Source organism: Candidatus Enterococcus willemsii (assembly GCF_009933335.1).
Classification (GTDB): Bacteria; Bacillota; Bacilli; order Lactobacillales; family Enterococcaceae; genus Enterococcus_F; species Enterococcus_F willemsii.
On record NZ_MAEL01000031.1, the window covers coordinates 65,651 to 174,361 of the forward strand.

Below are 108,711 nucleotides of genomic sequence, written 5' to 3' on the forward strand. Positions count from 1 at the left end.
TGTTTATTTGTTGCTTTTTTACCTAGGTAAAAATTATTTTTTCCCCGGTTCAGAAGCGATAATTCGTACATCGCCTTGAACTTCCCATTTCTCAATTTGATTTGGTAGCAGGAAGCTTGTTCCTAGTTCTAATTCAAATGTCTCACCATCAACCACTAATTTTCCATACCCTTCAATTACTGTCGCTAATGTGTAAGGTGCTTGTTTTTTGAAAATCAAGCTTCCTTTTACTTGCCATTCGTATACATTGAAAAAGTCTGTCTTCAAATACGTAATAATTGAAGATTTACCATTTCTTGTTTCAGAAATACTGATGGTTGGTTTTAATGCCGGTACTGTTGTTACATCTACTGATTGTTGAACGTGTAACTCTCGTGTTTGCCCTTGGTCATCTTTACGGTCATAATCATACACACGATAAGTTGTATCGGAACTTTGCTGTGTTTCTAAAATTAAAATACCTTTTCCAATCGCATGAATCGTTCCACTTGGCACGTAGAAAAAATCGCCTTTTTTAACAGGAACATGGACAAATAACTCATCCCATTTTTTATCAGCGATCATTTGTGATAATTCTTCTTTGGTTTGGGCTGTGTGTCCATAGATAATTTCAGCTCCTGGAGCCGCATCAATTACATACCAACATTCTGTTTTTCCTAGTTCGCCTTCGTGTGCTAATCCGTAAGCATCATCTGGATGCACTTGTACGGATAAATCATCTTCTGCATCTAAAATTTTCACTAACAATGGGAAAACTTCTTCTGTCGGATGACCAAATAATTCTTTTTGTTCTGCCCATAACTTATCTAAAGATTGTCCTTTATAAGGACCATTTTGAACAATGCTGACACCATGTGGATGACCGCTAATGGCCCAATCTTCTCCGATTTTATCATTTGGAATATCTAAGCCAAAAACCGTTCTCAAACGATTTCCTCCCCAGATTTTTTCTTGAAATACAGGTTGCATAAACAATGGTTGCATAATTGTGCTCCTCTCATTTTTTGTAAACGCCTCATTTATTATACCACGTCTATTTACTCTTTTTCAGCGAAATAAGCAGCTAAAATCTCATCTCTATGTTGAATATACACCTCTCTGTTATCTGTTGGATGAACACGATTTGATAAAAAGATGAATGCATCTTGCTTTTTCGGGTCAATCAGCAAAAACGTACCCGTGTATCCTGTATGAAATAACATATGCTCACGTAAATCCCAACCGAGTGAACGATGTCCGTTCTTCAAAGGCGTTTGGTCTTGCAACAACATCTCGATTGTCGTTTTTTGTAAAATTTCTTCTTGAAAATACGCTCGTACAAATTTAGTTAAATCATCTATCGAAGTGAACAGTCCCGCATTTCCAGCATGTTCTCCTAAAGTTCGGGCTTTAGGATCATGTGTCTCTCCGCGAAGAACTGTCCCATCCGCCAATTGTTCTGTAGGAACGATTAATTGATTGGCTATCAGCGGAAAATAACTATTTGTCATCTGAAGTGGCTGCAAAACCGCTTCTCGAAAAATTGTTGTTAGCGACTTTTGAAAGATTTCTTCCAGCATAAAACCTAATAAAATTGTTCCTGCATCAGTATATTTCACTTTTTTACCTAGGTATTCCCCTGATTGTAACGTAAAATATGCTGCACGCAATTCTTGGGCATTTAATTGATCACGATTCGCAATCCACGTTTGAATATCCGAAGTGTGCGTCAATAAATGACGTAAGGTGATTTGGTTATTTTGAAAGGTTGGCAAATAGTTTTGTAATGGAGCATCTAGATTTAACTGGCCTTTCTCCCATAGCTGCAAAACTACACTTGTTGTACACACCACTTTAGTCAGCGAAGCCACATCAAACAAATGATTCACCGTCATCGGTTCCTTTTCTGGAACAATTGCGGCATTCCCTAAACAAATGGTGTCTTGTTGTTCTTTTTGGATAAAACGATAGACACACCCTGGAAAGATTGTAGGGATTTTCTTAGCAATAATTTCTTGTGTTTGAGGATACATCATAAACCTCCTTTTGGATATGAAAAATAACCGAGGAATTCCCTCGGTTATTTTCTTGTCAATTTATCGTCGAACAAACCACCATTCTACCCCGATTGCATCATAGATAGTTAAAATAGATTTCTTTTTATCAATAAAGAAGTCTTTTTTCTGTTCGTTCAACAGCTTTTCTAATTCTAGTAGTTTTTCCTCACTTACAAAAAACTTCAAAAATTCTAAACCGATTATTTTATGACTGTCAATAGCAATTGCTTCACTTGGGCTTTCATTTAACGATACATGGAATTGTTCATTAATTTGAGATTCATCTTGAGAAATAGCTACTATCCCTTCTAAAAAGGCTGCTTCGTCTGATAAGTCATTTACATTTAAATGAACATTTCGTACATGTACTTCGGGTGATAAATATCTGTTTTCATCATTGCCCATAGCTGCTAATTCTTCCATCGTTGTTACTTCATTTGCTTGTAAAGCAATAAACTTCACATGATTTTCTTCCGGATCAATTACATGAATAGTAATTGTTTCAGCAATGGCTTCATTTTCTATTGGATAATCTGCTACTTTAAAGCGATTATAAATTGCTGCCAACTCCGAAACAGTTGGAATGCTTAGTGTGAACGATTGCATTTTCTTCACTTGACCAAAGTGGTCATCTGCTCGAGGACTCTCCTCTAACCATAGTTGTTCATTCTTAGCTTTTGCTGTCCCCATAATTGCCAACGCATTCTCTTCGCCTTTCAACTCAAAACCAACTAAGTCACGGTAGAACGCAATCATTTTATCTCGATCTTTGACTCGAATTGCAACAGTTGCAAGTTCTGCTGCTTTTCCCAATTTAAAACCTGACATCTTTTTATTTCCTCCTTGTTTCCTAACAAATCCGAGTAAATCACTTTTAATGCTATTTTAACACATGTTTGTTAATTAACCTACCAGTATTTAGCTAACAGCTAAAAGGACCTTCACATCTATTTTTTTCTCCCACTCTTATAACTAGAAACAAAATATGGTAAAGTAAGAGTATGAGAATAGAGGAGGTTTATTTTATGGAAGATTGTATTTTTTGTAAGATTATTAATCAAGAAATTCCCAGCTATAAAGTATATGAGGACGAGAAAGTGTATGCTTTTCTAGACATTACTCAGGTTACAAAAGGGCACACTCTTGTTATTCCCAAAAAACATGTCTCTGACATTTTTGAGTACGATGAGCAACTAGCAACTGACTTGTTTACACGAATCCCCAAAATTGCACGAGCATTAGAAACAGCTTTTCCTGAAATGGAAGGATTAAATATAGTTAACAACAATAAAGAAGTTGCGTATCAAACTGTGTTCCATTCACACGTGCATTTGATTCCTCGTTACAGTAAAAAAGATGATTTCTCCCTACACTTTGGGAAACACATGGAAGACTATACACAAGAACAAATGCAAGCTATTGCTAATCAAATCCAAAAGCAGGTGAAATCAAATGAGTAATTTTATCAAAGGATTAGCTTTTGGAGCTGCTGTAGGTGGCGCCAGTGGTCTACTTTTTGCCCCTCGAAGTGGGAAGGAAACACAACAAATGGTCGAAACATATATTGACGATGTGACAGATGCGACGAAAGAATTTAATGAAAGTTTACAGAATTTCCAACAGGCTGTCCGAGAGACACAAAAAACAGTCCAAGCAACCGCTCCTATTGTATCGACTTCTATTAAAAAAAGTGTCGAAGCCTTTAAATTTCAAGCTGAACCACGTGTCGCACGTATTAATGAACAAGTCGAACAATTGCAAAACCACATTGCAACCTTACCTGTTCAATCTAATGAAAAAAACAAAAAATAAGTTAAAACTATGAATTTTATTTGAAAGATTGCTTTAGTTCTTCCAATTACAAAAAAGAATATGGTATAGTTAGAACTGTGAAAATTTTGAAAAATAGGAGTGCGTAACAATATGAAGAAAAAGATCCTTTTAGCAGTTCTAGGAGCAGTGAGCGTGGTCTCATTAGCTGCATGTTCTGGAAACTCAAATACAGAAATTGCTACAATGAAAGGTGGCAAAGTAACTGTTTCTGAATTCTATGACAAAGCAAAAACCGATCAAAACAGTCAACAAATGGTATTCAATATGATTTTATCAGAAGTATTTATGAATAAATACGGCGAAAAAGTCACAGATAAAATGGTCGATGAACAATTAAAAATCGCTTTTGGTGACAATGTTGATGAACAATTAAAAGCTGCCAACATGACACGTAAAGAAGTTGAACAAACCATCAAAGAAAACCTAGCACTACAAGAAGGCTTAAAAGCACATGTAAAATTAACAGATGAAGATTTAAAAACTGCTTGGGACTCTTTCCATCCAGAAGTAGAAACGCAAATGATTGCTGTTACGTCTGAAGATGATGCGAAAGCAATCCAGAAAGATGCTAGCAAAAAAGATGCAGACTTTGGAAAAATCGCTGCTGAAAAATCAATTTTACCTTCAAAAGAAGATAAAGGAAAAGTCAAATTTGATTCAACAACTGCGGCTACTGAAGTTCCAGAAGAAGTGAAACAAGCTGCTTGGGGTCTAAAAGATGGCGAAGTATCTGATGTGATTCCTGTGAATTCCGCTTACGGTTCAAGTTTCTATGTTGTAAAAATGGTGAAAACACAAGCCAAAGGTAACGATATGGATAAATACAAAGATAAAGTAAAAGAAATTGCAACAGATGCCAAATTAGCTGACCAAGCGTTTACACAAAAAGCCATTGGCGAAGAACTAATTGATGCTAACGTGAAAATTAAAGACGAGGCATTCTCTAACATCTTGTCATCATTCACGGATGCTGCTCAACCAGAGAAAAAATCAACAGATGATAAAAAAGATGATAAAAAAACAGAAGATACTAAATCTGAATCAACAGATGAAAGTAAATAAGTCTTAAAATAAAATATCCGAGCAATAGGTTTAGTCTATTGCTCGGGTATTTTTATTCAACTATTTTTGAGACATTATTAATATCGCATGCCTTAAATATATATACCGTTGATTTGTCTTTTTTCTCTAGAGAAAATTCAAGCCACTCCTCAGTTACTTGAAGAATGGTTGCTTCTATTTTACTAGATTTGGACAAAAGGTAGAATTGCTCACTCTCCAATAAACAAGTATTGCCAACCTCCTCTTTTAACTGTTGTAATACTTCTGCTTTTTCGCGTTTTTGTGCAACTAACTCTTGTTCCTTCTTCTTTTGATAATTAGGATCGTGACTTCTCAGCGCATCAATTCCTTCTTCAATAACTGGATAAAGTAAAACCATTCCCATAAAAATGATTGTCCACCACATGCTATCCCTCCTCCCGTTTAAACCCGACAATATCCTTTAAGTAAATTAATCGTTCAATTCTCTGTTTTCTCTCCGTTCGAACAATTCGAACACTGGTTGGGTTTACTTCAGTAATTTTACAGTTTTTTAACGTTGTTTTACTTACAGAAATCCAAGTTGTTGTTTCAGGATAAATGTAGATGGTCACCAAACAATCCAATAAAGACTGAATTAATTCATTCGTTTGTCGTGTAGATTTTTTTCTGCCTACAAGCTCATCCAAAGAAACGTTGAATAGCGTAGCAATTTCTACCGCTTTGTCTAGTGTCGGCTGCGCTAAATCATGCTCCCAGTTAGAAATTGTTTGACGAGTAACGCCTAAATGCATTGCCAATTCTTCTTGTGAGAATCCCATCTCTTTTCTTAATCGATACATTCGTTCACCAAAATGTTCCATACCATCACCTCTAAAAAAGCATACCTAAAACAATGAGAAAATACTATCAAATGTTGCAATCACTTGCGCAAATAAATCAAACATTTTGCTATTTCCTAAAAAATAGCGAGGAAATTACCTAGGTAATCTCCTCACTATTTTTAAACATCTTTTGGAATATAAAAACTTCGGTTATCCATACCAAAAATACGATCAGTATATGTTCCAGGTTCTTTTTGACGAATCGAGGTTAGTAGCATTTGCATGGAAGCGTCTAAATTATCAATTTGATGTAAAATTTCAGCCTCCATAATTCGTGGTCGAACAGGGGAACCATATTCCAATAAGCCATGATGTGCTAAAACCATATGCCGTAAAACAATAACGTCTTCTTGATTTTCATCGATTTTAAGTGCTAAACAAGCCTTTGTAATTTCTTCATCAATTAAGACCAAATGCCCCACTAGATTTCCAACCAAAGTATATTCCGTTGCTATTGCACCACTCAATTCAATGACTTTACCTAAATCATGTAAAATAATTCCTGCATAAAGCAGTGACGCATTGACTTCAGGGTATTCTTTCACAATTGCTTTTCCTAAATGCAACATAGTTGTTGTATGATAGGCTAATCCACCTGCATAAGCGTGATGATTACGTTTAGCCGCTGGAAATTCAAAAAATTCTTTTTTATATTTATTCATCAAAAAGCGAACAATGCGATTCCAATGCGGATTCAAAATTTCAAACAAGGTTTGACTAATTTCTTCTTCCATCTCTTCTTTACGAATGGGTGCACGCTCCATATACAGGCTCGCATCACCTGGTTCTTCTGGTCGAACATTACGCAACTGTAAAATTTTTACTTGGGGATTCCCTTGGTAAACTTCTCGCTTACCTGTTAAAAAAACGACTTTTCCGGCTTCAAAGCGTTGAATCTCATCTTCCGAAGCTCCCCAAAATTTGCCATCAATCGTACCAGTTGTATCTTGAAAGGTAAACGCAATAAATTTTTTGCCATTTTTTGCTACACGCACATCGGCATTTTTAATTAACACAAATGCTTGAAATTCTTCGTCTAATGTTAGTTCTCTGATTTTTTTCATTTAAATTGAACATTTTCTCATCAGAAAATATTCTCTCACATCCTTTGCTTGATTTCCTTAATAGGTTGATGCAGCCTTTGATAATAGCTTACCATTTCTTGGTCAGAAGACAAACAAATCACTTGTGTTTCTTTCCCAAATTCTGCAAATAATTTTGCTAGTTGTAACTTACGCTCACTATCGTAATGTAACCAGCCATCATCAATAATGACGGGACTTGTTTCTTTTTGCAGGGACAGATACGCAAAGCGGACAGCCATAATTAACTGATCCTTCGTTCCAGTGGATAGTGAATAAATATCGACTAATTGTTGGCTTGAACCAACATGTAACAAGCCATCTACTACTTGGACGTGATTGTATTTTCCATCTGTTAATAATCCAAAATAATAGGACGCTTGGTGCAACAATTGCGGCAATTGTTGCTCAGATAACTCGGTTGCTAAATCATTCAGTGCTGCAATCATCACTTGGTTCGTACTCCAAGATAAGGCTAGCGTGTGAATTTCAGACAATAATCGACTTTCTTCTTGATACAATTCATCAAGAATACCATCGACTTGTAACTGCTCAATTTGCAACTGAACGCGCTGTTTTTCTTCTAATAATTTCGTCAGTTGTTGTTGGAGACGCTCTTGCTCTACTTGCGCTTGTGCCAATTGTTGCGTTAATTCATTCCAACTAATCTCTTTTGGAAAGATTGGTTGTAATAAAGTTTCTAATTCTTTTTTACGAGCAATTTGTTTTTGGTGCTGTTCCCATTGTTTCATCCACAAAGGAATTTCTGTCGGATGTTCTAGACCAAATACTTGTAGCAGCTCTTGATAGGTCGTAAATAACGCCTGACGTTCTTCTTTGGCCTTCTTTAACTGTTGTGCCAATAACGTACTTGGTTGCTGTAAACGGGTCATTTTAATCGCTTGCATCTTAGTCGCAAATTCATTCAATAAATCAAATTTCACTTGAAGTTCTTTGTTTTCCAATGGTAACCAATCATTGAATACTTGAAATTCCTGATTCATTGTTTGGATGTCATTAGCTAAGGGGTTCAATTGATTTTTAATTGTCTGAAGTTGTGCTTGTTGTGCATGAAACTGTTGAATAGCCGCTTCATAGGTTTGTAGTGTCTGACGCCAAGTTAAGTAATTGTCGTTTGTACCAAAAGAAGGTTGTAGATATGCTGTCAATTGCTCAAGCTCACGTGTTAGTTGGACAAGTTGTTCTTCCTCCTGTGCAATTTCAGCTCCGTATGCATCTAATTGCAGGAGTTTTTCTTGCCATAAGGGTTTTACCTGGGCATCCCCTTGTTGACCCTTCAATACAAATCCTATTCCCACAACAACTAGAAGACTACCTAATACAAGCAAGAACAATTTCAAGGGATTTTCTAAAAAGAAGCTTAGAACCATGAAGAGTCCACCGCTAGCTAATAAAAGAAACCAATGTGTCATTGATTTGCTTTGTTTCAATAACTCAGGATGACGTTTTTCTAATTGATTGACTTCTTCTTCAACCGCTTGATTTTTTTCAGATAACCATTGGATGCGTAAGCTTTGTTGTTGACTTTGTTCATGCAATGCATCTAAACGATCCAATAGCTGTAAAATTTGTTCATCTAGTTCTGCTGGTGGCACTTCTTGCTGCCAACCCCACTTCTCTACCAAATGAAAAAGATCTTGTGAAAGCATCTCTTCTTGTTGTAGCAGCCGTTGGTGTTCATCTACTAAACGCATGACACGAGCTTCTTGCCGCAAGAGTTCTTGAATTTTGCCTTCTTGATCCAAAAAGAAAAAATAACGATCTGACTCTTGTCCTTGCTCAAGTCGAGCTAGTTCCTCTTCTTTTTTATGAATGGCATCTGTTAATTGTTGGTATTCTTGATAGAATACACGTAATTGCTGTTGTTGTTCCGTTGAGAACCGACTTTCCTTTAACTGACGTAACTCTGCCCATTCTTCATACAAGGACCAATTCATTTTTTGCTGGTTGAGGCGTTGTGTTTCATCTTGTACTCTTTGTAACTGTTTGTTTAAATTCTGTTGCTGTTGGGTGTAATCAGTCAATTGACGGTATGCTTGCTGGACATGCGTTTCTTGCAATTCTTTTTGTTGAATTGTCTCTTTCAATTGCTGCCATTCTTTTAAGCGTTGATTCAAAGTCAGACGTTGCCCTTGACGTTTATAGATTTTCTGATTGTCTTTTTTGTATTCTTGAATCTTTGCCATCCATTGCTGACTACCCGTAATCCCTAAAGAAATCAATGCATCATGCAATTCTTTTTCTTGTAGTCGATCAGTTTGCGAAAGTTGTTCTTGCTGAAAGGTGAAGACATCTTGAAATAGTTCTTGGGTTAACGGTGCTAACAGTTGGGTCAGCAATGCTTCATCACCTTCTGTTTCACCAACCACTACTTTCGCTTTTCCACGATTCACTTGACGATACCTTTCGATTTGGACTTCTCCATAAGGCTCAATCATTAACCAAAGTTTGCCACCATAGGCTGCGCCATCTTGCGGCGTATAATCACGCTTACGAGTACTTTTTTTAGGAAATCCAAAAAGCATCGCTTGGATAAATTGATATAACGTTGACTTACCGACCTCATTTTTCCCAAAAAAGAGTTGATTCGTTGGTAAAAAATCAAATGTCTGATGCCTATAATGACCAAAACCGGTAATTTCTGCTTTTAATAGTCTCATTTTTCTTCCTCACTCCAACGAAATTCATACGTAAAAATTTCTTTGACTTGTTCCAAGGTCTCTTGCTTCAACTCATCCAAAGACAAGGTGCGCTTAACCAATGGATGGGTAGCTAGCTCGTCCACAATCGATTGAAAAACAGCTTCTTCTTGATAACTTTCGAGTAATTGTTTGACAACTTCTTTGCCCGATAATAATAGCTTTGTCTCTTCTGATGTTGCTTGATCTGTTAATTGATAAATCATTTGCTCCCAGCCTTTACGAGCGAAGTTATCATTTAAATACGCAATAATTTCAGGTTTTTCTTTTTCATTCAACCATTGGGTAGGTAAACCTTCTGTATCCACTAATTTTAAGTGAATTAGCTTTTTTTCGGAAGCTAAAAATGTTTGCTGAATTTTTTCTAATGCTGTTCTTTGGTCCCGTATCGCTTTTAGAGAGACTGTTACCGTTTCCCAGGTAATTGCTGCGACACTTTTTGGTGTGATTTCGACTGTTTCACCTAATGACACTAGCAGAACACCTTGAATTTGTGTTTCTTTTTGCGTATGTCCTTGTGGTGCGCCGGCATAAATAATCGGTGGCTCAACTGCTAATTGAGTAGGTACATGAATATGCCCTAATGCCCAATAATCATACCCTTTTTGTTTCATTTCTTGCACACGGAAAGGAGCATAATTTCCTTGCATATCCCCGTGGTACATGCCAATGTGATACGTTGCTTGGCGATTAGGGTATTCATTTACTTTAGACGTTGTTATCCAAGGATGATGATAACTAAAGCCACTGATAGCATATGTCTCGCCGGTAGCTGTTTTTCCTTCAACGGTTGTTACAGCTTCCTCTTGAAATAAATAGATATTATCTGGAAAATCAAACCAATATCGTTCTTTTTCATAAAAGTCATGGTTACCAAAACTCATGTATACTGGAATATTCTTTTCTTTTAAACGATTCATTTGTTGAAAAAAGAGATGCTGTGTTTTTAAGCTTGGACGATTTTGATGAAAGGTATCCCCTGCTAATAAAAGAAAATCTACTTGCTCACTTAGCGCAAGACTAACGATATTTTCCAAGACTTGCTCATTTGCTAGGGCTAATTCTCTAACTCGATTGGCTACTAAATGAAGGCCTTCAAACGAGCGATCAAAATGTAAATCTGCACAATGAATAAATCGTAACATATTGATTTGCGCTCCTTATTTTTTCTTTCATTTTAGCATTTTTTTTATTCCCCGTCAGCAAAATACGAAAATTTGTTCGCATGAAAAAAAGCACCTTCTTTAAAAAAGCACCTAGGTAAAAACACTTATTTCATTAATTCATAAAATAAACACGAGCATTATCAATAAACTTATGTTACAATTTACCTCAGAAATACTTAGATAACACCCAAGTAATTACTTGGTAAAAGGAGCAGATATTCATGGCAGAAGAACAAGGAAAAACACTAACCCAATTAGCAAACGAATTAGGCGTTTCTAGGGATAAAGTCATCTATCGTTACAAAAAATTACCTCAAGACTATTACTATAAAGAAAACAACACGATTTACATCAAAGAAGTCGGCGTCCAACAAATCATCGAAGAATTAGGTGATGATATTGGTGAAGAAACATCTCAAGAAGAACTTTCTACCCAAACTATCCCTTCTATCAACGAATACTTAATGGAACAATTAGCCAAAAAAGATGAACAAATTGAGCAACTCCAAAAATTAATTGACCAACAACAACAGTTAAATGCCGAAGACAAAAAATTAATCAAAGAATTACATCAATACTTTGCGTTAGAAGCCCCTAAAGAAATGACCGAGACGCCAGAACCAGAAGAAACACTAGCAACTGATGAAGAGGCAGAGAAAAAAGCAGCCGAAGCCGCTGAACAATTAGCAAAACTTGAAGAACAATTGAAAAAAGCAGAAGAACTAAATAAAGAAAAAGAACGCTTAGAAAGTGAATTAGCTGCCTTGAAACAAAAGAAATGGTATCAATTCTGGAAATAATAAAAATAGAGCACCCAAGTGATATGGGTGCTCTATTTTTTACCTAGGTGAAAGATACTATAAGTGATGTTAACCAGCCAAATAAAATAGTTAGTAATGCTGAACCTACGCTAAACAGTAAAACAATCATTATCTTTTCCAATAAAGCTTTACGTTTGTTGCGCTTTTTACGCAATGACTCCACATCACGATTCTCCATATAAGCAGTAATTTCTGCAAATGTTTTTAGGTCTTCTTGCTTTTTAAACTTCTCTACTTTTACAGCAAAATACATACCCATCATCCAAAAAGTGAATGGGACAACCAACCATATCCATCCACCGTCCTGTATAGCCAATAATGGACCAGTCGTTAAAATCATCAGTAATAAAAAAATTACCATCCAAACAGTATCCTTATTTGACTTCATTTGCTTGAGTGTTTTTTTCATCTCATTGACATCTCCTTTGACTAATTCATCTAAAGAAATATCGAAAAGGACACTAAGCAACAACAAACTATGAATATCTGGATAACTACGTGCATTTTCCCAATTTGAAATAGTTTGTCGAGAAACAAAAATCTTCTCAGCTAATTCTTCTTGAGAAAATTCATACGCTTGTCGATAACTTCTGATTTGTTTGCCTACATTCATTTTCGATACCTCTTTCTAATCAAAGAATAGATTTTCTTATTCTCTTATTCTATCAAATATCTTTAGAATGTCTGTCTATTTCTTTGTCAAAAAGCTTTGTCATCAACAAATATACCTTTTACCTTGGTAAAAAAAACTCGATTACCGTAGACAGTAATCGTGCTTTTAATTAGTTTTCGTATAATTCTCTTAATGGTGTCATAATGATGCGGTTTAAGTCATTAATCACTAAACTGAAAGCTTGTTCTGTTTGCATTAAATCAGCAATCAAAGGTTCTTGTTGGATTTTTTCTGCTAAAGCTTGTGCTTGTTCAGCATCGGCGTCAGTCATTTCTTCACCGGCAGACATTTTTTGTTGCATACCCATTTGAAATTCTTGGAATTCTTTAAAAATAGCGTACGCTGATTCATCGGCTTTTAGATTAGCAAAAGAAGCGCTTAGAGCTTTAAAAGCATCCATTTCACGAATTTCACGGTCTAGTTGGTTCGCTGTATCATAAATATTAGACATATTAGTTCCTCACTTTTCTTTAAGATCTTCTTCATTGTAACATGTTCTATTTCCTGTGGCTAATGTTTATTGTAAACGGTCGCGGATACCACGTAATAGGTCTTTTGTTTTTTCTTTTACCTTATTGCCAAATTCTTGCAAACCGTTTTTGGCTTCCTCGGCAAATCTATCGACATCCTCTTTCCATGCATTATCTTGTGTATTCTCATTATTGGTTGGCACCTCATCAACTGCCATAACTTTCCCACCTGTTGCATAAGCATCCGCAACAGTGAATGAATTACCTTGTGAATAAGGCAAGATAGCTTCGGCTTGTGCACGGAAAATTGGGCCAACCGTTTCACTAGTTGTTCCACTTAGATAATGATTTTCACTCGTTTTTTCAAAACCTACCCAAGTTGAAATAACCACATCTGGTGTATAGCCGACAATCCATTGGTCATTGTTTTTAGAAGCATCAAAATTCGTTTCTGTTGTTCCTGTTTTTCCTGCCATCGTATATCCATACGGATTCGCATTGGCAGCTGTTCCATTTGAGAAAGTTCCTAACAACATGCTGGTCATTTCATTAGCTGTATCATCGGAAATCACATTTTTACCCTTTGGTTTAGTATTATCGACAATTACGGCTCCGGTCGAATCCACAATTTTCGTAATCAAATGTGGGGTATATAATGTACCTCCATTAGCGAATACGCCATATGCGCCTGCTAAGGTCATTGGTGATGTCCCATATTCTAAACCACCTAATGCCACGCCCCAATACTTGTCTGATTCCGTTAGCGGAATGCCAAATTCTTTAGCTTTGTTATATCCTTTATCTAGCCCAATTTCATGTAATAACCATACGGCAGGCAAATTCAAGCTTTGTGCAACAGCTTGATACATTGGAACTTCTCCTTGATAAGTGCCATCATAATTTTTCGCTTTATAATAACTTTGTGGTTCATCTTTTAACATACTATCAGGCATATACCCTGCTTCTAAAGCGGGCGCGTAAACACTTAATGGTTTAATCGTTGAACCTGGGGAACGTTTCATTTGAGTCGCAAAATTAAACCCTCGGAACGTGTAGTCCCCCCGACGACCAACTAACGCTTGAATGCCACCATTTTGTGGATTTAACGCAACTGAAGCAGATTGTACCATCGTACCATCTGACGCATTTTCAGGAAAATAGCCGTCAACAGCATAAGCTTCTTGCATGCGTAACTGATAGTTTTGATCCAAAGCGGTATAAACTTTATAGCCTCGGTTCATTACATCATCTGCAGTCAAGCCATATTCAGATTCCGCTTCATTTAATACCGCATCGAAATAGTATGGATACTGATAGCCGTCATCTGATGGCACATATGCATCATATAATAAATCCGTCATCGGTACTTGTTCTTCTTGATCGGCTGTCGCTTGATCGAGCTTGCCGTTATCTACCATAACACTCAAAACTGTTGCTCGTCTGTTTTGAGCATTTTCAGGCTCATCAATTGGATTATATATTGTTGGGCCTTTTAATAATCCAACTAATGTTGCCGCTTCGCCAATAGTTAAATCTGTTGCATCTACACCAAAATATTTTTTAGCTGCATCTTGAATCCCCCAAACACCATTCCCATAATAAGAGGTATTCAAGTACATGGTCAAAATTTCATCTTTGCTATATTTCTTTTCAATTTCAATGGCTAAAAATAATTCTTTAGCTTTTCGATTAATTGTTTGATCCAGTGTTAAATAAGCATTTTTAGCCAATTGTTGGGTAATGGTACTTCCTCCACCGCCCGATGTCCCTCGGTTAATAACTGCACGTACGGCGGCCCGTGCAATCCCTTTTAAATCAAATCCGTGATGATTGTAAAAGTTACGGTCTTCTGTTGAAATTAACGCATCTACTACATAAGGGGAGATATGATCTAAATCAACATAGGTTCCTTTCTGAGCTGATACTCGACCTGCTTCATCGCCATCTTTATCATAAAAAATGGTTGCTTCACGCAAACCAGATTCTAATTCACTAACCTTTGTTGATTTAGCCATATAAAACAAATAAATACTTGTGACCAAAACAACAACTAGTCCGAGCAACAAGATAACTTTATTTACATGATATTTCTTCCAAATTCGTTTCCGCCATTGATGAAACTGGATTAAATATGGTTTCACCCAATGCCAAAAAGTGATGATATATTCTTTTAATTTGCTAAAAAAGCGCTGAAAATCCATCGTTCGCCCTCCTCATTCAAAGTTTAGCATACTTTCTATTCATTAAAATACGACTCAAGATGTAATTTTATCTATTTTTTTCATAAAGATATTTAACCTTGCTTATTCTACCATTGAAATATCATGAAATGGTTGTTTTTTTCTTAAAAAAGCGTTAAAGATGGTATAATTCTAATGAAAGAGGTGCATTATGGAATACTCAATTATTTTACCTACTACACAACAAACAACAACTTTGCGTGATTTACTTGAAAATGAATGGCTTGTTCCACGAAAGGTTCGTCATTTTCTACGTGTTCGAAAATTCGTTTGGATTAATGGTACCTCGGCAATGTTTCATCAAGAAGTACATGCTGGGGATACGATTACGCTACGTTTAGAAGAAACTGACTACACTTACCAAGAAGTTTCCCTAGGGAATAAATCTCACGTTATACCTTTATATGAAGATGAACATCTAATAATTGTCAATAAACCTGCTGGGGTAAAAACCCATCCAAACCAACCTGATGAAACCGAAACACTCTTAAATGATGTAATTGCCTATTTAGAACCAAAAAATCAACGGGCATATATCGTGCATCGCTTAGATAAAGAAACGAGTGGGGCAATTTTATTTGCTAAAAATCCCTTAGTATTACCAATTTTAGGTCGATTATTAGAACAAAAAATTATCCGTCGGCGTTACCAAGCAATTGTTGCTGGTCGATTAACAAAAGACCAAATGATTCGCAAAAGTATTGGACGTGATCGTCATGATCGTCGAAAACGTGTGGTTGACGAACGCAAAGGCCAAACAGCGATTACTCACGTGACTGTTCATGAAACGAAACAAAAAACAACGGAAATTTTCTGTGATCTTGATACAGGAAGAACGCATCAAATCCGTGTGCATTTAACTAGTATTGGGCATCCTATCATCGGTGACCCGCTTTACCAAGCACCAAAAGCTCCTCGTTTGATGCTTCATGCTTATGAAATGGTTCTTCCACATCCCTTTACACAAGAAACCATTCAAGTCACTGCTGAACCGGGATTATGGTCGTAAAAAAAGTCAATCTGCTTAGCTAGATTGACTTTTTTTACATTTTTGACCTTATTGTTTGTCTCGCGTTTCTAATAATATCAGTTCTTCAGGAGTCAATGGACGAAATTCGCCAAATGTCAAAGACGCATCAAGCAATAATTGCCCCATTCGAATACGTTTTAAATAAGTGACTTCTTTCCCCACTGCTTGAACCATACGTTTCACTTGATGAAATTTCCCTTCATGCAAAACTAGACGAATGATCGTCGTTTCGGCTGCTTCATCTACCGCATCAATCATAAGTTTTGCTGGTAAACACGTTTCATTTCCATCAATCGTCATTCCGTTAGCAAAAACAGCCACGTCTTCTTCCGTCATAATACCTGCTACTTCTGCATAATATTCTTTTTCTACATGACGTTTTGGTGAAAGTAGACGATGTGCCAGCGCACCATCATTCGTAATAACTAATAATCCCTCTGTATCTTTGTCTAAGCGACCAACTGGAAATAAATCATCACGATATGTTTCATCATCAAATAAATCCATCACGGTCTCATCATAGTCATCAATTGTGGCTGAGATGACACCTGCTGGTTTATTAAGTAGGTAATAGAAGTCCTTTTGATATGCAATCACTTCACCATCAAAAGCAACGCTATCCGCCTTTTCATTGACTTGAAATTTATCTGACTTTACTACGGCATCATTAACTGTAACGAGCCCTTTTTTGATAAACTGCTTGACTTCTTTACGAGATCCCAAATTCATATCTGCTAAGTATTTATCTAAACGCATATCTTTCTCCTTTTAATAGAAAAGTTCGGAAGATATCTTCCGAACTTGAGCTATTTTATTCTAAGTTTCGCTCTAAAATGAGCCATTCTTGATCCGAGTAATTTATCTGCCAAACGGATTTTTAACGCCATATAAATATAGACGAAACCACCAACACCTGCAACAAGAATAATTAAAATGAACGCTTGTAGCTTACTATCTGAATTGAGCATCAAACCAAAAATTATCTTTGCAACACCAGCAAAAATCATCATGATAGCAGTCATTAACGCGATTAAAATTGTTCTTCTAGTAGTTAATTTACTATTAAAATGGGTTTTTTTGCGAATTTTACGCAGATTTAAGTAACATGTTACGCCAAGACCTAACGTCGTTGAAACAATCGGTCCATAAGATTCCAACAAATAAATCATTGGCGATTGCGTAACTATTTTTACAATAAGACCAATCGCAAAGAAAATAACTGCCGATGTATTCTCATAAATACCTTGCAGCATCGTAGACGTAACCATGAATAAACCTTGGATTAGCCCTGAAAGACAAACCATAATTAACAAGTTAGCGCCCAAACGATCAGGATCATAGAATAAGCTGTTGATTGGATATGCTAATAAAATCATCCCAAATGTTGCTGGTAACATGATAAAACCGTATAACTGTAAATTATTACTAACAAGTTTTGCCAAGCCCAATTTATCTTTTTTCGCAAACGATTCAGTAATTAATGGTAACCCGACAATTGCCACGGAAGTTGCCAAGCCAATAACAACCATCGATAACTTATCAGGATTCCCATTGAATAAAGCCATCAATCGTAACAACTGGTTATTTGAATATTCTGTGAAACTACTCATCACTCGCACAAACGTATACTGGTCAACTAATTTATAAATAGTAATTCCCGCACCTAAAATAATAAATGGAATTGCTTCTTTCACCGTAGAAATTAGCAATTGGATGGTGTCTACTTCAACTTTTTCTGTACTTGTTTCAGCTAAAATATCCATTTTTATTTTTTCTTTACGGAAATAATAAATTAATACAAGTAAACCAGCCAAGGCACCAATGAAAGCAGCAAATGTGGATTGTGTAACGGCTGCAACGTAATTGCCGCTGCCTAATTTCATAATAATAAAAGTAGCACCGAGAATATAAACAACGCGCACAATTTGCTCCACTAATTGAGAGATTGCATACGGTGCAACATTATTAATTCCTTGGAAATATCCTCTAATCACACTCATAACAGGGATAACTAATAATGCTACACTTAATGAGCGCATGGACGGAATGAGGTCTTCCCCACCACCAGCACCTTTTGCAAGCGCAGGTGCTAATATATACATGACTAAAGCACTAACAACACCAAGTCCAATCATAAATTGTACTGCTCTTAAAAACAGTCTCTGACTTGTACGATATTCTTTTCTAGAATTATGAAAAGCAATTTGTTTTGCAATGGCTGCTGGAATACCGGCTGTGGAAATCATAATAAACAGTGCATACACCGTATATCCCATATTGAATAAAGTATTTCCTACTGCTCGGTTTTCACCTAACCAATAGTACCAAGGCAAAATGTATACAACGCCTAAGAGACGAGAACCAATATTTCCTATCGTCATCCAGGCAGATCCGCGAGCCATTTTGTCTTCGTTACTCAATTCTGGTGAAGCTTGTTTCGTAGTATTTGTCATCGAATTCTTCTCCATCTTTTCTTTTATACATATCTTCTATTTTAATGCGAAAAGTCAAATGTCGCAATCTATTTTTCATTTCGTTACACTGATTTAATATAATGTAACCGTCAAAATGTCAGAATGGTGGAACTATGCTATAATTGGTTAGAACTTTTAGAACAAGGAGTAAATGAAGCTTATGTATACAATCACAACCAATGAACTTTACAACCTATTAATCGAACATGATTTACTAAAAGACACAGCCATTCCTAGTGTAAATAAAAACACAGTATTTCGCTATTTATCTTATGATTCAAGAGATATTCAAGAAAATACTTTGTTTTTTTGCAAAGGAATGAATTTCAAAGAAGCTTTATTAGCAGATGCTGTCGAAAAAGGTGTGACTCACTATGTATCCGAAGTCTCGTATAATGTAACAGCTGAAGCTATCCTTGTCAAAGATATTCGTGAAACCATGGCAATTGTTGCCCAAGCATTTTACCGACAACCGCAAAATAGCTTATATAAAATTGGTATTACTGGAACAAAAGGAAAAACAACGACTGCATATTTTATCAAAAAAATCTTTGATGATGCGTTTGACGCGAAAGTAGCTCTTTTTTCTTCGGAAGAAACCACTCTTGATGGTACAACGTTTACTGCGTCTAAGTTAACCACACCAGAAGCTCTAGACCTATACAAACAAATGGCAACAGCCGTGGAAGCTGGTGTGACTCATTTAGTAATGGAAGTCTCTTCTCAAGCATACAAAACGAAACGCGTCCATCATTTAACGTTCGAGACAGGTATATTCTTAAATATTAGCCCTGATCATATTAGCCCGATTGAACATGCGACATTTGAAGAATATTTTACTTGCAAACAACAGCTTCTATTAAATAGTAAGCAAATGATTATTAATCATGAAAGTGACCACTATGCAGAATTGCAAGAAATTTGTGAGACACACGCAATTCCTTATTATACATTTGGTAAAGCTGGTAGTGACTATTACATTGAAGAAATGGATAATCCACGACAGTTCCAATTGACTGGTCACCCAGATACACTGCATGTTGACGGAGAATATCAACTAGCTCAATTTGGTACATTTAATCACGACAATGCGGCGGCAGCCATCTTAACGGCAGGATTAGCCAAAATTTCAACAGCTAGTATTCAAAAAAGCCTCCCTACCAGTCACGTTCCTGGACGTATGAATCTACTAGAAAAAGCAAACGGTGCTTACTTCTTTGTTGATTACGCTCATAATTATCTTAGCATCAAAGCGATGGGTGATTTAGCTCGTGACTTACGTCCTAATGGGCGTGTCATTATCGTGACTGGTAGTGCAGGTGATAAAGCACAATCACGCCGACCTGATATCGGGCGCGCCCTTGCGGAATGTGCAGATGTCGCCATCATTACTAGTGATGATCCCGGTTTTGAAGAACCAGAAATGATTGCCAAAGAAATTTTAGCAACGCTGGATAATTCAGCAGTGGAGATTCATGTAGAATTAGATCGTAGCAAAGCTGTTACCCTGGCTTTTTCGATGGCACAATCAGAAGATACCGTTATTTTAGCCGGTAAAGGGACAGAACAAATGATGAAAGTGCATAGCAAAGAAATTTATTACGAAGGTGATTTTCATATTACACAACGATTAATTCAAGAAAATCTACTTTAATTATTTCAAATCGATGACAAAAATTACTTTATAAAAACAAGTATTTTCTTTCGTTTATTTTTTTGTATAATGATTACTGAATATATGGACTGAAGGGGATACGTTTCATGAATCGCACACAGAAAAAAATGATCGTTATTGTAGGATTGGCTATCCTAGCAATGATTGCTTTATTTCTAGGCTGGAAATTATTAATGGCGTTAGGTATGCTTGGTTTTCCGACAACTACTTATACCCGTACAGCAGCACCACACGGTATTATTTGGGTGTTATTAATCCCAATTATTGCCACAGCTACGCTATTTTTAGGCCTAACTCGCACTAAAAAGTAAGAAGAAAGTACTTCTTCTTACTTTTTTTGCGTCTTCGTTGTGATTCTAGCTATTTTGTACTATATTTAAAGTAGACCAAAACGAAAGGGTGTTAAGATATGAGTAAAAAAATGGGCGTTGCAACCGTTGTAAATGAAGGCGGACGTGAAGGTGTAAGTAAATCGCTAAGTGGTGATTTTGAAGTAAAAACAACTGGTGTCAAAAAAGAAGGTTATACAAACCCTGAAGAATTATTTGCAGCAGGATTTTCAGCTTGCTTTAACGGTGCATTAATTTTCCCACTAGAACGTGATGGACATGGTGACAAACCTCGTTCTGTTCGCGCAGAAGTGACATTACTAGGTGATTTACCTGATTTCAATACTTTACATTTAGCTGTACACTTAATCGGAAAAATCGAAGGTCTTTCTAAAGAAGAAACATTGAAGTATATGGAAGAAACAGACAATATTTGCCCGTACTCAAAAGCAATCAAAGGCAATGTTGAAGTGACTTTCGAAGCAGAAGAATATTAATCAGAAGCGACAACTTAAAATGTCCTCTGTTATCAGCCCAAACAATATCGTTTGGGCTTTTTATTTATCTTTTTCATATTGAAACACTTGTACGACCTCTTTCGCTAATGTCGCCAGATTCGACAATGTGCGTTGTTTTTCCATTGCTTTTTCTAAACTAATAGGTCCTTGTTGAATACTAAATGCACCTAGAACTAACTCTTCCATTTTACCTAGGTAATTTTCTCGACTACCACATACAGCAATCACTGGGACGTGGTACTTCTTCGCTAAATTTGCTACGCCAAAGGGTACTTTCCCTTGCGCTGTTTGAGCATCTAGTTTCCCTTCGCCTGTAAAAATTAAATCTGCATCTTGAATGATTGTTTCTAAACCGATTAATTGCTGAATGGTTGTAAAACCAGAAAGAATGTTACCACCTAGCCAAGTAAACGCCCCTCCTAATCCACCAGCTGCTCCAGTTCCGGAAAGATTACCTAGGTAACCTTGTTTTTCTACTAATTGTAAGACCTTGTTTGCTTGCTGTTCCATTTTCTTAATTGTTTGACTCGATGCTCCTTTTTGACGAGCAAAGACATTAGCAAAACTACGAGACCCACAATATTCATTCGTAACATCTGCCAATACGTGCAATGAGACATGTTTGAATTTTTCTCTTACTTCACGTAAATCGATATCTTCTACGGTTAAAAGTAAATTACCTGTCGTATTTGGGACAATCTTTCCACCGAGTGCTTGTAACATACCCAAACCACCATCGGACGTTGCACTGCCACCCAATGTAACATAAATTTGTTCAACCTTTTGCAGGGCATCGGCTACTGCTACACCTAAGCCATACGAAGTTGCCTGTCTCACTGTTTTATCCGAGACTTCTACTAAATCGATTCCAATAAATGTCGCTGATTCAATAATCGCAGTCTTCTTATTTTCAATGGTCGTTAATAAATAGCTTCCTTGAATTTTTCGCAATAAAGGATCCACACTTTCAACACGTACTTCTTCTCCACCTAAAGCAGCTTGAATAGCAGCTATCGTTCCCTCACCACCGTCTGCAATCGGTACATTTACCTTTTCTTGCCAAATCGCTGGATTTAATTTTGATAATACTGCTTGATTTATTTCCGCTGATGTTGCACATCCCTTAAACGAATCAATTGCGGCAACCACTTTCATCCTCGTTCACATCCTTTTCTTTGAGTATAACATGATTTAACTCCACCTTTAGTCCAATAGCGAATGAATTCTAATTACGGTACAATAATTATAGGAGTAAAAATAGGAGGAGTTATCATATGAAAAAATTAGGGTTTATTTTAACGTTGTTGGTCGCAATCATTACTTTCCAACCACAGGTAATCCACGCTGCCTCTTCTGTGCGTGATGATGCCAGTGTGTTATCAACAGAAACGATTCAACAGATCAATCAGCTACATAGCGAACAGTTCGGTTCTCTCTACGGAAAACCAGAGTACGCAGTCGTTATTCTTAATAGTTTAGAAGGAAAGTCGATTGAAAATGCCACACAAGAGTTATTTGACGAGTATGGATTTGGGAACCCAGAATACAATAATGGTTTAGTCTTTGTGTTTGCTTTAGAAGATCGCGAGTTTCGTCTGGGTTACGGAGACGGTTTCGCTCCTATTTTCTATCATCTAGCAGAAGAAGACATTGTTGATGAGAAAGCCAAATCGCTGTTACGCGCCACAAATTATGACGATGCTATCCTATATATATCTAACCACGTATATGAACTTGTCGTTCAAGCTGATCAAGATTCAGGATTAGCAACCATCTATGCAGAAGGACCATCTTATACGGAAAAAATCAAGGCACAGCAAGAAGCGGATAAACATTCTATCTTGCTTACCTTAGCTAGCATATTCGGTACAATTATTCTTGCTATCATCGGTTTTTTTGCAACAAGACGCTCGATGATTCGAAAACGACTGCTAAAATCAGACTTATTTCCAAGATGGATTACCGAAGATCCCGTATTCCAACCTCATGAGCTAGTTACTTGGGGTAGTAAAAATAAACATAGATTTCATGCCTTCAAAACACCCAAAGACCGTCTAGCTGGAAGTAAAGCCTATTTAGTTGAAATCTTTTTCCCCAAAAAATTAACTTCAGTTGTGCTTTCTGCCCATAACCGAGAAATTCTACAATTAGCGATGGAAAATGACGAGGTTCAATTATATTTTGCCGAACAGACATTAACCGATGCACAATTTACTTTAGACACCTTTGCTAAACAAATTCAAATGGCAATGAATGAGTTGATTGATTATACTAGCTATACAGCTACCCAAATTAGCTTACAAATTGAGAATTATGACCTAACCGATGATGTGTTGGAAGAAAACCAACTATATATTCCTGAATACAAAGAACAGTTGGCTAAAATTGTGACACAAGAAATTGATAACTTATATGGCAATTACTTGGCTCAAGTCATGCTGGAGACAAGAACTTGGCACGATATTGAAATACAAATCAATCGAACTATCGCTACTTCTATTCTTTACAACAAAGAAGAAGCTTTATTTACAATTGATTTAGAGAAACTTTATCAAAAACATCCTGAATTAAAACAACAGTTAACTGATTTTGAGGAAGAGGATCGTCAAACAATCTTTGACAATACACGTAAAGAATATTATCGTTCGAACACATACACAGATAGTTTAGTTCTTTTTAGTGTCTTAAACACTCATATGTCTCATCAGCAAGAAATCGTTGATAGTCGTAATCATTCGAGTTCTTCAAGTAGCTTTGGAGGATTTAGTGGCGGAAGTAGTAGCGGTGGCGGTATTTCGGGTGGTTGGTAATAAGAGAGAAGTAAGGAGTCGCTTTAATTGCGGCCTTTACTTCTTTTATCATTTTTTCAACGTTTTACTTTATTACCTAGGTAATACCCACAGTAATCATCACTTCGCTTAATAGCTTAATCTTGCGCTATTCTTGTCTTTCGATACATTCATTGTTACAATGTTCATGCTTTACAACAGAGAAGAAGGTGAAGAAATGATTAATAAAATGCAATTCGGCAATAAATATACTTGGATTAACTTAAACACGCAAAACCGAAATGAACTAAAAGAACTTTATACTAAACATGGCATCGATAGTGAAGTCGTTGAATATACGCTCGATAAAAATGAGCGGGCGCGTTTGGAGTACGATCAATTAAACAATACACTAATTGTCATTTTCAATGTTCCTAACAGTAAAAAAATCGATAATCATTACGAAACAATTCCCATGACTTTTATCGTGAAAAACGACCAACTCATTACCATCACAAACGAAAAAAATCATTATGTTTTCGAAAAGATGGAGCAATACTTAGAAAAATTTCCTGATATTACCTTATATAAATTTTTATTTAGTAGCTTATTTATGATTACTGATTTCTATTTCCCTTATATTGAACGAATGAATGAGGATCGTATTTCTGTTAGTCGCAAACTAAAAGACAAAACGAGTAAACAAAATTTGTTGTTGCTTTCTGATTTAGAAATCGGAATTGTCTACTTTGTTTCTGCTTCAAAACAAAACATGGTGGTGCTAGAACAAGTTCGTGCCCATGCGGTCTATAAGACATTGACTGAAGTAGAAAAAGAACAGCTTGAAGATGTGATGATTGAATCCAAACAATTGGTTGAAATGACACAGCTTTCGGCACAAATCTTGCAGCAATTGTCTGGCACGTATAATAATGTCTTGAACAATACTTTGAACGACACAATGCAAATCTTAACGGTTTTATCTGTCTTACTAACGATACCGACAATTATCACAGGATTTTTTGGAATGAACATGCCCTTACCTCTAGAAAATAATGCATCTGGATGGATTATCACGATTATTATGAGTGTCGTGCTATGGTTTGCTTTATCTGCTGTTCTAAAAAGATTTATGAAGTAAGGTATTACCTAGGTAATACCAAAAAAACCACCTTTTCACTTAGAAAAGGTGGTTTTTTTCTTAATTTGCAACAATATTAACGAGTTTCCCAGGAACAGCAATGACTTTACGAATTGTTTTTCCAGCAATATTTTCTTGAATCGTTGCATCGCTTTTCGCAATTTCTTCTAATTCTTCACGGCTTGCTTCTGCAGGTACATTGACTTTTGCACGAACTTTTCCGTTCACTTGCAATACGATTTCCACTACATCTTCTACTAACGCTGCTTCATCATATGTTGGCCATGCCACATATGAAATGCCATCCGTATTGCCTAGAATGGACCATAGTTCTTCACCGATATGAGGTGCAATTGGTGCTAACAATTGAACGAATCCTTCAATGTACTCATAAGGCAATGCATCAACTTTATACGCTTCATTTACAAAAACCATCATTTGTGAAATAGCGGTGTTAAAGTGTAGTTGTTCAAAGTCTTCCGTTACTTTTTTAACTGTTTGGTTGTACACTTTTGTTAGTTTGCCATTGTTAAATGTGGTAATACGGTCACGCATTTTACCGTTCTCATCAACGATTAAGCGCCATACACGGTCAAGGAATTTACGGCTACCTTCTAAACCATTTTCGCTCCAAGCAATCGAAGCATCCAATGGTCCCATAAACATTTCATACAGACGTAAGGTATCGGCACCAAATTTAGCAACCACATCGTCTGGATTCACAACGTTACCACGAGATTTAGACATTTTTTCATTGTTTGAGCCTAAAATCATTCCTTGGTTGTATAATTTTTGGAATGGTTCTTTCGTTGGCACAACACCAATGTCATACAAGAATTTGTGCCAGAAACGTGCATACAATAAATGTAATACTGCATGTTCTGCGCCACCAATATAGATATCTACTGGCAACCAGCGTTCTAATTTTTCATAGTCAGCTAATTGATTTTTGTTGTGTGGATCAATAAAGCGTAAGAAATACCATGAACTACCTGCCCATTGTGGCATGGTATTTGTTTCACGACGACCTTTTTTGCCTGTTTCAGGATCAACAACATTTACCCAATCGGTAATATTGGCTAATGGCGATTCACCTGTACCGCTTGGACGAATATCGTCGGTTTTTGGCAAACGCAATGGTAATTCAGATTCTGGAACGGTGGTTGTTGTGCCATCCTCCCAATGAATCACTGGAATTGGTTCACCCCAATAACGTTGACGAGAGAATAACCAGTCACGTAGACGGTAACTTACTTCTTGTTTGCCGACACCATTTTCTTCTAGCCAAGCATTCATTTTTTCGATGGCATCTTCTTTATTCAATCCATCCAAAAATTCAGAATTAATGTGTAAACCATCCTCGGTAAAGGCTGCTTCTTCCACATTACCGCCTTCTAAAACTGGAATAATTTCTAGATTAAATGTTTTGGCAAATTCATAGTCACGTTCATCATGTGCCGGAACGGCCATAATTGCTCCCGTACCGTAAGACGCTAGCACATAATCAGCAATCCAAATTGGAATTTGTTTACCGTTCACTGGATTAATAGCATACGCTCCAGTAAAGACACCCGTTTTTTCTTTCGCTAAATCAGTACGGTTTAAATCTGATTTTTTTGATGCTTCCTCAATATACGCATCAACTGCTGCTTTTTGCTCAGGTGTAGTAATCTCTTTGACTAAATCTAATTCAGGTGCCAAAACAGCGTATGTCGCACCGAATAGCGTATCAGGACGTGTTGTGAATACCGTAAAGTCTTTGTCTGTATCAGCGACTTTAAACGTCACATTTGCACCTACTGAACGGCCAATCCAATTACGTTGCATATCTTTGATACTTTCTGGCCAGTCTAATTCTTCTAAATCATCAATTAAACGATCTGCGTAAGCCGTAATTTTTAGCATCCATTGACGCATTGGTTTACGAATAACATCGTAACCTCCACGCTCACTCTTGCCATCAATAACTTCTTCATTCGCAATAACCGTACCTAATTCAGGTACCCAGTTAACCGCAACTTCAGCTTCATAAGCCAAGCCTTTTTCGTATAATTTTGTAAAAATCCATTGTGTCCATTTGTAATAATCTGGATCAGTTGTATTAATTTCACGATTCCAGTCATAACTGAAACCTAATGAGTTGATTTGACGACGAAATGTCTCAATATTTTTCTTTGTAAATTCAGCAGGGTCATTCCCTGTATCTAATGCATATTGTTCTGCAGGCAAACCAAACGCATCCCATCCCATTGGGTGCAATACGTTATAACCTTGGCTACGTTTAAAACGAGCTAAGATGTCTGTCGCTGTATAGCCTTCTGGATGCCCCACATGCAGCCCTTGCCCAGATGGATAAGGAAACATATCTAGTGCATAAAACTTTGGCTTACCTTCTTTATCAAGTGTATTGAAAGCATTTGTTTTGGCCCAATATTTTTGCCATTTTTTTTCAACTTCTTTGTGATTATAATTCACCACTGATTCCTCCTTAAATTTAAAAAAGTCCTATGAGAAGCACAAAAAAAGCCTCTCATAGGACGTAATTACGTGGTACCACCTATTTTCACTGGAAATTTCCAGCCTCAAACGTTGTAACGGTCGTCACCGTATTTCCCTACTTACTTTCAGGAAACCAATCACTTAAAGGCGAGTTCAATAGGACTTTTGTACATTCACACCAACCATGTACTCTCTAAAAAAAGACGGCTATTTACTACTCCTTTTCAAACGTGAATCTATTGAATATATACTATCAAAAAAGCGAAGTGAATTCAATTTATTTATGCGAATTTCCTTTGTTTTGTGCAAAGTCCGCAAAATATTGTTTCAATTTTGCTAAAAAAACTTCCCCGATTGGCGAGATTTGACGCGTTTTCTTTTTAATCATAACCATTTTATTCTTCGCAGAATCAGCCAACGGGATTAAAACAATTCCTTGACTTTTCGGGTCTTCGACTAACCCCGAACCGGAACCATACGCATCCGTCCGTTGTAAAATACCGGTCAAGGTTGCACGGTCACTCGTATGAATAACTTGTGAAATTCCCGGAAAATCAATCAAGTCTTCCGCAAAATATGTATAGTTATTCGTCTCTTGGGTAAAGCGAACTTGTGCATAATCATGTAAATCATCTAAATGAATGACTTTCTTATTTGCTAATGGATGACCAATCCGCATAAAAATATGCGTTGAAAATGTCGTTAATTCCTCGTATTCCAATTCACCATTCTCTAATAAGCGACTTAATCCTGCCTGGTTGGATTCATTGAATAACAAAATACCAAACTCGCTCCGATACTGTTCTACATCTTTAATGACATTTAATGTGGTACTTTCAAAAATTCGGAAATCATCATACTCTGGAAAATCATGAATTAATTGACTAATCACAATCGATAGAAAATCGTAATGTTGGCTAGAAATCGAGAAATGCTTCTCATCTTGATCGTTCGCTAGATAACGATTCTCTAGTAATTCGACTTGAGCTAAAATCGGTTGCGTATATTGAAAAAAATCCATTCCTTCCGATGTTAAAGAAGCCCCTTGCCTAGTCCGTTCAAATAATTGCACATCTAACTCTTTTTCTAACTCTTTAATGGCATGGGATAAACTAGGTTGTGATATATATAACTTTTTTGCTGCTTCTCGAAAGCTCCCATTGTTCGCTATCGCTGCCACATAACGCATTTGTTGAATATTCAATCGCTCACCCTCCTTTTTGTTTACCTTCTATACTACGGAGTCTTAGGTCTGTGGTCAATATTTTTTTATAAAAGAAAACTCACTACCACTTGCTTAAGTAATAGTGAGTTGATAGTTAGCCAACTTTCAATGTTTGGCCAACATAGATGATATCTGAGCTTAAACCATTAAGAGCCTTCAATTGATTAATTGAGGTACCGTAAGTTTGAGATAGTAACCATAAACTATCCCCGCTTTTTACAGCATGGGTCTTCGCATTAGTTTTCTTATTAGACGTCGGTCTTGACGTACTTGTTGATTGTGTTGAACTATTTTTATTCACCTTTAATGTTTGACCAACGAAAATTAAGTCACTTGATAAGTTGTTCCATGTTTTCAGTTGACTGACACTTACACCATATTGGCTCGCGATAACTGACAATGTATCACCCGATTTAATTGTATACGTGCTTGTTGATTTGTTTGGTGTTGGTTTGCTTTGATTATTGTTCGGCTTAGATGTTCCTGAACCATTTTGACTTACTTTTAGCGTTTGACCAACGAAAATCAAGTCGCTTGATAAATTGTTCCATGTTTTTAATTGACTAACACTCACACCATATTGGCTCGCAATAATTGACAATGTATCACCTGATTTGATTGTGTACGTGCTAGTTGTCGGCTTGTTTGGTGTTGGTTTGTTTTGATTATTATTTGGTTTAGATGTTCCTGAACCATTTTGATTTACTTTTAATGTTTGGCCAACGAAAATTAAATCGCTTGATAGATTATTCCATGTTTTTAGTTGGTTCACGCTCACACCATACTTGCTCGCAATAATTGACAACGTATCACCTGATTTGATTGTGTACGTGCTAGTTGTCGGCTTGTTTGGTGTTGGTTTGTTTTGATTATTATTCGGTGTACTTGGTTTGTTTGTCGAACCGCTTTGGCTTACTTTCAGCGTTTGTCCTACATAAATCATGTCACCTGATAAATTATTCCAACTACGTAATTGATCCATACTAATACCATGATTATTAGCAATCAACCAAATGGAATCACCAGATTTAACCGTGTAGCTACCTGAGCTTGTATTCGGTTTGTTCGGTGTTGTTGGTTTGTCTTGGTTATTATTTGGCGTATTTGGTTTTGGTTTAGACGTTCCTGAACCATTTTGACTTACTTTTAGCGTTTGACCGACATAAATTAAATCACTTGATAAATTATTCCATGTTTTTAATTGACTAACACTCACACCATATTGGCTGGCAATAATTGACAATGTGTCACCAGCTTTAATCGTATAAGTCCCTGAATTATTTGTTGGTGGTGTCGTATTATTTGAATTGTTTGAACCAGAATTTGAATTGCCTCCAGTTCCAGTATTGGTCATACCTCCTGAATTACCTGATGCTGGTGAATCGAAACGAGTTAAATTGTATGATTCAATTACACGATTTAACGTACTTGAGTAGTTAGGATCTGTAGCATAACGTCCTGTTAACCAAGCAGTTGCGTCACGATAAGAGCTAGTATTGCTTTTCCATGCGCCAGCATAGTAATAAACGCCAGGTTGTAAGGATACATTACGTAAAGTATTGGCATTATCTTGGAAAGACTCTTGGAAAGATGGATACTTTCTAAAAGGTTCTTTCATTGTTACGTATCTTCCATTGATAAATTCTTGTGTGTTCATGTATACGGTCTGACCATTATAGCTACCTTTAATCCCAAATAAGTTATGATATGGGGCTTGTGAAAGTAAGCTTTGACCCCAACCACTTTCAATAATAGCTTGCGCAATCATAACTGATGCATATAAATCATTGGCATCTGCCACTGGTTTGGCATAAGCACCCATTTGCTCAATAAAAGCCGACGTATTTGGTGCTGAATAAGCTGCTACTGCATATGGCGAAATCACTTCTTCTGTCGTATCCGTAACGTCTGTGTCATCTGTTGTTTCTGATGCTGGTACTGTTTCCTCAACATGTTCTTCAACTACAACTTCTTCTGTTGGCTGCTCAACAACTTCCTCTTGAACAGGTTGTTCAACTTCAGTTGTTGGTGTTTCAACTGGTGCAACAGGTTGTTCGACTGGTGTTTCTGCTTCGGGCTGCTCTTGAACAACCGTTGAGTCTACTGTTTCAGCAGTAGCTGGTGCAACAACTTCTGTTCCGACTTCATCTGCCTGAACTTGCATCAATGGCATCAACGGTGTAACAACCGAACATGCTGTGACAGTTGTACCAATAACCGTAGCACTTTTCTTCATGTGACGTTGGAAATTAGTCTGTTGAGCTAATTTTCTGCGTTCTTTTCTTGATAAAGACTTCCCCATTGTTAAACCTCCGATATTTATACACTTATAGTATGATTATACATGTATTTATTTTTTAAGAAAAGTTTAAACTAACTTTTTTGAAAAATGTAAAATCTTTGTAACATGTGCTCTTTTTTACATTTTTAAAAAGTCACTATTCATACATTTTCTCGTGATTTTCTTTTTTTATCACTTTCCTTTTATTGCAAAATGATGACAGATTTATTCTTTTCTACATGATATAATTATTTCATTCTACTACAACTATTAAGGAGACTTTATGAAAAACAAATTATATCTACAATTTTATGGGAGTTGTGCACTGGTTTTATTTGCTTCCCTAGGATACATCGTTAAATTTTACGCTTCTTGGATTGAACCTTTTGACACATTTATCACAAATGGTATTCGAAGCCTACAACCAACATGGACAACATTCTTTCTTTGGGTCACGAAATTTGGTAACCCATTGACTGTAATTATCATTTTTTTGGCTATCCTTTTTGTATTACTTTATGGTAAACGCTATGTTGAAGCAATTTGGTACAGTGCCGGGGTAATTGGGATTGCTGGTATCTTTAATCCCCTTATCAAATTACTCTTCATGCGTGAACGACCTACAATCGAGCATCTGGTCAGTGAACATAGCTACAGTTTTCCAAGTGGACATTCCACTGGCAGTATGGTTCTGTATGGAACCCTTATTTTCTTAGTACCTATCTTTATCCAAAATAAGACTTGCCAACGCATTATACAATTACTATTGAGTGTATTTATTCTTTCTATCGGTATTAGCCGCATTTACCTAGGTGTTCATTTCCCAAGTGATGTTATAGGTGGCTTCTCTGTCGGACTTGGTTGGCTACTGCTTACTTACCCAATTTATGAAGAAAAACGATTTATTTGGCGCTTTAAAAGTAAACAAAATTAATGAGAGGTAGGCAATGAAAAATGAACGTATTTCCTTATACCGATGATAGGAATAAACGATATCATTCATGGAATTATGCATTACGGCAAGAATTTGGGGATAAAATCTTCAAAGTCGTGATTGATGGTGGCTTTGATTGCCCGAATCGAGACGGTACAGTAGCACATGGTGGCTGTACCTTTTGTAGTGTGTCTGGTTCAGGTGATATGATTCTTGCACCCGAAGATCCGCTACCTGTACAATTTTACAAAGAAATTGATCGAATGCATCAAAAATGGCCGCATGTAAATCAGTATATTGTATACTTTCAAAACTTTACCAATACGCATGCACCACTTCACGAAATCAAAGAACGATTTGAACAAGTCATTAATTTGCCTGGTGTCGTAGGCTTATCAATCGGTACACGACCAGATTGTTTACCTGATGATGTCGTCGAGTATTTAGCTGAATTAAATCAGAGGCTCTATTTATGGGTCGAGTTAGGGTTACAGACAACCTTCGAATCTACAAGTAAAGTGATTAATCGAGCGCATGATTATCAGACATATGTCGAAGGTGTTGAAAAGTTACGAAAACACAATATTCAAGTGTGTACCCATCTCATCAATGGCTTACCCGGCGAAACTACGGAAATGATGCTAGAAAATGTCCGTCGAACGATTATCGATACAGATATTCAAGGAATCAAATTACATTTGCTGCACTTAATGCGTAATACTAGAATGATTCGTGATTATCATCAAGGAAAACTCCAGCTGCTGTCGCGTGAAACCTATGTAGATATTATTTGCCGACAATTGGAAATGATTCCTCAAGAAATTGTCATCCATCGTTTGACTGGAGATGCTCCTCGAGAAACCTTAATTGGTCCGATGTGGAGTTTAAAAAAATGGGAAACACTGAATGCAATTGATCAAAAGATGCAAAAACGCGATACATTCCAAGGGAAATATGATATTCGCCAAGGAGGTCATTATGCTTCAAACAGCCTTGCATTTTAGTCATACCTTATTAAAAGAAGTCGTTCAACCCGGTAATCATGTAGTAGATGCCACGATGGGAAATGGCAACGACACGCAATTATTAGCTGAGTTAGTTGGTAAAACAGGAAAAGTGTACGCCTTTGATATCCAAGAACAAGCCGTGCAAACAACCAAACAACGTTTAACGGAACAACAATTAGCTGAGCGTGTGCACTGCATTCACGATGGTCATCAACACCTGAGTAATTACCTAGGTAAAGACGAACCGATTCATGCAGCTATTTTTAATCTAGGCTACTTACCAAAAAGCGACAAACAGATTATTACCCTGCCTGAAACAACAAAGCAAGCCCTTCATACCTTACAAACCCATCTTGCACCTAGAGGAAGAATCATTATTGTAGCTTATTCTGGTCATGAAGGTGGCGTGGAGGAGTTGCAAGAAATTACGCAGTATTGCGAATCATTACCACAAGAAGCATTTAATGTTTTGAACTATCAATTTATTAATCAAAAAAATCAACCACCGATTTTATTTTGTATTGAGAAAAAACCAATGCGTCATGGCAATTAAGCTCATGATGCATTGGTTTTTACGAATCAAACTATTAAACAATTGATTTTCATTATCTAATTTTTCCCAATGGAATCTATTATATAACCAAAGATTCCACCTACAAAAAAACCAAAAATAATAATTGAAGCCCAATTATCAAACGAGTAATACCCTATAAAAGTCATAACTAAAATAGAGAATAAAATGGTTAAGATACTTTGATTATTGTATACTTTCTCTTTCTTCTTAATATCTTTCACAATATCAGATCCTTCCAGTAGTAGATTGTCTAATGAAAGATTGAATAAGTGTGCTAATCGAATTAAGCTATCAATATCAGGAGTTGTTTTTCCTGTTTCCCAATTAGAAATTGTTTTTTTAGAAACAAAAATCTTTTCAGATAGTTGTTCTTGCGTTAACTGACATTCTATTCTTTTTTCTTTTATCACTTCACCTATTCTCACTTATCTTCCACCTACACTTTACTGTTTAAGCTCCATTCTCTCAATCCAATATATTTCATGTTAATTAAAATGTCGAGGGAAAATAATTATCTTTCCCAGTCTAACAACATTTTGAAAGTGACACGGTATAAATTTCTAATAATTGGATAATCCTTACGCTTTTTGTAACTAATATTTATTAATCGCTATTTACGTATATTCTGCTTACAAAAACACCTAGGAAGTACCTCTGTACTACCTAGGTGTTGACCTCTTATTGTAATTTTTTACGTATATACCCTGTTACTGCGTCAATTACGAAAACAGTGATGATAATTCCTACTAAAATAATCCCTACTTTATCCCAAGCACGCGATTGAATCGCAAAAATCATAGGAGCACCAATTCCTCCTGCACCCACTAAACCTAGTGTTGCTGCGCTACGAACAGCAATTTCAAAATGATTTAACGCAAGTGAAATGTAGGTAGGCATAAGTTGTGGCAATCTAGTAAAGAACATTGTTTGCCAGAAATTAGCGCCGACAGCATCCATTGATTCTACTAGCTTCTCATCCATCCCTTCCATTTCTTCAGTATATAGTTTCCCAAGCATCCCAATTTGATGTGCACCAATGGCTAGTACCCCAGCAAACGCACCTGGACCTACCATTTTAACAAAAATAATCGCATAAACTAATTCAGGAAACGCGCGCAAGACATTTAAAATAAATTTCCCAATTTTCGCAACAATTCCTGTCGATTTCCATAGATTTTTTGCACTAAGCAACGTGAATGGAATCGCCAAAAAGGTCGCGATAAAGGTCCCTAAAAACGCAATCCCAATCGTTAACAATAACAAGCTAACTAAATCTTCACCACTGCCATCGTACACAAATGACCAATCAGGTTGAAATAGTCCTACAATCACAGATTGAATCATTGGAAATGAGATATTTTTTGCTTCTGAATAGTCCAAACCAACTGCCGAGTAAACGATAATTGCTAGAACAATCAAGGCTGGCAAATATTTCTTTATTTTTGTGTTCATTATGCTAACCTCTCTCTTATCTTTTCACTTACCCAGTCAATAACAATGACCACAACCAAGATGGACAAAATAATGATGGATACTCGGTCATAACGCATTAAACTCAACGAAGAATTCAGCATGACACCAATTCCTCCCGCACCAACATAGCCTAACACCGTTGATGCTCGAACGTTTACTTCAAAAGCATACAAGGAATAGCTTGCAATTTGGTGGGTAATTTGTGGCGCAATCGACCAGAAGGCGATTTGCGTTTTAGTACTCCCCACTGACTCAGCTGCTTCAATCGGTCCATGATCAATCGTTTCAATTGCTTCATAAATCAATTGTGAGACCATGCCGAATGTAAAGACTGCAATTGTTAAAACACCCGTAAATTCGCCAATCCCAAACATCGCAACAAATAAAGCTGCTAATAATAAGTTGGGAATTGTACGAATCACACTCATTAAAAAGCGAATAATCGTTGTGATGATGCCATTTCTAGTGACAACTGTAGTCGCTAAAAATGAAAAAGGCACCGCAAAAACAACGCCTAATGTCGTACCAACAACCGACATTTTAATCGTTTTAATCAGTGGTTCAATAATCGTTGGAATATATGACCAATCAGGATGTAAAAAACGTCCTAAAAATTCCTGCATTTGATCGAAATTGGTAAACACTTCAACAAAATTGGCATTCGTCAACTGCACACTCACACCAGCACAAATAAACACGAGAAAAAGCAGAAAAAGATGCTTGTATAAATGACGATGAATAGTATCTTTTAACTTCATTCGTTCTCACCTTGTTTGAAAATATCGGCGCCATAAATGCCCTTCAAAATATCATCTGTCGCTTCTTCAGGTGTGCCATCAAAGACAACTTCTCCAGCACGCAAACCAATAATACGCGTTGAAAATTGACGGGCAAGTTCGACTGAATGCAGGTTAATAATGACAGTACGATTCAATTCTTGATTGATGTTTTTCAAATCTTTCATGATTTTTTCTGTGGTGATAGGATCAAGTGATGCCACAGGTTCATCAGCTAAAATAATCTCGGCTTGTTGAACCAAAGTACGGGCAATAGAGACGCGTTGCTGTTGTCCACCACTTAATTCATCACTACGAGAATGCAGTTTGTCCTTCAAACCGACACGATCCAACGCATCTTCCACTAGTGAATAATCTTCTTTGCTGAATAATCCGAAAATACTTTTTACTGTTGAATAATAGCCTAACCGTCCAGAAATAACATTTTTTTGCACAGAACTTTTTTTCACTAGATTAAATTGTTGGAAAATCATTCCGATATTGCGGCGAATTTGGCGCAACTCCCTTTTTTTCGCTTTGGTGATAGACGCACCATTGATTTGAATATTGCCTTCTGTAATCTCATTTAAACGATTCACAGAGCGAAGAAAGGTACTTTTCCCAGCTCCACTTAAACCGATAATCGATACAAATTCACCATCTTCAATGGTTAAATTAATATTTTTTAGACCCACAACCCCATTTTTGTAGGTTTTTGTTACATTTTCAAACTGAATCATATCTTTTCCTCTTTCTATTCAAACAGACAAAAAAGGAAAAGACGTGTGCTTTTCCTTTTTTAATTGTTCTCTACTCAGCTGCTTTTTCGTTGTAGTCTTCGACTGTGTCATAATCCGCTTCGTTTGCTTCTCCATAGCCTAAATGACTCCACATGCTCATAGCTTCTTTTCCTGCTTCATCTTCAGGCATTGCTAAAAAGGCTTCTTTGATTTTTTCTTGTAACGCTTCGTCCATTGATGGTTGCACGGCAATTGCATCATTCGGGATATTTCCTTCTGTTAAATATAAAACACGTAAATCTTTGAATAAATCAGTGTCTGCAAATTTAGAAGCAAATACATTACGTGCGCCTTGGAAAACAAAGGCTGCGTCTTGTTGACCGTTTAACACAGCAGTGATTTCACTTGGTAGGTCATTTACGACCGTAAGCGTTACGTCTTTATTCGTATCAATCCCTGCTTCACGTAATTCAACGATTGGATAGATGTAACCACTCGCAGAATTTGGACTTAAAGTGGCAATTTTTTTACCTTTTAAATCAGCTAATTCTTTTATATCGCTATCGGCACGAACTAAAATTTCTCCTTTAAAGCTTGAAGATAATTCGCCTTCTTCTGGTAAACCTGTTTCCTCATTATATTTGACTAATTGTGAAGATAACAATGCTTTGGCTGCATCTTGTTTACGTGCTTGCACATAAGCAGATGGTGGCATAATTCCTAAATCTACTTTACCTGATGCCATTGCTTCAACAATTGTTGAATAATCTGTTGCTAAAGTCACATTGACTTCACGATCTAGTTTTTTCGATAAATATTCTGCAAACGGTTTGGTTTTGGCTTGCATTGATCCATCATTATTCGTTGGAACAAATTGAACTTCTAATGCTTTGTCTTCGGCTTTTCCATTGTCTTTATTGCCACAAGCGACCAATAAGCTAACACTTAATGTTAGTACAGCTGCCATCCAACCCATTTTGATTAATTTCTTCATTTTTTCCATCCTCTCGTTTATGCGCTGTTCCACGCAGAACAGTCAAATTGATTTTACAAGAAACGACTGCTCCTTTCAATAGTGTTGCTCTTTTCATTGCGATTTTCAGCAAAAAAAATAAAGATTGCTTGTCGTTTGTGCTTTTTGATAAACTATTACTGAAAGGAAGCGATTATCATGCCTATAGGCGTATTGATTAACACAAGTACAATTGCCATCGGAGGTATCCTTGGTGGTTTATTTGGAAAACATTTATCAGAAGACTTCAAACACCAATTAACGATGATTTTCGGGGTCTGTTCCATGGGAATGGGTATCTACGCCATTGCACCAATGAATTATATGCCCGCTGTTATCTTTGCTTTAGTGATTGGTACAGGCTTAGGACTAGCGATTCATCTGGGAGAAAAAATCAACCAAGGTGCTGCATGGATGCAACGCCCCATTGCCAAACTATTTCCTGAAGAACAATCTGATGTCAGTGAAGAAGAATTCTTACGCACGCTCGTAACGATTATCGTTTTATTTTGTGCAAGTGGCACTGGGATTTATGGCAGTTTAGATGCTGGCATGTCTGGCGATCATTCAATTTTAATTTCAAAATCTATTTTGGATTTTTTTACTGCTATTATTTTCGCCTGTAATCTTGGTTTCGTTGTGTCAGTGATTGCCATTCCACAATTTATTATTTTTTATGGGTTATTTTTAATGGCAAAATTTATCTTCCCGTTAACTACGCCTGAAATGATTCTTGATTTTAAAGCATGTGGTGGTTTTTTGATGTTGGCAACAGGATTTCGGATGATTCAAGTCAAGATGTTTCCAACTGCCGATATGATTCCTGCAATGATTTTGGTGATGCCATTTAGTTGGTTGTGGGCCAATTGGATTTTACCGTTGGTAGGGTAGTTTTTTAAGCATTTACAAAGTGCTATTTTCTATCAATTGATGCTTCTCTGGATAGTCACTGAATTCTTTTTTTCTTAAATTATGCTAAAATGATAGGTAACACGTTAAAACTAAAGGAGAACTATGTTGAAATCAAAATTATTCAAATTACTATTCGGTTTTCTCATTGTACTTGGTTTGGGTCATACGCCAGTGCTTGCAGACGATTTATTAGATAAAGCACAGCAAGCTGGTTATCAGTTAACAGAAACAGACCTACCAGAGACGGGCATTGTAATTGAAGCCACCAACGGACAAATTATTTGGGAAAAAAAAGCAGAACAAATGATTGACGCATCTGACTTGTCTAATTTAATGACAATTTATTTAACCCTAGAAGCAATTGAAGACGGCACATTAAAGATGGATACAAAAATTACTGCCACTGCTAATCATGAAGCGATTTCTGCTTTAGAGATGAAAAACACAGCCATTAGTTCTGGTGTAGAATATACGGTGAAAGAACTCCTTCAATTAGCTTTAGTCCCTTCATCAAATGTAGCAAGTGTAATGTTATCCAATTTGCAAGATGAACAAGATGCCACATTTGTCACTAAAATGAATGACAAAGCCAAAGAACTCGGTATGACGCAAACGACTTTCAACACAGCATCTGGCACACCAGCCATTCAATTTGAAGGTTATTATCAGCCTGATGGTTTTGATTTATATGCAGGCAATCAGACGACTGCTAAAGATTTAGCTACATTGGCGTATCACCTGCTACAAAAGTTTCCAGATATTCTAGATTTGGCAAAAGCTGAAACATTTACCATTTTGCCAAACTCATTGTATGAAGAAACCATTAAAAACGACAATGAATCACTACCGAAAGGAACCTACAGTTTAAAAGGTGTGGACGGTTTAAAAATTGGTACTAGCGAATCAGGTTATCAATCAATTGTTACTGCCCGACAAGATGGTTTACGAGTGATTACCGTCTTAACAGGTGTTGGAGATGCGTGGAATCCTGAAACTAAACCTGCGATCTTCCAACTAAGCAATACCTTAGTTCAAGATGTATTTAAACATTATGAATACACAGAAATTTTAGCTGCTGGTGAGCAGACTATCAATGATAAAACACTACAAGTCGAAAAGGATTTTTACGCAGTGACAAAAAAAGATACAGATGCTTCTTTTGTCGCAACGGACGGTACTATCGAATGGATGAATCACCTTCCGCTTGTCGCAGACACTGTTGCACCTGTGACGATGTCGTATAAACCATTAGAAGAAACTAGTTTAAATACGCATCCATTCTTAGTTTCCTTGATTAATGCAGTAGAAATTACTAAGTTAACGATTCTTTCAGTGGGACTTGTCTTCTTAGGAATCATTTTCATAGTAATGAGTCTTTTTATCCCACAGATAAGTAAAGAAGAAGCTAAAACGGAACAACCTACACGTCGTCGTGACCAAAGAGCTAAACGTGGATTTCCTTTTAAGCGAGTGATTCGTTGGTTAGGAATTCTCTCGTTAATAAGTGGTGTCGTAATTCTAATTATCCAATACCTTGTTTAAAAAAGAATGGCTGTCTTTCATTTGAAAGGCAGCCATTCTTTTTTAATTATCTAAGTCGATTTCAAAGCCATCAAAGACTTCTCCATCATAATATTTCAACAATTGATCCACGGAAAGTAAAGAAGAAGTCATTTCTTCGGTTGATTCCTCTGTTTCTTGACTTTCCACATATTCTTGATACTTCTCCATTAACGTACGATACATCGCTTTACGAGAATTTCCTTCACCTGTAATAAAAGGTAACTCTCTGAGAAAACCTGCGTATACAGGTTTATCTTCCACAAACTCTACAGGCAACTCCATTACTTGTAAATGCATTTCATTAAATTGTTCATACATCCTCAATCACTATCCTTCGATTTCAATGACACGTTCAACAAAATTTTCATAAAAGTCTTGTTCATGGGACACGACAATCACTGTCCCTTCATATTCTGCTAAGCTTTGTTGCAAGCTTTCTTTTGTCTCTTGGTCAATATGGTTTGTTGGTTCATCAAGAATTAGTAAATTCCCTTCAACCATAGTCATTTGTGCCAATTTGACTTTTGTTTGCTCCCCACCACTTAACATTTTTAACGGTTCTTGTGCTAATTGATTCACTAAGCCCGCACGTGATAATTGGCGACGCAAATCTTTGACCGAGGCATTTTCATAGATATTACCTAGGTATTGCAGCGGTGTTTCCAAAGGTGATTCCCAAACCAATTCTTGCGAGAAATAATTAATTTTCGTATTTGCTGGAAAATGAAACTCTCCAGAAATTGCTGGGATTTCACCAATTAATGTCTTTAATAACGTGGATTTACCGATTCCATTGAAGCCACGAATCGCAATTTTTTCGCCATAGCGAATCGTCAAATTAATAGGGTTCAACAACGGTTTGTCATAGCCAACAACTAGGTTATCCGTCGTTAATGCCAAGGTACTAACAATAGGTTTGTAGGGAAATTGAAAATTTGGTTTAGCTGTATCACTTGGTGGCGTCAAACGATCAATTTTATCTAATTGCTTTTCACGACTTTTTGCCATCGTTGAACGTGAACCTGCTTTATATTTGCGAATATAAGCTTCGGTTTTTTCGATATGGCGTTTTTGGGCTTCATATTGCCGTAAGTAAGTTTCCCGATTGGCTTCTTTTTGTTTCAACGCTTTGGTTAAATTTCCGGTATATTTCGTCAATTTGCCAAACTCAATGTCTGCGATATGAGTCGTAATGTCATTTAAAAATGCACGATCATGCGAGATAACTAGAAATGTGCCGGTAAAGTTTTTCAAAAAGTCCGTCAACCATTGGACATGGGTATCATCTAAATGGTTGGTCGGCTCATCAAGTACTAAGATTTCTGGTTTTTCTAATAGCAATTTTGCCAAAATAACTTTTGAACGTTGCCCACCACTTAAGTTTTTTAGCAATGAATCTAATCCCAGTACATCTATTCCCAAGCCTGATGCCATCTCTTGGATTAGTGTCCCCATTTGATAAAATTCGCCTTGGTCTAGTTGTGTTTGTAATCGACCTGCACGCTCCAATAATTTGTCTTCAAACGTCTCACTATAAGTGGTATAAATTTCGGTAATTTCCTTTTCAATATCCAATTCTTTTTGGAAGGCTGTTTTTAGAAATTCTTCAATCGTCAGTGTTTCATTCACTCGAACGTACTGATCTAAATAACCTAAATGGCAGTTCTTTGCAATTTCTACCCGACCTTCATCTGGTAATTGTTCGCCGGTAATAATTTTAATCAGTGTTGATTTTCCGGCACCATTTTGGCCGATTAATCCGACGTGTTCTCCTTTGTTGACTTGTAGATTCAAATCTTCATATAAGATTTTATCGCCAAACTGTTGCGTAATATTGTGTAAGCTTAACATCTTTCTTCTCCATTTCTCTTTACTTATTTACAGAAAAAAACTGCAGACACATTGTCTACAGCTTAACTATCTATCTTCCCATCAAAAAAGACACCTCAAATAAGCCTCGTCTTTTTTGATGAAGCTCATAGCTCGCCCTCAACAATGCTTCATCAATAGTTGTTAAGAGCAGCTTCTCTTACAAATTTCAAATAGGATTTAAAAAACATCGCACTCATCCTTTCCGACATTCGTAAGTCTAACATGTGCATCTCAAAAAGTCTACTTCTCGAAACTAGCAAAAAAACTTTTGTGGCAAGTGTTCCTTACCACAAAAGTTTTTATCTCAAATTTTCTAACAGAGCATTCACTGCTTGAAATGCTTGATTCGATGCGAAATCAACAGTCTCATCGAATGTATCAGGTGCGGAATCTCCGACATGATCAGAAATACCACGAACGTTGACGATCGGAATATCATAGAAGGAAGCCACTTGTGCTAAGGCACAGCTTTCCATATCGGAAGCAGTAATTGTTGGAATAGCCTTACGAATCGCTGCAATTGATTTCGTATCACTCATAAACGAATCTGAAGTAGCAATTGTTCCGTGATGGGCTGGAATACCAGCTTCTGCAAAAATTGTAGACAATTTCGCAATTAATTCAGGGGCCACTGGATAATCTGCTGGCATTTGCGGCACTTGACCAAAAGCATAATTAAAGCCTGTTGCATCAACGTCGCTATACACAAAACGATCGGTATACACGACATCTCCTAAAGCAAATTCAGATCGGAACGAACCAATCGTTCCTGTATTGATGATAAAATCCGGTTGCACTTGTTCACACAACCAAGTAGCTGTAGCAGCGGCGTTCACTTTGCCGATTCCTGATTCTACCAAATACAGTCGGTCATTCACTTTCTCGATGACGGTTTTCCCTTTTTGCCAGACGACAGTAGCAGCAAATTGTTGGCGAAATGGTGCCAACTCTTCTTTCATTGCGGCAATAATTGCGATTTTCACGTTATTCCCCCCATATTTCTTTAATCGGTGTTGTTACTTCTACTTTTGTTCCTTCAAATGTTTCTTCAATATACGCTTGGACTTCTGGATCGTGATAAAGCTCGCCAAGTTTCTTCAAGCTTTCTTCGTCTTTGCGATCTTCACGTACAGCTAGTACATTGATACTTGTACGTGCAGCAGTGTCGGCCTCTTCATGGAAGATTGAATCTTGCAACACATTCAGTCCACCTTCAAGAGCAATGGTGTTACTAATTAACACCACATCAACATCGGGTAAAATACGTGGTCCTGTTAAATCATCAATCAACGTAAATTTCAATTTTTTCGGATTTTCAACAATATCTTCCGGTGTACCGACACCATCATCAAAATCCTCTTTCAATTTAATTAAGCCTGCTGTTTCTAATAAACGTAACCCACGTGTGGTATTGGAAGGATTATCTGCTAAGGCGACTGTTGAACCTTCCGCAATCTCTTCTACGGATTTAAACTTTTCAGAATAAATGCCCATCGGTTCTACATAAGTTGCCGCAACAGGCACTAACTTATCAGGACTTTCTTCATTAAAACTTTCTAGATAACCAATCGATTGAAACGCATTCGCATCTACATCACCATCAACGGTCGCTTTATTGGTAACTGGACCACCGGTAATGTCTTTGACTTCAATCGTCAACCCAGCTTCTTTCGCTGCGTCAGATTTTGCAATAAAATTCCAAATTTCAGCATCGGAACCAACCGAGCCAACAACCAATGTTTCTGATTTCTCATTTCCTGAGCCACAAGCTCCTAGAATAAGGATACTTGATGCTAATAATAAACTCCCTAGAATTTTTTTCATAACCTTCTCCTTTTCTTAGTGCATCGTCATACCACCAGTTACGTTAATCGCTTGGCCTGTCATATAGCTAGCTAACGGGCTGGCTAAAAATAAGATAACATTTGCCACATCTTGTGGTGTACCTGTACGACCTAACGGAACTTGACTATTGTCTTCAGCCAAGACTTCTTCTGCCGTCATGCCACGAATCAAGCCGCCTTCAATGCGTTCACGATGTTTCATAGATGTTTCAATTATTCCCGGACACACAGCATTCACAAGGATTCCTTGTACAGCTACTTCAATCGCTAATGTTTTGGTTAAACCTAAGACTGCATGTTTGGAAGCTACATACGCTGACATACCACGGTAGCCGTTTTTTCCTGCCTGCGAGGCAATCAAAATAATACGACCTTTCTTTTGATGTGCTATCATTAATTTCGTGATGTGTTTACAGCTCAAGTACGCCCCTCGCGTATTGACTGCTTGCACTTTATCGAAATCCGATGTTTGGCTATCCACTAGAAAATCCATTGTCGAAATACCTGCAACATCTACAAAAACATCTGGAATCAGATGGTGCATCGTCAATTGCTCAACCAAAGCAACTAACTGTTCTTCTTGTGCAATATTGACTTGAATTTGGTAAAGTTGTTCAGAAACTTTTGTTAAAACTGTTTCTGAGTAGCCAATATCTGCGGCTACGACAGTTGCTCCTTCATTTAAGAAGGTTTGAACAACTGCCTCACCAATACCTTGTTTGCTACCGATAACAAGAACGACTTGCTGTTTTAACGCCGCAAAATACATCTTACTTCACAACGTGACGCTCAAAAGCATCATCACTAATCCCTGCATCCAAGACAATTTTTGCATATTCTTTGGCACCGAATAATGAATGGTCACGGTAATTGCCGCATTCTTTTTCTGACACACCTTGGATGTCTTCAAATTTTGTCTCATTCACAATAATTGTTAACACCTCTGTCAATGCTTTGGCTACTTCAGCTGCACTCGGTACTCCCCAAGTAATTAAATGGAAACCTGTACGGCAACCAAACGGTGAAATATCAATAATACCATCTAAGCGGTCACGTAATAAATCTGCAAGTAAATGTTCCAAAGTGTGAATAGTTCCTGTTGGCATTTCTTTTTCATTTGGTTGTAAGAAACGTAAATCATAGTTTGCAATAACGTCTCCTTTTGCACCATATTCCTCCGCAATTAAACGCACATATGGTGCTTTTACCTTTGTATGATCTAATGTAAAACTTTCTACTTCTGCCACGAGTTGTTTCTCTCCTTCTAATTATTTTTGATGGTTATCATAGTATCACTGAAACTTCTTTTTGTTTATAAAATAAATTTTACTAAATTAGTCTATTTAAACTGTATCACCCCAAACTTCTTTTGCCGTTTCAATAATTAATGCGAATTTCTTCCACTGATCTTCTTCACTGACTTTATTGCCTTCATGTGTAGAAGAAAACCCGCATTGTGGACTCAGACACAACTGATTTAGAGGAACATATTGCGCAGCTTCTTTGATACGTGCTTTTAGCACTTCTTTGTCCTCTAATTCTGGTGTCTTCGTTGTAACTAATCCTAACACAATTCGTTGATTCTGAATATGTTGCAAGGGTTCAAAACTACCTGAGCGTTCATCATCAAATTCTAAGAAGAAACCATCAAATTGTTTAATCGCTAATAAGCGTTCTGCAATTTTATCGTAAGAACCGTCGTATAACCATTTTGATTGGAAATTTCCTTTACAAAAATGGAAGGTCACCGCTAAATCTTCTGGTTTATCGGCTAAAACAGCTTCAGTAATTTCACCAAATTCTTGAATTAGTTCATCCGGATCATACCCATTGTCTGCAATTAAGCCGCGGAAACGATCATCAAACAAACCACCCCAACTCGTATCATCCAATTGTAAATAACGGCAACCAGCATCATAAAATCCTTGGATAGCCGCACGATATGTCGCAATCAAATCTTCGATAAAAGCAGCTTTGGTTTCGTAAACAGGGTTTTCATTGTACTGTTTGGATAAAATCAATGAATCAAGAAAAATCATATTCGGGCCAGGAATTGTTTGTTTTGCGACTGCATCTCCAGCATGAGCTTTCGTAAAACGAAAATGATCTAAAAATGGATGATTTTCGTTAAATGATAGTTTCCCACTGACGTAAGTTCCTTGTGCTTCGGTCGTAATCCCAAATGCAGTTGTTTCAAAATCATAAACAGTAATCCCATTCAAACCGGCAATAAAATCTAAATGCCACCAACGACGACGAAACTCGCCATCTGTTACGGCCTTCAAGCCAACTTCTTTTTGCTTTTCGATTAAAGCAATAATCGCCTTATCTTCAACTGCAGTGAGCGCTTCTTTAGTGATTTTTCCTTGTTTGTAAGCCTCTCTTGCTTCTTTCAATTCTTGCGGACGTAAAAAACTTCCGACTTGATCCCAACGAAATGGTATCGTCATAATATTTCTCTCCTTTATTTTTTGATACAAAAAAACCCTTAGACATCCAAAAAGACATCTAAGGGCATCAACCTGCGTTACCACCTTATGTTGTAGTATCTTCACAGACACTACCTCTATCAGTACCCGATTCTTTTCGGAGACTGTTGTTGCTTAACGGAACAATCCGTATCTTCTTAATTAGTCAGAAGATCCACTCAAAAGCCATTTTCAATTGATTGCTTTTTATCTCTTTTCAGCAAACCGAGACTCTCTAGGAAAAAACAAATCTATCTACTTTCTTTTTCACAGTGTTTAATTATGAAGTTGTAACGAATATATCAGATTATTCTCATAAAAGTCAATAGACATTGCATAATAATCTTTATTGTTCCCTTCGGTTTTATCAAGGTAACACCAAGGTAATCCTATTAGTTATCACTTAATCACCTTCCAAAAACCTTATTTATTAACATTTATATAAATACTATTACCTAGTAATTCCTTTTTAAATACTTGCCTAAATAATTGCCAAAGGTAAAGCGACTAATTCATTACTAAGAACAACAAAAGAACGATTGGAACATATAATTCATAAAAAATTATTTACATACTACTTGCAATTGAACTATTTTTTTCTACTCACTAAATAAACTTGTATCGCCGTCAAAAAAATCACAGGAAACAAGCCTTCCCAACGAACATCTTTATTGACAACATACTCCCCTAAAATACCAAACAAACTCCCTATAAAAACAGCAAGTAGGATGCTTTTTCTAGGAAATTGATGTGTATAAGCAAGCCATTTTTTATACAATAGATTCCCTCCAATTCGTCCGCTACATAGACTCTTGTAACTAGCCTATCGTGCCATTTTTGAAAAATCAAGCATACACCTCTTTTCTAATTTTTTGTTAAGGCTTGCAATTGAAAAATAGTATGCTATGATATTTTTGAATCGATTCAAAAAAATTAAACAAATGATGAAAGTAGGTTCTTTTATGTCTTTTTCCGACAAGATTGCTAATCTAATTATGCCTTTCGCTTCGAAAATGGCTAATCAGCGCCATCTCGTAGCTATTCGTGACAGCTTTATTGATATTATGCCAATTATTATGGCAAATTCATTGTTCATACTCTTAAATGCATTGATTTTTTCGAACCCGACCATACAACAATTTATTGATTTGTCTGCTCTATCAGAATTGGCTCTCATGGTGAATAATGGAACGATGGGCTTGATGACTGTTTTTGTAACATTTTTAATTGGTTATCGCCTTTCTAGCGCTTATATTGCAAACGGAACCATTGAACGAAAAAATTTAAGTGAGCTACACGTAGGAATTTTAAGCTTAGCATTAACGATGATTATGTTCCCTCTATTCAATGAAGTCACGCCAGTTGGTGCCACTGAATCGGTAGAAGTTGCTGGCGTGTATTTACAATCACTCACTTCTTCTGGAGGAATGTTTGTCGGGATTATCGCTGCGCTACTAGGCACGGAATTACTTGTACGGATTTCAAATAACGAAAAATTACGCATCAAAATGCCTGATGGCGTACCACCAGCTGTGGCGGGTTCTTTTAATTCATTAATTCCAGAATGTTTAGTCATTATTATTTTCGCAGGAGTGACCTTCGCGATTGTTAAACTTACAGGGCAAACAATTCCAGCAATTATCCAAACAATTATCTCAACCCCTTTACAATACGCTATGGAAAGTCCAATTGGATTATTTGTTGTTCAAATTTTTACCCAAGTGTTCTGGTTCTTTGGACTGCATGGGCAAAATATCGTCTCATCCGTTACCTCACCACCAATGCTCACTGCGATTCAGCAGAATATCGATGCATTTAATATGGGTGAAGCCATTCCTAATATTGTAACCAATCCTTGGATTGGCATGTACACCTTGTTTGGTGGTACTGGCGCTATTTTACCACTTCTCATTGCGATTTTTTTGGTATCTAAACGAAAAGATTACAAAGATATTGCTAAAATTAGTTTATTTCCGAGTGTATTTAATATCTCAGAACCTGTGATGTTTGGACTACCAGTGGTGATGAATCCATTTCTACTCATTCCATTTATCTGTGTCCCGTTGATTAACTTAGCCATCGCCTATCCCTTGACTGCTATAGGGTTAGTTGCCAAAAGTGTTGTCATTCCGCCATGGATTTTACCACCCGTTATTTCTGCTTGGGTGACAACTGCAGGCGATATTCCAGCTACACTGTTATCACTTGCTTTATTTGTTTTAGATATTTTTCTTTATATGCCTTTCGTACTTGCTAGTAACAAAGCATTGCGTAATAATGAAATGAACTAAAGAATAGAAAGAGGTTTGTTTTCATATGGCTACAATTCAAGAAGTTGCAAAACATGCAGGAGTTTCCGTTGGGAGTGTGTCACGTTATTTAAACGGACACAAATTAAAAGATGCCAATATGCAAAAAATCGAAGCTGCGATTGCTGAACTTAACTATACCGAGAATTATTTTGCAAAAGGACTAAAAATCAATCGCACACAATCAATTGGTCTGCTCATGAATAACTTACAAAGTCACTTCTCTTCTTCTCTTGTAGCCAATGTAGGCGATGAATTAGAAAAGCGAGGATACAGTATGTTACTGAGTGCTTTTCGCAATAATCATAGCCAAGTCAAAGAAAAATTAGATTTTTTACTTTCACGAAAAATCGATGGACTGATTATCTTTGAAGCTGAACAAGAATGGGAAGAAATTCAAGCATTAAGAACATTGGATTTACCTATCATTTCAATCAATACACCCATTGAATTTCCTAAGGTTGATTCGATTATGATGAATAATCGTGAAAGTACGTGTCAAATGATTCAAAAAATAATGGCTTACGGACATACGAATATTGGCATTATTGCCGCACAACAGACCGATTATATTGCCCAAGAACGACTGGCAGGCGTTTATGATGCCTTTTCTATGAACAATTGTCCGTTGAATCCTGCGCATATTTACTATGGGAACTATTCAAAAGATAGCGGCTATAAAGGAATGAAAAATTTATTGCAGAATAAAGAACTGACAGCTATTTTTGTTTGTAACTACAATATGTCATTGGGTGCCTTGCAATATATCTATGAACATGACTTACGGATTGGTGACGACCTTTCCTTTGCTAGCTTTGATTATTTTGATATGAGTGATATTTTCCAACCAAGATTGTCCGTCATTCATCAACCTGTTACAGAACTAGGCGAAGTCGTTGCATCACGTATTGTCGAAAAAATACAAAATAATAATCAATTAGCAGGCGAACGACTCCTGCTAAAAAATAAAATTCTTTGGCACGATTCAGTAAGGAGGCTGAAATAAACCTATGAAAAAAATTCGAAATGACATCGAAGAAAATCTCACCACACAACAAGAAGAATATCAACACTTACCACAAGTCATCCAAGAAAAACTTGAGTGGTTCCAAGACCAAAAAATCGGTATTATCTTCCATTGGGGACTATATGCCGAAGCTGGCATTGTAGAATCTTGGCAATTATCAGAAGAAGATGATTGGGCAAGAAAAAAAGGCGCATGGCGAGAAGACATTGATACCTTGCGTCATGACTATTGGGCGTTAAACAAGCAATTTAATCCAGTAAATTTTAACCCTACGATTTGGGCTGAAAAAGCCAAAGAAGCTGGCTTTAAGTATTCATTATTTACAACCAAACACCATGATGGCTTTAACATGTACGATACCAAATACAGTGAGTATAAAATTACGAGTCCCGAAACAAAATTCCATAATCATCCACATGCCGATGTCTTAAAATACATTAATCAAGCTTTTCAAGAAGTTGGCATCCATACTGGCTTATATTATTCAAAAGCCGATTGGTATGCAAAAGATTACTGGGTACCTGGACAACGACCACGGGGCAGATATGCCAGTTACGATCCAAGAGAACAACCTGAAACATGGAAAAGCTACAATCAATTTGTTGAAAACCAACTGGTTGAACTATGTGAAAATTATGGACCTGTTGATATTCTTTGGTTAGACGGTGGTTGGGTCAATTCTGCCAACAACGAATTCTTAGACATGGATACAATTGCAGAAAAATTACGTGCCATTCAGTCTGATTTATTAATCGTGGATCGGACCATTGGTGGTGACTATGAAAACTACGTCACACCTGAACGTAAAATCCCTGAAATTCCACCAAAAAAAGCCTGGGAAAGTAATATTCCATTAGCAAAAAATTGGGGCTACGTTCCTAATGACCAATACAAATCTTTCGATGAAATTATTCAAGCTTTAGTCCAAGTAGTTGCCTTAGGTGGAAATATTATTTTAGGGGTCGGACCCAAACCAGATGGTACGTTACCTGAAGAAGCCTTAGCCATCATGTCCCAGCTTGGCGATTGGTTAAAACGTTATGGCCAAGGTATTTATGAGACACGTCCGTATCCTCTATCACATGATAATTGGTTTTTCACGCAAACAACTGAAGCGATTTACGCCTTCCATAAAAATGGAACCGCTTTTGAATTAGATACAAGTATTTTTCCAGAAACTATTGCGACGATTACTAATTTAACAACAGATGAAGAACTCACTGGGTCTACCCTACACTTCAACGCACACAGTGAACCATTTACGGTCATCAAATTAACTAAAGGAGCATCATTATGAAAAAATTTCCAACAAATTTCTTATGGGGTGCCGCGATGTCTGCCCCACAAACCGAAGGACACAGCCTATTGAATGGCAAATCAGCTTCCACTTGGGATCATTGGTTTGAAACAAATCCTGAAAAATTTAATGCTAACCAAGGGCCAGCGGATACTTCTAATATTTATGAACTATATAAAGAAGATTGCCAACGGATGGAAGACATTGGCTTAAATTCGATTCGTACATCCATTGCATGGACACGACTATTACCTGATGGCAAAACCTTGAATCCTGAAGCAGTCGCTTTTTATCGCGATTACTTCCAAGAAATTCGCAATCATGGCGTCGAACCAATTATTAACTTGTTTCACTTTGATATGCCGATGTGGCTGATGGAAAAAGGTGGCTGGGAGACTCGTGAATCAGTCGATGCTTTTGCTTTCTATGCCAAAACGGCTTTTGAACAATTTGGTGATTTAGTCAGCAAATGGACAACTTTTAATGAGCCTCTAGTCCACGTAGAATGCGGCTATTTATTCGGTTACCATTATCCAGCAATCGTTGATTTCAAAAAAGCCGTGCAAGTCGGCTATCATACCTTAATGGCTCATACGTGTGCAGTGAAAGCTTTTCGAGAAGTCCTTCCTCAAGGCGAAATCGGCATTATTTTAAATATTTCTCCTGCTTATGCTCGTAGTGAATCGGATGCTGACCAACAAGCCAAATTAGCTTCTGATTTATTAAATACGCGTAGTTTCTTAGACCCTGCGGTACACGGACATTTGCCAGAAGAACTGATTGCTTTAATCAAAGAAAATGAACTAACACCTGAAACCCAAGCAGAAGATACGCAGTTAATGGCCGAAAATACCGTTGACTTTATCGGATTAAATTACTATCAACCACGACGGGTCCAAGCCCCAACGAATCCAGCAAAACCAGCTAAAATGCCAAGTGATTTATATGGTGCTTATGACTGGCCAGAAAAACGCATTAATCCTTATCGTGGCTGGGAAATTTATCCTGAAGCCATGTATGACGTTGCAATTATGATGAAAAACGACTACAAAAACATTCCTTGGTTTGTCAGTGAAAACGGTATGGGCGTGGCAGACGAAGAACGCTTCCTTGATGAGAACGGTATGATTCAAGATGATTACCGCATCGAATTTATGAAAGAACATTTAGATTACTTGCATCAAGGTATTCAAGAAGGCAGTAACTGTTTTGGTTATCAAACATGGACATTTGTTGATTGCTGGTCTTGGTTAAATGGCTACCGCAATCGCTATGGTTTTTACCGTGTTGATTTAGACAACCAGTTCCAACGTAGTGTGAAGAAAAGCGGCCTGTGGTTCAAACAAGTTGTACAAGACAATGGGTACACAAATTAAAGGAGGAACATTATGGCACTTGCAGTTTTTGATATTGGTGGTTCAGCTGTCAAACATGGGCTTTGGCACGAGCAAACATTAATGCAACTCAATCAATTCCCCACACCTGCTACATTTGAAGAATTACAAGTAGCAATGAAACAAGTAATCAACTCTTACCCTGAACCTATAAAAGGCGTCGCTATTAGTGCGCCAGGAGCTGTCAATGTGGCGCAACGTCGCATTGATGGCATCTCTGCTGTTCCTTATATTCATCATCGCCCCATTTATGATGATTTCGAAGTATTCTTTCAATTACCTGTGACTATCGAAAACGATGCGAACTGTGCTGGGATTTGCGAAATCGAAATTGGTGCGGGTAAACAGGCACAACAAGCTGTTTTTGTGGTCATTGGAACAGGTATCGGTGGCGCTATTTTTATCAATAGAAAAATTTATAAAGGTGCGCACTTATTCGGTGGCGAATTTGGTTTAATGCAAAATCGCAATGGCAAAAGCTTGAGCTACAATGGTACAGCTGTCAATACTGCTTCACGCTTGTCAGAAACTTTAGGAAAATCGCTTACCGGTAAAGATCTCTTCGACTTAAAAGAAGCTGGTGACCAACTTGCAACAGATGCATTAAATACTATGTATGACAATCTAGCTGAAGCACTATACAATATCCAAGTTTCAATTGATCCAGAAGTGATTATTTTAGGTGGCGGCATTTCTGCTCGTCCAGAATTATCGAATGAACTTCATCAGCGTCTACAAACGTTATTAGCTGATTTTGGCGTCCCTGAGATTATGCCTGAAATTCGTCCTTGTGAATTTCAAAATAACGCTAATTTAATTGGCGCTGCACTAAACTTTCAAAATATCGTCAACTAAAACTTCAAAAGTGACATTTTTTTCAAACTTTATGCTTAAGACGTTAACTTTTTCACATTCAAGCCGATAATTTACTCGAAAGTAAAATTTGAATGATGGAAAGGTTGACTATACATGAAATATAAGCAAAAAAGTATTGGAAGATATGTCGCTTTTATTTTGATTTTCACTGCACTAATTCCTGTCCTTGCCATGTTATTTAGTACCCTCCAAAGCACTCTCACTCTATTAGAAGAACGCAATACGGATGCCCAATATAGTGCTGCAAATACTATTATGGCAGTGAAAGATGACTTAATGGAGGCAACTGAATATCGAATTGAAACGCTTGAACAAGGACCGGAATTTCAAGAAGCATTTGATTTACCAGCAATAGCAAAATTACTACAAACTTCTAGTGCAGCAGATAATAACGTTAAATATGCTATTTTCGCAAAAGAAGATAATTCCTATGCAGAAAGCATTGATTTACCAGCTAACGCAAACTTTATTCCGACCGAGCGCCCTTGGTACCAAAATGCCGTAGCAAATCCTGGTAAAGTAGTCCGCACACAACCCTATCTCAACGATGGCACGGAAAATGAATACGTGGTGACCTTATCAAAACTAATTACCAATCAAGCAGGTGAAAAAGGTGTACTTGCAGTTGATGTATCGTATCACACCGTGGATGCGACGATCAAAAATCTCGCTGTTGGTCGTACTGGAGAGATTCTATTTGTCTCTTCTGAAGGAATTATTATGAATGCTGCTAACAAAAAAGAAATCAATAAAGATATGTCAAAAGATGCCAATTTTAAAGCCATTAAGCAATCTTCAAAAGACAAAGGATTTGTGAATGAGCAGAGTAAAAAATATTCCGAAGGCTTTTATTTTGATAAAGGTGGTAAAGGAAGCACCACTTGGGCTCTCGTTACTTGGCAAAGCAATGAATACCAAGACGAAATCCGTTCCCTTTTAATTACTTCTAGTATTGTTGCCCTCGTAATGATGGCAATTGTTGCCTTAGTTGTTATATTCACTACTTCTTTAGTAAGAGAAATCGTCACTTCTTTATCTAATCAATTTGAAAAAATCAGCCAAGGAAAATTACAGCTCATCCTACCATCTTCTAAAAAAGAAAGCGGGCGCGGTATTCGTGGTCTTGCCCATCGATTTATTCGACCAGATGAACAAGGTAACGAAATTCATCAACTTATCGCACGTTACAATCATATGATTCAATCTATTGGTAAGTTAATTCAACGTGTACAAGGGCAAAGTCAACATGTTGCTACCATGTCTGATTCTTTGCTAGAGTTGTCCAAACAGACAAGTACGGCAACGGAAGAAGTAACTGAGACCATCACAGGAATTGCTGAAGTGACTAGTAGCCAAGCAGGTGAAACTGAACAAAGCGTCACCCAAGTCCAACAGTTATCTGATGTTGTCCAAGAATTATTGACAAATGTTTCTGATATGAATACGCAATCGCAAACATCTGTTGATACCAATCGACAAAGTGTACAAATAATGGATCAAGTCAGCTCCAATTGGCAGACAGAACTTTCACAAATGAACGCCTTGATGCAACAAATGACTAGCATGAATACAAATATCCAAAATATTAACCAAATTATCAGTGTCATTAACGATATTTCTTACCAAACAAATTTACTTGCTTTAAATGCTTCAATTGAAGCTTCACGTGCTGGTGAATCAGGGAAAGGTTTCGCTGTTGTAGCGACTGAAATTCGAAAATTAGCCGAACAAAGTAAAGCCTCTACGCTTGAAATTGAACAAATTATTGCTCAAATTCAAGAACAATCCAAAGAAATGGTGAATCAAACATCTCGCTCATTGGATGGTGGTGAAAAACAATCACAATTAATTAATCAAGCTATCCATTCGTCAAATGAAGTATTTAATCAAAATAATCAATTGTTGGCGAACATTCAAACGATTCAGTCAGCTACTGATGACATTGTTGCTATTCAACAAGTAGTATTAGAAAACTTAGAGAATATCTCAGCCTCTACTGAAGAAAATGCTGCAGGTACCCAAGAAGTTTCTGCTAATGCGGAAGAAGTTCTTGCAACTATGGAAGAATTTATTGGGCATGTCGCAGAATTACAGACTATTTCAGATGATTTACAACAATTAACCCGACAATTTGATGTAGAAAAATAGTTAAAAACGGTGGCGCAGTGTTGCGTTACCGTTTTTTCAATCCATTGTTTACTTTTTGATTGCTTGCTAACAGCACAACCTATTACCAACAGACAAGCGGAGCGATTTTAAACTAATTTCTGCTTAAACAAAAAAATGACTAGCCGGATTACTCCCGCTAGTCATTTTTACCTATCTGCTTACGATTTTTTCTTGCGTCGTTTTGTAGCAATCACTGCAACACTTGCGATGATTCCTACACCGACTGCTGGTAGGATCCAAGACTGAACTTCCCCAGTTTTTGGAAGATCTTTTTTGTTCGTTGGTTTTTTCGGTGTTTCTGGTTTATTTGGTATTGTTGGTTTTGATGCTTTTGGTTTGTGTGTATTGGTAATAACAAAACCATTTTGCATAGTTCCCGTAATCGCCGCTTCATAACCTTTCACCGTATCTTCTTGGACTGTGTAGTCAATCTTACGACCAGCTTTGGTTTCAGGTAAGTTTGTGAAACTTCCTTGCCACTGATCTTTTACAGTGATTTGCAAGGTTTGGTTAGTTGCTTTTCCATCGGCAAATAATGTGACTGTAATTTCATCTGGACGAATACCGTCTTTATCGTTACCATCATTCCAAACTTTTTTCACATTGACATTCGTTCTACCTGGTGTGTAGCTGTTAGTAATATCGAATCCATCGTATGCAATAGAATAATCTACTACTTTTTCTTCTTGGATTGAGTATTGAATCTCTTCTCCATTAGCATATTTTTCAACATTGTTGAATTCATATTTCCAATCTGTTGCAGCTGTCACTTCTGTCGTTGCAACGACTTTATTTCCTGCAAGTAAATGCACTGTAATTTCCGTTGCTTGCTCAGTATTGTCCTCATGGACCCATGTTTTCTGACCACTGATATCTATACGTTCCGGCTTGCGTGTATTGGTAATATCATAGCCTTCTTCAGCATAGTTAGGCTCCTCATAACCTACCACACGATCTTCGACTACTTTGTACTCAATTATTTTACCATTTTTTGTCACTGGTAAATGCTCAAATACAAAGTGCCAATCAGTTTCTGCTGATACTGTTTGAGAAGTAATTACTTCCTCACCTGTCACATCTGAATACAAATGAACAGTGATTTCATCTGGGCGCTTGCCATCTTGGTTGTCATGGTCATCCCAATGTTTTGTACCTTCGATAGCTTTCGTCTCTAACGTATTTATAATCATGTCTTTGTCATAAACTGGTTCTTGATAATCTTCAACTTGTTGTTCTTGAACAACATAATGAATTTTTTGTCCATTTTCGTACTTCGGTAAGTTCTCAAATGTGTAGAACCATTTGTTGCCATCTTTAGTGACTGTCGCTTCTTTTTCAGTAATTGCAACTGCTTGACCATCGACTAATTTCTCAACTGGTACATGAGTATTTTTGCCATCCACTACTTTATTTTTCATTAACTGTAAGCTGATTGACTCTGGACGAGCATTGAAAACAAGGTTCTCATCGTTCCAAATTTTCGTCATGTTTACAGCCGTTGTCTCGGTTAAGTGGTTGGTGATAGCCATGTCGTATGGTGCATTTTGTTCCATTTCTCCTGGTTTGTACCCTTTCGTAGCAGTGTTTTCAACTTCTTTGATTTCATAAGTGAACGTCTGACCATCTTGATCAACTTTCGCTAAACCATCGATTGAAGTTTTCCAATCACTTGCCGCATTGACAGTTAACGTACGTGTAAATTCATTATCTGTACCTGCTTCTGTTTTACGAGTTAAGGTAAATGTAACATCTCCATTGTGTGCTAATACATAGTCTTGGTCATCCCATCGTTTTTCTACAGCAACACTTGTACTATCTAAGGTGTTCGTGATGACTTTTGTTTGCTTATCAGAATTGTCAATTGTTGACTCGTAACCGATCACTGCATGTTCTTTTACAGAATAGATATACGGTTCACCTGAACGATTCTTCTCAGCTAAGCCTTCAAATTTGTAGGACCAACGTTGATCAGAAACTTTTGTTGGCACTAATTTAACATTTTCTTTGAAGATGGTTGGTTTCGACCCTTTGACATTACGGTACAAGTCGAAAGTAATACTATCTGGTCGGGTACTCTTATCTTGGTTATCTTCCCAGATTTTTTCAACGAGAATATCACCTTTAGCTAGTAATGTATTCGTAATTGTACGGTTATCATTTGCTACTTGGCTTTCATACCCTTTTGGTACATCGACTTCTCGCACACCATACGTATATTCTTTGCCTTCATGGTTATGCGTTGGTAGACCAGTAATTTTCGCTGACCAAGTATCAGTATCCATTGTGCCTGTCACTTCTGCCTGTTTGCGATTCGTAAATGCCACATCTTCTTCACCATCAATATAAGGAACAACTTCAAAAATGACCTTATCTGGACGACTTGAACGGTCCGTTGCATCTTGCCATTGTTTTGTGACACTAATTTCTTTGGTTGTATTTAACGTATTGGTAATGACATATTGCTCGTCTTCCAAATCATACGTTGGTGTATAGCCTTGCAATTCATTCGAAGCAACTTCTCTTGCAACATACGTGAATGTTTGTTGCCCGTTTTGGTATTGTGGTAACCCAGTAAATTCAGCTGTCCACTCATTGGTTGCATTCAATGTTAATTCGTCTGCATTTAAGCTAGGAATCATGATTTTAGTTACTCGTTCAAGTGACTGATCCGCAAATTCACGGAATAGTTGAACTTTGATTTCGGACGGACGCGTTGTTTGATAGTAATCTGCATCGTCCCAATCTTTTCTTACAGAAAGGGATTGATCTGTGATTAATTGATTGTTGACTGTTACTCCTGTTCCATCATCCGTACGTTTATAACCCTTTATTGTTTGTTCAACAACCGTATAGATAAACGCATCCCCATTGCCATCGTATTTTGGTAAACCAGTAAAGACATGGGCCCAGTTTGGAGCCGTTACATCTCCTTTGATTTCAGCAATAATTGGTTCTCCTACTGCATCAAGTGCTGGTTGTCCATTTCGTTGTAGCGACAAGGTAATCGATTCTGGACGCGTACCCGCCGAATTGTTGTTATCTTCCCACGTTTTGGTTATATCAACAACATGTGTCAACTCAAGCGTATTAATAACCGTGCGTTGGTCTTCACTATAAGTTGTTGTGTAGCCTTTGATTGAATCTTTAGGCACTTCCTGAATCACATATTCCATCGCTTTTCCTTGATTATCTACTTTTGGTAAGTCTTCAAAAGTGACTTGCCATTTGTTGGCATCCTCTGAATCAGCATTCTTATTCGTTAAAGTCTTCGTAATAGGTTCTGAAACAATTTCTCCATCTTTTTCAGTCACTTTTTGAACAGCCACTAACCCTAAATCTGTTTTGTTCATCAATTGGAATACTATTTCGTTCGGACGGGTACCAAATGAATTATCGTTATCCTTCCAAACTTTAGTAGCTGAAATTGTTGTTGTTTCAAGTGTGTTCGTAACCTTACTTGTATCGATGACTGACGTCTGATAACCTGCAACCGGAACTTCTCTAATTTCATATTCATAGACATTATTATACGCATCTACTTTGGCTAATTTGCCAAAATTATAGGCCCAATTATCTTGCGCTGTAATGATTTGACGACGGAAGGCTTCTGCTGGGAAGGCTTCATCAGTAGCCAATTTACGATACAGTTCAATTGTGACCGCAGTTGGTCGTGCACTCATATTTTGTGCATCTTCCCAAACTTTGGTTCCCTTAATCTCTGTGCTGTCTAACGTATTCGTGATGGTTGTCATTTGTCCCGTTTTGTGAATATCGGTAACAACTGGTTTTTGATATCCGACTGCTTGGGCTTCTTCTGCTTTATAGAAATATTCGTTCCCATCTTTATCAACTTCTGGAAGATTCTCAAATGTGTACATCCAATTGGCTTGTGTTTTTTCTTTATCCATTTCAGCAGTCACAAATTGATGGGTTTTATATACATCTGGTTCATACTGGATAGCTCCATTTTCGTCTTTCACACCACGGTATAACTGAATCGTGATGGATTCTGGACGACTACTTGCATCATTCATATCATTCCAAAGTTTTTCAATTCCAAACTCATTTTCTTTCAATAACGTATTGGTCACTGTTACTTCGTTATCCTCTTGTGCAATATCTTTACTGTACCAAGCAGGTTTGTCCGTTTCATCGACTGTATAGCGATATTTTTGACCAAAGCGATTATGCGTTGGTAATTCAGTAAAGACAACTTGCCAATTATCGGCAGCAGTCACTTGTTTTGTTGTTACTGCTTCTGGCGCCCCCCCTTCAACAGAGCGAGAGAGGTTGAATGTGACGGCATCGGGACGACTATTTTCTTCACCTTTGTCTTGCCATTCTTTCATCGCTACCACTTGTGTCGTTTGTAAAGTATTGATAATGTGTTTTACTTCTTGATCTGCAGCAAATTCATAGCCGGTAAAATGATAGCCGTTCGGTACAATCTCTTTAACCGTATATAGATACTCTTCATTGGCTTCATTGTATTGAGGTTGGTTGGCAAATTTATAGTGCCATTCAGCGTCCTGATTTGGTTGAATGACTTGCGTAGCAATTTTCACTTCATCTTTTTGCCCTTTCACTTTACGATACAATTCAACTGTAATTTTTTCTGGTAAGAATGTCACATCTGTAATTGGTTGACGTTTTGCATTCCACCAAATTTTTTGTCCTTTGATTTCAATTGGTGTTTGTAGCGTATTCGTTAATTCACTACCACCCTCGTTACTGCTACTGTGGTAACCTTTTACCTTATCTTTTACGATATAAATCAGTTTATTGCCGTCTGCATCGACTTTTGGCAAATCCGTAAAACGATATTTCCCTTCTTTATCCAGATGTGTCGTAACAGGTTGACCATTTTTTAAGACTGGTTGATCTTCGGCTTCGGTTGCACCTTTGATGAACAATTCCACTTCAACTATTGTTTGGTCAACTGGTCGAGTTGCGTCTTTGTTATCTTCATCTAACCAGATCTTTTGTCCATCAATTGCTGTTACTTGTAGCGTATTAGTCAGCTCTGTGCCATTCGTATTCGTATAATTCTTCGGTACATTCGTCTCCTCAGCAATATACTGAATTTCTTGGCCGTTTTCGTACATCGGCAAATCAGTGAAGGTGTACGTCCACGTATTACCGTTTTGTACAACTGTTGCTTGCTCTTCTGTCAAATTAGTCACTTGCCCATCCACTTCTTGTTGGACAGGAACATTTGTACCATCAATGACTTTAAATAAATTAAATGTAATTTTTTCTGGACGAGTATTGAAGGCATTGTCAGAGTCAAGCCAAGTTTTGTTGATAGTGACATCTTTTAATTCTGTTAATTCATTTTCAATTGTTCCAGTCGTAATCTTGTCAGTTGTCATTTCTACAGAATTACTTGCTGTATACCCCTTCGGTACTTCTTCTGAAACAATATATTTGAATGGTTCACCATTTGCGTCGAATTTCGCTACTTTAGCGAATGTGCCTTGCCAGTTGTTACTAGCTTGAACATCCAAGATTTGTTTAAATGATTCATCCTCTTTATAGTTCGTACCATCTTTTACTTGACGTGTTAAGATAAACTGCACGCTAGCTGGATGTGTCATATTGTAACCTAAATCATTCCATTTTTTTTCAACAGGAATGTCGACTGAATCTAATGTGTTCGTAATATCAACCACGCGACTGTTATCTGTAATATCTACATCGATTGTCGGATTGGTTAGATATCCCTTCACACCTACTTCTTCAACATAATAATTATATTTTTCCTTGTTGTTATTAAATTCTGCTAAATCTTTGAAGACTGTTTGCCACTCATTTGTTGCAGATAATTCTCGATCTGCGCCAACTTGGGTAGCTTGATTTTTGTCTGTTGTATAACGATACAACTTCACAGTAATTTTTTCTGGTTGGATACTTGCATCATTGCCATTGTCCCATATTTTTTTCACAGAGATATTTCCTGATGGAACAAATGTATTCGTAATAATTGTTTGACCATTTTCAACTACCGGTTCACTCGCAGTATAACCAACTGGTGCATCTTCACGAACAACATATTTGTATGCTTTACCTGTTTTATCATGCGTTGGTAAGTCTCTAAATAGACCTTCCCATTTAGGCGTATCTGTATTGCTTAGTGTAATTGGAGGAACCACATCTTCTTGTTTCTCAGTTGCTGTTGTTCCCGTCATTGTATAACGGTCTAAATGGAACGTGATTGAATTTGGACGATTGTCCAATTCGTCTGTTTCATCGACTCCATTGGGTACTGTCCAGACTTTTTTCACAGGAATATCTATTGTGTTTAGTGTGTTGGTAATTTTCCCATCCACATATTCTGATGGCGTGTAACCTGTTAATTTATCTTCTTGCACTTCTTTGACTGTATATTCTAATTCAAGTAATTTGCCATCAACATTTCGATATTTTGGTAAACCTGTGAACGTGTGTTTCCAAGAAACAGCATCACTCACTGATTGAGGTTCTCCGAACTTCGCAAACGTTGTATCATTGCCCTTCACTCGATTATACAGTTGGAATTGTATATTTTCTGGACGTGTCAATGCTGCGCTTGAAGCATCTCCTTCCCAAATCTTTTCAACTGCAAATTGTGTTTGTTCCCAAGTATTGGTTACATTCATTGTAGTTGTATCATCACTTCGCTTATATCCGGATACAGATTCTTCTTCGACGGTATACGTAATTTTATTGCCCTCTTTATCAAATTCTGGCAACCCTGTAAATGTATACGACCAGTTGGCTTTTGCATCTACTGTTTGGACAATATCAGCTCCAGTAGCATCTTTTGCCTGCTGTCCATTACGTAATAGTTTCAGGGTAATGCTTGATGGGCGCGTATTGAATTCATTGTTGTCATCTACCCACGATTTTTGACCAGAGACATCGATTAACTGTAATTTATTATTTAGCTTTAATTGGTTTTCAGTTGTATAGTCTGTGGTTACCGTATAACCATTTACTGGTTTCGTTCCTGCTGAATCACGAGATTCTTTCACTGTAAAGGTATACGGATTTCCGTTTGCATCATATTTAACTAAACCATCAAAATTAAATGTCCAATTATTTGTCGTGCCAGTGACTTTCACCGGGTTGGTAATTCCGGGAACTTTTTCAAGTTTTCCATTTTCAACTTGACGATACAACGTTACATAAATTTCATCAGGACGAGTCGCTAAGTGGTTATCAAAATCATTCCAATTTTTCGTACCGTTGTAATCCACTGTCGTTAATTCATTTACTACTTCAATTCCATTTTGGCTTGATAATTCCTCACCGTTAGCATCTTTGTAGATGACTTGACCTGTTGCAGTAATTGTAACTTTTAATTTTTCTTTCGTATCAATCTCTTTATAACGGTCACGATTTGGAGCATCCACTTCAATAATGTCATAATCCCCTGGAATCAGACCTTCAATAGTGACCACTCCGTTAGTAGTTGAAATGAATCGTTTCGCTTCATCAATTGATGCTACTGTATTCCAAGCAATTCCCGCTTCACTACTTGTATTGTCCTTAATAAAATCATTATCGCTCTTCACAACAAATTCAGCGCCTGCTAGATTTCCACCGTGAAATCCTTGGTCAGAGATAGCTTGTTCCGTCTTAGTGAAACTTACTTTGGTTAATTCATTACTTAATGATTCTGAAACTTCTTTCACTTCATTCAGATAGCTTTCTGTAATCTTAATTTCGACTTTATTGGCGTTCAGTGCGTATCCCGGAACAGTTGCTTTTTCTCTAAAATAATATGTTCCTGGACCTAAGTCTGTTACCGTAGCTACACCTGAATCATTGGTCGTAACTTCCTTCAGAACAGTGTCTTTGTCATCTAAGAACTCAAATACGACGCCTTTTAGTAATTGCCCATTCAAACCTGTTTTCGTGATTTTAGCAGAACCTTTGTAGTTTTGTAAAACTAGTTCTTCACCTTGATTGGTTGTTTGAATAACATCGGCCTCTTCCTGATTTGTTACACCCGTAGCAATTGTAAATGGCACAGTGTGAGTATTCAACACATACCCTGACGGTGCAACAATCTCAACAAATTCATAATTACCTTCACCTAATAAAGGACTTAAAACATAGCCGTCTTGATCAGATATGAATTTCCCTTTATCTGTCAATTCTGTTGGTGCATCTTTCCAAATCACTTGACCTGTTTCATCTTGATCGTAATATTTGTCTGCTTTTTTAATGGCAAAGACTGCATCGGCTAAACCTTCTGTCCCATTTGTTTTTTGCATTTGTGCGCGACGTTGATAGTTCGCTAATGACGACTGAGTACCTGTAGTCAAATCAGCGGTAAATGTGCCTTCATTTGCGCTTGGTACTTCAAATGGTTCTGATAGTGTTGGGTTCACAATATGATTTGCTGGTGCTTTGATTTCTTTTAATTTGTATTTACCCGGCTGTAAACCTTTAATTGTGACTGTCCCATCTGTTGCGGAAATGCCTGTCTTAGGTGGTGTCAATGACATGCCTTGCTCAGTCACAACTTCAAATTCTGCCCCTGGTAATCCAGTTGTACCATCGGCAGCAACTTTTTTCCAAATGACATTCCCTTGGTAGTTCGTAAAGTTCTCGTTTACTTCAAAAGTACCATCTTGTGACTGACTAGCAATCGTTATCGGTAAAATAGTCGTATTTCGCATATACTGTCCATGTGATGATACTTCAACTAATTCATATTCACCAGATGGAATTTCAGCTACACTAAATGAATTTCCTGAAACTAGATTTATTTTAAACTTGTTAGCTAAATCCGTGAAATTAGTCGTATCGGTATGCGCAGATGTCTCAAATTTAGCTGCCCCGTTGGGTTCTATTTGGCCCGAAACATAATATTCGTTCGTGCCTTTTTTTCTTAACGCAAATTGTGGCATATTTCCCGATAAAACTGGACCATTCTCAAACTGTTTGGTTACAGTCAGTTTCCCACGTTGGTTAGTTGCTGTTACAGTACGATTAATTGCGGAGTTATTATTTGTTGCACTCCGATTAATAGTAATTGTTTCAGGCGCTTCTTTTAAAATATAGCCGTCTAATTGTTGAACTTCTTCAAAATCATACGTTCCTGGTGCTAAACCAGTGATTGAAATTTTCCCATCCGCATCCGTCGTCAATAACGTCGCATCGGCTTTATCTACCCATTCATCTGGGGTTCCCTTTTTGTAATATTTACCGTCCACCTGACGTTTAAAGTGATACGTTACACCTGCTAATGTAGTCCCTGCTGTGTTTTGTTTTGTTAATTCAACAGAACCTTTGTAGTTTGAGAATAATTTGGTCACTTCCACTATACTTGGCTTGGTTTGTGCTGAATTAGTAATCTCAAAAGATTCAGTATGTCGATTTCTAACGTAACCGTCTGGTGCTTTTGTTTCGACAAACTCATACTTTCCAGAACCTAAATCCGGTCCGGTTACCAGCCCGTTGGCATCTGAGGTAAATTTCTCTGCATTATTTTGATCATCAATCCAAGAAATTTTTTCAGTTGTAGGATCCATACCACCATAAAACTTCCCTGCAGCATTTCTAATCACAAATTCTGCATTTGCTAGTGGTGCTTGCGTCTGGGCATCCACTTTTTTCATCGAAGCATTGCCACGGAAATTTTGTAACGGTGTTCCAGATAAGTCAACAATAGTTGGTGCTGTATCGTTTGCGTTTTGATCAGTGATAGTAAATGTTACTTCTCGATCATTTAAAATATAATCAGCTGGTGCTTTTGTTTCTTTTATCGTGTAATCTCCAGGCGCTAAACCACTGATAGTAACTTCACCGTTAGCATTGGAAGTTCCTTTTTTCACTGCTTTACCGTTACTATCAAACACCGTAAACTCTGCTCCTGCTAACGCTACACCTGCTGCACTTTCTTTTTTCCACTTAACAGATCCTTGGAAGTTTCTAAAAGCAATTGTTTCAATTTTTTGGGTTCCATTTGTTTCATGTGTAACATTAAAAGCAATTTTTAAATCTTTGTTTAATAGGTAACCCTTCGCTGCTTTTTTCTCTACTAATTCATACTCGCCCTCATCAAGTTCAACCGTTACTTCACCATTCACAGCTTTGACATCATCTTGAACGATATCTGTTGTGCCTTTTTTATAAATGGTAAACACTGCTGCATCGACTTCTGAGCTATTAATTTTATTCCCTAATTCATCTACTTTTCTAATTGTGGCTTTATGCTTAGGGTTGATAACATCATATTGTAACGTTTTATCTGCTTCAATATCTAGTTTGACAGCTTTCCCTGCTCCCGCGTATTCGCTTTGCACGACGTAACCATTTGGTGGTGCTACTTCTACAATACGATACCAACCTGCTCGTAAGTTAGGGAAAATTAGTTCCCCATCTTCATTCAAGTTCCCTGTCCGTAAAAGATTGCCATTCATAGTACGAAGTTCAAATCTAGCTGCCGTTGCATCTGTACCTGTGATTGCTAACTGATTTTTATTTGCTGGTAATTGTTGATTGGTCGCTGCCGTTCCTTTAAAATCTTCTGCAAATTTTTTAATTTTCAGCGTGCCTCGAGTGCCATAACCACTTCCTTGTGATCCTGAAATTCTCACACTTTCTTCTACTTCTTGTTCTTTCTGAATAATTTGCTGATTATTTCCTTCAACACTAAACTTATTCACAATATTCATTGAACCTGTTGCATCAACTAATGTTGAATATGTTAAAATGTAAGGCTTATGAATTGTACCTGTAAATTCAAGCACAAAGTATTGTTGTCCATCTTCTTTTACTACTGTGGTAATCGTATATGGTGCTGCTCCATCTGGTTGCATTTCGGCACCTGCTTCAAAACCATCTGTTCCTACAAGATTTGCTTCAAAGATCCGGAAAGAGCCTTCGATTAACATACTATCTGTTCGGTTACTACCATTCACGTTATCGGGGTCTTGTTCTTTAGGATCTGCTATAATATCTGTCAGTTTGAATTGAGAAATAGTTGAACCATTAGGATTCATCACGATTTCCCAATTAATTTTGTTTCCTTCTGACGTACCCGATTTTTTAGCATATGCGTCCCCATTAGGAACAGCCTCTACGCTACCAGTCAAATCAAATTCTTTATCATTGACAGTTGTCTTTGCACTATTGTTAATTTTTGTTTTGTTTATAATGTCATTTTCAAACTTAGTATCGAATTGAATGCCCATCATTGGGTATTTGCTCTTTGCTGCTTCTGTAAATTCTACTGTAATTGTTTTTGAAGATTCATCATAACTAAATGTGTAATCAACATCTTTTACAAGAGGGGTACTTGTATCTCTGACAATCGTCCCATCCGCTTCAACTTTATAAGAATAAGCAATCAACGTATCGGTAACGTATTCTTGGTTATCTTGTAACGCATCCACAATTTTAAATTCTTTTGTTGGATCAATTTCCAAACGTGCATAATTAGCATCGACATTCCAAGTTGTGCGACCAGTTTCACGATTAAATGAGCCACTTTTAGCACCATTCGGTCCCATAAAATGTTTTTTCGGCTCGATATCAATATTTTTGGTTTCTGTGTGACGCTTTTCACTGCCTTCTTCCCAATCAATTGACGTATGGTTAGGATACGCATTTGTACCATCTGAATTGCGAATAAAGTCCGTCGTATAGTCTAATACGAACGTCTTATTGGTTTGCTTGTAATCACCTAGAAACTCAATTTCGAAACCACCAGGTGTACCCGGTACTGAATCCGTAACTGTTAATTTATAATCTTCGCCTAAGACCAATTTCTTACCAGTATCTTGTTCAGTTAATGTTAATTTATAATCGGTCTCTTTGTGTAGGGATAAACCATCTGCTTTAAAGGTATCTGTTAATTTTAAATTCGTCATATCATAATTATTACCGTTGATTACAATTTGCCAATCCATGGTTCTGTTGTCAAAATTAACATTTGTATTCCTTTTAACAACACCAAATTGTGAGAACGTTCCTTTACTACCACTCTTAGTCTCACCATCAATTGTCACTGTATTTTCCACAGCTTCATCTTGTGGGTTGGTAATTAACCCATTTAATTTCGTTTTGTATTTAATAATATACGCTTGTTTATCTACACCATTAGGGAAGTTTAGCGTAAATCCATTTTCGTCATCCGTCTTTTCATACTCTGTTGTCGGAATAGGCGTTGTTCCATCTTGAATCAATACGCCATTTGCATCTGGTGTCGCGGGATAAATGTCAAATGATTCTAAATTCATTGATTTATTCCATGTATCCGTAAAATGGGTACCCGGAGCTAGCTTTTTCTGACCAGAATTGTAATCAATTTGCCATTCAAAGGTTTGTTCTGCCGGATTATAAGTTGGGTTATCTTTCTTATCAATTTCTTTCCCATAATTTGACTGTGTTTTTGCAGAATCTGATTTAGTGTCACCATTATTAGTAAATGTTGCAGTATTTTCAAATGTTTGGTTATCTTCTAAATTTTCGGCATCGTTCACAGTTGTTTTATATTTTATACGATAAGCTTTAAACTGACCTTCTTCTGTTAAATCTTTTAGTTTTACTTGTAAATTACCATCGGAAGTATCAAGATCATAGTTACTCGGATCTAGTTTAGCACCTTCTTTAACGTTGCCATTAATATCGACATCCAAAACATAAACTTCAATGCTATCGGGATCTAATGTTAGCTTGTCTTGGATATCATCGGTAATAACAGGATTAACCAGTTGTTTTAAATCCGTGTTCACATCTACTTGCCATTGAATTTCACTTCCAGTAAAGGGGGCCATTTTCCCTGTTTTATTAATAGCACCACCACCTGATGGTTTTAAATATAAATTGAATTCTTTTTCACCGTCTACAAAAGGAACTTCAATTTTCTCAATTACTTCTCGCGTGATTGTTTTGGTGTCTATCCAGCTAAATAATTCAAAGTCGCCATGAACAGAATCTTCACCTACATTTTCGTTAAATGTAAATGTCACTCGACCTTCTGGGCTAACCTCATACGTACCAAAAGAAATCCCATTACTTCCTTTTAATTCACCTGTTAATGTATTTTCGATTATCAACAAATTTTTAGGCAAATCAAAGGTATAATAATCGCCCTTCTTCACATGATGTGTCCCATCTTCTGAAACTGGCAATTCCCAGTTCATTTGAATTTTTACTCCATCAGAGCTAAATGGATCAATTGGATTAGATGGAGTTGATTCATTGCCATTTCTGTCTGTCAATTTGAAATCTGTGATTTTAACTTCTGACGCATCTAATTCTCTACCTTCTGCTTGTACGCCAATTTTCGCGCTTTTTTTCGCTTTTGGTTTTTCTTCCCCAGAATCACTCGTTTCCTGTACTACCTCTTCACTAGAAACTTCGCTTGATTCTTCAGAAGATGATTCTGTCGAACTACTCGTTTCACTTGTACTAGACTCTATAGTTGCTGACTCTTCTGCTACAATAGTTGTTGTTTCTGTTGTGCTGGACTCAGGTTCAGGCTCGGGGTCTGCTTCACTGCTTGCTTCGGTTTCTTCTGTTGTCTCTGTCGCTGAAGATTGAATCACAAGCTGTGGTATCTCAACAGTCTTTTGTTGCGTACCTTTATCGGTAATGGTTAACTGTTGCTTCTCTGACGTCTTCGCAACGTTTAGCTTTAACGGCACCTGCGTTACGGTATTTGTCTGTGCTTTGATTTCGATTTTTTTGCCATCGACTTTGGCACTAACTCCTGCTGGTAAGGTGCTCGGCGTTAATTGTACAGCCAAACTGGAGGTAAGTTCCCATGTTTGCTCTGTCCCAGTGGTATTTTTCACCTCGGTATCAAGCACAATTGTAATCTGATCCTCCTCGTCCTTTTCTACTTTGAATTTCTTCAATAATACATCGTTCTGTACGGATTGTGTTTGAACCTCTGTATCAGCTATCGCTAAAATCGGGGTCATTACACTCTGAATGAACAAAATCATTAACATAAATATGGCTGACATTTTTTGTGTATTTTTCGAATTCATCGGTTAATTCACTCCTTTAATTTCTTTCATCTATCAAAAACAAACGGTCAAAAAATATTTTTTGAACATAACGTAACTTAAAATTTGATTTTCCCATTATATAAAAATTGAGTTACCAACACTATTTTTATGCTTCAATAATGATATTTTTCTCATAATTTAAATAACAAAAATAATAATGATAATCATGGTTTACATTAATAAAATAAGAGTTTTTTTAATTTTTAAACAATAAAAACTATAAATAAACGTTTTCATTCGTTTTTTTACCCTAATTAAAACTATTATCTTATACGACTCACTTATTAATTTATGGCAATAAAAAAAGAATAAAATCACTTTTTTTACATATATATAATATTTTTTGATAAAACCTACCATGTTAATCATAACGAATCCAACTAGACGGAGAAACGTCAATTTCAAACAAATAGTTTTGCTATTTATGAACTTACAAGTCCTCCATATACTATGTTAAAATAACGGGTATTTTATAGACTACTTTGTGAAATTTGTTAAGACGGGAGGTGCCTAAATCTATTTAGAATGCATACCATACTAAATAGATAACGTATATGGCTAGACTAAAATCGAAGCTGTTTTTAAAAATTGAAATTATCGAAGTTCTAAGTAATGAAACCGACTTCTTATCTGCACAACAAATAGCAAAACGCTTGGACCACATCACGCCAAGTAACGTTCGCTCAGCTTGTTTAGATTTACAGGCCGATTTTAAAAAATTGTATACAAAAGATGAAGTGATGCTGATGATTAATAAGCGACGAGGGGTTAAATTAATTCGAAACAATGTAAATATTCAACGACTTGTAGAAGATTTTTTCATGAATGATTTGAGTTATAATCTCTACAAAGCACTCTTTTTACAAAAAGATATCTCTACACTTGAATTTTGTGAACAAAACTATATTTCAAAATCGACACTTGCACGCTACTTAACACGTTTGAATCGAATTTTGGCTCACCATCAAATACATGTCACACTTTCTGATAAAATCACTATCACAGGACCAGTTAGCAAACTACTATCCAATTTCCAGTATTACTTTTTTATGGTACATCGTAGTTTAAACCGCCTCTCTTGGTTTCCTGATAAAGAAAAATATATACAACTAACCCAACAAATTCTCATTTATTTAGAAATAGATATAAACGAAAAAAAATTACAGTTTCTTAGTTTACTTGTCTTAATACTAGTACAAACAAATAAAATTCATGGCTCCGTGACATTGGATGAATCAGCTATGCAGTACCATTCTCTCTATCGATTTAAGTCAAAACCCGATTTTTTACCAGAGTTGTCAGAAAGAGATTGGCAATTCCTATTATTAAGTTTATATGCGCTAGATTTTATTCCATCCGGAAAAATAGTCGCGAAACGTTCATCACAATTATTTAAAGAAGAGATTCATATTTGGCTCAGCGCTTTTGAAACATATTTTCGACCGCTAAATTTAAAAGAAAAAGAATGTTTAGGGGCATCTCTTGACCGCCAAATACAGTTCCAATCGATGTTTTTAGTGAATAATTTCTTATTAAACATTTTAGGTTTAAGAAATTTTGACAGTTTTGACAAAGCATTCCCTGTTTATCATCAACAATTTGAATTGTTTTGGATAGACGTAACGCAAAAATCACCTCAATTTAAAGACTCGGATTATCATAAGTTCATCTCTTTTCTAGGCGTTACAGCAATTGTCAATCCTGTGCTATTTAATCCGAGAGTTAAAATCTTTGTTTATTCTGATTTTGTCTCACTACACAAAATATTTATTGAAAAGCGAATTAATTATTATTTAGCAAAATACAATATAATTTTTGTCGCTGATTGTCAGGAAGCCGACGTTATCGTTAGTACTACTGATTTATCAGAACTAGCACAACATGCACAACCCATTGTTTATATTTATGCTTCACTGACAAATATTGATTTGCAAAATATTGAAAAACAAGTTGACGCTTTGTTCTTACCGCAAACAAATAATCAACGTAAATCTGCTTTTGTTGATTATGTTGAATAAAAAAAAAATGAATCGTTTGCTCTTTACATCCAAGCAAATGATTCTTATTTTTTATAAACTCTTACCTAGGGTATTCCTTGGTAAGAACAGAGTAATACAGATCGAAAAAATCCTTTTAAATCAATTATTTGCATACTCATGTAGAGTTTTACTTATGTATAACCTTGGCATTCACGAGGGAATACCTCGTGAATGCCACTTGTTTTTCACTAACTATAAATCAAAAAAAGCTACTCACTTTAATGTGAGTAGCTTTTTTCATAAAAATTAATTCATTTCATTCATTTTATCTTCAGCAGCCATTTGTGCTTCAATGTCTGAAATGCTATAAACATTTTCGCTTGCAACTGTTACTTCTTTTGGCTCCATGTTACGGTAACGAGGCATACCAGTACCAGCTGGAATGATTTTACCAATAATAACATTTTCTTTCAAGCCTAGAAGTGGATCTTTCTTACCGCGAATTGCAGCATCTGTTAGGACACGAGTTGTTTCTTGGAATGATGCAGCAGATAAGAAGCTGTTTGTTTCCAATGATGCTTTCGTGATACCTAGTAAGACTGGACGTGATGTCGCAGGTACGCCACCAGAAACTAGCGTATTGTAGTTACGGTCTTTAAAGTCAGCAATATCCATTAATGTTCCTGGTAAAATATCTGTATCACCTGGATCCATTACGCGGACTTTGCGTAACATTTGACGAACCATTACTTCAATATGTTTATCGCCGATTTCTACCCCTTGCATACGGTATACGCGTTGTACTTCACGTAATAGATAATTTTCTACTGTCAATACATCACTGACTTGTAGCAAGTGTTTTGGCTCGATTGAACCTTCTGTCAATGCTTCCCCACGATTAATCATGTCGCCTTCAGCAACTTTCATACGTGCAGTGAATGGTACAACATAGGTACGTGTATCAGTTTCACCTTTAATCGTTACTTCTTTCGTACGTGTTGATGCATCTTCAGAGATGTCAATGACGTCACCAGTAACTTCAGTGATAACTGCTTGCCCTTTTGGATTACGTGCTTCAAAGATTTCTTGGATACGAGGAAGACCTTGAGTGATATCGTCTCCGGCAACCCCACCGGTATGGAAAGTACGCATTGTTAACTGTGTACCAGGCTCTCCGATTGATTGCGCAGCGATTGTACCAACTGCTTCTCCGACTTCAACTTCATTACCAGTTGCCAAGTTACGTCCATAACAGTGTTTACATACACCATGTTTAGTATTACATGTAAAGACAGAACGGATTGCTACTTCTTCGATACCAGATTCAACAATTTGTTTCGCAATATCTTCGGTAATTAATTGGTTAGCACCGATAATCACAGCACCTGTTTCTGGATGAAGAACAGATTTACGAGAGTAACGACCCAATAGACGTTCGTCTAATGCTTCGATAATTTCATTTCCTTCACGAATAGCTTGAATGACCAAGCCACGATCTGTTCCACAATCATCTTCACGAATGATAACATCTTGGGCTACATCTACTAGACGACGAGTCAAGTAACCTGAATCGGCTGTCTTCAAGGCTGTATCGGTCATTCCTTTACGAGCTCCATGCGTAGAGATAAACATTTCCAAGACGGTCAAACCTTCACGGAAGTTAGAGATGATTGGTAATTCCATGATTTTACCACTCGGAGCGGCCATCAATCCACGCATACCAGCAAGCTGTGTAAAGTTGGAGATGTTACCACGGGCTCCAGAATCTGACATCATGAAGATTGGGTTTTTCGCTTCTAAAGATTCCATCAGTTTTAACTGAATAGCATCTTTGGCAGCATTCCAAACACCAATTACACGTTCATAACGTTCATCATCAGTGATCAAACCACGACGGAATTGTTTAGTAATTGTTTCAACTTGTTTGTGGGCATTTTCAATAATATCGTGTTTTTCATGTAAGACCATGATATCAGCGATACCAACTGTAATACCAGCATGAGTTGAGTGTTTGTAACCTAAGTCTTTCATACGGTCCAACATGCGTGATGTTTCAGTCACACGGAAACGTTTGAAGACTTCAGCGATAATATTTCCTAAGTTTTTCTTCTTGAATGGACCAACTAATTCTTGTTCTTTAATGAACGTTGGAATATCTGTTCCAGCTTCAACAAAGTATTTATCCGGTGTTTGAACCGTTAAGTTAAAGTCAGTCGGTTCATTCAAGTAAGGGAATTCTGGTGGCATGATTGAGTTAAAGATAATCTTACCTACCGTTGTTACCATTAGACGAGATTTTTGTTCATCTGTGAATGGTTTTTCACCTAACATTTTTGGATTAACTGCAACACGTGAATGTAAATGCACGTAGCCATTACGCCATGCTGTTACTGCTTCATCCATGTCACGGAAAATCATGCCTTCGCCTTCACGTCCGTCTTCTTCCATTGTTAGGTAGTAGTTACCTAAGACCATATCTTGAGATGGTGTTACAACTGGTTTACCATCTTTAGGGTTCAAAATATTTTGAGCGGCAAGCATTAACATACGTGCTTCTGCTTGTGCTTCTTCATTTAATGGTACGTGAACCGCCATTTGGTCTCCATCGAAATCGGCATTGTAGGCTTCACACACAAGCGGATGCAAGCGAATTGCGCGACCTTCAACTAAGACTGGTTCAAAGGCTTGGATACCTAATCTATGCAAAGTAGGTGCCCGGTTCAATAGAACTGGGTGTTCTTTGATTACGTCTTCTAATACGTCCCAAACGTCATCTTCACCGCGTTCAATTTTACGTTTTGCATTTTTGATGTTTGAAGCTAGTTCACGTTTCACTAGTTCGTGCATCACAAATGGTTTGAATAATTCGATAGCCATTTCTTTCGGAAGTCCACATTGGTACATCTTCAAGAAAGGTCCTACAACGATAACCGAACGACCAGAATAGTCGACACGTTTACCTAGTAAGTTTTGACGGAAACGACCTTGTTTCCCTTTTAGCATATGAGACAGAGATTTTAATGGACGGTTACCAGGACCTGTAACAGGACGGCCACGACGACCATTATCAATCAATGCATCGACTGCTTCTTGCAACATACGTTTTTCATTTTGAACGATAATATTCGGTGCGTTTAAGTCTAACAAACGTTTCAAACGGTTGTTACGGTTAATCACACGACGGTACAAATCATTCAAATCAGAAGTCGCAAAACGACCACCTTCTAATTGAACCATTGGACGTAAATCAGGAGGAATGACTGGAACAACGTCCATAACCATCCAACTTGGTTTATTTCCTGAAGCACGGAAAGCTTCTAAAATATCTAAACGACGAATCGCACGTGTACGTTTTTGACCTGAAGCAGTTTTTAACTCTTCTTTCAATTCCGCAACTTCACCATCTAAGTCAACAGAATCTAGCAATTGTTTGATAGCTTCTGCACCCATAGCAGCGTTGAATTCTTGACCGTATTGATCACGTTTTTCGCGATATTCGCGTTCTGTTAATAATTGTTTCTTCTCTAAACTTGTATTTCCTGGTTCAATTACTACGTAAGATGCGAAGTAAATGATTTCTTCTAACGCACGAGGGCTCATGTCTAACACAAGACCCATGCGAGATGGGATACCTTTGAAATACCAGATATGAGAAACTGGAGCTGCTAATTCAATGTGACCCATACGTTCACGACGAACTTTTGAACGAGTTACTTCCACACCACAGCGATCACAAACGATTCCTTTATAACGGATACGTTTGTATTTACCACACGCACACTCCCAGTCTTTTGTAGGACCGAAAATACGCTCGTCAAATAACCCTTCACGTTCAGGTTTTAAAGTACGATAGTTAATAGTCTCAGGTTTTTTTACTTCACCATAAGACCAGCTTCTGATTTTTTCGGGAGAAGCCAAACCTATTTGCATACTTTCGAATTTATTTACATCGATCAAAAGGGGTTCCCTCCATTTCATTTCATGGCTAGCAGACAACAAGTTAATGATTAAACAGACCTCGTCTTAAACTATAAGACGAAGGCGTTTAATCGTTACATTTGAGGTCTAATCTAATGGAGCATCTACTGGTGAATTTTCTTCATCGGCAGGTTTTTTTTCCGCTCCGCTTTGTGCATTTTTTTCAGCTTCACGGGCATTTTGTTGTTCCGCGAATTTTGTCAGTGCATCTACTGTAATTAAATCATCATCGTCATCATCCATATCACGAAGTTCAATTTCTTGTTCTTCGATGTCTAAGACGCGCATATCCAATCCAAGTGATTGTAATTCTTTAACCAATACGCGGAATGATTCCGGTACGCCTGGTTTTGGAATTGGCTCACCTTTAACAATTGCTTCATAAGTTTTCACACGACCAACAACATCATCTGATTTGTATGTCAAGATTTCTTGTAAGGTATACGCTGCACCGTAAGCTTCCAGCGCCCAAACTTCCATCTCTCCAAAACGTTGTCCACCAAATTGTGCTTTACCACCAAGAGGTTGTTGTGTAACTAATGAGTAAGGTCCAATTGAACGAGCATGAAGTTTATCATCAACCATGTGGGCAAGTTTAATCATGTACATCACGCCGACAGAGATACGACCATCGAATGGTTCACCTGTACGTCCGTCATAAAGAACTGTTTTCGCATCACTTGCCATCCCAGCTTCACGGACTGTATCCCAAACATCATCATCTGAAGCACCATCAAAGACTGGTGTTGCTACATGGATACCTAACTGACGAGCAGCCATTCCCAAGTGTAATTCCAATACTTGTCCGATGTTCATACGAGATGGTACCCCTAATGGATTCAACATGATATCAACTGGTGTACCGTCTGGTAAGAATGGCATGTCTTCTTCTGGCATAATGCGAGAGACAACCCCTTTATTACCGTGACGTCCCGCCATTTTATCTCCTTCGTGAATTTTACGTTTTTGAACGATATATACACGAACAAGCATGTTGACGCCTGGTGATAATTCATCGCCAGCTTCACGAGTAAAGATTTTGACATCATGAACAATTCCGCCGCCGCCATGTGGCACGCGTAGAGATGTATCACGAACTTCACGAGCTTTTTCACCAAAGATTGCGTGTAATAGACGTTCTTCAGCAGAAAGTTCAGTTACCCCTTTAGGAGTGACTTTACCTACTAATAAATCGCCATCTTTTACTTCCGCACCGATGCGAATAATACCCATTTCATCTAAGTTTTTCAATGCGTCTTCCCCAACGTTAGGAATTTCGCGAGTGATTTCTTCAGGTCCTAATTTTGTATCACGGGCTTCTGATTCGTATTCTTCAATATGAACAGAAGTGTAGACATCATCTTTGACAAGACGACGGCTCATGATAACGGCATCCTCGTAGTTGTAACCTTCCCATGTCATGAAGGCAACTAAGACGTTTTGGCCTAATGCCATTTCGCCATTTTCCATTGATGGACCATCAGCTAAGATGTCACCTTTTTCTACTTTTTCACCTAATTCAACTAAAGGACGTTGGTTGTAACTTGTTCCTGAGTTTGAACGACGGAATTTTGTTACTGAGTAAACATCCAATGCACCATTGCTACGACGAACGCGTACTTCTGACGCATCTACGTATTCAACGACACCATCCTCTTTACATAGTAAAGCAGCACCTGAGTCATGCGCTGATTTATATTCCATACCAGTTCCTACCCAAGGAGCTTGTGGGTTAATCAATGGTACTGCTTGACGCTGCATGTTGGCACCCATCAAGGCACGGTTGGAGTCATCGTTTTCCAAGAAAGGAATACATGCTGTCGCGACTGCTACTACTTGCTTAGGAGATACGTCCATATAATCAATTTTATCAATTGTTACTTCTAAGTTTTCAGAAGTAGCACGTGCCATTACAAGTTCATTTTGGAAAGAACCGTCATCATTTAACGGGCTGTTTGCTTGGGCTACAACATAGTGATCCTCGATATCAGCTGTTAAATAATCAATTTTATCAGTTACTTTACCAGTTTCCCAATCGACACGACGATATGGTGTTTCAATAAAGCCATATTTATTTACTTTGGCATAAGAAGCCAAGCTGTTAATCAAACCAATGTTTGGTCCTTCAGGTGTTTCAATCGGACACATACGACCATAGTGAGAGTAATGAACATCTCGGACTTCATAGCCGGCACGGTCACGAGTCAAACCACCAGGTCCTAAGGCAGAAAGACGACGTTTGTGTGTCAACTCACCTAGAGGGTTGGTTTGGTCCATGAACTGTGATAACTGAGAAGAACCAAAGAATTCTTTGATGCTTGCTACAACTGGACGAATGTTAATTAATTGTTGTGGTGTGATTGTTTCTTGGTCTTGAATAGACATACGCTCACGTACCACACGTTCCATACGAGCTAAACCAATACGGAATTGGTTTTGTAATAGCTCACCGACTGAACGGATACGACGATTTCCTAAGTGGTCGATATCATCTACGTTTCCGATACCTTCCATTAAGTTTAAGAAATAGCTCATTGAAGCAATGATATCTGCAGGACGAACGGTACGTACTTCTGTCCCTGGATAAGCATTACCAATAACAGTTACTTCCTGTTCTGGGTCTTTTGGTGAAAAGACTTTAATCACTTGAACAGTCATTGGGTCTGTTACAACCGCATCTTCTGATGGGTAGTAAGTAACAGAGTTAATTCCGTTATCTAAATATGCACCTAACGTATCATCCATTACTTGATGAGTTAATACTGTACCTTTTTCAACAACGATTTCACCAGTTTCTGGGTCAACCAGTGTCTCAGCTAATGTTAAGTTCAATAGGCGTGTTTTTAAATCTAATTTTTTATTTACTTTGTAACGTCCAACTGCTGCTAAATCATAACGGCGTGGATCAAAGAAACGTGCATTCAGCAAATTACGAGAGCTGTCTGCTGTTTTTGGTTCACCCGGGCGAAGACGTTCATAAATGTCTTTCAACCCTTCTTCGGTACGAGAATCACTTGCATTTTTGTGCAAGTCTTTTTCAATTGTATTGCGTAGTGAGTCGCTGTCACCAAAAATTTCAAAAATTGTATCATCTGATCCGAAACCTAAAGCACGAACCAAAACAGTTAATGGAATTTTACGTGTGCGGTCAATACGTACATAAGAAATATCTTTCGCATCTGTTTCCATTTCTAACCATGCGCCACGGTTAGGAATGACTGTTGAACCAAAACCTTCTTTGCCGTTTTTGTCTACTTTGCCATGGAAATACACACCTGGTGAACGTACTAATTGAGAAACAATAACACGTTCTGCTCCATTAATAATGAATGTTCCTTGTTCTGTCATCAATGGGAAATCGCCAAAGAATACTTCTTGTGCTTTGATTTCTCCAGTTTCACGATTTGTTAAGCGTAACGTTACGTGTAATGGCGCCGAATAGTTCGCATCATGTGCACGAGCTTCTTCCACTGTATACTTCGGTGTCTTTAACTCATAATCTACAAATTCCAAGGACAAGTTTCCATTAAAGTCATCAATTGGCAAGATGTCTTCAAACATTTCTCTTAGTCCTTCATCTAAGAACCATTGGTAAGAATCTGTTTGAATTTCAATCAAATTCGGTAATTCCAACACTTCACTGATTCTTGCGAAACTTCTACGCTCGCGGTGTTTTCCGTATTTTACTACGTGTCCAGCCAAGCTCTTCACCCCTCTAAAAAGTCTTTCAAAATATCTATCCAAATATTACATTTCAGTTACAAATATTAAACATAAGTAACATCGAGCATTTTTTGCGGCATTAAGGCAAAAAAAAAGCCAAAAATAGAGGTGCTTCTTTTTGAAGTTCTACTTTTGTTTTTCCTTATTCTCAAGCCGAAACGGACAATATTTCGTTTCTGCTCACAGCTTTTCAGATAGTTTTTGCAACTATTTATTATACATAGTTTCCTATTGACTGTCAACAGTCATACATCATCTCTTCTATTCTTTTCAAATAGAGAGTTTTCAAAATTGACTTCTTTCAAAAAAACACTATATAGTTATCTTAAAGAACAATACAAATAAGGAAGTGACTCATGGACAAGGAAAAAAAATCAATTATTTTACAAACGGAAAATAAGAACCTTAATTTAAAAAAACAAGTTTCTCGCTATCATTTAATGATTTCTTACAGCCTATTACTCATCGCGATTGGCCTATTTAGTGAAACACCTGCTAATTTATGGGAGGGAACGCTACGTATTTTTACCTCTCCTAGCAATTTATTAACCGATTATTTTGCAGTCGGTAATTTCGGAAGTGCTTTTGTGAATAGTGGAATCTTAACACTCGTCAGCGTCTTAGTTGTACGTTCACATGGTGCAACGGTTAGCGGACCATTAATAGCCGCTTTTTTTACCGTGTCAGGATTTTCTTTTTTCGGTAAAAATCTCTACAACTCATTACCGATTATCATTGGTGTTTATTGCTATGCAAAATTAGTTCATAAGCCCTACTCACAATATTTGTTGGTTGCTTTGTTTGGTAGCTCTATCTCCCCTGTTATCAGCTATCTAACCTTTGGTACTAACTTACCACTATCAATTGGCATTCCATTGGGATATATCGTGGGAATTCTTGTCGGCATGGTCTTACCACCCCTTGCTTCACAGTTCTTACTGTTTCATCAAGGGTTTTCACTCTATAATGTTGGTTTTACAGCCGGAATCGTTGCAATGTTTGTCACAAGTATGTACCGCCTATTTGGTGGAGAAATCTCAACTATTTCCATTTTGTCCACGGACTACCATTCTATGATTGTGATTTTTTTATTGGTTCTATTTAGCTGCTTATTTATTATCGGCTTTTTCTTGAATCGCAAATCTTTCGAGGGATTGAAAGAAATTTTTGCTTCTTCTGGAACACTGGTTACTGATTTTGTTGCGATTGCAGAAATCGGAGCAACAATGATGAATATGTCAATTGTAGGGTTTATGTTATTTGGTTTTGTAAAATTAATGGGTGGTACCTTTTCTGGTCCTATTCTAGGTGGCGTATTAACGGTGGTTGGTTTTAGTGCATTTGGTAATCACTGGAAAAACAGCTTACCCATCTTAATTGGTGTAGTCCTCGCTTCAAAATTATCCCCTGATTTTTCGGGCGATACATTCACAGTTATTTTGTCCGCAATTTTCGGAACAAGTTTGGCGCCAATCAGTGGTTATTACGGCGCTTTTTATGGTATTTTAGCTGGTTTTATTCATTTAACACTTGTTTCAAACATCACTTATTTACACGGAGGATTAAATTTATATAACAATGGATTTTCTTGTGGTTTTGTGGCCGCTTTTATGGTACCGTTATTGGATACAATATCACAAGTAAAAAGGGGGAAAACACATGCTGGAAAAAGAAAAATCTAGACGAATTGTCGATGAATTATTGACTTATTTTTTTTCACATGACATTGAGCAAGTATCGATTGAGTTAGGCTTTTCTGAAGATGGATTTTTGGCGTCTATTGAAGGACATTGTGAAGAACTTCCAGATGATATTTACACATTTGTTGACCAATTAAATATTCCTAGAGATTTGAATTTAGAAAACTATTACGATGAATTACTCGGTGGGCACCAAAGCCTCCACGAAGACAAAGATTATCAACTACTGGGAATGATGATCGATAATGCAGATATTGTGTATAACGATGATACGCTCATGGTCGAAGTTTTCAGGAAACGATATTGACGAAAAAAAGGGCATAAAGGAGCAATATCATGAGTACAAAACAACAAGTGTTAACATTATTACGCCACAGCGGTGCTATTTTCTCTGGAGAAAAGCTGGCACAAGAAATCGGCGTCTCGCGGACAGCCATTTGGAAGGCAGTTCGTGAATTAGAAAAAATGGGGTACATCATTCAGCGCCATGCGAATGGCTACCAGTATCTTCCCTCTGATGTATTAGAAAACACGGCTATTGCACAAACTCATTTACCGAGCGAGCATATTTTCCTCATGGATGAAACTGAGTCAACTATGAAAGTTGCCAAATTGGCTGCTTTGAATCAACAAGAAGCGCCCGCATTGTATATCGCTGAAACACAAACAGGCGGACACGGACGATTTGGTCGGCCGTTTTTCAGCCCTAAAGGACAAATCTATATGTCTTTACTACTGAATCCAAATCAATCCTTCGAAGAATTGCCACAATATACTTTACTAGCGGCAGTTGCGGTTTCGTTAGCAATTGATGAAGTGACTGGTCGTAAGACGGATATTAAATGGGTCAATGATATCTATTTAGACGGCAAAAAAATTTGTGGCATTCTTTCTGAGGCTACTAGCGATTTTGAAGCAGGCAGAATCTCTCATGTTATTTTAGGTATGGGCATTAATTTTTCTATTCCCCCTGAAACGTTCCCTGATGGATTGGAGAAAAAAGCAAGTTCTCTATTCCCAGATGGCAAGCCAACAGTTTCACGTAACCAATTAATTCAGTTGATTTGGCAAAACTTTTTTGAATTATTGGATGGGTTACCTGACAACAGCTATTTAAAAGTATATCGTGAAAAATCATTTGTCCTAGGTAAAACCGTTAGTTTTGTCCAACAAGGGGTAACGTATTCTGGTATCGCCAAAGAAATTTCTGATACGGGTGAATTACTTGTCGAGACAAGCATCGGCCTGAAGAATCTTTCATCAGGTGAAATTAGTTTACAAACAATTGGCTAACAAAAAAGCAAGTTCTCTGTTCAAAAAAGAGAACTTGCTTTTTTTATAGAAATAAACTAATGAATAAACCTAGCGCATAGCTACTGTTGAAGAGAATCATGTTTTTAATAGCATAACCAAAACTTCGTGGATGCGGCAAACTAGCTTCGTGCTCTTGTAGATTGCGATGAATTTTAGGAAATGTTAAAAAACTAACTAAAATAGGCCAACGATAAAGACTCAGGAATAATCCTAACAAAAGAACTAAGTAGCAACTATACATTAGCCCTTTGAATAATAAAATCCCTTGTTTACGTCCAATATAATAAACCAATGTATAGCGGTGATTTTTAATATCTGTTTCCAAATCCCGCAAATTATTCGCCAACATAATGTTTGCAATGGTGAAAACTAGCGGCAATGAAGCAAGCAAAATCACCAAGACACTCCATAGTTGCCCCGTTAATCCAAAAGTTCCTGCTTGAAAATCAAGATCCAAATAAAAAATTTTTTGTTCTAAGGTATTCAAATAAATCGTCATCGCAAAAATACCTAACCCCATTGTCACGCCACTAAAAATTTCTCCTAATGGCATCCGAGAAAGAGGAATGGGACCAAATGTATAAAAAACACCAATGAAACACATCGCTCCACCCATAATCAGTACCAACCAACCCGTCTGCCACGCTAAGAATAGACCTAGCAGCATCGTAAATGCTAGCATCCCTAGAATCATTCGTTGGACTAATTTTGGTGAAAGTTGTTCTTTACCAATGACATTGTGTTCATATTTGTATTCTTCTGATTTGGCTTTCTTAAAATCCATGTAATTGTTAATGGCTGTGGTGGTCATATCAAAAATAAGCATGCCTAAGAAAAACAATGCCGTATATCCCCAATGTACTTCCTGAAAATAAGACATCGAAAAAAGGACACCCATAATAAAAGGAAACAGGCTAGCGACTTTTGTGCGGATTTCAACTACTTCTAAAAAAGTTTTCAGTGTCATTTCGATTCCTCAGTTTGCGCTAATTTGCTACGGTCTGCCATTTTATACCCAGAATTTTCATCTAATTTGAAGGTGTCTTTAATGCCGTCCGTTACATAAACGTCGCCTTCTTTTGTGACGAAAATAGCATCTGTACCTTCTGGTGTTTCTTGCTCAATATAGTTGAGACCTTCTTGAATACCTTTATCAAAAATAACAGTCGTTAAGCCATCACCGTCAATTGATTTTTCTGTAATCACAGAAACACTAGCAATGTCATTATCATAGGGATAGCCCGTTTTTGTGTCAAAAATATGATGGTATTTAACGCCATCGACTTCTAAAAAGCGTTCATAAATACCTGAAGTGACGACTGTTTTATCCGATTCTTTAATTGAACCTAAGATGGTCCCCCGTGCATTGTTTGGATCTTGCACGCCAATGTTCCAATCTTCTCCTTCACCACGCCAACTGTGACCAACGACTAATACGTTTCCGCCTAAGTCAACAATTGCTGAGGTCACGCCATGTTCTTTCAAAACTTTTGCTGCCTCATCAGCAATATAACCTTTGGCAATTGCACCTAAATCAATAATCATGCCTTTTTCTTCTAAATAGACAGTTTTTTCATCATCATTAAAAGAAACTTTTTTGTAGTCAAGTAAAGGTAATGCCGCATCGATTTCTGCTTGACTCGGCTTGCGTGCATCGTCAAAGCCAATCCGCCACAATTGGGTAATCGCACCAATTACCATATTATAGCCACCTTCAGACTCTTCACTATAAGCATACGCATGCTTTAATAAATCATAGATATCATCAGAAACTTTGACTGGTGCAATTCCTGCCTGGGCATTAATTTCATCGATTTCCGAACCTTCTTGATTGATGGTAATTTTATCACCTAATTCTTTAATACGATCAAATGCTGGCTGCAAAGCATCTTTTTTACCTTCATCATATACACGAATTCGGGTGTATGTTCCTAGCAAGAATTCTTCTTGTGCATAGGGTTCTTGACGTAGTCCTTCTGCGACCGCCACTTCTGTTGAATCAGTCTGTTCTTCTTTTGTCCCACAAGCAACCAAGCCCATCATGATGACAACTGTTGCCAAGAGTACACTTATTTTTTTCTTCATTATTATCCTCTTTCTATCCGCATTTTCTTCATCATAACGTGTTTTTTGATTTGTGAAAAGTTTTTTCACAAAAAAAACAGCCAGACAAATTGTCCAGCCGCTTTTCCGTCAAATCAATTAGTTTGCTTCTACAAAATTGTCTACTTCAATTGGTGTTGTGTCACCTTTTTCTGCTGCATTGATTAATTGTTCTGCATATAATACAAATGTATGGAAGCTATGTGTTGCACCAGAGACAACTTCCACATTACCTGGAGCTGCTTCTTCACTATTCATTTGAGCAACCAATGCTTCGTTAAATGCTGGGATAAATTCTTCTGGAGAAATACCTGCTTTGTCTTTCATCATTTTGTTGTATTCTGCATCTTTTGTTTTAGATTCGCCTGCTTCATTCACATTGTCATAGTGAGATTCAGCCACTTTGCCATCTTTCACAACGATTGAGAATGCGACACGGTAACCATTGCTATAATTTTTTTGTTCAATTGTGTACGTACCATCTTTCAAATCAGCACCATTATCAATTTTAATTGTTTCTGTATTACCCGCTTGTGCTGCTTGAATTAATTGTTGTGCATAGTTTTGGAAAGAATGGAAGCTATGCGTTGCGCCTGTAACAACATCCATTGCTTCTGGGTCTTGGGTAGAAAGTAACGATTCATTTAATGCTGGAATGTATTTTTCCGGAGAATTTTTCGCAACTTCTTCCATTTTTTTGTTGTATTCTTCGTCTTCAACTTTTGATTTACCTGCTTCATTCACGTTATCATAGTTTGATTCCACAATTTTGCCATCTTTCACAACAATTGAGAAAGTCACGCGGTAACCATTGTTATAGTTTTCTTCTTCTAAGTTGTAAGTACCATCTTTTAGTACAACGCCTGGTGTCGCTTCAGTGCTTGTTTCAGTTGCTTCGCTTGATTCTGCTGCTGATGTCGTTGCTTCAGTACTGCTTGCTGAAGATTCTCCAGCATTATCTGGTGAACATGCTCCTAGTAATGCTGCAAATGCGAATAATGTAAAACCTGCCATCAATTTTTTTGCTTTCATTTCGTCCCCACCTTATTCTTTATAAAAATTGTTCACAAAGTTTGTGATTCATCTAACATTGTATCTATTTTTTTTAATAAGTCAACCATTTACTAGAAAAAAATCGAAAAAGATTCCTTGATACATCAAGGAAAATCTTTTTTTGTGAAATTTTTAAAAAACTTTAGACAAATGAACAATTTCCTTATATAATGAATTTGATTGTGTAATTATTATTTATCATTTTTAAAATTAGAGGAGAGATTTACTATGACTACAAAAAACATTGTCGTTGTTGGCGCCGGTTATTCTGGTGTTTCAGCTACAAAGTATTTAGCCAAGAAGCTAAAAAAAGACAATGACGTATCCATCACACTGATTGACCGCCATTCGTATCATACGATGATGACCGAACTTCACGAAGTTGCTGGTGGGCGCGTAGAACCTGAAGCGATTCAATATGATTTACAACGTTTATTTGCTCGCAAAAAAAACGTGCAGTTAGTAACAGATACCGTTACTGCTATTGATAAAGAGAACAAAGTTGTTACAACAAAACAAGGTTCTTACCCATTTGATTACCTTGTATTAGGGATGGGTGGCGAACCAAATGACTTTGGAACGCCTGGCGTGAAAGAAAATGGTTTTACTTTATGGTCATTCGAAGACGCAGTTCGAATTCGCGAGCATATCTTAGCAACTGTTGCCAAAGCAGCGATCGAACCTGATGCGGCTGTTCGTAAAGCAATGTTGACTTTCATCGTTTGTGGTTCTGGTTTTACTGGAATTGAAATGATTGGTGAATTAATTGATTGGAAAGATCGTTTAGCAAAAGAGTTCAAATTAGACCCTAGCGAAATTACTTTAAAAGTTGTCGAAGCAATGCCAACTATTTTAAATATGTTGGGACGTAACGATGCGGCCAAAGCTGAACGTTACTTAAAAGCCAAAAATGTTGAATTAGTGCTGAATGCACCAATCGTTGAAGTAGCACCTGACCATATCAAATTAAAAGATGGTTCAGAAATTCCAACACATACACTTATTTGGACAGCTGGTGTAAAAGGTACGACAGATGCAGCTGATTTCGGTTTAGAAGCAGCTCGTGGTAATCGTTTAATTGCGAATGAATATATGGAAGCAAAAGGTTACGAAGAAAATAAGATTTATATCATCGGTGACTTAGTATTTTACGAAGAATTTCCAAATACACCGACACCACAAATCGTCCAAGCGGCTGAACAAACTGGTCATACAGCTGCAAGCAACATTGTGTCTGATATTAAAGGTGGCGAAAAACACAAGTTTAAAGGAAATTACCAAGGCTTCATGGTTTCTATTGGTTCTAAATGGGGTGTTGCCAACCTATTCAATACCATCCATCTAAGTGGCTTCCTAGCAATTATCATGAAACATATCGTTAACTTGAAATATTTCTTTGATATTCGTTCCGGTTACTACATGTTCCAATACTTGATGCATGAATTCTTCCATATTAAAGATGATCGTAACGTAACTCGCGGTCATTCCTCACGTTATGGTAATGTTTTATGGAGTGTCCCACTACGCATTTTCTATGGATTAGCTTGGTTATTAGAAGCCTTCAAGAAAATTGTTGGTGACGGTCAATGGTTGAAACCAAGTACATGGTTTGGTGAAGGTTCTTGGTTTGTTGGTGATAGTGTCTTCCCTTGGACATGGGATTATCAAACAGCTGCCGATGCGGCGAGTGCGGCGAGCGGAACTGATGCGTCAAGTGCAGCGAGTGGTGCCGTTGATGCAGGAACAAACGCTGTTGAATCAGTGGCTCACTTCGGTTTAAGTTATGCCTATGGTGAAGAACCAATGGCTGTGATTGAAAAAGCGCCTGATTGGTTTGTCAGCATCATGAAAGTCTTTATGCCAAATATGGAAGTTGCGATGTTCTTCCAAAAAATGATGGTCTTTATTGAAATTGGTATTGCTCTTGCTTTAATCGCTGGATTATTCACTTGGTTATTCAGTGCGACAACCATTGTTTTAGTCGCAACATTCTGCTTGTCAGGTATGTTCTTCTGGGTAAATATCTGGTTCATTCCAGTTGCCTTTGCGTTAATGAATGGTTCTGGACGTGCAGTCGGCTTAGACCGTTGGGTAATTCCATGGTTGCAACGTACGTTAGGTAAATGGTGGTACGGTACACCAAAATCAATGTACGGACAAAAATAGATACAATGAATGGCTGGGACATGACTTTTCGTTCCAGCCATTTTCAAAATATTTTAGGCAGATATTCTAGTTTATGCTAGAATGAAGGAGAGAAATCACAAAGGAGGGGCACCACTCATGCGAGTCAAAGAATTTATTAAACAAAGCCATTTAAAACCATGGGATGGGGTTATTGTGTTCCTTTTAATTCTAAGCTCCTTTTTACCAATTGTTGTTTTTGGTATGCAAAAAATCCCTGAAACTGCTGATAAACAAGCGATTTTACGTGTAGATGGAGAAGAAATTCGGACTTTCGATTTATACGAAGGACAAGAAGCCTATACGTTTCTTTATGAAGATCCACATGGAGATTATAATTTACTTGAAATCAAAGACGATCAAATTCGGATTAAAGAAGCCGACTGTGGCGACCAAATTTGTGTGCGACGAGGCTGGGCTTCTAAACATGGCGAAACCATCGTCTGTTTACCACATAAGCTCGTAATCGAAATCCAAGCCAAAGATGGGAGTGAGATCGGTGATTTAGATTACTAAACACCGCATATATGAATCATTTAAGAAAAATTATTTTTATCGCACTGCTTGTCGCACAAGGTGTGATTATTGGCCTAATTGAAAATATGATTCCTTATCCATTTGCTTTTGCTCCGGGTGCAAAACTTGGCTTAGCTAACTTAATTACGATTATTGCGTTATTTACGATGCCAAAAAGAGAAAGTTTTCTATTAATTTGGATGCGATTGATTTTAACCACTTTATTGGGTGGCACAATTTCCACCTTTATGTATAGCATGAGTGGTGCTTTGCTGAGTTATGGTGGGATGCTTTTAGTGAAACAATTAGGACCTAAGCGTGTCAGCATTATTGGTATTAGTGCAACGGGTGGCTTTATGCATAATGTGGGACAATTAGTCACCGCTTCTTGGATTGCCCAATCGTGGACAGTGATGCTTTACCTACCTATCTTGTCTTTTCTAGGTATTTTATCAGGAATTGCTATCGGAGTTGCTGCCAATTATTTATTGCGACGCGTCGACACCTTACGTCGCTTCCAAACTGCATATGAAGAAGAAACCCACGTCTCATGGAAAACGGATTGACAAACAAAGGAGTACTTTTATGAACATTCATCCAATGTGGGACGAATACCCACAATTGCAATCAGAGTTGTCGCAAACTCTGACGATGATGGAAAATGCCATCCAACTAAAAAATAAACCTGTACAAGAAGCAATTTTAAACATGATTCAAGCCGGTGGAAAATTGCTGCGTCCAGCTTATCAATTACTTTTTTCACAATTCGGCCCTGATCGTGACCGCCAAAAAGCAATCGCACTAGCGGCAGCTATCGAAATGTTGCATACAGCTACCTTGATTCACGATGATATTGTTGACGAAGCTGACTTGCGTAGAAGTTTACCTTCCATTCGCTCCACTTTCGGTAATAGCACTGCTGTTTATGCAGGCGATTATCTCTTTGTTTCGTGTTTTAAACTTATGGCAAACTACGCGAGTTCCATGAAAAGTTTGCAAACTAATTCGCGTAGCATGGAAAAAATTCTATCTGGCGAACTCGGTCAAATGGATAATCGTTACAACTTAGAAGTCACTATTGATGATTACCTAGCGAATATTTCTGGTAAAACGGCCGAATTATTTGCACTGAGTTGCTCGATTGGTGCGATGGAAAGCGGCGCAAGTACCACTTTTACAAAGAAAGCTTATGAAATTGGTCATCAAATCGGAATTGCTTTCCAAATTATTGATGACGTTTTAGATTATACCCAAACAGCGACCACCATTGGTAAACCAGTCTTAGAAGATGTCAAACAAGGCATTTACTCGTTACCTGTCATCTACGCTTTACAAACAGATGCTTCCCAATTGCTACCATACTTGAATAAAAAAGACCAATTGTCAGATGTAGAAGCAGAAAAAGTTTACCAACTGGTGCATACGTTAGGCGGCGTAACGAAAGCCCAACAATTAGCCACAGACTATACCAATCAAGCGCTTAAATCCATTCAAAAGTTACCAGATACCTCTTTTCAAACAAAAGAACTATTATTTGCGATTACCCAAAATATTTTAATGCGACAAAGTTAATTAATACGTCCATTTAGGAGGAAAATAGATGGCTTTTCTGGCAGTTATCATCATTTGCATAAGTATTTGGGCAGGTATGTTAGTTATGGTCCATTCTGATATCAAAAAATTGGAACAACGTATCCAACAAATTACCCAAACCATTAAGCAGAAATGAGTGAGGTCTATGGAAGAAGTAACGATTTCTTTATTGCTCCGCATACTGTTACCATTTATCGGTATGATTGGTGGAACAGTCGCTATTTTCCGCTATTACATGCAACGCTTGGAGCGGAAAATTACCGAATTAGAAGATACAATCACCCAATTAAAACAAGGCGAGGAATAATTCCCTCGCCTTGTTTTAATGAAATGGATTATAAAAACGACCGCCGTTAAGATAAAACAGACCTAGCGTAATCATACATAATAAAATACCAAAACCAATGACAACATAATCACTCGTTCGATAAGGCTCTGCTGTATACCAAGTACGTGTCTTTTTTTGACCAAAACGCCGTAATTCCATCGCTGTACTAATCGTATCGATACGATCCAAACTTGAAAAAATTAATGGCAAAATAATTTGTGAAATTCCTTTAATACGCTGCGATAACTTGCCTTTTTTCGACATTTCTAATCCACGAGCTTGTTGCGCTTGTGAGATACTGAAGAAATCTTCTTGAATATCAGGAATATAGCGTAAAGCTAGTGCTACTGCATAACTAATTTTGTAACTAACACCTAGTTTGTTTAAGCTAGAAGCAAAATTACTAGGATTGGTTGTTAATAAAAAAGTAATCGCTAAGGGAATAGTACAGACATATTTTAACGATAAATTTAGTAAGTAAAATAATTCCTCTTGCGTCACTGTAAATCGTCCCCAACCATTGAATAAGACATGCCGTGATTCATACAAACGCACGCCGTATTCAGGCTCAAATAGGTACGAGACAACGACATTCAAAATCGAAAAGAAAAAAATAAATGTCATAACAAACGAAATTTGATGCCACTTGATATTCCCTAATTTGAATAAAAACAACGAACTAACTGCTATCACAACTAAATAACGAGTATCATATGTCGTCATAGCAGCCACGGTTGCTAAAAGTAAAAAAATCATTTTAGCTGTTGCATTGATCCGATGCAATACCGTTTGACCTGGATGATAGCCTAATGTTTGCTGACTCATACGTGACGCACCTCCCGATCATATTGAATAAATTGACGTGTGAATACCACAGGATCCGCTAAACCAACCTGATTTGCTAAAGTAAACAAACTTGTTTCTTTTAGCGAAGCTTCCGCAACTAATTGTTGATTGGTTAACACATCAATCGGATGGGTATCCGCCAAGACTTGCCCTTCACTGATGACTAACGCACGGTCACTATATTCAAGCATTAAGTGCATATCATGGGTAATCATGACAATGGTTTTCCCTAATTGATTTAATTCGTCAATAAAGCGCATCATTTCAGTATAGTTATGAAAATCTTGCCCTGCTGTTGGTTCATCTAAGACAATCATTTCTGGCTCTAACACTAAGATAGCGGCAATCGTTACGCGTTTTTTCTGCCCATAACTCAAGGCAGCAATCGGCCATTTACGGAAAGGATACAAACCACATACTTTTAGCACTTGATACACACGCTCAGCTACTACTTCTTCTGACACCCCTCGCAAACGCAAGCCTAAAGCCACTTCATCAAAAATCATTTTTTGTGAAATCATTTGATTTGGATTTTGCATGACATAACCGATTTTATCGGCACGCTCTTTAATCGATTCTTGACGGACATCACGATTTTCCCAACGCATCTCACCTTCAGGTCGAACAAAGCCGCACAAAGCTTTAAACAAGGTTGATTTGCCCGCACCATTTTTGCCTACAATGCTCACCTTTTCCCCGCGATAAAAGGTCGTTGACAAACGATTTAACACGAAATCATCTTGTTTCCGGTAACGATAAGACAAATCTTTTAATTCAAATAAGGGCTCTTGCGCTTTTTTTATAGGTTCATTTAGCGGCTGTTGCCAAGCTGCCAATTGCTCCTTCAAGTTTGGTGTGCTTACTTGTTCTAACGCTGACAAATGCTCGACGGTTGCTAAATTCACGCCTGCATATTTCAAAGCAGTCACATAGAGCGGCTCGCGAATGCCACTTTCAGCTAACGTTGAAGAAGCAAGTAACTGATCCGGCGTTGCATCAGCAATAATTTGACCTTCTTGGAAAACAATAATCCGATCTACTGGTTTTGCCAAGGCATCTTCTAACCGATGTTCGATAATTAACACAGTGGCTTTTGTTTGCTGATGAATACGATCAATTAAACCGATAGCATCCTTCCCTGCTGCCGGATCCAAATTTGCTAGCGGTTCATCAAACAAAAGAATCGGTGCATCATTAATCATTACACCCGCCATCGAGACACGTTGTTTTTGTCCACCTGATAAATCTTGCGGGCGTTTTTCCGTTTGTTCCGCGACATCAACCGTTTGTGCCCATTGTGCGACGCGTTGATGCATCTCAGCTTGTGCAACACCATCATTTTCTAGAGCAAATGCCATATCTTCTGCAACCGTCAAGCCAATAAATTGCCCATCTGTATCTTGCAAAACGGTACCAGTGACAAAGGACAAGTCAAATAAAGAGGTCTCTTGTAATTTTTTTCCAGCAATCCACGCTTCTCCATGAATTTCACCATGGTATTGATTCGGGATTAAGCCGTTAATACAATGTGCAAACGTAGACTTGCCACTCCCTGAAGGACCGACAATCAACACTTTTTCTCCTTCATTAATTGTCAGATTGAGGTTTTTCAGCGTTGGCTCAGCTTGACTATCATATTGAAACGAAAAATCGTTAAATACAATCATTGGTTCTGTCATTTTTTTCTCCTTAACTAAATGTATGTAGTTTTCTCCAATCTTATCAAATTTTATGAAAAAATGATATCCTCACAAAAAAAGGAGCAGGATTTCTCCTTGCTCCCACTCAACTTAATCTTTGGTTAAACTTCCTTTTTTCGTGCGTGTTGATGCGTAAGCTTTCATCAATAGTGTCCCAATTACACCGACAGCAATTGAATTGACGGTTGCTGAAACCAGTCCTTGCGTATAAACCCGACTTGCAGCTTCACTATAGATTAATACATCCAAAGTCGGTGCAATCAAGTCCCAAACAACGGCATGTCCAATGACTTGAACCACATTGAAGTGAATCATTTCCTTGGTGGTAAATTCCCCTTGTTCCAAGTGAAGATTACGTGTCGCCCAACCATAAATTGCACCGACAATCGCCGAACAAATAATCCAAGACCACCATGGTGAGCCGTACGTTAAATCTTTTAATGTGTGGCCAATAAAGCCAATCAGTGCAGCTGGTACTGGACCAAATAAGGCTGCCATCAATGCTAAGAAGGGATAGGTTGTTTCAATGTTCGTGTTCGGAACAAAGGTTGGAATAATGGCAAATCGTCCTAAAATAACAAAAACTGCTGAACCAATCCCAATGGCGACAATTGTTTTCACTGAAAATTCTTTTTTCATTGTTACACTTCCTCAAATAGTATTTTTGGTGCTTTTCGTAACTGAATTTGCCAATCAATGCCCGTGCCAATATGATATAAGTCTGAAAATGAATCCTGATTCACAGCTACACCGATATTAACTAATGAATTAACATAAACAAGTGGCTCTCCCACTTGAACATCAGCAAACGAGCGGGCAAATTGTAATATATTTTGATAAATCTTTTTCCCTTGATGGAAAATCGTCACTTGTAGTAAATCTCCATGGACAATCTCTTCAGCTTGTAAATAAGCTAGCGGAATATTGGTCCACAATGAACCAAAACGAATGTCTAATACATCAATGCTCCCAGTTAATACATGATTTTCGCGAACAGCTTCGACAAGCGGTAACTGTTCAATTTCAGTAACCGACAAAGTGTCTCCCAGCTCCGCAAAAGTAATTTCACCACTTGCCAGACGTGCCCCATTATACGCATAGACATCCCGACCATGGAATGTATGACTTTCTTCTGAGTGTGGCAAACGACTCTCGACTTCATCGATTATGCGCACTTCTTCTAGCCCTTCATAATGCTGAATATGTGTTAGTGACCCATTATCAGGTGTAATAATAATATGTCCCGATTGCGTTTTGCAAGCAATACTACGACGCTCGCTTCCAACTCCCGGGTCAACCACAGAGACAAATACCGTCCCTTTTGGCCAATACTTCACTGTTTGATACAAACGATACGATGCCACCCAAATATCATATGGTGGTATATCGTGTGTTAAGTCATGAATCGTAATTTCGGAACTCACCATATGTCCAACTCCATGCATCGCACTGACAGCACCATCACTTAAACCAAAATCCGTCTGTAACACCAAAAACTTCCCCATATTTCTCCTCCTTTTCATGAAAGAACTATGAAAATATCCTACATTGTTCTGCTTGTTTGGTCAATTACTCCATACCGTTTTCCGTAAAAAAGCATGAGAATGTTCGGAATAAACTCAATAAAAAAGCACAAGCAAGACAAGTATCTCGTCTTGCTTGTGCTCTCGAATGATTACACTTGCTTTCCTTCATTAACGAAAGATAAATAGGTCAAATATTTTCGAATAAGTGTATCAATACATAAATTCAAAGGTAAAAAAGAGAAAATTGGGTTGTGATTCAACGGGTTTACTAAAGGCGTGGATACATAAAACAAATTGTAATCAGATACCCGTACTAAGCGACTGCTCGCAAAACTAGTAATACTGATAATCGACACGCCACGCAGACACAGCTCATCAACCACCTTCATCAAACTAGTTCCTTCCCCACTGTTCGATGAAACAATCAAACAATCACGTGCAGTTGCTGTTGAAAGGATTGATTCTAATTCACTTTTTCCGGATAAATAAATCACCCGTTTACTGCCAATACACATCAAGTTTCGTGACAGCTCTCGCATGTAGTTTTGCTGTGTATGTCCTGTGCCATAGCAATAAATAATCTCTGTCGCTTCGATTAATTCAAAAATCTTTTCAAAATTAGTCTGACGCAATAGCCGTTCGGTTTCCGACAAATCCTTTTTTTGAATATCGATAAGTTCCAGTGGTTCTTGTTTATTTGCTTCTTGCTCATTTTTTAACTCGACCTTAAATTCAGCAAAACTTGAATAGCCTAATTTTTTCATTAACTTCGAAACGAACGATTTAGACATATGAATCTGTTCAGCAATATCTGTCATCGCATAGTCAGTTAATCGTTGTTTGTTTTGATACAGCCATTTACTAGCTTGCTGTTCATTGAAATTGAGATTGGCTTGACAATCAATTATTCGTTGTTCAAGATTCATAAGCGAACTCCTTTTATTTCATCATAGAGAGTTCTTGCAAAAAATTCAAGTTAATTGGTATCATCCACAATAAAGCGCTCACGAAACTGGGCAATCAGCTCATCTGAAATCCCTAAGTATTCTTGAATATAAGCAAGTGGCGTCCCGGATTTTCGTTTCATCTCTGCTAATGCAGCTCGGATGACTTCTTCTCTTGTCCCCATGGCACTTGCTAAATAATCTAATACCGCTTGATTTGAGGTATATGCTTTGTACTCTTGCAATCGCTTATTATTACGTTCTTGATTGTATTGATTTGTCAAAAGATAATCATAGACGATTGTCTCTTCATCGACACCTAACACTAATAAAATCAACGCTGTTCCGTAGCCTGTTCGATCTTTGCCACCCCGACAATGTTGAATCACTCGACAATCAGGTGTTGAAACAATTAATTTCAACATTTCAGCATAGACTTTTTGTGAACGTTCATTATTAACATAACCAAGTATACTTTCTAACAATTGGTCTTTATCGACATCTAATTTCCCTTGTGCTTCCATTTGAATGAGCGCATCAATTTTTGATCGGTCCGTTTTAATATCGGCACTTGCTATCGCTGCGATTGGATCATCTGGTTCTAATACTACTACTTGAGCATTTTTTACTTCTTTATTCGGTCGTTTCTCGCGTTCATTTTTATTTCGGTAATCAATAATAAGATTGATGCCCATCTCTGCAAGATGTTTTTGATCGTCATCCGTCAACAAATGCAAATCATCCGAGCGAAACAGCCGTCCCCAAACTACCTGACCGCCTTGCTGAACAGGGTATCCGCCTAAGTCTCGCGTATTAAATGTACCTTCTAACTCAATTTTTCTTTTCTTCTCAGTCATCAACAGTCGCATCCTTTTTTAATTAGTTATTGTTTCATCTGCTAAGTTTTTCTTATCCAAGAATTTCATAAACGGATAATACAATAGCATTGTTACGAGTACTTGAACGATTTGTAGGACCCCAGTCCGCCAATCTCCAATCACTAAACCACTAAAGAACGGAATATTCCAAGGGAAAGTTACACCATTCGCTCTTGGAATCAGTTCTGCCAATGTTGCTAAATATGCCATAGAAATCGAAATAACTGGTGCAAGACACATCGGAATAAACAAGACCGGATTTAAAACCATCGGAATTCCAAATTTCATTGGCTCACTAATCCCAAAGAAGCCCGGAACAATCGCTATTTTACCAACAGTCTTAAGGTGTTTGCTCCGACAAATGAATAACAACACTAAAGCAAGCGCAAAATGGCGTGGTCCTTTTAACGTATTAATAAACGTCATAGTTAAAATATTCGGTAAGTCTTCACCCGCTGAAAAAGCCGCTAGATTTTGAATTTCTAAAGGTTGATACAAGGCATACAAAATAGCGGATGTCGCTAAGCTACCATGAATGCCGAAAAACCACAATACTTCTGAGAAAAACATTAAGAATAACAATGCCCAAATCGAACCACCTAAATACTGTAACGGCTCTTGTAGAATGGTGTAAATAAAATCATGAATATTTCCATAAGAAGTTGCCGTTAAGAGCCCTGATAATACCAAAGCAAGCGCACCAATCAGAATAGCTGGAATTAAAGCGGTAAACGAATTAGAGACACTAGGTGGAACGTTATCCGGCAATTTAATCGTGATATTTTTTTCTGTTAGAAAATGATACAGCCATGTTGCACCTAACGCTACAATCATAGCAACGAACATTCCTTTCGAACCTAGATAAGAAATATCAATTGCACTGACAACATTCTCTTCCACTTCAAAATTACCTAATGGCGTCACAATAAAAAAACTCATAATTGAAATAAGTACAGATGAAATAGCATGGCTTTTTAATATTTGGGCCATTTCATAAGAAAGTGCCACTAACACATAAATTGAAATTAAATTGGTCGTCATTGTTGTCCCGATTTTAATCATCGGAGTAATTCCTAACTCATCAATAAAATTCTGATACGCTGGAATACCTAAATTCGACAAAATAGCACAAATGGAGCCGACCATTGTAATTGGTAAAATTTTAATCATTCCATTTGCAATCGACATAATGAATGGATTCGATGAAAACTTGCCCATCACTCGTTGAAGTACATCGGTGAATTTCGTTTGATTGAATGACATATTTATTCCTCCTTATATTTAATCTAGCTCTAAGATACTCGGATTCAAAAACAAAGACAACGCTTACAACGGAGTTATCCTCGATTTTACCAGAAAGAAATAGTTTCCATCTTGTAAAACTGTTTCCAAATAAAAAAGCGCTAAGAGCCTCGCTCCTAGCACTTATCTACTACCGCATCGTAACAAATTCTTCTGCACCTGTTGGATGAATCGCTACGGTGTCATCAAAATCAGCTTTGGTTGCACCCATTTTAATTGCGACTGCAAAACCTTGCAACATTTCATCTACACCTATACCGATACCATGTAAACCGATAATTTTTTCTTCTTTACCTAGACATATTAGTTTCATCTCGCATTTTTGTCGATAGTCATTTAACGCAAAATACATTGGTGTAAAACGCGAACGATACACTTTTACATCATCGCCATAGGTTGCAATAGCTTCTTCTTCCGATAAACCAATTGTAGCAATTGGTGGATGCGTAAAGACGACAGTGGGTACTAGATTATAATCTAAGTACAGCTCGGTTTTTCCATTGAATAAACGTTCTGACAAACGGCGTCCTGCTGCAATTGCAACGGGTGTCAACTCGATTTTTCCAATCACATCACCGACAGCATAAATCCCTTGCGCAGTGGTATTTTGGAATTTATCAACTTGGACAAAACCTGCCTCATTCAGTGTCACATCTGTTTTATCCAAGCCTAATTTAGCCACATTCGGTGTACGACCACCGGCAAATAAAATGCAATCACTGGTCAATGTCTCGCCATTTTCAAATGTTACGGTGTACTCATTTCCATGCTTCTCAATTTTAGCTGGTACGTAATTAGCATAGGTATTAATCCCTGCTTCTTGATAAATCTCAACTAAATTATCTGACAACATATGGTCAAAACTACGTAGCGGACGTTCTTTACGAAATGCCCAAGATACTTTCGTCCCTAATCCATGCACAACGCCAGCAATTTCAGCTGCAATATAACCTGCACCGAGAACAATCATATGTGTCGGCGCTTCCGTTAATTCAAAGAAACCATTTGAATCAATCGCATATTCTCCGCCAGGAATAGCCAAACTACTTGGTTGTCCACCAGTCGCAATTAAAATATTTGGTGCGGTGAATTTTTCACCCGCAACTTCTACTGTATGGTTATCCACAAACTGTGCATAACCTTTAATCACCTCAACCTTATTGCTATCAAGGCCTCGTTGGTATGCCCCATGTAAAAATTCAATATATTTCTCACGTTTATCCACAAGCTCTGTAAAATTAAAGTTATCCACTTGTGCATAAATCCCGTAGCTCGCTGCATCGCGCTGAATCATTTCTAGCATCTCGCTTGCTTGCCACATCACTTTTTTGGGTACGCAACCTACGTTAACACACGTGCCACCAAGTTCGTTCCCTTCAATTAATAACACTTTGGCACCGTGCATACCGGCGCGGTTTGCTGAAGCAATCCCGCCACTGCCTCCACCAATAACAATATAATCAAATGTTTTCACATCTATTCCCCTTTCTTTTCTTCAAGCTATCATTCCGACTTTCATTCGTCAAGAATTTCAGACATCTTGCGACAAACGTACCATATCACGTAGAAGCAAGCCATTTTCTATAATCGGTTCTGAATAATGCCGGACAAAAAAATCACGATCAATATGAGTCATGCGAAAACCACATTTTTGGTACAAATATAACTGTTCAACCCCAGTACTACCAGTGCCAATTTCCACCGTTTGATAACCTAATTTTTTTGCTTCTTGCAACGCTTCATGAATGAGCGTTTGCGCAATTTTCTTTCCTCTATGTTGCACAGAAACCGCCACATTTACAATTTCAATTGTTGCAGGTCGTGTTGGTAATAACACGAGCACTCCTAATAAATCGTCGGCTTGGCGTGCTTCCAATAGTCTTCCTTTTTGCAAGTAATCATCGACCAATTGTTTCTCTGGATCCGCCTCTAATAATAGCTCATAATGTTCAGCGGTCACTTGGGTTGTTTGTTGAATCTTCATTTCAACAGCTCCTATCTTTGCCACATCAAATAAAAAAATAACAATAAAAAACAAAAAAATGGTAATGGAATATATTTTAAAATAAACAATCGTATCTGGGAGCCAATCGCTTCCTCTCTTTCTTTGTCTACAAATAACGAAAAAGGTAATGACCAAAAACGTCCACCAGAAATTTTTAGGAACACACTAAATAGCAACAATATCCCACAAAAAGTAAGACCTGCAAACGCAAACGTCAAGATAGGTGACATAGATGGTAGCATGAAACTCGCCTCCGTTTTTCCTCATCATACAACAAATAATCAAGAGAAAAAAGCTAAAGCCAAATTTCTGACTTTAGCTTTCATTTATTTTTTCTTACGAATCATATCGCCAACTTGTACAGGTTCAACAACTGGCATAGTAACAATCATCATTGGATTAGGTGCACGATCAATGCTTATTCCTTCTTCATCGTGCATCACTTCCACTGTTTGTTCAAAATGATGGAAGTTTGGACCATAAAACTCAATTTCATCGCCCACTTCAAACAGGTTGCGTTGACGAATCGTGGCGATTTGCGTCTCTTCATCATAAGCCAGAACTTCTCCGATAAATTTATATTGTGGAATTTTGCGGCGTTCACCAAATAATTGCTCATTTTCTGATGGGGTATTGTAATAAAACCCTGTGGCTAATTCACGTTGGGCTACTTTCCACAACTCATCTTTCCATTCTTGTTTGCAGACATAATTGTCAGGATCTGCCATATAACTATCCACTGCGGCTTTATAAACGTTCGCAACAGTCGACACATAGTGGATAGACTTCATTCGTCCTTCGATTTTAAAACTATCTACGCCATTTTGAATTAAATCAGGAATATGTTCAATCATTGACATATCCACTGCACTCATGGAAAATTCTTCCGCTACTGCCCCGTTTTCAGTCAGACTTCGGCGTTCACTGCCAAAAGGCATATCGTATAAATCATACTTCCAACGACATGATTGCGAACAACCGCCACGGTTCGCATCGCGCATCGACATATGATTGGACAAGGTACAACGTCCTGAATAAGAAATACACATCGCACCGTGAATAAAGGCCTCAATCTCAACATCTGTATTTTTGCGAATTTCTGCCACTTCTGCCATTGATACTTCACGTGCCAAAACCACACGCTCCAACCCTTCTTCTTTCCAAAATTCAAGAGTTTCAAAATTTGTCGCCGATGCTTGGGTCGATAAATGAATCGGCAAGCCGGGCGCTTCCGTGGCACAAATTTCAATTAACGCCGGATCGGAGACTATCACGGCTGAAATGCCCACATCACGCAATTGACGAAAAAAATCGCCTGCGCCGGCTTGATTTTGTTCATGTGTCACCATATTCGCCGCCACATACACCTTAGCATCATGTGCTTTCGCAAAAGCAACACCTTCTGCCATTTGTTCATACGTAAAATTCCCAGCACGGCTACGTAGTCCAAAGGCATTACCGCCAATATAAACCGCATCAGCGCCATAATGAATCGCTGTTTTTAATTTTTCTAATGTCCCAGCTGGAGCCAAGACCTCAGGACGTTTTAATGCTTGTTTGACCGTCATTTGAATTGCTCCTTACTTAATTTTATTTGGATCAATATAGTAGAAACCAGTATCTAGTCCACGTTTTTCTGGATGGTTGGTTTGTACTTTTTCATACAATGCATTTACTGCATCTTCGGACCATTTGTTTTGTGCAATCAGTTGTCTTGCTTCATCATATATTTTTGCAATGGCGACAAATGCATCACCTGACGTAAAAAGACCATCTAATTTCCAAGTTTGATAACCTACTTGTGACAATTCCGCTAACTCTTTAAGCAAGCAAATATCGTTATTCGCAAAAATATGCGTACCATGTAAATCTTCATAAATAGAATAATGTGTATGATCTTTTTTCGGTTCAGATAAGAATAAGCCACGTTCCTTGCTCTTATCTTCTTCTTGTTGGGTAAAATTATAATAATTTTGTAGTAATGGTCGCTTTGATTGATGAATACAGGTAGCTCCATAAACCAGCACTTCCACTGGTACATCCACCGTCTTACATAATTCCTTCATCTCTTCAAATGGAACTTCTCGTGCTAAAACGGCGCCCGATGCCCCTTTTTTTGCCCAAAAATTAATTTGACGAGCACTAGTTACTAACGTTTCACCATCATAAACAAATGGCAACTGCCATTCAGGATGTTGATTCAAGACATAGACCACACCCGCGTCCCCAACTGAAATTTTATCGACACCAATTTCATGTAAAAAGGTTAAATATTCAGGGATTTCTTTCATTTTTTCAGGATGCATTAAGCCGTTCACGGCAACCATTACTTGTTTCCCCGCTTGATGAGCCAGTGTGACTAATTCTTTTTGCTCTGCTCGTGAAAAAGAAGATGGCAAACGCAGCCCAAACCGTTCTTCTCCAAAGAAAATAGTATCTACAATTGGGATGATTTTTTTCGCTTGTGTAATTGATTCAACTGTTGCAATTAGTTCAATCATATTGTTTCCTCCTTGATTTTACTGAAGGATATCGTTCCTTTTCTGTAAGTATTGCCTGGAACTGACATTCTTGCGACTTATTCATATTATCACAAGAGAAATAGTTTTCCAACACATTTTGTAGTTTTATTCACTAACAAATAGAGTATAAAGACTTTTATTTCACAAATTATTTTTGCTTAAAATAAGTAACCATTTGATTTTAATTGCTAAAATAATGAATTTTGTACGTAATTACCCCTATATATTGTGATGAATAATCAAAAAAACTCACCTAAACAGATAATTGTTTAGGTGAGTTTTCCGACTATTTGTTTGATTAGCGGTACGATAGATTCGGTCGTTATCAGATAATCTTGACGGGCACTTGCTTCTGTTGGAACGTGTTGCCGGCGATTCAGCCAAATGGCTTGCCACCCTGCATTCTTGGCTCCGACAATATCATTCGCATAAGAATCTCCGACATAAATCATCTGATCTGCAGCCATCCCCAACTGTTGCTCCACATGCCTAAATAGCGACGTATCTGGTTTCGCAACGCCCACTTCTGCTGAAATAAAGATGTATTCTTTAGGAATATAGCGTAACAAACCTAATTGGTGGACTTTTTTCCATTGGTGTTCAGTTGGGCCATTGGTAATCACACCGATTGGAATATGATGCGCTATACAAAGAGTTAAAACTTCTTGCATCTCTTCTGTCAGTACAATTTCCCCCTGAAAGCGTGCATAATCGTTTTGAAAAGCCAACGCTTGTTCACGTGTCACTCGATAACCAAACTGCTCACACGCTCCTTGAATCCGTAAGACACGCATGTCCTCCATTGAAATGACTCCACGTTCCGATGCATGAAAATTCGCATCGCTAATTTGACGAAAAGCTAAGTAAAGTTGCGCCATTTGTTCGTCTCGAATTGAAAATTGCTGCTGAATAGCACGTTGAAAAGGCACGAGTTGATCATATAACGTATCATCCACATCAAAAATAATTGCTTTCATAAAAACCTCCTACACTTACTTCACAGGATATTTTATCGCATTTTTCTTCAATTTATCTGCAATAATTGTTTCCACATCTAACCCTAAATTATCCGATAACATGAGCGTATAAATTAATACATCTGCGATTTCTTCTTTAATGTTTTCCAAATTTTTTGCAACGCCTTCTTCTGCAGAAACCCACTGAAAATCTTCTAGTAATTCCGCAGCTTCCAGAGAAATAGAGATGGCTAAATCTTTCGCATTATGATGCGGACGCCAATTTCGTTCATCACGGAAATGATTAATTTGCTTGATGGTTTGTTGTAGGGACATTTAAATACCTCGATTTATTTTATTTGTTGGTTTTATAGTAACATTTTTTTCCAGTCTATGTCTTCACTTACAAAAAAGCAGCGATGAGAACTTTCCCATCACCACTTCTTTATTTTTTACTCATACACAGGATCCATACTACCTTCAACATCAACAAAATAATTACTAATATTATCTGGTTGATAATACACCTTCACTTGCCCATTTAAAAAGGCGCGTGGATCATAGCGTAATGGACGACTTTTAAATAAATAGTTATTGCCTTTTTCATCGACGTAGGAACAAGTCAAAAAGATTTGATGTCGGTAATTTACACGGATAGATGAATAGCCTACCTCTAAATTCCTAGCTATCAAGTATGTTCCCATCTCTCTTAAGTCATTTTCTTTTTTCGTTTTACGAATATGATAAAACAGAATGACACCACCAATAATAAACAAAATCAACGTAGGAGCACTAAATGCGTAAAGAAAAATACGACGAAATAGCGCAGCATTGGCTTCTGTATACGGCTGACGTACACCATTAAGTGTCAAATTAAAGTTGTCTGGACCTATAGGCACAAATTGCATCACAATTGCCGGTACCAAGAAAAGAACGCCCATACCAATTAATAACCAAGCAACCCATTTAAAGTTGCTATAAATACTTTTATTTTTCATTATGTTCCCTCCTTTTCTCTATTTTACCGTATAAATAGCGATTAACACAAAAATACATTATTTCGTTATAAATAAAATCTATAACATATGCAAAATAAAATGTATTATCTATTTCAATTTTTTCTTGCTAGAATAACCTCATCACTTAAATTACTGGAGGGCATCTATATGACAACAGATAAATTTCAACTTGTAGGCTCACTATTACGACCAAAAGATTTACTAGATTATAAAACACAAATCGAGCACCGTGACGATATTCAATATCCATTTTACGATGCTTTTCCAGGCTATAAAGAAACGGAAACCAAATCAATCAGCGATGTGATTCAACAACAAAAAGACCACAATATTACCGTAATAACTGACGGTGAACATGGGCGCTCTATGTGGCATCTCGATTTCTTATGGGGCTTCGCTGGGGTTGAGCGGTTAATTGCAGACAACGGCTATTCATTTGAAGATTTAGACGGCGGGCATTTTGAAACACGTAAGGATATCGACATCCGCATTACTGCACCTCTATCAGGTAAAAATCATCATTACTTGACTATCTATAAAGATACGAAAGCACAAGCCGGCGATACAGATGTAAAAATTACTGTCTGGGGCGCTGCACATGCCTTTACCGAGCTAACTGTTTTTAAAAATCTTGTTGGTGAAGATCAAGTGTATAAAACAAAAGCAGACTTACGAGCAGGCTTAATTAATGCGTACAAAGAATTTTTAACAGAATACAAAGAAGCAGGTGGCGAAATCGTCCAATTTGATGACTGTCTATGGGAGTTATTCGCAGAAGATAATGATAAAAGCTTCTTTGCACAAGGCAACGCTGGTTTAGAAGATTTGGCAGATGAATTTGTAGCAATCAATAATGAGGTTGCAGACTTTGCTCATGAACTAGGCTTAAAGGTTTGGACACATAATTGCCGTGGAAATTACCAAAGTCGTCATGCATCAAGCGGTACTTACAAAGCTATTGCTGAAAAATTCTTGCGTGACCAACATTATGACCGCTTCTATTTGGAGTGGGACGATGAACGCGCTGGCGATATTTCCGCTTTGGAAGTCTTGAAAGACCGCCCAGAAGTTGAAGTTGTTTTAGGATTACTATCAAGCAAAACGTCTACCTTAGATGATGAAAAACGCGTCATCGATTTATTAGATAAAGCAAGCACAATCTTACCAAAAGAACGCCTCTTCCTATCACATCAATGCGGTTTTGCATCATGCGATTGTGGCAACGAATTGTCAATTGAACAACAATGGGCAAAAATCGAGCAAGGACAGAAGATTGCCGCAGGGTATTGGGGGTAAAATTAAACAGGAATGAGTGCCAACAATCTAGTTGTTGTTGGTACTTTTTTATGCGTTTCAATTATAAAGACTGAGATATGATTACTACGCTTGATAATATGAAAAAACACCAAGGAGGTTCCGCTCCTTAGTGCTATTCTGACGATTAATTTTTTACTCCGAACTACTCAATAATTTGGGGTAAAGTATAGAACTGTGTCGGGTCATGGACGCTCATACCACGCCATTTGACAGACCCATCCTTTAATAACTTTTTCAAAATTTTTCGTGCGTACGTATCACTTCTTCTAATTACTTCTGAAGCCCGCTTTACTGTTATCGTTTTGTTATTGTATAGATGAGCAATAATCATTTGTTCTATCTCATTGAATCCCTCTTCATTAATCGCTAAGCCTAATTCCTCATCTATCTCGTAAAGGTAATATATCTTCACAAATCAACTCTTTAAATTCTGACGCAAGAACTTTTCCATATTTTAATTTAGATACATGATTTTCAGTTTTATTTTTATAGACTTCATAATTACCTGAACGTTTCATTTCACTTTCACCACTTTGTTTTTCTTTTCTAGGATTATAATTTGCTGCAACATAAATAGCAGCTTCCTCATCAACAGCCCATTTTTTTGAAAATTCATGGATAGCTTCTTGTTGTGTTCGTTGAATCATTTCTTCCAATAAAAGTGAAATATTTTTATCACGATAGTTTTCGGGATTTAATTGAACATCCTCCCATAAATATTTCACCAATTCCGCAAGTTTTACATTATTTTTAGCTAAATCATCAATATACCGATTCACTTCTAAAGAAGCTTTGGTATCTTCACGAGCCACTAATTCATATTCATCATTTCCACTAGGAACAAAAGCCTGAATTAACATCAAAATATATTCATAATTAATATTTTCAGTTTTAACAGATTCCAATTCATAGGCAATATCAATTTCTGCATCAATTAGGTCATCTGGGTTACCCTTTAGTTTTTCTAGTGCGTTTTGATATTTTCCTGAAAATTCTTCAACTTCCTGATAGCTAATATCAAATTCTTGCTCTAATTGTCCAGAATCAAAATCACTGTATACCTGAACTGCTGTAAATGTTTTATCTAATTTTTGATAAGCCTTTACAAATTTCTTTAATTCAATGTCACTCATGTGTTCAATATCTATATCACTAGGGGCATTTACAATCTCCCTCAATCCATGTATAGCACTGACAAAAGCACTTTTTGCCTCTTTCCAAGTTGGGGCCAGGACATCATTCTCACCGCCATTTGAGTACAAAATTAATGCATCTTTTACACGCTTTTCAAATGTTACAGGTGTTTGGAACGTTACGATTTGACCATATTTCTTATGCTTATCAAATAAACGGTTTGTTCTTGAGAAGGCTTGAATTAGCGCGTGAGGCTGCATTGGCGCTCGGTCAATAAACAGTGTAGACAGAGACGGTGCGTCAAAGCCTGTCAATAATCGATCGACAACAATGACTAAATCAAGTTGTTCTGTACGTGCAAAATATTTCTCTTTCTTACGTGCTAAGCGATCATTAACATTCTGATTGTACCCTCGTAGCGTATCAATCGTAAAATTTGTACCGAATTCTGCATTATAGGCACGCAATGCTCTTTTCATCTCCGCTTGATTTGAAATTGATGCCTCTTCATTTTCTGAAATAGAGTACGTAATGGCTACTTTCGGAAAATCTGGCAATACCCGTTTGGTTTCTTCATCAATACGAAGTGTTGACTCGCCATTTTTTACTTGCTGAATTAACTCAAAATATTTTTGAGCGTGTGAAATCGAAGATGTTGTCAAAATTGCACTATATGTTTGGCCTACTCCATTCGTAAATCCTAATTTTTTTCGGGACTTATTAAAAATAGAGTTCAAAACTTCTAACATATGCTGCTCATCTTCATAGACGGTTTTTGATAATCTTGCTTCTTTTTCTTCTAACTCTAATGATTCGATATCTAATTCACTTTTTGCATACTCAGCTAAAAGAGCCTTGTCCAATTGTTCTTCTGAAAAAGTCGACTTATATTCTACTTGAAATCCTAAAACAGCCTTATCGTGAATTGCTTCTTTTACAGTGTATTCATGCAAGCGTTCACCGTATTGCTGTTCGGTCGTTCGTGGCAAATCACCAACTTCTTTTTTCGCATTTTCAACAAAAATAGGCGTTCCTGTAAACCCATACCATAGTGATTGAATAAAGAATTCCTCAATCTCACGCTTCTTACTAGCACTGATAGCACGGTGACATTCATCTACTACAAATGCTACCTTCAATTGTGTCATCTTCTCATATCGCTTCGAACCTTCTTGGCTTGCAAATCGTTTCATTACATGATTTAGCTTCTGAATAGTTGTCACAATCAACGTGCGATCTTCAGATAATAATTTCTTTATCAAATCGTTTACATTATCCGTTTCATCAATATCAATCACATCATGTTCTGCGTACGATGAAAATGATGAAGTTGTTTGTTGGTCTAAATCCACTCGATCAACAATAAAAATTGTTTTTTGAATAGATGGGATTTGTAATAAATTACGAGCTACTTTATACGAAGTCAATGTTTTTCCCGAACCAGTCGTATGCCAAACATATCCAGATTTATGTTGACCAGATGCTTTCTTGACTGCTTCAATCGCATGTATTTGGTAAGGACGTAACAAAATTAAGGCTTTTTTATCATTATCAATCACTGTATACTGCGTCACCATTTTATGTGCCATTGGAATCGATAAAACATCTTGTGCAAATTCTAAGTAATCTGTCACTGGTTGATTTTTATTATCTACCCATTTTGTTAAAAACGGCTCTTTCAATTGAGAATCTTGACCTGCAGCAATATAACGTGTGTCCGTACCATTTGTCACGACAAACATTTGCAATGATGAATAGATACCAGTAAATTTACCTTCTTTCAAATATTTTTTGATTTGACGAAATGCATCCATATATGGATGCGCACGATTTTTTATTTCGATATGAATCATAGGCAGACCATTAATTAATAACGTCACATCAAAACGACGATTCCTATCCTCTAGTGACCGTTTATCCGATTTAAATTGATTAATTACTTCATACGAGGATATTCCACCTGCTATATCTTGACGATTAATGACACGTAAGCGAATCGTCCCTAATGTTGCATCTTCACGCTGTACTTGAACCTTTGCGACTCCATTCTCTCCAGCTAGCCATTGTGCTGCAGCATAGAAGTTCACAAAATTCAGCTGATTTTTAACCTGACGAAATTCCTGCTCTGTTAGAGGAATGCCTTTTAAAACATCTTTATTGTTTACTTCTAACTTTTGGCGAAAATTCTCCCATAGCTCATCTTCTGTATGTAAATCATTTCGATACGTCCATTGAGAGTCTCCGCTGATTAAGTTTTGAATCAACGTATCTTCTAATACTTGCTCTGCTGTAAATTTTGACATCAAAACACCTCATTTTTTGTATGTATTAAGATAATTATATCATAGAAATATAGGCTATAAAGTAAGGATTTCAACGATATTAGCAATTGGGAACAGTGTAAGTTGGAGGACATAACCCAACGAGTACGCGGAAATGATGGGCGGATGGACTTACCAACACTTACGATTTCTGCTCGTAGCGGTTGGTTAGACCAAAGAGAACGGTTTTCAGGAAATATCGCAGGCAAAGAGCAAAAAAACTATACATTGTTAAGAAAGGGGCAACTTTCTTATAATCATGGAAACTCAAAACAAGCTAAATATGGTGCAGTGTTTGAATTGACAACATACGCTGAAGCGTTAGTGCCACGTGTTTATCACAGTTTTGATACAAATGAGCTTTCTAGTTCTAGCTTTATTGAATATATGTTTGCGACTAAGAGGCCAGATAGAGAATTAGCCAAGCTTGTTTCTTCGGGAGCACGTATGGACGGCTTGCTAAATATTAATTTTGATGAGTTTATGGGGATTAACGTTAGCATACCACCTATTGAGGAGCAAGAAAAAATCGGTAACTTCTTCAAACAACTCGACGACACTATCACCCTTCATCAACAGAAACTCGAACAGTTACGAAGGAT

The 108,711-nt window shown here is 37.4% G+C and carries 86 protein-coding genes and 2 other annotated features; of the genes, 33 read left to right on the forward strand and 53 right to left on the reverse strand.

The window, feature by feature from the left end; genetic code table 11:
* Window positions 1-33 precede the first annotated feature (33 nt).
* The 3 genes from manA to BAU17_RS04390 all read right to left on the reverse strand — a co-directional run bounded on the left by manA (window position 34) and on the right by BAU17_RS04390 (window position 2,864).
* Entirely contained in the window at window positions 34-984 is a 951-nt protein-coding gene (gene manA / locus BAU17_RS04380; RefSeq protein WP_161901605.1) for a mannose-6-phosphate isomerase, class I, read from the reverse strand.
* Between the two features lie 53 nt (window positions 985-1,037).
* On the reverse strand, window positions 1,038-2,012 hold the full coding sequence (locus BAU17_RS04385) for a serine hydrolase domain-containing protein (RefSeq protein ID WP_161901689.1): 975 nt from the start codon (window positions 2,010-2,012) through the stop codon (window positions 1,038-1,040).
* Window positions 2,013-2,075: 63 nt separating this feature from the next.
* On the reverse strand, window positions 2,076-2,864 hold the full coding sequence (locus BAU17_RS04390; protein ID WP_161901606.1) for a VOC family protein: 789 nt from the start codon (window positions 2,862-2,864) through the stop codon (window positions 2,076-2,078).
* Window positions 2,865-3,061: 197 nt separating this feature from the next.
* On the opposite strand from BAU17_RS04390, the gene BAU17_RS04395 reads away from it, so the two are divergent.
* The 3 genes from BAU17_RS04395 to BAU17_RS04405 all read left to right on the forward strand — a co-directional run bounded on the left by BAU17_RS04395 (window position 3,062) and on the right by BAU17_RS04405 (window position 4,931).
* Window positions 3,062-3,496: an HIT family protein gene (locus BAU17_RS04395; protein ID WP_161901607.1), complete on the forward strand. Its 435-nt coding sequence runs from the start codon at window positions 3,062-3,064 to the stop codon at window positions 3,494-3,496.
* Window positions 3,489-3,848, forward strand: a complete 360-nt coding sequence (locus tag BAU17_RS04400) for a YtxH domain-containing protein (protein ID WP_161901608.1) — start codon at window positions 3,489-3,491, stop codon at window positions 3,846-3,848. Before BAU17_RS04395 ends, BAU17_RS04400 begins: the two co-directional genes overlap by 8 nt.
* 111 nt (window positions 3,849-3,959) lie before the next feature.
* The gene (locus BAU17_RS04405) at window positions 3,960-4,931 is read left to right on the forward strand and encodes a peptidylprolyl isomerase (protein WP_161901609.1); all 972 of its coding nucleotides are present in this window, start codon (window positions 3,960-3,962) and stop codon (window positions 4,929-4,931) included.
* A gap of 52 nt (window positions 4,932-4,983) precedes the next feature.
* On the opposite strand, the gene BAU17_RS04410 is transcribed toward BAU17_RS04405, so the two are convergent.
* The 5 genes from BAU17_RS04410 to BAU17_RS04430 all read right to left on the reverse strand — a co-directional run bounded on the left by BAU17_RS04410 (window position 4,984) and on the right by BAU17_RS04430 (window position 10,741).
* Window positions 4,984-5,337: a hypothetical protein gene (locus BAU17_RS04410; protein ID WP_161901610.1), complete on the reverse strand. Its 354-nt coding sequence runs from the start codon at window positions 5,335-5,337 to the stop codon at window positions 4,984-4,986.
* A gap of 1 nt (window position 5,338) precedes the next feature.
* Window positions 5,339-5,773, reverse strand: coding sequence for a helix-turn-helix domain-containing protein (locus BAU17_RS04415; protein WP_161901611.1), 435 nt, complete (start codon window positions 5,771-5,773; stop codon window positions 5,339-5,341).
* 140 nt (window positions 5,774-5,913) lie between these two features.
* On the reverse strand, window positions 5,914-6,858 hold the full coding sequence (locus BAU17_RS04420; RefSeq protein ID WP_161901612.1) for a 3'-5' exoribonuclease YhaM family protein: 945 nt from the start codon (window positions 6,856-6,858) through the stop codon (window positions 5,914-5,916).
* A gap of 35 nt (window positions 6,859-6,893) precedes the next feature.
* Entirely contained in the window at window positions 6,894-9,557 is a 2,664-nt protein-coding gene (locus tag BAU17_RS04425) for an ATP-binding protein (protein ID WP_161901613.1), read from the reverse strand.
* Window positions 9,554-10,741 carry a metallophosphoesterase family protein gene (locus BAU17_RS04430; RefSeq protein WP_161901614.1) on the reverse strand — a complete coding sequence of 396 codons (1,188 nt, stop codon included), beginning with the start codon at window positions 10,739-10,741 and terminating at the stop codon, window positions 9,554-9,556. The genes BAU17_RS04425 and BAU17_RS04430 overlap by 4 nt, the downstream gene beginning before the upstream one ends.
* A 242-nt stretch (window positions 10,742-10,983) precedes the next feature.
* Between BAU17_RS04430 and BAU17_RS04435 the strand changes: the two genes are divergently transcribed.
* Window positions 10,984-11,562, forward strand: a complete 579-nt coding sequence (locus BAU17_RS04435) for a DUF536 domain-containing protein (protein WP_161901615.1) — start codon at window positions 10,984-10,986, stop codon at window positions 11,560-11,562.
* Window positions 11,563-11,605: 43 nt separating this feature from the next.
* On the opposite strand, the gene BAU17_RS04440 is transcribed toward BAU17_RS04435, so the two are convergent.
* The 3 genes from BAU17_RS04440 to BAU17_RS04450 form a co-directional block, all read right to left on the reverse strand.
* Entirely contained in the window at window positions 11,606-12,196 is a 591-nt protein-coding gene (locus BAU17_RS04440; RefSeq protein ID WP_161901616.1) for a helix-turn-helix domain-containing protein, read from the reverse strand.
* A 169-nt stretch (window positions 12,197-12,365) separates the two neighbouring features.
* Window positions 12,366-12,707: a YlbF/YmcA family competence regulator gene (locus tag BAU17_RS04445; RefSeq protein ID WP_161901617.1), complete on the reverse strand. Its 342-nt coding sequence runs from the start codon at window positions 12,705-12,707 to the stop codon at window positions 12,366-12,368.
* A gap of 66 nt (window positions 12,708-12,773) precedes the next feature.
* Window positions 12,774-14,927 (reverse strand): PBP1A family penicillin-binding protein, encoded by a 2,154-nt coding sequence (locus BAU17_RS04450; protein WP_161901618.1) that lies wholly within the window; start codon window positions 14,925-14,927, stop codon window positions 12,774-12,776.
* Between the two features lie 190 nt (window positions 14,928-15,117).
* Between BAU17_RS04450 and BAU17_RS04455 the strand changes: the two genes are divergently transcribed.
* A complete protein-coding gene (locus tag BAU17_RS04455; RefSeq protein ID WP_161901619.1) occupies window positions 15,118-15,975 on the forward strand; it encodes an RluA family pseudouridine synthase in 858 nt (285 codons plus the stop codon).
* Between the two features lie 48 nt (window positions 15,976-16,023).
* Here the strand turns inward: BAU17_RS04455 and BAU17_RS04460 are convergent, their stop codons facing one another.
* Complete coding sequence (locus BAU17_RS04460) at window positions 16,024-16,752, reverse strand: pseudouridine synthase (RefSeq protein WP_161901620.1); 729 nt, start codon at window positions 16,750-16,752, stop codon at window positions 16,024-16,026.
* Between the two features lie 50 nt (window positions 16,753-16,802).
* Complete coding sequence (locus tag BAU17_RS04465; RefSeq protein WP_161901621.1) at window positions 16,803-18,449, reverse strand: putative polysaccharide biosynthesis protein; 1,647 nt, start codon at window positions 18,447-18,449, stop codon at window positions 16,803-16,805.
* 181 nt (window positions 18,450-18,630) lie between these two features.
* On the opposite strand from BAU17_RS04465, the gene murE reads away from it, so the two are divergent.
* The 3 genes from murE to BAU17_RS04480 all read left to right on the forward strand — a co-directional run bounded on the left by murE (window position 18,631) and on the right by BAU17_RS04480 (window position 20,971).
* Window positions 18,631-20,124 (forward strand): UDP-N-acetylmuramyl-tripeptide synthetase, encoded by a 1,494-nt coding sequence (murE, locus tag BAU17_RS04470; RefSeq protein WP_161901622.1) that lies wholly within the window; start codon window positions 18,631-18,633, stop codon window positions 20,122-20,124.
* 107 nt (window positions 20,125-20,231) lie between these two features.
* Window positions 20,232-20,456 (forward strand): hypothetical protein, encoded by a 225-nt coding sequence (locus BAU17_RS04475; RefSeq protein ID WP_161901623.1) that lies wholly within the window; start codon window positions 20,232-20,234, stop codon window positions 20,454-20,456.
* Window positions 20,457-20,554: 98 nt separating this feature from the next.
* Window positions 20,555-20,971, forward strand: a complete 417-nt coding sequence (locus tag BAU17_RS04480) for an Ohr family peroxiredoxin (RefSeq protein ID WP_161901624.1) — start codon at window positions 20,555-20,557, stop codon at window positions 20,969-20,971.
* A 60-nt stretch (window positions 20,972-21,031) separates the two neighbouring features.
* Here the strand turns inward: BAU17_RS04480 and BAU17_RS04485 are convergent, their stop codons facing one another.
* Window positions 21,032-22,147, reverse strand: a complete 1,116-nt coding sequence (locus BAU17_RS04485; RefSeq protein WP_161901625.1) for a glycerate kinase family protein — start codon at window positions 22,145-22,147, stop codon at window positions 21,032-21,034.
* Window positions 22,148-22,266: 119 nt separating this feature from the next.
* Here BAU17_RS04485 and BAU17_RS04490 point away from each other — a divergent pair, with 119 nt between their 5' ends.
* Together BAU17_RS04490 and BAU17_RS04495 are read left to right on the forward strand one after the other, a co-directional pair.
* Window positions 22,267-23,802: a TPM domain-containing protein gene (locus BAU17_RS04490; protein WP_161901626.1), complete on the forward strand. Its 1,536-nt coding sequence runs from the start codon at window positions 22,267-22,269 to the stop codon at window positions 23,800-23,802.
* Window positions 23,803-23,998: 196 nt separating this feature from the next.
* Complete coding sequence (locus BAU17_RS04495; protein ID WP_161901627.1) at window positions 23,999-24,901, forward strand: magnesium transporter CorA family protein; 903 nt, start codon at window positions 23,999-24,001, stop codon at window positions 24,899-24,901.
* A 60-nt stretch (window positions 24,902-24,961) separates the two neighbouring features.
* Here the strand turns inward: BAU17_RS04495 and leuS are convergent, their stop codons facing one another.
* The 3 genes from leuS to BAU17_RS04510 form a co-directional block, all read right to left on the reverse strand.
* Window positions 24,962-27,376, reverse strand: coding sequence for a leucine--tRNA ligase (gene leuS, locus BAU17_RS04500; RefSeq protein ID WP_161901628.1), 2,415 nt, complete (start codon window positions 27,374-27,376; stop codon window positions 24,962-24,964).
* A gap of 55 nt (window positions 27,377-27,431) precedes the next feature.
* Window positions 27,432-27,638, reverse strand: a binding site (T-box leader).
* A 39-nt stretch (window positions 27,639-27,677) separates the two neighbouring features.
* Complete coding sequence (locus BAU17_RS04505; protein ID WP_161901629.1) at window positions 27,678-28,604, reverse strand: LysR family transcriptional regulator; 927 nt, start codon at window positions 28,602-28,604, stop codon at window positions 27,678-27,680.
* Window positions 28,605-28,719: 115 nt separating this feature from the next.
* Window positions 28,720-30,927, reverse strand: a complete 2,208-nt coding sequence (locus BAU17_RS04510) for a LysM peptidoglycan-binding domain-containing protein (RefSeq protein WP_161901630.1) — start codon at window positions 30,925-30,927, stop codon at window positions 28,720-28,722.
* A 262-nt stretch (window positions 30,928-31,189) separates the two neighbouring features.
* Between BAU17_RS04510 and BAU17_RS04515 the strand changes: the two genes are divergently transcribed.
* Genes BAU17_RS04515 through mnmM form a run of 3 tightly spaced genes read left to right on the forward strand, consistent with a single transcriptional unit; the run spans window position 31,190 to window position 33,400 of the window.
* Window positions 31,190-31,840, forward strand: coding sequence for a phosphatase PAP2 family protein (locus BAU17_RS04515; RefSeq protein WP_161901631.1), 651 nt, complete (start codon window positions 31,190-31,192; stop codon window positions 31,838-31,840).
* Between the two features lie 20 nt (window positions 31,841-31,860).
* Entirely contained in the window at window positions 31,861-32,844 is a 984-nt protein-coding gene (gene mnmL, locus BAU17_RS04520) for a tRNA modification radical SAM protein MnmL/YtqA (RefSeq protein WP_161901632.1), read from the forward strand.
* Window positions 32,819-33,400 (forward strand): tRNA 5-(aminomethyl)-2-thiouridylate-methyltransferase MnmM, encoded by a 582-nt coding sequence (gene mnmM / locus BAU17_RS04525; RefSeq protein ID WP_161901633.1) that lies wholly within the window; start codon window positions 32,819-32,821, stop codon window positions 33,398-33,400. The genes mnmL and mnmM overlap by 26 nt, the downstream gene beginning before the upstream one ends.
* Before the next feature lie 56 nt (window positions 33,401-33,456).
* Here the strand turns inward: mnmM and BAU17_RS04530 are convergent, their stop codons facing one another.
* The 5 genes from BAU17_RS04530 to BAU17_RS04550 form a co-directional block, all read right to left on the reverse strand.
* Window positions 33,457-33,846, reverse strand: coding sequence for a helix-turn-helix domain-containing protein (locus BAU17_RS04530; RefSeq protein ID WP_161901634.1), 390 nt, complete (start codon window positions 33,844-33,846; stop codon window positions 33,457-33,459).
* A gap of 253 nt (window positions 33,847-34,099) precedes the next feature.
* A complete protein-coding gene (gene phnE / locus BAU17_RS04535; RefSeq protein WP_161901635.1) occupies window positions 34,100-34,873 on the reverse strand; it encodes a phosphonate ABC transporter, permease protein PhnE in 774 nt (257 codons plus the stop codon).
* Window positions 34,873-35,652, reverse strand: coding sequence for a phosphonate ABC transporter, permease protein PhnE (gene phnE / locus BAU17_RS04540; protein WP_161901636.1), 780 nt, complete (start codon window positions 35,650-35,652; stop codon window positions 34,873-34,875). Before phnE (BAU17_RS04540) ends, phnE (BAU17_RS04535) begins: the two co-directional genes overlap by 1 nt.
* Window positions 35,649-36,410, reverse strand: coding sequence for a phosphonate ABC transporter ATP-binding protein (gene phnC, locus BAU17_RS04545; RefSeq protein WP_161901637.1), 762 nt, complete (start codon window positions 36,408-36,410; stop codon window positions 35,649-35,651). The genes phnE (BAU17_RS04540) and phnC overlap by 4 nt, the downstream gene beginning before the upstream one ends.
* Before the next feature lie 70 nt (window positions 36,411-36,480).
* Window positions 36,481-37,404, reverse strand: a complete 924-nt coding sequence (locus tag BAU17_RS04550; RefSeq protein WP_161901638.1) for a phosphate/phosphite/phosphonate ABC transporter substrate-binding protein — start codon at window positions 37,402-37,404, stop codon at window positions 36,481-36,483.
* Window positions 37,405-37,581: 177 nt separating this feature from the next.
* Here BAU17_RS04550 and BAU17_RS04555 point away from each other — a divergent pair, with 177 nt between their 5' ends.
* Both BAU17_RS04555 and BAU17_RS04560 read left to right on the forward strand, forming a co-directional pair.
* The gene (locus BAU17_RS04555) at window positions 37,582-38,313 is read left to right on the forward strand and encodes a DUF554 domain-containing protein (RefSeq protein ID WP_161901639.1); all 732 of its coding nucleotides are present in this window, start codon (window positions 37,582-37,584) and stop codon (window positions 38,311-38,313) included.
* A gap of 123 nt (window positions 38,314-38,436) precedes the next feature.
* Window positions 38,437-39,876: a DUF1958 domain-containing protein gene (locus tag BAU17_RS04560; RefSeq protein WP_161901640.1), complete on the forward strand. Its 1,440-nt coding sequence runs from the start codon at window positions 38,437-38,439 to the stop codon at window positions 39,874-39,876.
* A 42-nt stretch (window positions 39,877-39,918) separates the two neighbouring features.
* Here the strand turns inward: BAU17_RS04560 and BAU17_RS04565 are convergent, their stop codons facing one another.
* The 8 genes from BAU17_RS04565 to BAU17_RS04600 form a co-directional block, all read right to left on the reverse strand.
* Window positions 39,919-40,215 (reverse strand): hypothetical protein, encoded by a 297-nt coding sequence (locus BAU17_RS04565; RefSeq protein WP_161901641.1) that lies wholly within the window; start codon window positions 40,213-40,215, stop codon window positions 39,919-39,921.
* Window positions 40,216-40,224: 9 nt separating this feature from the next.
* A complete protein-coding gene (locus BAU17_RS04570; RefSeq protein ID WP_161901642.1) occupies window positions 40,225-41,748 on the reverse strand; it encodes an ABC-F family ATP-binding cassette domain-containing protein in 1,524 nt (507 codons plus the stop codon).
* 320 nt (window positions 41,749-42,068) lie between these two features.
* Window positions 42,069-42,752 carry a 5'-methylthioadenosine/adenosylhomocysteine nucleosidase gene (locus tag BAU17_RS04575; RefSeq protein ID WP_161901643.1) on the reverse strand — a complete coding sequence of 228 codons (684 nt, stop codon included), beginning with the start codon at window positions 42,750-42,752 and terminating at the stop codon, window positions 42,069-42,071.
* A gap of 1 nt (window position 42,753) precedes the next feature.
* Window positions 42,754-43,593 (reverse strand): MetQ/NlpA family ABC transporter substrate-binding protein, encoded by an 840-nt coding sequence (locus BAU17_RS04580; protein ID WP_161901644.1) that lies wholly within the window; start codon window positions 43,591-43,593, stop codon window positions 42,754-42,756.
* Window positions 43,594-43,608: 15 nt separating this feature from the next.
* Complete coding sequence (locus tag BAU17_RS04585) at window positions 43,609-44,382, reverse strand: SDR family oxidoreductase (RefSeq protein ID WP_161901645.1); 774 nt, start codon at window positions 44,380-44,382, stop codon at window positions 43,609-43,611.
* A 1-nt stretch (window position 44,383) separates the two neighbouring features.
* Window positions 44,384-44,860, reverse strand: a complete 477-nt coding sequence (locus BAU17_RS04590; protein ID WP_161901646.1) for an S-ribosylhomocysteine lyase — start codon at window positions 44,858-44,860, stop codon at window positions 44,384-44,386.
* Between the two features lie 96 nt (window positions 44,861-44,956).
* Entirely contained in the window at window positions 44,957-46,066 is a 1,110-nt protein-coding gene (locus BAU17_RS04595) for a 5-methyltetrahydropteroyltriglutamate--homocysteine S-methyltransferase (RefSeq protein ID WP_161901690.1), read from the reverse strand.
* Between the two features lie 54 nt (window positions 46,067-46,120).
* Window positions 46,121-46,361 (reverse strand) — a binding site (T-box leader).
* A 309-nt stretch (window positions 46,362-46,670) separates the two neighbouring features.
* A complete protein-coding gene (locus BAU17_RS04600) occupies window positions 46,671-46,859 on the reverse strand; it encodes a hypothetical protein (RefSeq protein WP_161901647.1) in 189 nt (62 codons plus the stop codon).
* A gap of 184 nt (window positions 46,860-47,043) precedes the next feature.
* Here BAU17_RS04600 and BAU17_RS04605 point away from each other — a divergent pair, with 184 nt between their 5' ends.
* The 6 genes from BAU17_RS04605 (at window position 47,044) to BAU17_RS04630 (ending at window position 55,132) form a co-directional block, all read left to right on the forward strand.
* A complete protein-coding gene (locus BAU17_RS04605; RefSeq protein ID WP_161901648.1) occupies window positions 47,044-48,372 on the forward strand; it encodes a PTS sugar transporter subunit IIC in 1,329 nt (442 codons plus the stop codon).
* A 25-nt stretch (window positions 48,373-48,397) separates the two neighbouring features.
* Window positions 48,398-49,396, forward strand: coding sequence for a LacI family DNA-binding transcriptional regulator (locus BAU17_RS04610; RefSeq protein WP_161901649.1), 999 nt, complete (start codon window positions 48,398-48,400; stop codon window positions 49,394-49,396).
* Window positions 49,397-49,400: 4 nt separating this feature from the next.
* Window positions 49,401-50,714: an alpha-L-fucosidase gene (locus tag BAU17_RS04615; protein ID WP_161901650.1), complete on the forward strand. Its 1,314-nt coding sequence runs from the start codon at window positions 49,401-49,403 to the stop codon at window positions 50,712-50,714.
* Complete coding sequence (locus BAU17_RS04620) at window positions 50,711-52,090, forward strand: glycoside hydrolase family 1 protein (RefSeq protein ID WP_161901651.1); 1,380 nt, start codon at window positions 50,711-50,713, stop codon at window positions 52,088-52,090. Before BAU17_RS04615 ends, BAU17_RS04620 begins: the two co-directional genes overlap by 4 nt.
* Window positions 52,091-52,102: 12 nt before the next feature.
* On the forward strand, window positions 52,103-52,963 hold the full coding sequence (locus tag BAU17_RS04625) for an ROK family protein (protein WP_161901652.1): 861 nt from the start codon (window positions 52,103-52,105) through the stop codon (window positions 52,961-52,963).
* Window positions 52,964-53,077: 114 nt separating this feature from the next.
* Complete coding sequence (locus tag BAU17_RS04630; RefSeq protein ID WP_161901653.1) at window positions 53,078-55,132, forward strand: methyl-accepting chemotaxis protein; 2,055 nt, start codon at window positions 53,078-53,080, stop codon at window positions 55,130-55,132.
* Between the two features lie 179 nt (window positions 55,133-55,311).
* On the opposite strand, the gene BAU17_RS04635 is transcribed toward BAU17_RS04630, so the two are convergent.
* The gene (locus BAU17_RS04635) at window positions 55,312-69,147 is read right to left on the reverse strand and encodes a Cna B-type domain-containing protein (protein ID WP_161901654.1); all 13,836 of its coding nucleotides are present in this window, start codon (window positions 69,145-69,147) and stop codon (window positions 55,312-55,314) included.
* A gap of 575 nt (window positions 69,148-69,722) precedes the next feature.
* Here BAU17_RS04635 and BAU17_RS04640 point away from each other — a divergent pair.
* Window positions 69,723-71,186: a helix-turn-helix domain-containing protein gene (locus BAU17_RS04640; protein WP_161901655.1), complete on the forward strand. Its 1,464-nt coding sequence runs from the start codon at window positions 69,723-69,725 to the stop codon at window positions 71,184-71,186.
* A gap of 267 nt (window positions 71,187-71,453) precedes the next feature.
* On the opposite strand, the gene rpoC is transcribed toward BAU17_RS04640, so the two are convergent.
* Together rpoC and rpoB are read right to left on the reverse strand one after the other, a co-directional pair.
* Window positions 71,454-75,104, reverse strand: a complete 3,651-nt coding sequence (rpoC, locus tag BAU17_RS04645) for a DNA-directed RNA polymerase subunit beta' (protein WP_161901656.1) — start codon at window positions 75,102-75,104, stop codon at window positions 71,454-71,456.
* Window positions 75,105-75,212: 108 nt separating this feature from the next.
* Window positions 75,213-78,827, reverse strand: a complete 3,615-nt coding sequence (gene rpoB / locus BAU17_RS04650) for a DNA-directed RNA polymerase subunit beta (protein WP_161901657.1) — start codon at window positions 78,825-78,827, stop codon at window positions 75,213-75,215.
* Between the two features lie 377 nt (window positions 78,828-79,204).
* Here rpoB and BAU17_RS04655 point away from each other — a divergent pair, with 377 nt between their 5' ends.
* Genes BAU17_RS04655 through BAU17_RS04665 form a run of 3 tightly spaced genes read left to right on the forward strand, consistent with a single transcriptional unit; the run spans window position 79,205 to window position 81,841 of the window.
* Window positions 79,205-80,530, forward strand: a complete 1,326-nt coding sequence (locus tag BAU17_RS04655; RefSeq protein WP_161901658.1) for a DUF1576 domain-containing protein — start codon at window positions 79,205-79,207, stop codon at window positions 80,528-80,530.
* A complete protein-coding gene (locus BAU17_RS04660) occupies window positions 80,508-80,855 on the forward strand; it encodes a hypothetical protein (RefSeq protein ID WP_161901659.1) in 348 nt (115 codons plus the stop codon). Before BAU17_RS04655 ends, BAU17_RS04660 begins: the two co-directional genes overlap by 23 nt.
* A 29-nt stretch (window positions 80,856-80,884) precedes the next feature.
* Window positions 80,885-81,841 carry a biotin--[acetyl-CoA-carboxylase] ligase gene (locus tag BAU17_RS04665; RefSeq protein WP_161901660.1) on the forward strand — a complete coding sequence of 319 codons (957 nt, stop codon included), beginning with the start codon at window positions 80,885-80,887 and terminating at the stop codon, window positions 81,839-81,841.
* 43 nt (window positions 81,842-81,884) lie between these two features.
* On the opposite strand, the gene menA is transcribed toward BAU17_RS04665, so the two are convergent.
* The 3 genes from menA to pplA form a co-directional block, all read right to left on the reverse strand.
* A complete protein-coding gene (gene menA / locus BAU17_RS04670; RefSeq protein ID WP_161901661.1) occupies window positions 81,885-82,829 on the reverse strand; it encodes a 1,4-dihydroxy-2-naphthoate polyprenyltransferase in 945 nt (314 codons plus the stop codon).
* On the reverse strand, window positions 82,826-83,947 hold the full coding sequence (locus BAU17_RS04675; protein ID WP_161901662.1) for an FAD:protein FMN transferase: 1,122 nt from the start codon (window positions 83,945-83,947) through the stop codon (window positions 82,826-82,828). The genes menA and BAU17_RS04675 overlap by 4 nt, the downstream gene beginning before the upstream one ends.
* A gap of 117 nt (window positions 83,948-84,064) precedes the next feature.
* Window positions 84,065-84,997 carry an extracellular electron transfer flavoprotein PplA gene (gene pplA, locus BAU17_RS04680; protein WP_161901663.1) on the reverse strand — a complete coding sequence of 311 codons (933 nt, stop codon included), beginning with the start codon at window positions 84,995-84,997 and terminating at the stop codon, window positions 84,065-84,067.
* Between the two features lie 249 nt (window positions 84,998-85,246).
* Here pplA and BAU17_RS04685 point away from each other — a divergent pair, with 249 nt between their 5' ends.
* From BAU17_RS04685 to BAU17_RS04705, 6 genes are all read left to right on the forward strand, one after another.
* Window positions 85,247-87,184, forward strand: coding sequence for an NAD(P)/FAD-dependent oxidoreductase (locus BAU17_RS04685; RefSeq protein ID WP_161901664.1), 1,938 nt, complete (start codon window positions 85,247-85,249; stop codon window positions 87,182-87,184).
* Between the two features lie 117 nt (window positions 87,185-87,301).
* Window positions 87,302-87,718, forward strand: a complete 417-nt coding sequence (locus BAU17_RS04690; RefSeq protein ID WP_161901665.1) for a NusG domain II-containing protein — start codon at window positions 87,302-87,304, stop codon at window positions 87,716-87,718.
* Window positions 87,719-87,729: 11 nt separating this feature from the next.
* Window positions 87,730-88,284 (forward strand): Gx transporter family protein, encoded by a 555-nt coding sequence (locus BAU17_RS04695; RefSeq protein ID WP_161901666.1) that lies wholly within the window; start codon window positions 87,730-87,732, stop codon window positions 88,282-88,284.
* Window positions 88,285-88,303: 19 nt separating this feature from the next.
* Entirely contained in the window at window positions 88,304-89,290 is a 987-nt protein-coding gene (locus BAU17_RS04700; protein WP_161901667.1) for a polyprenyl synthetase family protein, read from the forward strand.
* A gap of 28 nt (window positions 89,291-89,318) precedes the next feature.
* The gene (locus BAU17_RS14285; protein WP_272927943.1) at window positions 89,319-89,447 is read left to right on the forward strand and encodes a hypothetical protein; all 129 of its coding nucleotides are present in this window, start codon (window positions 89,319-89,321) and stop codon (window positions 89,445-89,447) included.
* 9 nt (window positions 89,448-89,456) lie between these two features.
* A complete protein-coding gene (locus tag BAU17_RS04705) occupies window positions 89,457-89,618 on the forward strand; it encodes a hypothetical protein (protein ID WP_161901668.1) in 162 nt (53 codons plus the stop codon).
* Window positions 89,619-89,633: 15 nt separating this feature from the next.
* Here BAU17_RS04705 and BAU17_RS04710 read toward each other — a convergent pair whose 3' ends face one another.
* The 15 genes from BAU17_RS04710 to BAU17_RS04780 form a co-directional block, all read right to left on the reverse strand.
* On the reverse strand, window positions 89,634-90,464 hold the full coding sequence (locus BAU17_RS04710) for an energy-coupling factor transporter transmembrane component T family protein (RefSeq protein WP_161901669.1): 831 nt from the start codon (window positions 90,462-90,464) through the stop codon (window positions 89,634-89,636).
* Window positions 90,461-92,164: an ABC transporter ATP-binding protein gene (locus tag BAU17_RS04715; RefSeq protein WP_161901670.1), complete on the reverse strand. Its 1,704-nt coding sequence runs from the start codon at window positions 92,162-92,164 to the stop codon at window positions 90,461-90,463. Before BAU17_RS04715 ends, BAU17_RS04710 begins: the two co-directional genes overlap by 4 nt.
* A gap of 111 nt (window positions 92,165-92,275) precedes the next feature.
* The gene (locus tag BAU17_RS04720; protein WP_161901671.1) at window positions 92,276-92,824 is read right to left on the reverse strand and encodes an ECF-type riboflavin transporter substrate-binding protein; all 549 of its coding nucleotides are present in this window, start codon (window positions 92,822-92,824) and stop codon (window positions 92,276-92,278) included.
* Between the two features lie 2 nt (window positions 92,825-92,826).
* Window positions 92,827-93,690 (reverse strand): SAM hydrolase/SAM-dependent halogenase family protein, encoded by an 864-nt coding sequence (locus BAU17_RS04725; protein WP_161901672.1) that lies wholly within the window; start codon window positions 93,688-93,690, stop codon window positions 92,827-92,829.
* Between the two features lie 170 nt (window positions 93,691-93,860).
* Window positions 93,861-94,637 (reverse strand): MurR/RpiR family transcriptional regulator, encoded by a 777-nt coding sequence (locus BAU17_RS04730; RefSeq protein ID WP_161901673.1) that lies wholly within the window; start codon window positions 94,635-94,637, stop codon window positions 93,861-93,863.
* Window positions 94,638-94,687: 50 nt separating this feature from the next.
* The gene (locus BAU17_RS04735; protein WP_161901674.1) at window positions 94,688-95,512 is read right to left on the reverse strand and encodes a tyrosine-protein phosphatase; all 825 of its coding nucleotides are present in this window, start codon (window positions 95,510-95,512) and stop codon (window positions 94,688-94,690) included.
* A gap of 18 nt (window positions 95,513-95,530) precedes the next feature.
* The gene (locus BAU17_RS04740) at window positions 95,531-96,796 is read right to left on the reverse strand and encodes a PTS sugar transporter subunit IIC (RefSeq protein ID WP_161901675.1); all 1,266 of its coding nucleotides are present in this window, start codon (window positions 96,794-96,796) and stop codon (window positions 95,531-95,533) included.
* A 169-nt stretch (window positions 96,797-96,965) separates the two neighbouring features.
* Complete coding sequence (gene gor, locus BAU17_RS04745; protein WP_161901676.1) at window positions 96,966-98,309, reverse strand: glutathione-disulfide reductase; 1,344 nt, start codon at window positions 98,307-98,309, stop codon at window positions 96,966-96,968.
* Window positions 98,310-98,366: 57 nt separating this feature from the next.
* Window positions 98,367-98,819: a GNAT family N-acetyltransferase gene (locus BAU17_RS04750; RefSeq protein ID WP_161901677.1), complete on the reverse strand. Its 453-nt coding sequence runs from the start codon at window positions 98,817-98,819 to the stop codon at window positions 98,367-98,369.
* A gap of 11 nt (window positions 98,820-98,830) precedes the next feature.
* Window positions 98,831-99,082 (reverse strand): hypothetical protein, encoded by a 252-nt coding sequence (locus tag BAU17_RS04755; protein WP_161901678.1) that lies wholly within the window; start codon window positions 99,080-99,082, stop codon window positions 98,831-98,833.
* An 84-nt stretch (window positions 99,083-99,166) separates the two neighbouring features.
* Complete coding sequence (locus tag BAU17_RS04760) at window positions 99,167-100,408, reverse strand: peptidase U32 family protein (RefSeq protein WP_161901679.1); 1,242 nt, start codon at window positions 100,406-100,408, stop codon at window positions 99,167-99,169.
* Between the two features lie 12 nt (window positions 100,409-100,420).
* A complete protein-coding gene (locus BAU17_RS04765; RefSeq protein ID WP_161901680.1) occupies window positions 100,421-101,341 on the reverse strand; it encodes a peptidase U32 family protein in 921 nt (306 codons plus the stop codon).
* A gap of 290 nt (window positions 101,342-101,631) precedes the next feature.
* Window positions 101,632-102,339, reverse strand: a complete 708-nt coding sequence (locus BAU17_RS04770) for an HAD family hydrolase (protein ID WP_161901681.1) — start codon at window positions 102,337-102,339, stop codon at window positions 101,632-101,634.
* 15 nt (window positions 102,340-102,354) lie between these two features.
* Window positions 102,355-102,654: a nucleotide pyrophosphohydrolase gene (locus BAU17_RS04775; RefSeq protein WP_161901682.1), complete on the reverse strand. Its 300-nt coding sequence runs from the start codon at window positions 102,652-102,654 to the stop codon at window positions 102,355-102,357.
* A gap of 116 nt (window positions 102,655-102,770) precedes the next feature.
* Window positions 102,771-103,316, reverse strand: a complete 546-nt coding sequence (locus tag BAU17_RS04780; protein WP_161901683.1) for a hypothetical protein — start codon at window positions 103,314-103,316, stop codon at window positions 102,771-102,773.
* Window positions 103,317-103,484: 168 nt separating this feature from the next.
* Between BAU17_RS04780 and BAU17_RS04785 the strand changes: the two genes are divergently transcribed.
* Window positions 103,485-104,633, forward strand: coding sequence for a cobalamin-independent methionine synthase II family protein (locus tag BAU17_RS04785; RefSeq protein WP_161901684.1), 1,149 nt, complete (start codon window positions 103,485-103,487; stop codon window positions 104,631-104,633).
* 163 nt (window positions 104,634-104,796) lie between these two features.
* On the opposite strand, the gene BAU17_RS04790 is transcribed toward BAU17_RS04785, so the two are convergent.
* Together BAU17_RS04790 and BAU17_RS04795 are read right to left on the reverse strand one after the other, a co-directional pair.
* Window positions 104,797-105,066 (reverse strand): hypothetical protein, encoded by a 270-nt coding sequence (locus BAU17_RS04790; RefSeq protein ID WP_161901685.1) that lies wholly within the window; start codon window positions 105,064-105,066, stop codon window positions 104,797-104,799.
* Window positions 105,035-108,091 carry a type I restriction endonuclease subunit R gene (locus BAU17_RS04795; protein ID WP_161901686.1) on the reverse strand — a complete coding sequence of 1,019 codons (3,057 nt, stop codon included), beginning with the start codon at window positions 108,089-108,091 and terminating at the stop codon, window positions 105,035-105,037. Before BAU17_RS04795 ends, BAU17_RS04790 begins: the two co-directional genes overlap by 32 nt.
* Window positions 108,092-108,169: 78 nt before the next feature.
* On the opposite strand from BAU17_RS04795, the gene BAU17_RS04800 reads away from it, so the two are divergent.
* A partial coding sequence (locus BAU17_RS04800; RefSeq protein WP_237579082.1) for a restriction endonuclease subunit S occupies window positions 108,170-108,711 on the forward strand: 542 nt, incomplete at its 3' end.

Excerpts from the sequence above, each read along its gene's own strand:
- BAU17_RS04585 (WP_161901645.1), bottom strand. The coding sequence starts at position 44,382 with ATGTATTTTGCGGCGTTAAAACAGCAAGTCGTTCTTGTTATCGGTAGC.
- BAU17_RS04710 (WP_161901669.1), bottom strand. The coding sequence starts at position 90,464 with ATGAGTCAGCAAACATTAGGCTATCATCCAGGTCAAACGGTATTGCAT.
- BAU17_RS04660 (WP_161901659.1), top strand. The coding sequence starts at position 80,508 with ATGCTGGAAAAAGAAAAATCTAGACGAATTGTCGATGAATTATTGACT.
- BAU17_RS04385 (WP_161901689.1), bottom strand. The coding sequence starts at position 2,012 with ATGTATCCTCAAACACAAGAAATTATTGCTAAGAAAATCCCTACAATC.
- phnC (WP_161901637.1), bottom strand. The coding sequence starts at position 36,410 with ATGATTCAGTTTGAAAATGTAACAAAAACCTACAAAAATGGGGTTGTG.
- BAU17_RS04755 (WP_161901678.1), bottom strand. The coding sequence starts at position 99,082 with ATGCTACCATCTATGTCACCTATCTTGACGTTTGCGTTTGCAGGTCTT.
- BAU17_RS04465 (WP_161901621.1), bottom strand. The coding sequence starts at position 18,449 with ATGACAAATACTACGAAACAAGCTTCACCAGAATTGAGTAACGAAGAC.
- mnmM (WP_161901633.1), top strand. The coding sequence starts at position 32,819 with ATGCTTCAAACAGCCTTGCATTTTAGTCATACCTTATTAAAAGAAGTC.
- pplA (WP_161901663.1), bottom strand. The coding sequence starts at position 84,997 with ATGAAAGCAAAAAAATTGATGGCAGGTTTTACATTATTCGCATTTGCA.
- BAU17_RS04770 (WP_161901681.1), bottom strand. The coding sequence starts at position 102,339 with ATGAAAGCAATTATTTTTGATGTGGATGATACGTTATATGATCAACTC.
- BAU17_RS04495 (WP_161901627.1), top strand. The coding sequence starts at position 23,999 with ATGATTAATAAAATGCAATTCGGCAATAAATATACTTGGATTAACTTA.
- BAU17_RS04610 (WP_161901649.1), top strand. The coding sequence starts at position 48,398 with ATGGCTACAATTCAAGAAGTTGCAAAACATGCAGGAGTTTCCGTTGGG.
- manA (WP_161901605.1), bottom strand. The coding sequence starts at position 984 with ATGCAACCATTGTTTATGCAACCTGTATTTCAAGAAAAAATCTGGGGA.
- BAU17_RS04400 (WP_161901608.1), top strand. The coding sequence starts at position 3,489 with ATGAGTAATTTTATCAAAGGATTAGCTTTTGGAGCTGCTGTAGGTGGC.
- menA (WP_161901661.1), bottom strand. The coding sequence starts at position 82,829 with ATGACACTGAAAACTTTTTTAGAAGTAGTTGAAATCCGCACAAAAGTC.
- BAU17_RS04615 (WP_161901650.1), top strand. The coding sequence starts at position 49,401 with ATGAAAAAAATTCGAAATGACATCGAAGAAAATCTCACCACACAACAA.
- BAU17_RS04730 (WP_161901673.1), bottom strand. The coding sequence starts at position 94,637 with ATGAATCTTGAACAACGAATAATTGATTGTCAAGCCAATCTCAATTTC.
- BAU17_RS04695 (WP_161901666.1), top strand. The coding sequence starts at position 87,730 with ATGAATCATTTAAGAAAAATTATTTTTATCGCACTGCTTGTCGCACAA.
- BAU17_RS04450 (WP_161901618.1), bottom strand. The coding sequence starts at position 14,927 with ATGGATTTTCAGCGCTTTTTTAGCAAATTAAAAGAATATATCATCACT.
- BAU17_RS04455 (WP_161901619.1), top strand. The coding sequence starts at position 15,118 with ATGGAATACTCAATTATTTTACCTACTACACAACAAACAACAACTTTG.
- BAU17_RS04490 (WP_161901626.1), top strand. The coding sequence starts at position 22,267 with ATGAAAAAATTAGGGTTTATTTTAACGTTGTTGGTCGCAATCATTACT.
- BAU17_RS04675 (WP_161901662.1), bottom strand. The coding sequence starts at position 83,947 with ATGAAGAAAAAAATAAGTGTACTCTTGGCAACAGTTGTCATCATGATG.
- BAU17_RS04715 (WP_161901670.1), bottom strand. The coding sequence starts at position 92,164 with ATGACAGAACCAATGATTGTATTTAACGATTTTTCGTTTCAATATGAT.
- BAU17_RS04640 (WP_161901655.1), top strand. The coding sequence starts at position 69,723 with ATGGCTAGACTAAAATCGAAGCTGTTTTTAAAAATTGAAATTATCGAA.
- BAU17_RS04410 (WP_161901610.1), bottom strand. The coding sequence starts at position 5,337 with ATGTGGTGGACAATCATTTTTATGGGAATGGTTTTACTTTATCCAGTT.
- BAU17_RS04430 (WP_161901614.1), bottom strand. The coding sequence starts at position 10,741 with ATGTTACGATTTATTCATTGTGCAGATTTACATTTTGATCGCTCGTTT.
- BAU17_RS04720 (WP_161901671.1), bottom strand. The coding sequence starts at position 92,824 with ATGAAAAAAGAATTTTCAGTGAAAACAATTGTCGCCATTGGGATTGGT.
- BAU17_RS04475 (WP_161901623.1), top strand. The coding sequence starts at position 20,232 with ATGAATCGCACACAGAAAAAAATGATCGTTATTGTAGGATTGGCTATC.
- BAU17_RS04605 (WP_161901648.1), top strand. The coding sequence starts at position 47,044 with ATGTCTTTTTCCGACAAGATTGCTAATCTAATTATGCCTTTCGCTTCG.
- BAU17_RS04665 (WP_161901660.1), top strand. The coding sequence starts at position 80,885 with ATGAGTACAAAACAACAAGTGTTAACATTATTACGCCACAGCGGTGCT.
- BAU17_RS04440 (WP_161901616.1), bottom strand. The coding sequence starts at position 12,196 with ATGAATGTAGGCAAACAAATCAGAAGTTATCGACAAGCGTATGAATTT.
- BAU17_RS14285 (WP_272927943.1), top strand. The coding sequence starts at position 89,319 with ATGGCTTTTCTGGCAGTTATCATCATTTGCATAAGTATTTGGGCAGGT.
- BAU17_RS04740 (WP_161901675.1), bottom strand. The coding sequence starts at position 96,796 with ATGTCATTCAATCAAACGAAATTCACCGATGTACTTCAACGAGTGATG.
- BAU17_RS04480 (WP_161901624.1), top strand. The coding sequence starts at position 20,555 with ATGAGTAAAAAAATGGGCGTTGCAACCGTTGTAAATGAAGGCGGACGT.
- BAU17_RS04515 (WP_161901631.1), top strand. The coding sequence starts at position 31,190 with ATGAAAAACAAATTATATCTACAATTTTATGGGAGTTGTGCACTGGTT.
- BAU17_RS04485 (WP_161901625.1), bottom strand. The coding sequence starts at position 22,147 with ATGAAAGTGGTTGCCGCAATTGATTCGTTTAAGGGATGTGCAACATCA.
- BAU17_RS04795 (WP_161901686.1), bottom strand. The coding sequence starts at position 108,091 with ATGTCAAAATTTACAGCAGAGCAAGTATTAGAAGATACGTTGATTCAA.
- BAU17_RS04570 (WP_161901642.1), bottom strand. The coding sequence starts at position 41,748 with ATGTTAAGCTTACACAATATTACGCAACAGTTTGGCGATAAAATCTTA.
- murE (WP_161901622.1), top strand. The coding sequence starts at position 18,631 with ATGTATACAATCACAACCAATGAACTTTACAACCTATTAATCGAACAT.
- BAU17_RS04460 (WP_161901620.1), bottom strand. The coding sequence starts at position 16,752 with ATGCGTTTAGATAAATACTTAGCAGATATGAATTTGGGATCTCGTAAA.
- BAU17_RS04445 (WP_161901617.1), bottom strand. The coding sequence starts at position 12,707 with ATGTCTAATATTTATGATACAGCGAACCAACTAGACCGTGAAATTCGT.
- BAU17_RS04510 (WP_161901630.1), bottom strand. The coding sequence starts at position 30,927 with ATGGGGAAGTCTTTATCAAGAAAAGAACGCAGAAAATTAGCTCAACAG.
- BAU17_RS04625 (WP_161901652.1), top strand. The coding sequence starts at position 52,103 with ATGGCACTTGCAGTTTTTGATATTGGTGGTTCAGCTGTCAAACATGGG.
- phnE (WP_161901635.1), bottom strand. The coding sequence starts at position 34,873 with ATGAACACAAAAATAAAGAAATATTTGCCAGCCTTGATTGTTCTAGCA.
- BAU17_RS04620 (WP_161901651.1), top strand. The coding sequence starts at position 50,711 with ATGAAAAAATTTCCAACAAATTTCTTATGGGGTGCCGCGATGTCTGCC.
- BAU17_RS04785 (WP_161901684.1), top strand. The coding sequence starts at position 103,485 with ATGACAACAGATAAATTTCAACTTGTAGGCTCACTATTACGACCAAAA.
- BAU17_RS04760 (WP_161901679.1), bottom strand. The coding sequence starts at position 100,408 with ATGACGGTCAAACAAGCATTAAAACGTCCTGAGGTCTTGGCTCCAGCT.
- BAU17_RS04415 (WP_161901611.1), bottom strand. The coding sequence starts at position 5,773 with ATGGAACATTTTGGTGAACGAATGTATCGATTAAGAAAAGAGATGGGA.
- BAU17_RS04725 (WP_161901672.1), bottom strand. The coding sequence starts at position 93,690 with ATGGGGAAGTTTTTGGTGTTACAGACGGATTTTGGTTTAAGTGATGGT.
- BAU17_RS04705 (WP_161901668.1), top strand. The coding sequence starts at position 89,457 with ATGGAAGAAGTAACGATTTCTTTATTGCTCCGCATACTGTTACCATTT.
- BAU17_RS04580 (WP_161901644.1), bottom strand. The coding sequence starts at position 43,593 with ATGAAAAAAATTCTAGGGAGTTTATTATTAGCATCAAGTATCCTTATT.
- BAU17_RS04690 (WP_161901665.1), top strand. The coding sequence starts at position 87,302 with ATGCGAGTCAAAGAATTTATTAAACAAAGCCATTTAAAACCATGGGAT.
- BAU17_RS04775 (WP_161901682.1), bottom strand. The coding sequence starts at position 102,654 with ATGTCCCTACAACAAACCATCAAGCAAATTAATCATTTCCGTGATGAA.
- BAU17_RS04550 (WP_161901638.1), bottom strand. The coding sequence starts at position 37,404 with ATGAAGAAATTAATCAAAATGGGTTGGATGGCAGCTGTACTAACATTA.
- phnE (WP_161901636.1), bottom strand. The coding sequence starts at position 35,652 with ATGAAGTTAAAAGATACTATTCATCGTCATTTATACAAGCATCTTTTT.
- BAU17_RS04405 (WP_161901609.1), top strand. The coding sequence starts at position 3,960 with ATGAAGAAAAAGATCCTTTTAGCAGTTCTAGGAGCAGTGAGCGTGGTC.
- BAU17_RS04780 (WP_161901683.1), bottom strand. The coding sequence starts at position 103,316 with ATGAAAAATAAAAGTATTTATAGCAACTTTAAATGGGTTGCTTGGTTA.
- BAU17_RS04630 (WP_161901653.1), top strand. The coding sequence starts at position 53,078 with ATGAAATATAAGCAAAAAAGTATTGGAAGATATGTCGCTTTTATTTTG.
- BAU17_RS04765 (WP_161901680.1), bottom strand. The coding sequence starts at position 101,341 with ATGATTGAACTAATTGCAACAGTTGAATCAATTACACAAGCGAAAAAA.
- BAU17_RS04420 (WP_161901612.1), bottom strand. The coding sequence starts at position 6,858 with ATGAAAAAAATCAGAGAACTAACATTAGACGAAGAATTTCAAGCATTT.
- BAU17_RS04565 (WP_161901641.1), bottom strand. The coding sequence starts at position 40,215 with ATGTATGAACAATTTAATGAAATGCATTTACAAGTAATGGAGTTGCCT.
- mnmL (WP_161901632.1), top strand. The coding sequence starts at position 31,861 with ATGAACGTATTTCCTTATACCGATGATAGGAATAAACGATATCATTCA.
- BAU17_RS04750 (WP_161901677.1), bottom strand. The coding sequence starts at position 98,819 with ATGAAGATTCAACAAACAACCCAAGTGACCGCTGAACATTATGAGCTA.
- BAU17_RS04560 (WP_161901640.1), top strand. The coding sequence starts at position 38,437 with ATGTTGAAATCAAAATTATTCAAATTACTATTCGGTTTTCTCATTGTA.
- BAU17_RS04685 (WP_161901664.1), top strand. The coding sequence starts at position 85,247 with ATGACTACAAAAAACATTGTCGTTGTTGGCGCCGGTTATTCTGGTGTT.
- BAU17_RS04735 (WP_161901674.1), bottom strand. The coding sequence starts at position 95,512 with ATGACTGAGAAGAAAAGAAAAATTGAGTTAGAAGGTACATTTAATACG.
- BAU17_RS04395 (WP_161901607.1), top strand. The coding sequence starts at position 3,062 with ATGGAAGATTGTATTTTTTGTAAGATTATTAATCAAGAAATTCCCAGC.
- BAU17_RS04425 (WP_161901613.1), bottom strand. The coding sequence starts at position 9,557 with ATGAGACTATTAAAAGCAGAAATTACCGGTTTTGGTCATTATAGGCAT.
- BAU17_RS04435 (WP_161901615.1), top strand. The coding sequence starts at position 10,984 with ATGGCAGAAGAACAAGGAAAAACACTAACCCAATTAGCAAACGAATTA.
- BAU17_RS04700 (WP_161901667.1), top strand. The coding sequence starts at position 88,304 with ATGAACATTCATCCAATGTGGGACGAATACCCACAATTGCAATCAGAG.
- BAU17_RS04635 (WP_161901654.1), bottom strand. The coding sequence starts at position 69,147 with ATGAATTCGAAAAATACACAAAAAATGTCAGCCATATTTATGTTAATG.
- BAU17_RS04555 (WP_161901639.1), top strand. The coding sequence starts at position 37,582 with ATGCCTATAGGCGTATTGATTAACACAAGTACAATTGCCATCGGAGGT.
- BAU17_RS04655 (WP_161901658.1), top strand. The coding sequence starts at position 79,205 with ATGGACAAGGAAAAAAAATCAATTATTTTACAAACGGAAAATAAGAAC.
- BAU17_RS04390 (WP_161901606.1), bottom strand. The coding sequence starts at position 2,864 with ATGTCAGGTTTTAAATTGGGAAAAGCAGCAGAACTTGCAACTGTTGCA.